This window comes from Rhodococcus sp. 320_ES (genome assembly GCF_059691855.1).
This window is the reverse complement of the sequence record NZ_JCAWAG010000001.1, coordinates 57672-169074: the sequence shown is the minus strand read 5'-3', so window position 1 is coordinate 169074 and position 111403 is coordinate 57672. Positions and strand designations below refer to the sequence as shown.

Annotated in this window: 120 protein-coding genes and 1 tRNA gene (2 of these 121 only partly in view); 54 read left to right on the top strand and 67 right to left on the bottom strand. The window is 65.4% G+C overall.

Features of this window, described 5'->3' with window-relative positions:
* From AC59JP_RS00845 to AC59JP_RS00825, 5 genes are all read left to right on the top strand, one after another.
* On the top strand, positions 1–57 hold the final stretch of the coding sequence (locus AC59JP_RS00845; RefSeq protein WP_497323736.1) for a TOBE domain-containing protein. It extends 360 nt beyond the left edge of the window; 57 of the gene's 417 nt are visible here — the last part of the coding sequence; its start codon lies beyond the left edge, outside the window; it ends in the stop codon at positions 55–57.
* On the top strand, positions 54–854 hold the full coding sequence (modA, locus tag AC59JP_RS00840) for a molybdate ABC transporter substrate-binding protein (RefSeq protein ID WP_497323735.1): 801 nt from the start codon (positions 54–56) through the stop codon (positions 852–854). Before AC59JP_RS00845 ends, modA begins: the two co-directional genes overlap by 4 nt.
* Positions 851–1657, top strand: coding sequence for an ABC transporter permease (locus AC59JP_RS00835; protein ID WP_497323734.1), 807 nt, complete (start codon positions 851–853; stop codon positions 1655–1657). The genes modA and AC59JP_RS00835 overlap by 4 nt, the downstream gene beginning before the upstream one ends.
* Positions 1654–2721 (top strand): sulfate/molybdate ABC transporter ATP-binding protein, encoded by a 1068-nt coding sequence (locus AC59JP_RS00830; protein ID WP_497323733.1) that lies wholly within the window; start codon positions 1654–1656, stop codon positions 2719–2721. The genes AC59JP_RS00835 and AC59JP_RS00830 overlap by 4 nt, the downstream gene beginning before the upstream one ends.
* Before the next feature lie 155 nt (positions 2722–2876).
* The gene (locus AC59JP_RS00825) at positions 2877–3641 is read left to right on the top strand and encodes a cyclase family protein (protein ID WP_497324825.1); all 765 of its coding nucleotides are present in this window, start codon (positions 2877–2879) and stop codon (positions 3639–3641) included.
* Here AC59JP_RS00825 and AC59JP_RS00820 read toward each other — a convergent pair.
* The 3 genes from AC59JP_RS00820 to bcp all read right to left on the bottom strand — a co-directional run bounded on the left by AC59JP_RS00820 (position 3557) and on the right by bcp (position 7099).
* A complete protein-coding gene (locus AC59JP_RS00820; RefSeq protein WP_497323732.1) occupies positions 3557–5203 on the bottom strand; it encodes a diguanylate cyclase domain-containing protein in 1647 nt (548 codons plus the stop codon). The genes AC59JP_RS00825 and AC59JP_RS00820 overlap by 85 nt on opposite strands.
* A gap of 98 nt (positions 5204–5301) precedes the next feature.
* Entirely contained in the window at positions 5302–6447 is a 1146-nt protein-coding gene (locus AC59JP_RS00815) for an epoxide hydrolase family protein (protein ID WP_497323731.1), read from the bottom strand.
* 166 nt (positions 6448–6613) lie between these two features.
* Positions 6614–7099: a thioredoxin-dependent thiol peroxidase gene (bcp, locus tag AC59JP_RS00810; protein WP_497323730.1), complete on the bottom strand. Its 486-nt coding sequence runs from the start codon at positions 7097–7099 to the stop codon at positions 6614–6616.
* A 91-nt stretch (positions 7100–7190) separates the two neighbouring features.
* On the opposite strand from bcp, the gene AC59JP_RS00805 reads away from it, so the two are divergent.
* From AC59JP_RS00805 to AC59JP_RS00765, 9 genes are all read left to right on the top strand, one after another.
* A complete protein-coding gene (locus AC59JP_RS00805; RefSeq protein ID WP_497323729.1) occupies positions 7191–7412 on the top strand; it encodes a DUF3618 domain-containing protein in 222 nt (73 codons plus the stop codon).
* A gap of 70 nt (positions 7413–7482) precedes the next feature.
* A tRNA-Lys gene (locus AC59JP_RS00800) sits at positions 7483–7555 on the top strand.
* Positions 7556–7830: 275 nt separating this feature from the next.
* On the top strand, positions 7831–8151 hold the full coding sequence (locus tag AC59JP_RS00795) for a LysE family transporter (RefSeq protein WP_497323728.1): 321 nt from the start codon (positions 7831–7833) through the stop codon (positions 8149–8151).
* A gap of 166 nt (positions 8152–8317) precedes the next feature.
* Entirely contained in the window at positions 8318–9163 is an 846-nt protein-coding gene (locus tag AC59JP_RS00790; RefSeq protein WP_497323727.1) for an enoyl-CoA hydratase/isomerase family protein, read from the top strand.
* Positions 9164–9271: 108 nt separating this feature from the next.
* The gene (locus AC59JP_RS00785; protein ID WP_497323726.1) at positions 9272–9841 is read left to right on the top strand and encodes a TetR/AcrR family transcriptional regulator; all 570 of its coding nucleotides are present in this window, start codon (positions 9272–9274) and stop codon (positions 9839–9841) included.
* Between the two features lie 509 nt (positions 9842–10350).
* A complete protein-coding gene (locus tag AC59JP_RS00780; RefSeq protein ID WP_497323725.1) occupies positions 10351–10560 on the top strand; it encodes a GntR family transcriptional regulator in 210 nt (69 codons plus the stop codon).
* A gap of 38 nt (positions 10561–10598) precedes the next feature.
* Positions 10599–11054 carry a GntR family transcriptional regulator gene (locus AC59JP_RS00775; protein WP_497323724.1) on the top strand — a complete coding sequence of 152 codons (456 nt, stop codon included), beginning with the start codon at positions 10599–10601 and terminating at the stop codon, positions 11052–11054.
* Positions 11055–11202: 148 nt separating this feature from the next.
* The gene (locus AC59JP_RS00770) at positions 11203–12642 is read left to right on the top strand and encodes an FAD-dependent oxidoreductase (RefSeq protein WP_497323723.1); all 1440 of its coding nucleotides are present in this window, start codon (positions 11203–11205) and stop codon (positions 12640–12642) included.
* A 376-nt stretch (positions 12643–13018) separates the two neighbouring features.
* The gene (locus AC59JP_RS00765; protein WP_497323722.1) at positions 13019–13918 is read left to right on the top strand and encodes a manganese catalase; all 900 of its coding nucleotides are present in this window, start codon (positions 13019–13021) and stop codon (positions 13916–13918) included.
* 273 nt (positions 13919–14191) lie between these two features.
* On the opposite strand, the gene AC59JP_RS00760 is transcribed toward AC59JP_RS00765, so the two are convergent.
* From AC59JP_RS00760 to AC59JP_RS00745, 4 genes are all read right to left on the bottom strand, one after another.
* Complete coding sequence (locus AC59JP_RS00760; protein ID WP_497323614.1) at positions 14192–14395, bottom strand: CDGSH iron-sulfur domain-containing protein; 204 nt, start codon at positions 14393–14395, stop codon at positions 14192–14194.
* Positions 14382–15101 (bottom strand): HemK2/MTQ2 family protein methyltransferase, encoded by a 720-nt coding sequence (locus AC59JP_RS00755; RefSeq protein ID WP_497323721.1) that lies wholly within the window; start codon positions 15099–15101, stop codon positions 14382–14384. The genes AC59JP_RS00760 and AC59JP_RS00755 overlap by 14 nt, the downstream gene beginning before the upstream one ends.
* 214 nt (positions 15102–15315) lie before the next feature.
* Positions 15316–16065, bottom strand: coding sequence for a GAF and ANTAR domain-containing protein (locus AC59JP_RS00750; RefSeq protein WP_497323720.1), 750 nt, complete (start codon positions 16063–16065; stop codon positions 15316–15318).
* A gap of 863 nt (positions 16066–16928) precedes the next feature.
* The gene (locus AC59JP_RS00745) at positions 16929–17489 is read right to left on the bottom strand and encodes a hypothetical protein (protein WP_497323719.1); all 561 of its coding nucleotides are present in this window, start codon (positions 17487–17489) and stop codon (positions 16929–16931) included.
* A gap of 526 nt (positions 17490–18015) precedes the next feature.
* Here AC59JP_RS00745 and AC59JP_RS00740 point away from each other — a divergent pair.
* Positions 18016–18888, top strand: coding sequence for a YhjD/YihY/BrkB family envelope integrity protein (locus tag AC59JP_RS00740; RefSeq protein WP_497323718.1), 873 nt, complete (start codon positions 18016–18018; stop codon positions 18886–18888).
* On the opposite strand, the gene AC59JP_RS00735 is transcribed toward AC59JP_RS00740, so the two are convergent.
* Positions 18809–19495, bottom strand: a complete 687-nt coding sequence (locus tag AC59JP_RS00735) for a CDP-alcohol phosphatidyltransferase family protein (RefSeq protein ID WP_497323717.1) — start codon at positions 19493–19495, stop codon at positions 18809–18811. The genes AC59JP_RS00740 and AC59JP_RS00735 overlap by 80 nt on opposite strands.
* Positions 19496–19931: 436 nt before the next feature.
* On the opposite strand from AC59JP_RS00735, the gene AC59JP_RS00730 reads away from it, so the two are divergent.
* Positions 19932–20114: a hypothetical protein gene (locus AC59JP_RS00730; protein ID WP_497323716.1), complete on the top strand. Its 183-nt coding sequence runs from the start codon at positions 19932–19934 to the stop codon at positions 20112–20114.
* Between the two features lie 366 nt (positions 20115–20480).
* Here AC59JP_RS00730 and AC59JP_RS00725 read toward each other — a convergent pair whose 3' ends face one another.
* Together AC59JP_RS00725 and AC59JP_RS00720 are read right to left on the bottom strand one after the other, a co-directional pair.
* Positions 20481–20927 carry a VOC family protein gene (locus AC59JP_RS00725; protein ID WP_497323715.1) on the bottom strand — a complete coding sequence of 149 codons (447 nt, stop codon included), beginning with the start codon at positions 20925–20927 and terminating at the stop codon, positions 20481–20483.
* A gap of 239 nt (positions 20928–21166) precedes the next feature.
* Complete coding sequence (locus AC59JP_RS00720) at positions 21167–22393, bottom strand: hypothetical protein (protein ID WP_497323714.1); 1227 nt, start codon at positions 22391–22393, stop codon at positions 21167–21169.
* A gap of 165 nt (positions 22394–22558) precedes the next feature.
* Between AC59JP_RS00720 and AC59JP_RS00715 the strand changes: the two genes are divergently transcribed.
* From AC59JP_RS00715 to AC59JP_RS00705, 3 genes are all read left to right on the top strand, one after another.
* Complete coding sequence (locus tag AC59JP_RS00715) at positions 22559–24040, top strand: flavin-containing monooxygenase (RefSeq protein WP_497323713.1); 1482 nt, start codon at positions 22559–22561, stop codon at positions 24038–24040.
* Positions 24041–24119: 79 nt separating this feature from the next.
* Positions 24120–25166, top strand: a complete 1047-nt coding sequence (locus AC59JP_RS00710; RefSeq protein WP_497323712.1) for an NAD(P)-dependent alcohol dehydrogenase — start codon at positions 24120–24122, stop codon at positions 25164–25166.
* 75 nt (positions 25167–25241) lie between these two features.
* Positions 25242–26105 (top strand): helix-turn-helix transcriptional regulator, encoded by an 864-nt coding sequence (locus tag AC59JP_RS00705; RefSeq protein WP_497323711.1) that lies wholly within the window; start codon positions 25242–25244, stop codon positions 26103–26105.
* 21 nt (positions 26106–26126) lie between these two features.
* Here AC59JP_RS00705 and AC59JP_RS00700 read toward each other — a convergent pair whose 3' ends face one another.
* From AC59JP_RS00700 to AC59JP_RS00665, 8 genes are all read right to left on the bottom strand, one after another.
* The gene (locus AC59JP_RS00700; protein ID WP_497323710.1) at positions 26127–27014 is read right to left on the bottom strand and encodes an aldo/keto reductase; all 888 of its coding nucleotides are present in this window, start codon (positions 27012–27014) and stop codon (positions 26127–26129) included.
* 33 nt (positions 27015–27047) lie between these two features.
* On the bottom strand, positions 27048–27815 hold the full coding sequence (locus tag AC59JP_RS00695) for an SDR family NAD(P)-dependent oxidoreductase (protein ID WP_497323709.1): 768 nt from the start codon (positions 27813–27815) through the stop codon (positions 27048–27050).
* A 39-nt stretch (positions 27816–27854) separates the two neighbouring features.
* Positions 27855–28211 (bottom strand): cyclophilin-like fold protein, encoded by a 357-nt coding sequence (locus AC59JP_RS00690; protein WP_497323708.1) that lies wholly within the window; start codon positions 28209–28211, stop codon positions 27855–27857.
* Between the two features lie 131 nt (positions 28212–28342).
* Complete coding sequence (locus tag AC59JP_RS00685) at positions 28343–28789, bottom strand: lipocalin-like domain-containing protein (protein WP_497323707.1); 447 nt, start codon at positions 28787–28789, stop codon at positions 28343–28345.
* Positions 28790–28818: 29 nt separating this feature from the next.
* Positions 28819–29220 carry a (R)-mandelonitrile lyase gene (locus tag AC59JP_RS00680; protein ID WP_497323706.1) on the bottom strand — a complete coding sequence of 134 codons (402 nt, stop codon included), beginning with the start codon at positions 29218–29220 and terminating at the stop codon, positions 28819–28821.
* Between the two features lie 159 nt (positions 29221–29379).
* Entirely contained in the window at positions 29380–30048 is a 669-nt protein-coding gene (locus tag AC59JP_RS00675; RefSeq protein ID WP_497323704.1) for an alpha/beta hydrolase, read from the bottom strand.
* 44 nt (positions 30049–30092) lie between these two features.
* Positions 30093–31184 carry a D-TA family PLP-dependent enzyme gene (locus AC59JP_RS00670; RefSeq protein ID WP_497323703.1) on the bottom strand — a complete coding sequence of 364 codons (1092 nt, stop codon included), beginning with the start codon at positions 31182–31184 and terminating at the stop codon, positions 30093–30095.
* Between the two features lie 9 nt (positions 31185–31193).
* Entirely contained in the window at positions 31194–32090 is an 897-nt protein-coding gene (locus tag AC59JP_RS00665) for an amidase (protein ID WP_497323702.1), read from the bottom strand.
* On the opposite strand from AC59JP_RS00665, the gene AC59JP_RS00660 reads away from it, so the two are divergent.
* On the top strand, positions 31978–32229 hold the full coding sequence (locus tag AC59JP_RS00660; RefSeq protein WP_497324902.1) for a hypothetical protein: 252 nt from the start codon (positions 31978–31980) through the stop codon (positions 32227–32229). The two genes, AC59JP_RS00665 and AC59JP_RS00660, sit on opposite strands and share 113 nt — an antisense overlap.
* 140 nt (positions 32230–32369) lie before the next feature.
* Here the strand turns inward: AC59JP_RS00660 and AC59JP_RS00655 are convergent, their stop codons facing one another.
* The gene (locus AC59JP_RS00655; RefSeq protein ID WP_497323701.1) at positions 32370–32516 is read right to left on the bottom strand and encodes an Lrp/AsnC family transcriptional regulator; all 147 of its coding nucleotides are present in this window, start codon (positions 32514–32516) and stop codon (positions 32370–32372) included.
* A 53-nt stretch (positions 32517–32569) separates the two neighbouring features.
* The gene (locus tag AC59JP_RS00650) at positions 32570–33574 is read right to left on the bottom strand and encodes a 1-aminocyclopropane-1-carboxylate deaminase (protein WP_497323700.1); all 1005 of its coding nucleotides are present in this window, start codon (positions 33572–33574) and stop codon (positions 32570–32572) included.
* A gap of 89 nt (positions 33575–33663) precedes the next feature.
* Here AC59JP_RS00650 and AC59JP_RS00645 point away from each other — a divergent pair, with 89 nt between their 5' ends.
* Positions 33664–34338 (top strand): GntR family transcriptional regulator, encoded by a 675-nt coding sequence (locus AC59JP_RS00645; protein ID WP_497323699.1) that lies wholly within the window; start codon positions 33664–33666, stop codon positions 34336–34338.
* Between the two features lie 25 nt (positions 34339–34363).
* Here the strand turns inward: AC59JP_RS00645 and AC59JP_RS00640 are convergent, their stop codons facing one another.
* Genes AC59JP_RS00640 through AC59JP_RS00625 form a run of 4 tightly spaced genes read right to left on the bottom strand, consistent with a single transcriptional unit; the run spans position 34364 to position 37038 of the window.
* On the bottom strand, positions 34364–34738 hold the full coding sequence (locus AC59JP_RS00640; RefSeq protein WP_497323698.1) for a hypothetical protein: 375 nt from the start codon (positions 34736–34738) through the stop codon (positions 34364–34366).
* Positions 34739–34762: 24 nt separating this feature from the next.
* A complete protein-coding gene (locus AC59JP_RS00635; RefSeq protein WP_497323697.1) occupies positions 34763–35305 on the bottom strand; it encodes a hypothetical protein in 543 nt (180 codons plus the stop codon).
* A complete protein-coding gene (locus tag AC59JP_RS00630) occupies positions 35302–36621 on the bottom strand; it encodes a hypothetical protein (RefSeq protein ID WP_497323696.1) in 1320 nt (439 codons plus the stop codon). Before AC59JP_RS00630 ends, AC59JP_RS00635 begins: the two co-directional genes overlap by 4 nt.
* 51 nt (positions 36622–36672) lie before the next feature.
* Positions 36673–37038 carry a PLDc N-terminal domain-containing protein gene (locus AC59JP_RS00625; protein ID WP_497324824.1) on the bottom strand — a complete coding sequence of 122 codons (366 nt, stop codon included), beginning with the start codon at positions 37036–37038 and terminating at the stop codon, positions 36673–36675.
* A gap of 294 nt (positions 37039–37332) precedes the next feature.
* Between AC59JP_RS00625 and AC59JP_RS00620 the strand changes: the two genes are divergently transcribed.
* The 4 genes from AC59JP_RS00620 to AC59JP_RS00605 all read left to right on the top strand — a co-directional run bounded on the left by AC59JP_RS00620 (position 37333) and on the right by AC59JP_RS00605 (position 41359).
* Positions 37333–39051 (top strand): hypothetical protein, encoded by a 1719-nt coding sequence (locus AC59JP_RS00620; protein WP_497323695.1) that lies wholly within the window; start codon positions 37333–37335, stop codon positions 39049–39051.
* Positions 39048–39536: a DUF3237 domain-containing protein gene (locus tag AC59JP_RS00615; protein ID WP_497323694.1), complete on the top strand. Its 489-nt coding sequence runs from the start codon at positions 39048–39050 to the stop codon at positions 39534–39536. The genes AC59JP_RS00620 and AC59JP_RS00615 overlap by 4 nt, the downstream gene beginning before the upstream one ends.
* A gap of 198 nt (positions 39537–39734) precedes the next feature.
* Complete coding sequence (locus AC59JP_RS00610; protein WP_497323693.1) at positions 39735–40877, top strand: DUF6745 domain-containing protein; 1143 nt, start codon at positions 39735–39737, stop codon at positions 40875–40877.
* A 29-nt stretch (positions 40878–40906) separates the two neighbouring features.
* The gene (locus AC59JP_RS00605; RefSeq protein ID WP_497323692.1) at positions 40907–41359 is read left to right on the top strand and encodes a DUF8820 family protein; all 453 of its coding nucleotides are present in this window, start codon (positions 40907–40909) and stop codon (positions 41357–41359) included.
* Between the two features lie 89 nt (positions 41360–41448).
* Here AC59JP_RS00605 and AC59JP_RS00600 read toward each other — a convergent pair whose 3' ends face one another.
* The 8 genes from AC59JP_RS00600 to AC59JP_RS00565 form a co-directional block, all read right to left on the bottom strand.
* Positions 41449–42075 (bottom strand): TetR/AcrR family transcriptional regulator, encoded by a 627-nt coding sequence (locus AC59JP_RS00600; protein ID WP_497323691.1) that lies wholly within the window; start codon positions 42073–42075, stop codon positions 41449–41451.
* Positions 42076–42116: 41 nt separating this feature from the next.
* Positions 42117–42983 (bottom strand): alpha/beta hydrolase, encoded by an 867-nt coding sequence (locus AC59JP_RS00595; protein ID WP_497323690.1) that lies wholly within the window; start codon positions 42981–42983, stop codon positions 42117–42119.
* 115 nt (positions 42984–43098) lie between these two features.
* Complete coding sequence (locus AC59JP_RS00590; RefSeq protein WP_497323689.1) at positions 43099–43545, bottom strand: OsmC family protein; 447 nt, start codon at positions 43543–43545, stop codon at positions 43099–43101.
* Positions 43542–44138 carry a TetR/AcrR family transcriptional regulator gene (locus AC59JP_RS00585; RefSeq protein ID WP_497323688.1) on the bottom strand — a complete coding sequence of 199 codons (597 nt, stop codon included), beginning with the start codon at positions 44136–44138 and terminating at the stop codon, positions 43542–43544. The genes AC59JP_RS00590 and AC59JP_RS00585 overlap by 4 nt, the downstream gene beginning before the upstream one ends.
* Positions 44139–44213: 75 nt before the next feature.
* Positions 44214–45815, bottom strand: coding sequence for an MFS transporter (locus tag AC59JP_RS00580; protein ID WP_497323686.1), 1602 nt, complete (start codon positions 45813–45815; stop codon positions 44214–44216).
* A 216-nt stretch (positions 45816–46031) separates the two neighbouring features.
* Entirely contained in the window at positions 46032–46793 is a 762-nt protein-coding gene (locus AC59JP_RS00575) for a LysR family transcriptional regulator (RefSeq protein WP_497323684.1), read from the bottom strand.
* A 36-nt stretch (positions 46794–46829) separates the two neighbouring features.
* Positions 46830–47357: an ester cyclase gene (locus AC59JP_RS00570; RefSeq protein WP_497323683.1), complete on the bottom strand. Its 528-nt coding sequence runs from the start codon at positions 47355–47357 to the stop codon at positions 46830–46832.
* Positions 47354–48052 (bottom strand): SDR family oxidoreductase, encoded by a 699-nt coding sequence (locus tag AC59JP_RS00565; RefSeq protein WP_497323682.1) that lies wholly within the window; start codon positions 48050–48052, stop codon positions 47354–47356. The genes AC59JP_RS00570 and AC59JP_RS00565 overlap by 4 nt, the downstream gene beginning before the upstream one ends.
* 251 nt (positions 48053–48303) lie before the next feature.
* Here AC59JP_RS00565 and AC59JP_RS00560 point away from each other — a divergent pair, with 251 nt between their 5' ends.
* Together AC59JP_RS00560 and AC59JP_RS00555 are read left to right on the top strand one after the other, a co-directional pair.
* Positions 48304–48708, top strand: coding sequence for a DUF6153 family protein (locus AC59JP_RS00560; protein WP_497323681.1), 405 nt, complete (start codon positions 48304–48306; stop codon positions 48706–48708).
* An 84-nt stretch (positions 48709–48792) separates the two neighbouring features.
* Positions 48793–49419 (top strand): DUF305 domain-containing protein, encoded by a 627-nt coding sequence (locus tag AC59JP_RS00555; RefSeq protein ID WP_497323680.1) that lies wholly within the window; start codon positions 48793–48795, stop codon positions 49417–49419.
* A gap of 65 nt (positions 49420–49484) precedes the next feature.
* On the opposite strand, the gene AC59JP_RS00550 is transcribed toward AC59JP_RS00555, so the two are convergent.
* Positions 49485–50090 carry a TetR/AcrR family transcriptional regulator gene (locus tag AC59JP_RS00550; protein ID WP_497323679.1) on the bottom strand — a complete coding sequence of 202 codons (606 nt, stop codon included), beginning with the start codon at positions 50088–50090 and terminating at the stop codon, positions 49485–49487.
* Positions 50091–50223: 133 nt separating this feature from the next.
* On the opposite strand from AC59JP_RS00550, the gene AC59JP_RS00545 reads away from it, so the two are divergent.
* Genes AC59JP_RS00545 through AC59JP_RS00535 form a run of 3 tightly spaced genes read left to right on the top strand, consistent with a single transcriptional unit; the run spans position 50224 to position 51768 of the window.
* Complete coding sequence (locus tag AC59JP_RS00545; RefSeq protein ID WP_497323678.1) at positions 50224–50712, top strand: nuclear transport factor 2 family protein; 489 nt, start codon at positions 50224–50226, stop codon at positions 50710–50712.
* Between the two features lie 58 nt (positions 50713–50770).
* Positions 50771–51079, top strand: coding sequence for an antibiotic biosynthesis monooxygenase family protein (locus AC59JP_RS00540; protein WP_497323677.1), 309 nt, complete (start codon positions 50771–50773; stop codon positions 51077–51079).
* A 41-nt stretch (positions 51080–51120) separates the two neighbouring features.
* Positions 51121–51768 (top strand): trimeric intracellular cation channel family protein, encoded by a 648-nt coding sequence (locus tag AC59JP_RS00535; protein WP_497323676.1) that lies wholly within the window; start codon positions 51121–51123, stop codon positions 51766–51768.
* Between the two features lie 61 nt (positions 51769–51829).
* On the opposite strand, the gene AC59JP_RS00530 is transcribed toward AC59JP_RS00535, so the two are convergent.
* Complete coding sequence (locus tag AC59JP_RS00530; protein ID WP_497323675.1) at positions 51830–52483, bottom strand: TetR/AcrR family transcriptional regulator; 654 nt, start codon at positions 52481–52483, stop codon at positions 51830–51832.
* Positions 52484–52740: 257 nt separating this feature from the next.
* On the opposite strand from AC59JP_RS00530, the gene AC59JP_RS00525 reads away from it, so the two are divergent.
* From AC59JP_RS00525 to AC59JP_RS00515, 3 genes are all read left to right on the top strand, one after another.
* Positions 52741–53973: an FAD-dependent oxidoreductase gene (locus AC59JP_RS00525; protein ID WP_497323674.1), complete on the top strand. Its 1233-nt coding sequence runs from the start codon at positions 52741–52743 to the stop codon at positions 53971–53973.
* 107 nt (positions 53974–54080) lie between these two features.
* The gene (locus AC59JP_RS00520; protein ID WP_497323673.1) at positions 54081–54212 is read left to right on the top strand and encodes a hypothetical protein; all 132 of its coding nucleotides are present in this window, start codon (positions 54081–54083) and stop codon (positions 54210–54212) included.
* A 112-nt stretch (positions 54213–54324) separates the two neighbouring features.
* Complete coding sequence (locus AC59JP_RS00515; protein ID WP_497323672.1) at positions 54325–54744, top strand: hypothetical protein; 420 nt, start codon at positions 54325–54327, stop codon at positions 54742–54744.
* A 9-nt stretch (positions 54745–54753) separates the two neighbouring features.
* Here the strand turns inward: AC59JP_RS00515 and AC59JP_RS00510 are convergent, their stop codons facing one another.
* Entirely contained in the window at positions 54754–54999 is a 246-nt protein-coding gene (locus AC59JP_RS00510; protein ID WP_497323671.1) for a DUF1059 domain-containing protein, read from the bottom strand.
* Positions 55000–55079: 80 nt separating this feature from the next.
* On the opposite strand from AC59JP_RS00510, the gene AC59JP_RS00505 reads away from it, so the two are divergent.
* From AC59JP_RS00505 to AC59JP_RS00495, 3 genes are all read left to right on the top strand, one after another.
* Entirely contained in the window at positions 55080–55919 is an 840-nt protein-coding gene (locus AC59JP_RS00505; protein ID WP_497324823.1) for a sigma-70 family RNA polymerase sigma factor, read from the top strand.
* Positions 55920–56048: 129 nt separating this feature from the next.
* A complete protein-coding gene (locus AC59JP_RS00500) occupies positions 56049–56366 on the top strand; it encodes a TetR/AcrR family transcriptional regulator (RefSeq protein WP_497323670.1) in 318 nt (105 codons plus the stop codon).
* A gap of 8 nt (positions 56367–56374) precedes the next feature.
* Positions 56375–56566 carry a hypothetical protein gene (locus tag AC59JP_RS00495; protein ID WP_497323669.1) on the top strand — a complete coding sequence of 64 codons (192 nt, stop codon included), beginning with the start codon at positions 56375–56377 and terminating at the stop codon, positions 56564–56566.
* Here the strand turns inward: AC59JP_RS00495 and AC59JP_RS00490 are convergent.
* Positions 56535–57005, bottom strand: a complete 471-nt coding sequence (locus AC59JP_RS00490) for a nucleoside deaminase (protein ID WP_497323668.1) — start codon at positions 57003–57005, stop codon at positions 56535–56537. The two genes, AC59JP_RS00495 and AC59JP_RS00490, sit on opposite strands and share 32 nt — an antisense overlap.
* A gap of 67 nt (positions 57006–57072) precedes the next feature.
* Between AC59JP_RS00490 and AC59JP_RS00485 the strand changes: the two genes are divergently transcribed.
* Positions 57073–57630, top strand: a complete 558-nt coding sequence (locus AC59JP_RS00485) for a TetR/AcrR family transcriptional regulator (RefSeq protein WP_497323667.1) — start codon at positions 57073–57075, stop codon at positions 57628–57630.
* Positions 57631–57656: 26 nt separating this feature from the next.
* Here the strand turns inward: AC59JP_RS00485 and AC59JP_RS00480 are convergent, their stop codons facing one another.
* The 3 genes from AC59JP_RS00480 to AC59JP_RS00470 all read right to left on the bottom strand — a co-directional run bounded on the left by AC59JP_RS00480 (position 57657) and on the right by AC59JP_RS00470 (position 61833).
* Complete coding sequence (locus AC59JP_RS00480) at positions 57657–60065, bottom strand: cytochrome P450/oxidoreductase (RefSeq protein ID WP_497323666.1); 2409 nt, start codon at positions 60063–60065, stop codon at positions 57657–57659.
* A gap of 107 nt (positions 60066–60172) precedes the next feature.
* Positions 60173–61207, bottom strand: a complete 1035-nt coding sequence (locus AC59JP_RS00475; RefSeq protein WP_497324822.1) for an agmatine deiminase family protein — start codon at positions 61205–61207, stop codon at positions 60173–60175.
* 2 nt (positions 61208–61209) lie between these two features.
* Positions 61210–61833, bottom strand: coding sequence for a TetR/AcrR family transcriptional regulator C-terminal domain-containing protein (locus AC59JP_RS00470; protein WP_497323665.1), 624 nt, complete (start codon positions 61831–61833; stop codon positions 61210–61212).
* A gap of 96 nt (positions 61834–61929) precedes the next feature.
* On the opposite strand from AC59JP_RS00470, the gene AC59JP_RS00465 reads away from it, so the two are divergent.
* Entirely contained in the window at positions 61930–63933 is a 2004-nt protein-coding gene (locus tag AC59JP_RS00465) for an amidase (RefSeq protein ID WP_497323664.1), read from the top strand.
* Here AC59JP_RS00465 and AC59JP_RS00460 read toward each other — a convergent pair.
* From AC59JP_RS00460 to benA, 7 genes are all read right to left on the bottom strand, one after another.
* Positions 63927–64682, bottom strand: coding sequence for an IclR family transcriptional regulator (locus tag AC59JP_RS00460; RefSeq protein ID WP_497323663.1), 756 nt, complete (start codon positions 64680–64682; stop codon positions 63927–63929). The two genes, AC59JP_RS00465 and AC59JP_RS00460, sit on opposite strands and share 7 nt — an antisense overlap.
* A 49-nt stretch (positions 64683–64731) precedes the next feature.
* A complete protein-coding gene (locus AC59JP_RS00455; protein WP_497323662.1) occupies positions 64732–65922 on the bottom strand; it encodes a 4-hydroxybenzoate 3-monooxygenase in 1191 nt (396 codons plus the stop codon).
* A 123-nt stretch (positions 65923–66045) separates the two neighbouring features.
* Positions 66046–66564 carry a VOC family protein gene (locus AC59JP_RS00450; protein ID WP_497323661.1) on the bottom strand — a complete coding sequence of 173 codons (519 nt, stop codon included), beginning with the start codon at positions 66562–66564 and terminating at the stop codon, positions 66046–66048.
* Between the two features lie 22 nt (positions 66565–66586).
* Positions 66587–69310, bottom strand: coding sequence for a helix-turn-helix transcriptional regulator (locus tag AC59JP_RS00445; RefSeq protein ID WP_497323660.1), 2724 nt, complete (start codon positions 69308–69310; stop codon positions 66587–66589).
* Positions 69311–69367: 57 nt separating this feature from the next.
* Positions 69368–72049 (bottom strand): benzoate 1,2-dioxygenase electron transfer component BenC, encoded by a 2682-nt coding sequence (gene benC, locus AC59JP_RS00440; RefSeq protein WP_497323659.1) that lies wholly within the window; start codon positions 72047–72049, stop codon positions 69368–69370.
* A gap of 11 nt (positions 72050–72060) precedes the next feature.
* A complete protein-coding gene (benB, locus tag AC59JP_RS00435; protein ID WP_497323658.1) occupies positions 72061–72582 on the bottom strand; it encodes a benzoate 1,2-dioxygenase small subunit in 522 nt (173 codons plus the stop codon).
* 1 nt (position 72583) lies between these two features.
* Positions 72584–73951 carry a benzoate 1,2-dioxygenase large subunit gene (benA, locus tag AC59JP_RS00430; protein WP_497323656.1) on the bottom strand — a complete coding sequence of 456 codons (1368 nt, stop codon included), beginning with the start codon at positions 73949–73951 and terminating at the stop codon, positions 72584–72586.
* 196 nt (positions 73952–74147) lie between these two features.
* Here benA and AC59JP_RS00425 point away from each other — a divergent pair, with 196 nt between their 5' ends.
* The 4 genes from AC59JP_RS00425 to AC59JP_RS00410 are packed head-to-tail and all read left to right on the top strand — an operon-like array spanning position 74148 to position 77343.
* On the top strand, positions 74148–75056 hold the full coding sequence (locus tag AC59JP_RS00425; RefSeq protein ID WP_497323655.1) for a LysR family transcriptional regulator: 909 nt from the start codon (positions 74148–74150) through the stop codon (positions 75054–75056).
* Positions 75053–76156, top strand: a complete 1104-nt coding sequence (locus tag AC59JP_RS00420; protein ID WP_497323653.1) for a mandelate racemase/muconate lactonizing enzyme family protein — start codon at positions 75053–75055, stop codon at positions 76154–76156. Before AC59JP_RS00425 ends, AC59JP_RS00420 begins: the two co-directional genes overlap by 4 nt.
* Before the next feature lie 45 nt (positions 76157–76201).
* Positions 76202–77053 carry a catechol 1,2-dioxygenase gene (catA, locus tag AC59JP_RS00415; RefSeq protein ID WP_497323652.1) on the top strand — a complete coding sequence of 284 codons (852 nt, stop codon included), beginning with the start codon at positions 76202–76204 and terminating at the stop codon, positions 77051–77053.
* A 5-nt stretch (positions 77054–77058) separates the two neighbouring features.
* Complete coding sequence (locus AC59JP_RS00410) at positions 77059–77343, top strand: muconolactone Delta-isomerase (RefSeq protein ID WP_497323651.1); 285 nt, start codon at positions 77059–77061, stop codon at positions 77341–77343.
* A gap of 18 nt (positions 77344–77361) precedes the next feature.
* Here AC59JP_RS00410 and AC59JP_RS00405 read toward each other — a convergent pair whose 3' ends face one another.
* Positions 77362–78882 (bottom strand): amidohydrolase family protein, encoded by a 1521-nt coding sequence (locus AC59JP_RS00405; RefSeq protein ID WP_497323650.1) that lies wholly within the window; start codon positions 78880–78882, stop codon positions 77362–77364.
* A 35-nt stretch (positions 78883–78917) separates the two neighbouring features.
* On the bottom strand, positions 78918–80378 hold the full coding sequence (locus AC59JP_RS00400; protein ID WP_497323649.1) for a purine-cytosine permease family protein: 1461 nt from the start codon (positions 80376–80378) through the stop codon (positions 78918–78920).
* Positions 80379–80510: 132 nt separating this feature from the next.
* Between AC59JP_RS00400 and AC59JP_RS00395 the strand changes: the two genes are divergently transcribed.
* Positions 80511–81947: a PucR family transcriptional regulator gene (locus tag AC59JP_RS00395; RefSeq protein ID WP_497323648.1), complete on the top strand. Its 1437-nt coding sequence runs from the start codon at positions 80511–80513 to the stop codon at positions 81945–81947.
* A 1-nt stretch (position 81948) separates the two neighbouring features.
* On the opposite strand, the gene AC59JP_RS00390 is transcribed toward AC59JP_RS00395, so the two are convergent.
* Positions 81949–82746, bottom strand: a complete 798-nt coding sequence (locus AC59JP_RS00390) for an SDR family NAD(P)-dependent oxidoreductase (protein WP_497323647.1) — start codon at positions 82744–82746, stop codon at positions 81949–81951.
* Between the two features lie 146 nt (positions 82747–82892).
* On the opposite strand from AC59JP_RS00390, the gene AC59JP_RS00385 reads away from it, so the two are divergent.
* Positions 82893–84122: a PucR family transcriptional regulator gene (locus AC59JP_RS00385; RefSeq protein ID WP_497323646.1), complete on the top strand. Its 1230-nt coding sequence runs from the start codon at positions 82893–82895 to the stop codon at positions 84120–84122.
* 145 nt (positions 84123–84267) lie between these two features.
* Entirely contained in the window at positions 84268–85143 is an 876-nt protein-coding gene (locus tag AC59JP_RS00380; RefSeq protein ID WP_497323645.1) for an alpha/beta fold hydrolase, read from the top strand.
* A 4-nt stretch (positions 85144–85147) separates the two neighbouring features.
* Here the strand turns inward: AC59JP_RS00380 and AC59JP_RS00375 are convergent, their stop codons facing one another.
* From AC59JP_RS00375 to AC59JP_RS00325, 11 genes are all read right to left on the bottom strand, one after another.
* Entirely contained in the window at positions 85148–86314 is a 1167-nt protein-coding gene (locus AC59JP_RS00375; RefSeq protein WP_497323644.1) for an MFS transporter, read from the bottom strand.
* Complete coding sequence (locus AC59JP_RS00370; RefSeq protein WP_497323643.1) at positions 86311–87072, bottom strand: IclR family transcriptional regulator; 762 nt, start codon at positions 87070–87072, stop codon at positions 86311–86313. Before AC59JP_RS00370 ends, AC59JP_RS00375 begins: the two co-directional genes overlap by 4 nt.
* A 61-nt stretch (positions 87073–87133) precedes the next feature.
* A complete protein-coding gene (locus tag AC59JP_RS00365) occupies positions 87134–88129 on the bottom strand; it encodes a cyclase family protein (RefSeq protein WP_497323642.1) in 996 nt (331 codons plus the stop codon).
* Positions 88126–88398: a hypothetical protein gene (locus tag AC59JP_RS00360; protein ID WP_497323641.1), complete on the bottom strand. Its 273-nt coding sequence runs from the start codon at positions 88396–88398 to the stop codon at positions 88126–88128. The genes AC59JP_RS00365 and AC59JP_RS00360 overlap by 4 nt, the downstream gene beginning before the upstream one ends.
* Positions 88399–88437: 39 nt before the next feature.
* Positions 88438–89775 carry a TRAP transporter large permease subunit gene (locus AC59JP_RS00355; RefSeq protein ID WP_497324821.1) on the bottom strand — a complete coding sequence of 446 codons (1338 nt, stop codon included), beginning with the start codon at positions 89773–89775 and terminating at the stop codon, positions 88438–88440.
* Positions 89775–91136 (bottom strand): RraA family protein, encoded by a 1362-nt coding sequence (locus tag AC59JP_RS00350; protein WP_497323640.1) that lies wholly within the window; start codon positions 91134–91136, stop codon positions 89775–89777. The genes AC59JP_RS00355 and AC59JP_RS00350 overlap by 1 nt, the downstream gene beginning before the upstream one ends.
* Positions 91137–91341: 205 nt before the next feature.
* A complete protein-coding gene (locus AC59JP_RS00345; protein WP_497323638.1) occupies positions 91342–93384 on the bottom strand; it encodes a heavy metal translocating P-type ATPase in 2043 nt (680 codons plus the stop codon).
* A gap of 115 nt (positions 93385–93499) precedes the next feature.
* The gene (locus AC59JP_RS00340; RefSeq protein ID WP_497323636.1) at positions 93500–94915 is read right to left on the bottom strand and encodes an FAD-binding oxidoreductase; all 1416 of its coding nucleotides are present in this window, start codon (positions 94913–94915) and stop codon (positions 93500–93502) included.
* Positions 94902–95408, bottom strand: coding sequence for a MaoC family dehydratase (locus AC59JP_RS00335; protein ID WP_497323634.1), 507 nt, complete (start codon positions 95406–95408; stop codon positions 94902–94904). The genes AC59JP_RS00340 and AC59JP_RS00335 overlap by 14 nt, the downstream gene beginning before the upstream one ends.
* Before the next feature lies 1 nt (position 95409).
* A complete protein-coding gene (locus AC59JP_RS00330; protein ID WP_497323633.1) occupies positions 95410–97425 on the bottom strand; it encodes an acetyl/propionyl/methylcrotonyl-CoA carboxylase subunit alpha in 2016 nt (671 codons plus the stop codon).
* A gap of 7 nt (positions 97426–97432) precedes the next feature.
* Positions 97433–99007, bottom strand: coding sequence for a carboxyl transferase domain-containing protein (locus AC59JP_RS00325; protein ID WP_497323632.1), 1575 nt, complete (start codon positions 99005–99007; stop codon positions 97433–97435).
* 169 nt (positions 99008–99176) lie between these two features.
* On the opposite strand from AC59JP_RS00325, the gene AC59JP_RS00320 reads away from it, so the two are divergent.
* Together AC59JP_RS00320 and AC59JP_RS00315 are read left to right on the top strand one after the other, a co-directional pair.
* On the top strand, positions 99177–99821 hold the full coding sequence (locus tag AC59JP_RS00320) for a TetR/AcrR family transcriptional regulator (protein WP_497323631.1): 645 nt from the start codon (positions 99177–99179) through the stop codon (positions 99819–99821).
* A gap of 56 nt (positions 99822–99877) precedes the next feature.
* The gene (locus AC59JP_RS00315) at positions 99878–100819 is read left to right on the top strand and encodes an alpha/beta hydrolase (RefSeq protein ID WP_497323630.1); all 942 of its coding nucleotides are present in this window, start codon (positions 99878–99880) and stop codon (positions 100817–100819) included.
* Positions 100820–100835: 16 nt separating this feature from the next.
* On the opposite strand, the gene AC59JP_RS00310 is transcribed toward AC59JP_RS00315, so the two are convergent.
* The gene (locus AC59JP_RS00310) at positions 100836–101810 is read right to left on the bottom strand and encodes a LacI family DNA-binding transcriptional regulator (protein WP_497324820.1); all 975 of its coding nucleotides are present in this window, start codon (positions 101808–101810) and stop codon (positions 100836–100838) included.
* Between the two features lie 142 nt (positions 101811–101952).
* On the opposite strand from AC59JP_RS00310, the gene AC59JP_RS00305 reads away from it, so the two are divergent.
* From AC59JP_RS00305 to AC59JP_RS00290, 4 genes are all read left to right on the top strand, one after another.
* Positions 101953–102981, top strand: coding sequence for a Gfo/Idh/MocA family oxidoreductase (locus AC59JP_RS00305; protein ID WP_497323629.1), 1029 nt, complete (start codon positions 101953–101955; stop codon positions 102979–102981).
* Complete coding sequence (locus AC59JP_RS00300) at positions 102978–103754, top strand: TIM barrel protein (RefSeq protein WP_497323628.1); 777 nt, start codon at positions 102978–102980, stop codon at positions 103752–103754. Before AC59JP_RS00305 ends, AC59JP_RS00300 begins: the two co-directional genes overlap by 4 nt.
* A gap of 1036 nt (positions 103755–104790) precedes the next feature.
* On the top strand, positions 104791–105150 hold the full coding sequence (locus AC59JP_RS00295; protein WP_497323627.1) for an HNH endonuclease: 360 nt from the start codon (positions 104791–104793) through the stop codon (positions 105148–105150).
* A gap of 65 nt (positions 105151–105215) precedes the next feature.
* Positions 105216–105425 carry a dodecin gene (locus tag AC59JP_RS00290; RefSeq protein ID WP_497323626.1) on the top strand — a complete coding sequence of 70 codons (210 nt, stop codon included), beginning with the start codon at positions 105216–105218 and terminating at the stop codon, positions 105423–105425.
* Between the two features lies 1 nt (position 105426).
* Here the strand turns inward: AC59JP_RS00290 and AC59JP_RS00285 are convergent, their stop codons facing one another.
* A complete protein-coding gene (locus AC59JP_RS00285; protein WP_497323625.1) occupies positions 105427–105864 on the bottom strand; it encodes an SRPBCC family protein in 438 nt (145 codons plus the stop codon).
* Positions 105865–105965: 101 nt separating this feature from the next.
* Between AC59JP_RS00285 and AC59JP_RS00280 the strand changes: the two genes are divergently transcribed.
* Positions 105966–107576, top strand: coding sequence for a phytoene desaturase family protein (locus tag AC59JP_RS00280; protein ID WP_497323623.1), 1611 nt, complete (start codon positions 105966–105968; stop codon positions 107574–107576).
* A 2-nt stretch (positions 107577–107578) separates the two neighbouring features.
* Here AC59JP_RS00280 and AC59JP_RS00275 read toward each other — a convergent pair whose 3' ends face one another.
* From AC59JP_RS00275 to AC59JP_RS00265, 3 genes are all read right to left on the bottom strand, one after another.
* Positions 107579–108523 carry an SDR family NAD(P)-dependent oxidoreductase gene (locus AC59JP_RS00275; RefSeq protein WP_497323621.1) on the bottom strand — a complete coding sequence of 315 codons (945 nt, stop codon included), beginning with the start codon at positions 108521–108523 and terminating at the stop codon, positions 107579–107581.
* A 99-nt stretch (positions 108524–108622) separates the two neighbouring features.
* Positions 108623–108958 (bottom strand): DUF3140 domain-containing protein, encoded by a 336-nt coding sequence (locus tag AC59JP_RS00270; protein ID WP_497323619.1) that lies wholly within the window; start codon positions 108956–108958, stop codon positions 108623–108625.
* Positions 108959–108961: 3 nt separating this feature from the next.
* Entirely contained in the window at positions 108962–109174 is a 213-nt protein-coding gene (locus AC59JP_RS00265) for a hypervirulence associated TUDOR domain-containing protein (protein ID WP_497323617.1), read from the bottom strand.
* Between the two features lie 120 nt (positions 109175–109294).
* On the opposite strand from AC59JP_RS00265, the gene AC59JP_RS00260 reads away from it, so the two are divergent.
* Positions 109295–110278: an iron-containing redox enzyme family protein gene (locus AC59JP_RS00260; protein WP_497323615.1), complete on the top strand. Its 984-nt coding sequence runs from the start codon at positions 109295–109297 to the stop codon at positions 110276–110278.
* Here AC59JP_RS00260 and AC59JP_RS00255 read toward each other — a convergent pair.
* Positions 110275–110478 carry a CDGSH iron-sulfur domain-containing protein gene (locus AC59JP_RS00255; protein WP_497323614.1) on the bottom strand — a complete coding sequence of 68 codons (204 nt, stop codon included), beginning with the start codon at positions 110476–110478 and terminating at the stop codon, positions 110275–110277. The two genes, AC59JP_RS00260 and AC59JP_RS00255, sit on opposite strands and share 4 nt — an antisense overlap.
* Positions 110465–111184, bottom strand: coding sequence for a HemK2/MTQ2 family protein methyltransferase (locus tag AC59JP_RS00250; RefSeq protein ID WP_497323613.1), 720 nt, complete (start codon positions 111182–111184; stop codon positions 110465–110467). The genes AC59JP_RS00255 and AC59JP_RS00250 overlap by 14 nt, the downstream gene beginning before the upstream one ends.
* A 184-nt stretch (positions 111185–111368) precedes the next feature.
* Here AC59JP_RS00250 and AC59JP_RS00245 point away from each other — a divergent pair, with 184 nt between their 5' ends.
* A protein-coding gene (locus AC59JP_RS00245; RefSeq protein ID WP_497323612.1) for a zinc-dependent alcohol dehydrogenase crosses the window boundary here: on the top strand, positions 111369–111403 show its 5' portion. The gene runs 1147 nt beyond the window's last position; only the first 35 of its 1182 coding nucleotides appear in the window; the start codon lies at positions 111369–111371; its stop codon lies beyond the right edge, outside the window.

Here is a 111403-nt window from a genome sequence, read left to right as displayed (position 1 = left end):
AAGGCAACCACTGTCATCATCGATGCCGCACTTCCTAACGGACAGGGACAATCATGAGAAGGACACTGCTTGCCGCGCTCGCCGCAGTGTCGGCCCTGATCGTCGTCACGGGGTGCAGCTCCGGCGGCGGAACTCGAGCCGATTCGTCGACGTCCGCAGCCGCGTCGTCGTCGGAGGTGAGCGGCGATCTCACCGTGTTCGCGGCGGCATCGCTGAAGGCCACGTTCACCGAGCTCGGAACACGTTTCGAGGCAGAGCACCCGGGATCGACGGTGACGTTCAGCTTCGCCGGATCGTCCGACCTCGTCACCCAGCTCACGCAAGGTGCGCCGGCCGACGTCTTCGCCTCCGCCGACACCGCCAACATGACCAAGGCGGTCGACGCCGGCCTCCTGACAGGTGCCCCGGTGAATTTCGCGACCAACACCCTCACGATCGTCACGCCGCCGGGTAACCCGAAGAACATCGCCTCCTTCGCCGATCTGGCTCGTCCCGATACGACGGTGGTCGTGTGTGCGCCTCAGGTGCCGTGCGGAGCCGCGACCACGAAAATCGAGCAGTCCACCGGGACATCGCTGACACCGGTCAGCGAAGAGTCCTCGGTCACCGACGTTCTCGGCAAGATCACCTCGGGCCAGGCGGACGCCGGACTGGTGTACGTCACCGACGCATCCGGCGCCGGTGACAAGGTCACCGCAGTTCCGTTTCCCGAGTCCAGCGGCGCGGTGAACACCTATCCGATTGCCGTGCTCGAAGATTCGGCCAATTCGGCGGCGGCGCAGGCGTTCGTCGATCTTGTCTCGGGCCCGGAGGGCCGTACGGTGCTGCAGGACGCCGGTTTCGCCGCTCCGTGACACGACTGTGCGACAACGAGGTCCCGATACACCCACCCCGGTGGGTGCTGATCCCCGCCGTCGTGGGCGGTCTGTTCGTGATTCTGCCGCTCGCGGCGATGTTGTTCGCAGTGGACTGGTCACGATTCGTACCGCTCGTGACCTCCGAATCATCCCGCGCAGCATTGATTCTCAGCCTGAAGACGTCGGCGGCCAGCACGGTGGTCTGCGTCGCGCTCGGGGTGCCGATGGCATTGGTGTTGGCGCGTCGAGACTTTCCCGGCCGCACCCTGCTGCGATCTATCGTCTTGCTTCCGCTTGTCCTCCCGCCGGTCGTCGGCGGCATCGCACTGCTCTACACGTTCGGCCGGCAGGGCCTGCTGGGCAGTTACCTCGAGGTGGTGGGCGTGCGGATCGCCTTCTCCACCGCGGCTGTGGTGATCGCGCAATCGTTCGTCGCGCTGCCGTTTCTGGTCCTGAGCCTCGAAGGCGCATTACGCACGGCGGGAACGAGATACGAGACCATCGCGGCAACCCTGGGCGCACCCCCGTCGACCGTACTGCGCAGGATCACGCTGCCGCTCGTCCTCCCGGGGTTGGTGTCCGGCGTCGTCCTCGCCTTCGCACGATCGTTGGGCGAGTTCGGCGCGACGCTGACGTTCGCCGGCTCCCTGCAGGGCGTCACCCGCACTCTCCCATTGGAGATCTACTTGCAACGGGAAACCGATCCCGATGCAGCAGTGGCACTCTCGTTGGTTCTCGTGGCGATCGCCGCGGTCGTGGTGATCGTGACGCGTGGGCGCCGCATCGCCGGTGCGCCGTGAGCGGGCTCGAGGTCCGGGCGCGACTCGCAGCCCGGCACATCGACTACGAGACCGACGTTCCCGCTGGTTCGGTACTGGCGGTGCTCGGGCCCAACGGCGCCGGCAAGACGTCGCTGCTGTCGATCGTCGCGGGTCTACTGCGGCCGGACGACGGGCGGGTCCTGCTGGGTGATCGCATCCTGACGGATACCGCTGCGCGCGTGCATGTTCCGGCCCACCGCCGGGGTGTCGCCACCTTGTCGCAGCAGGCCTTGCTGTTTCCCCACATGACCGCGGAAGCGAACGTCGGTTTCGCTCCGCGCAGTGCGGGGGTGGGTCGAGCCCGCGCGAGGGACATTGCACACGAGTGGCTGTCCGTCGTCGGCGCCCTCGACCTGGCGGACCGACGTCCGTCTCAGCTGTCCGGTGGCCAAGCTCAACGCGTCGCGGTAGCACGGGCTCTCGCCGCGGACCCCGCTCTCCTTCTGTTGGACGAGCCGCTGGCCGCACTGGACGTCGACTCCGCTCCCGCGATCCGGCGGGTGCTGCGCACGATCCTGCGCCAACGCGAGCAGACCGCGCTGCTGGTGACGCACGACGTTCTCGACGCATTGACTCTGGCCGATCTCTGTGTGGTCGTCGACGGCGGCAGGGTGGTCGAACGCGGGACGGTACGGGACGTGCTGACGTCTCCGCGCAGCGCATTCGCCGCCCGCATAGCGGGGCTCGACCTCCTCGACGGCAGGATCGTCGAACCTGGAGTTCTCAGGACCGCCGACGGGTCGACGGTGGTCGGCACCGGTGACGTCGCGGTCGGTTCCAGCGCTGTCGCCGTCTTCTCCCCCAGCGCCGTCGCGGTGTACGCCGAGGAGCCACACGGCAGTCCCCGCAACGTCTTTCGCGCAACCGTCGCCGACATCGAGGTGCGCGGCAGTTCCGTCCGGGTGACCGGACACGTCACCGGCGACCTGTCGTTGTCGGCCGACGTCACCGTCGCTGCGGTCGCCGACCTCGATCTCACGCCGGGCCGCAACGCCTTCTTCGTGGTCAAAGCTCAGGAAGTTGCTCTGCACGACGCGCGGTAGAACGGGTGCCGGAGGCTTCCGGCCCGGCTAGCATCCGAAGCGAGAATACGATCTGTCGGGGATCGTTCCGGTTCGGAAGCGATGGTCGGGTCATGAACAGAAGACGGCTCTTGGGGCGCGCGGCAACAGGATTGGCCGTGGCGGTCGGATCGCAGATGGCGACGGTCGGGACCGGACACGCCCGCCCGGCGCCGCCTGAATCGCTGGACCGGACGCTCCGGATCGTGTCGCTCTCACACATCAACGACCCGGCCACCACACCGATCTTTCCCGGCGACCCCGCATTCACGCTGGAGACGGCGGCAACCATCGCCGACGACGGCTTCTACCTCCAGTACGTGAAGGAGGGAGAGCACACCGGAACCCACTGGGGAGCGCCCGCCCACTTCCAGGCGGGCGGACTGACCGCCGATCGACTCGACCCCGAGGATCTCTTCCTGCCCGCGGTGAAAATCGACATCCGCGCCCAATCCGCGCGCAACGCCGACTATGCAGTTACGGTCGACGACCTCACCGCGTTCGAACGACGGAACGGCCGTATTCCGAAGGGCGCGGCGGTGATCCTGTGGACAGGGTGGGAATCACGCTGGGGCACCGATGCATACGCGAACGTCGGACCCGACGGCCTGACCCATCAACCCGGCTTCAGCACCGCCGCAGCACGGTGGCTCATCGATTCCGGCAGGCTCGATGTCCGCGGCGCACTCGGCACGGACACGTTCGGACCCGACCTCGGCAACGACGAGACCTACCCCGTCTCCACCGCGCTCTACGACAAGCACCGCATCAGCCTGGAGAACATGAACAACCTCGCCGCACTCCCGACCACCGGGGCCTACGTTCTGGTCGGCGGCACCATCAACCGAGCCGGTTCCGGTTCGCCCGCAACGATATTCGGTCTGGTACCGAGGGCGTCCTGACTGCGCGGGTCGGTCGGGAGCAGCGGGGCGAACGTGTCGTCCTCACGGTAGGCGACTGCCCCGCCCTTGCCGTGCCGCTTGGCCTCGTACATCGCGCGATCAGCGCGACGTAGCAGCGCGTCCGCCGTCGGGTCTCCCAGCACGGCCGCGAAGTCGACCACACCGACCGACACACCCGTCGACATCTCGTAGTCGTCGACGGTCAAGGGCGATGCCATCGCGTCCACGATGCGTGCTGCCATGTCAGCGGCGGTGGCGATCGTGCACCCGGCGAGCACCGCGAATTCGTCACCGCCGAAGCGGGCAACGTGTGCGTGCGGTCCGCAGGCGTCGGCCAGCCGGCGGCTGACGATCACCAGAGCGTTGTCGCCGGCGGCATGACCGAAACGGTCGTTGATGATCTTGAAGTCGTCGAGGTCGATCATCATCAGCACGTACGGATTGCGGGTGCGCACGAAGACCTGGATCGCGGCGGTGAGGTGCTCGTCGAACGAGTCGCGATTGGCCAGTCCGGTGAGCCCGTCGTAGTGGGCTCGATGCGTCAGCTCGGCTTGCGCTTCGACGATGCGGGCAAGCAGCGCTTCGTTCTCGAGCAGTGTCAGTACCTGCCTGATCAACGCCAGTACGAGCACGATCACGCCCAGCGCGATCACGACAGCGTCGATCTCACCGAGAGCGAACCACTGCACGCCCACCACCACGGCGATGAGAAACATCAACACGTACGGAGCGAGCAACTGCACGCGCTGGCTGCGCCAGGTGGTGGTCGACCGAACACCGAGCCTCGTGCGCGCCGCCGGTACCGACGCCGCCAGCGCGATGAGGGGCGGCCCCAGGATGTATCCCGCGTCGGCCCACGGCCGAACGGTGTTCGCGCCCTCGGCCACCAAGTACGCGTATGCGCTGTCGGACAGGGCCAGAGACACCATCCCGGATCCGAGCAACCACAGCTGCGCCCGAAAACGAGAGACGATCTGCGGCACGACCACGAGCAGCAGCACGATGACCACCAGAACGACGTCGGTGATCGGGTACATGATGGCGACCAGCGCACCGAGCGAGGTGTCGAAGGAGGAGTGCGCCACCGCTCCGAGGGCGGTCGCCCACGACAGCACGAACACGGAACCGACGATCACCGATCCGTCGAGCACCGCGAACGCCCACAGTCGACCACTGCCTCCCGGACGAACTCGCTGCGAGACGGCAAACGTCAGCAGCGCGGGAACCGCGAACACGGGTAGGACGAAGAAGCCGATGTCCGCGATCGAGGGCGACGGCAGGGGCGCATCGAACACCGAGCGATACAGCGCCCAGAACACCATTCCGATGCTCCAGCCGAACATGCCTGCGCCCATCAGCAGCCGCCACCGCCGCTCGACGCCCAACCTTGTGCGCGCCGTCCTCCAACAGGTGACGGTGGCGACCATGCCGCCGACCAACTGCGCGACGTCGTCGATAAGCACCGACGCTGGGAGACTCAGGACGCCGGAACTCGCGACTGCCACGATCACGGCCACGACCGCGAGAACGGCCAGAACACGCGCCTTCAGCGAGTCGACCATGGCGTCTCCTCACCGGGCATGCAGATGTCACTGGGCCCCGGCCTCGGGCCAGTGTACTGAGAAGTGCACCCCGAAGACACCGAAGTGGCATCGGTTGCCTACGCGACGAGATCGGCGAAGAACGCTCGGATGTCGTCGACGAGATCGCCCGAAGTCTCCATGGCCGCGAAGTGACCACCGTGATCGAACTCCGTCCATCGGACGATGTTGTGCTGCTTCTCCGCGATGCCTCGGATGCTCGAGTCACGGGCGAAGACGGCAGCCGCAGTCGGCACACCGGACGAGGCCACGTCGGCGCCCCACATCGACGATTCCTTGTACACGCGGATCGAGGATCCGATGGTGCCGGTGAACCAGAGGATGCTGACCTGGGCGAGCAGCATGTCTCGGCTCATCGCGTCGTCGGGTCCGGAGGCGGCGGGGTCGATGTATGAGTTGACCACGTCGACCACCCACGCCAGGAGACCGGCGGGCGAATCCGTCAGAGCCGGGGCCAGCGTCGCCGGCCTTGTCGAGTGCACAGCGGCGTACGCCGACGTCTGCGAATTGCTCCAATCCTGCAGACGGGCGAGTTTCTCCTTGTCCTCGTCGGTGAAGCCGGACCCGTCCTCGCCGCGGGAAGGGATCGTGATCGGACCGTTCAGGTGCACTCCGACGACCCGTTCCGGAGCGATGCGACCCATTTGAGGCGCGACGAAGGACCCCGCATCACCGCCGTGGACGCCGTACCGGTCGTAGCCCAGCTCGTCCATCAGTTGGCAGATCAGCTCGGCCGACCGCGCGGTGTCCGCGTCACCCGCGCGGGTCGTCGGACCGGAGAAGCCGAAGCCGGGCAGCGTAGGAACGACGAGATGGAACGCCGTCGCCTGCCCGTCCCCGTGAGCTTTCGGGTCCGTCATCGGACCGATCGTGTCTCGGAAGTCTTCGAACGGCCACCCGTGGATCAGGACGAGAGGAACGGCGTCGGGGTCGCTCGACCGAATGTGCGCGAAATGCAGCCGCTGCCCGTCGATCTCGGCGACGAACTGCGGATAGCGGTTCAGGTCGGCCTGTTGAGCGTCCCAGTCGAAGGACGTGGCCCAATAGTTGGCCAGCTCACGGACGTACGACGTCGGGATTCCGTGGCTCCACCCGACATCGGGCAACTCCTGCGGCCATCGGGTGGCGGCCAGACGGCGCTGAAGGTCGTCGACCTCGGCAGCCGGAATGGAAATGTCGAACGGAACGATCGAATTCGTGGTCATGAGCAGGACGCTATGAAGAAACGAGGACAGTCCGGGTCCGCGATCCCGGCGAATCCTTTCCCCGTGGACGACGGACGGTGACCGGCCATCCTTCCTGCTTGAATCGACTCCCCCGCGGCTTTCCCGCTGGTCGGGCGGGACGCTCTGCCTGGTGAAAAGGCCCGATTTACGTAGTCTCGTTCAGCTTCAGATCACGCAGGAGCTTCGCGACGTGACCGGTCGCCTTCACGTTGTACTGCGCCAGCTCGACCTTGCCGTCCTCGTCGATCAGGAACGTCGAGCGAATGACGCCCTGGACGGTCTTGCCGTACATCTTCTTCTCACCGAAGGTGCCCCACTTCTCCAGGACCTCCTTGTCGGGATCGGACAGCAGCGGGAACGTCAGACCTTCCGCTTCGCGGAACTTGGCGAGCTTGGCCGGCTTGTCGGGCGAGACACCCAGAACATCGATGCCCGCGTCGTTGAGCTGGGCAAGACTGTCCCGAAAATCGCAAGCCTGCTTGGTGCACCCCGGCGTTCCCGCCGACGGGTAGAAGTACACGACCACCTTGCGGCCGCGGAAGTCCTTCAACGACACATCGGTGCCGTCTGCGTCGGGAAGGGTGAAATCGGGAGCGGCGTCGCCTGCAGCAAGCTTGATGTTGTCGGTCACGGCACCAACTTAAACGACGGGTGCGAGCCGAGGCCACAACGTCAACTAGGCTTCGGCAGTACTTACACGAAGTTCGGCCTTGGGAGGGCACGTGGCACGGAACACCGAGAGCATCGAACGCGACATCGAGGCGGCTCGCGATCAGCTCGCCTCCACCCTCGACGAGTTGAGCGTGCGGGCAAACCCGAAGCGCATCGTCGAGAGCACCAAGGCCAGCGTCATCGAGACGCTGAACACCCCCGCAGTGAAGTTTTCGCTGATCGGAGCCGGTGTCGTCGTCGCCGCACTCGTGGTGCGGTCCTTCCTCAACTGAGGGCGGGGGCGCCGATTTCCATTCGGCCCGCCCCAACTGTTAATGTCTTGTCCGCAGCAAGCACGACCATGCGCCTATAGCTCAGTTGGTAGAGCAAGTGACTCTTAATCACTGGGTCCGGGGTTCGAGTCCCTGTGGGCGCACTGCGAAGGCCCTCTGAACAGCGGAAACGCTGGTCAGAGGGCCTTTTTCGTGCCGCCGTTTCCGAGCCAGCTCAACACTTTTCCCAACACGTTGGGTCAAAATGTTGAGCTGGAGAGCCCGCTCCTCGTCTTGTTTCCGCAGGTCGCACGCGAACGAGCTGGACAGGCAGACGGTGGCGAACGGGGCTGAACGGACGAGTGCGGCTGACTCTTAATGCGCTTTTTCGGGGAGTGGTAAGCCCGTGGAGGTCCAGGACGATTCAGGGTCGTTCAGAATGGCGAAGCCGACTCGATGGGCATTCTGGAAGGGCGGGGTCAGCAATCTCGCGAACCCGCTCACCTGGGCGTTCTGGCTCGCAACGGGAGTCCCGGCGCTGACCCGCGCCGGCAACGACGCCGGCGCCGCAAGTTTGCTCGTGTTCACGCTCGTCTGGCTCGGTGTCGCCGTCGCGGCCGAGTCGGTGGTCGCCGCCCCGGTATCGACGACCGGCCGTCGGATCGGACGGCGAGGGCAGTCCGTGCTGTCGATTGCATCGGGCGTTCTGTTTCTGATCTTCGCAGCCGTGATCGTCACCGTCGAAGTCATCGCAACCTGACCGCCGGGCGCCGATGGCCCTAGGCAGACGCCGCGGACCCAGGGGCATCGATTGACAGAAAGGATGACGACTGACATCCTCTTTCAAAGGATGATGCTCGTCATCCTGACTCCACGAGTACGGTGCGTTCGGCACCGACGAACGCTCCGCCCGAAAGGACAATCCGATGGACAATTCCCTGACCCAGTTCTCGATCGACGAAGCAGCGCAGGGCTATTGGCGTGTGACCTTCCACAATCCCCCGGTCAACATGTGCGACCCGGAGACCCTCGACGAACTACAGCAATTGGCCGGCCTGATCGAGTCCGACGACGCACTTCGCGTCGTCGTACTGGACAGCGCCGACCCCGACTTCTTCGTCAACCACTACGACACCTCGAGAGTCACCGACTTCCCACTCACCCCGGGACCGACCGGCCTGCCCACGTTCATCGACGCCACCACACGACTCACCACCTCATCGGTTGTCACGATCGCGTCGATCCGAGGCCGAGCCCGCGGCGGTGGCGCCGAGATTGCCCTCGCATGCGACATGAGGTTCGCCAGCCTCGAGAAGGCGGTCTTCGCACAAATCGAAGTCGGCGCAGGAGTTTTCCCGGGCGGCGGCGCACTCGAGCGATTGCCTCTGCTGGTCGGTAGGGCAAGAGCACTGGAGATCGTGCTGGGCAGCAACGACTTCGACGCCGCTACGGCGGCACACTACGGATGGATCAACCGCGCCCTACCCGATTCCGAGCTCGACGACTTCGTCGACACACTCGCTCGGCGCATCGCCTCGTTCGACAAACCAGCGCTGGCCGAGGCGAAACGACTGCTCAATCGCCGCACCCTGCCCTCCGAGGACGACCTGATGCACACGCAGGGCACCTTCCTCGACGCCTTCTCCTGGCCCACGGCCCAGGCCCGAGGAGCGCTCATCGCACGTCGGCGCGGCGAAGTAGGCCCCGACTTCGAAGCACGGATGAGCCACCACCTGGGCGACCTCGACAACGCGCTCAGCGGAACCCCGTAGGCTCATCGCCGGGGCGCCGAGCCCCGTCCATCTGGGCTACGTTCGCATGCACGCAAGTCGACGCTGTTCACCAAATATGCACTCCCTCAGAGGGACCGGAGGCCAGTCATGGGTAGTTCGCAAGCAGAGAAGGCTGCGAATCACGCTCGTATCGTCGACATCGCGGCGGCCCGAATACGCCGCGACGGAACCAACGGCGTCGCAGTAGCGGAATTGATGCGAGAAGCCGGCCTGACACACGGCGGCTTTTACCGTCACTTCGACTCGCGGGACGATCTCGTCGGTGCAGCCGTCGAGCGCGCATTGGACCTGGGAAGCGCACGAACCGAGGCAGCCGCTGCGCGAGGTGGACGAGAAGCCCTCCAGGCAATCATCGACGACTACCTCAGCCCAGCCCACCGCTCCCACCCCGAAAGCGGGTGCGCCGTAGCCGGTCTGGCAGAAGACGTCTCACGAGCCGACGAACGGACCCGCACCGCCTACACCCGCAAAGTCGACGAATACATCGACCTGCTCTCAGGACTGTCGCCCAGTACGGACATCGACGCTGACCGACGCCGCGCCATCCTCACCCTGAGCGCACTCGTCGGCGCCCTCGCCATGTCCCGAGCGCTAGGAGAGAACCCACTCTCCGACGACATACTCGCCGAGACCTCCGCAGCACTCAAAGACTTCTAGCCGAACCCCGCGGCAACGCTCGATGCTAGTGCGCGCCGCCGCAGCCGGGCGCGACGCGTCGCCGACCACGGACTCCTGACACCACACGTCCCCCGCCACCGGTCGAGGTCAACATTTACTCAACACTTTGGACCGAATCCCAGCGGACTGCGGTGAATCCACCTGGATTTGTGACTCCACATAGCACCTGTTCAGGCGCACTTTCCTGAATATCTACGAACCGCGGCGAACGACAGATTCTAAGACACAAGGGTCCGGGGTTCGAGTCCCTGTGGGCGCACTGGAAAGGCCCTCTGAACAGCGGAAACGCTGGCCGGAGGGCCTTTTTTGTCGCCCCGTTTCGGAGCCAACTCAACACATTGGTGTCAAATGTTAACCTGGTAGCCCGTTCGTCGTGGTGTTCCGCAGGTCACACGCGAATGAGCTGCATGCGCAGACGGTGGCGAACAGTCCTGAACGAACGAGTGCGGCTGACTCTTAATGCGCTTTTTCGACGGAGTCGTAATTCCGTGGATTTCCGGGACGATGCAGGGGCGTTCAACATGGACTCGCCCGCGGAGGTGCCGATCACGTTACGCCGCCAAGACCGGGGCGGAGTTCCATGCCGTGTCCAGCTCGAGGCGGGAACGGTGATCGGGCAGGGACGGTTGGCAGCGGAGCTCGGTGTCAGCACCACCCCATTACGTGAGGCGGTTCGCCGGCTGGCGGCCAGGGCCTGATCGGTCTCGAAGCGCACCGCGACGCACGGGTGACACCGGTGTCGGCCGACGAAACGCGCCACCTTTACCAGGTGCGCGAGAGTGTGGACCCCCTCGCGGCGGCTCTGGCCGCACAGCACCGAACGTCGGATCACGTCACCGAGATTCGATACGCACTGAGCCGACTCGAACCGATCTCCAGCGCAGGCGATCTCGATGCACTGAGCCGTCACCGCGAGTTCCATAGGGCGGTGTATCAGGCATCGGGCAATCCAGTGCTGATCGACATTCTCGAGCGGCTGTGGGACAAGGCCGATCGCTACCGACTGATCGGGCTCCGCCACGGCGCCGACAACGCGCGCGATCACGCACGCGTTGCCGCCGAGCACAGATCGATCAGCGACGCGGTCGCCGCCTGTGACCCCGCGGCGGCACGGGAGGCTATGGCCGACCACATTCGTCACAGTCTCGGGCGACGGGCAATCGTCGCACTGGGCGGCGAACTCCCCGATTGATGTTCAGTCCCGCTCAAAGCCTGTCAGTGGACATACCCCGGATCGGGAATGGAAACACGGCTACCGGTTGAGCGGCGCCGCGAACGGGCACCCGACGCTTATGACATCACTGTGGCTCGACCGCCCGTTGCGATCACCCTGTGACGACGTGGCCCTCGGAAACGTATACGACGTGGTCGTGGTCGGTGCGGGTCTGACCGGTTTGGTCACGGCGTACCTCGCCGCCCGGTCCGGCAAGTCCGTTGCCGTGATTGAAGCACGCCAAATCGGGTCCGCCACAACGGGAAACACCACGGCCAAGATCAGCCTCCTCCAGGGCACGAAGCTGTCGACGATCGCGTCGAAGCATCCGCACAGCACTGTGCGCTCGTACGTGGACGCTCACCGCGCAGGACAGTCGTGGCTGGTCGACTACTGCCGAGCAAAGGGTGTCGCCGTGCAGACCGAGACGGCGTACACATATGCAACGACCGAGACCGGTCTCACCGCGGTGCGTCGGGAACTGGCTGTGGCGGACTCCGTTGGACTACCCGTGTTCCATACGACCGATTCCGAGCTTCCGTTCGACATTCTCGGGGCCGTCGGACTGGACGAGCAGGCACAGTTCGACCCACTCGATGCCCTTCTCGCGTTGGCCGACGACCTTCGCTCGGCCGGTGGGCACATCAGCGAGAATATTCGAGTCACATCGGCTCGGCACACTCCCCAGGGGATCAGACTGGGCGTACCCGGTGGATCGGTCACCGGATCCCGAATTGTATTGGCCACGGGCACACCGATTCTGGACCGTGGCCTGTTCTTCTCACGGCTCGAACCATTGAGGTCGTACGCGGTCGCCTTCGATGTCGACAGGCCGATCCCCCGCGGGATGTATCTCTCGGCGGACTCGTTGTCGCGCTCGATCCGCTATACCCCGACTGCCACAGGCGAACGCCTCCTGGTCGGCGGCAACGGCCACACCGTGGGCCGTGAGCGTTCGGAGCAAGCTCAGGTGAACGACCTGATCGACTGGACCGAAATTCACTTTCCCGGTGCACGCCGGACGCATACATGGTCCGCTCAGGACTACGAGTCCGTCGACGTCATGCCCTACGCGGGACCGCTGGTTCCCGGCGACGGCGCCATCACCGTGGCGACCGGCTACGACAAGTGGGGAATGACGGCTGCGGTCGCAGCCGCACTTCATCTCGATGCGGCCTCGCGCGGCGAAAAGATGCCTTGGTCAAGTGCTTTCGCTCTGTGGAACCCACGGGTGCTACGCGGCGCCTCTTCGGCCATTCGCATGAACATAGCCGTCGCCAAGAATATGGCGACAGGTTGGGCAGGCGCCGTCATCTCCTCGGGTTCGTCCACTCCCCCGGCGGAAGGCACAGGTCGCGTCAGTGGAGGTGTCCTCCCCCGGGGCATCTGCACCGTCGGCGGACGGACATACGACGTATCCGCGATCTGCCCGCACCTCGGTGGCATTCTGCGCTTCAACGACGCGGAGAAGTCGTGGGACTGCCCGCTTCACGGCTCCCGCTTCGCTGCCGATGGAACAGTGCTCGAGGGTCCGGCGACGCACGACCTGGCTTCGCGCGACGACTGACCGTCGAGCCCCGGCACTACTTTGCGGGTCGTGGCCACAGTTCATCAACGAATTGCTCCACGAGGTGTCGGTGATGTCGCCCGACGCCCGCTGCGCCAGGTGGAGCTTGTTATAGCCGCCGCAACAGCCGTGCGGTCGTTCGTGCTGGCGAGCTTCGTTCCGAAGTTCACTCGCCCTGCTCCGCGAACAGAATCTGCCGAGGCCGAGGCGAACGTGAGGCTGTGATCCGAACCCCGTGATTGAGACAACGAACGTTGGGTATCCGCTCGGCAGCAGAGCGTGCTCGGCACCCTGCTCCGTAGTGCCCCATCGTCGTGAAGTCTCCCGCGGCGAGTGAGGCACATTCCATTGACACCCAGATGTCTGGAGTTCAATCATGTTCCGTCACACCGATTACCTGCAATTCGACGCCAAGCCGGAGAAGCCCGACCCGGTTTACGCGCACAAACTTCAAGAATTGATCGGCGGCGCGTTCGGCGAGATGACCGTGACCATGCAGTATCTGTTTCAGGGCTGGAATTGCCGCATGGAGGGCAAGTACAAGGACCTCATCATGGACATCGCCACCGAGGAGATGGGCCATGTGGAAATGCTCGCCGTGATGGTCGCTCGCCTGCTCGAGGGCGCACCCGCCACGGATCCGACGACAGCGGCCGGTGGCGATCCCGTCGTCGCAGCGGTCATGGGCGGCATGGACCCCCAACAGGCCATCGTCGCCGGAGGTGGCGCTCTGCCCGCCGACAGCAACGGCTACCCGTGGAGCGGCCGATTCATCATCGCCAGCGGCAACCTCCTTGCAGACTTTCGCGCCAACGTCGCGGCAGAAGCGCAGGGACGCTTGCAAACTGCGCGTCTGTACAACATGACCGACGACCCCGGCGTCAAGGCAATGTTGAAATTCAACCTTGCCCGCGACACCCATCACCAGAACCTGTGGCTCGCGGCCATCGAGGAGTTGCAGACGGACGGGTACGAGGACGTGGTGGTGCCGAACGCCCTGATGGACGAGGAGTACGCAGAGCACGCAACCGACCTGTGGCACCTCTCCGACGGAGAGATGTCGCAGACCGGCGGCTGGGCCGACCGACTCGCTCCCGACGGGGTGCACCAGATGGGCTTCCTTGCCGATCCACAACCGTTGGGCGACAAAGCAAGCGCGCCGGCGCCCGACCCCCTGCTGTACGCCACCTACGACGGCGCCAAGGGAGAACCCGCGCCGGCCGCGGTGGGGACCGAGAAAGGCGTCATGGGCAAGCTCAAGGACGTTCTCGACTGAGGGTGCAGAACTGGTAGGAATCGAAAGGCGTTGACCGATTCCCGAAGGCGGCAACGTCTTTCAGCTCGCCCGCAAGCTGCGACCGACCCTCGACGGTCAGCGGCTTGCGGGCGGGCGCCTGCAGGTGCCGGCGCGCGCGACGGAAGATCTGACCGTACAGACGATTCGGAGCCAATCCAGTTCGACAAACGTACAATGCGGGGCCGCAGCCGACCCCGAAGTCCTGGCCGCAGACCTGATGGCAGCCTGGAATGCAGGAAGATCCAGTTTGATCTAGCGGCTGCGCGCGCGGTGGCTCGTGTCGCACAGCGGATAGGTCTTGCTGCGTCGGCACGTGCACACCGCAACCACGAAGCGGTCGGATCGCACGTGCGATCCGTCGTCGGTCACGATGTCGACCGGCCCGTCGATCAGAATCGGTCCGCCCGGAACGATTCTGACCGTACGAGCGTCGTCGGTTCCCTCACCTGTCGGCACGGATGACCACCAAGTCCTCGGTGCGGCGGCCGATTTCGAGCCGGCCGGTCCGTTCGAGCCACGCTGCCTGCTGATCCATCACCGGACCGAATGCGATGGTCGATCGGACGATCTCGCGGACGTCGAACCCGTTGTCGGACAACATCTGCATACTCTTGACCGGATCTGCGAACTCCGACTGCACCAACATCAGCACTCCGCCCGGCCGAACCAGATCGACGGCCGATTCACACAGCCGATCCAACACGACGCGACCGTCCGGGCCGGCGTTCCATGCCCGTTCCAGACCGATTTCGACGGGAACGGATTCGGCCGGCACGTACGGAGGATTGCACAACACCACGTCGAACGCCGGTAGTTCGGCTGCGTCGTCGAAGGATCCGAGGCGCACGTCCACGTCGGCCTCTTCGCGTCGCGCCTGCCTCGATGCACACTCGACCGCGGCGGGAGAAATGTCGTAGGCGACCACCGATCGGGCGCCCAGCCGGGCCGCTTCGAGTCCGACTGCGCCACTTCCGGTGCACATGTCGAGAACCGACGCGCCCAGCGCAACACCGGCGTCGGCCACGGCCTGACAGAGAAGCCAGGAATCAGCTTGCGGTGCATAGACATCGGGGTCGACGACCGGTGGATCGACCGACGTCGCCTCCGCCACGGACGAAAGCTCGGTCACGAGTGCGGGGCCGATCGTTTTGTGGAAGTTCATCGTCGAAAAGTACCCGCGCCCCGGGGGTAGGAAACCAGCGGAATCTCCCAACACCAACCACATTGGACCCCCGGGGCCCGGGTGCGACATGTTGACACGGAAGAAGAACGAACCCACTATTGACGGCTGCCGACGCGGCTGCTTCGCCAGAATTACGACCGGTAGGTCTCCACAGGCAAGGCCGCACCCGACTACATGCCTGACCGATGTGCGATCACTCCGGATGATCGAGGGCGACAAGACGTTCAGCGAGTGTGGCTACTTTGACGTTCATGTTCTGCGACGTCTCCCGTAGCATTTCGAAGGCAGCACCCGCACCCAGGCCGTACCGCTCCATGAGAATTCCTTTCGCCTGACCGATCTTGTCACGGGAGGCAAGAGCAGCAGCAAATTGTCGTTCGCGAGCGACGCTGTGTATGGCCAACGCGACCTGCACCGCGAATGCTTCTCCCAGTGAACGGTCGAGATCGGTAAAGGCGTGCGATCTGTCGGCATGCAAATTCAACGCACTCATGGAATGTTCGTCGCGATACAACTCCAGTGAGTGTGTCGCGCGGACTGGCGTTTTCTCTAGTACAGCCGCTGTATAACGCTTCCATCGAGTCTCGGTGTCGTAATCGTCGATGCACGACTGCCGTTGAGTCCACGCTGCCTCCAAGCACGGCCCTTCGTTGAGTTCACCTTGCAGCTGATCGATGAGATCGGCGATCAGGTCCGTAGCGGCGATGGAGGCCACCGCACCTTGCTCTACAACGGTAATGCTCGCATGTGCGATGGAAGGGGACGCCTCGACCAGACCGCGGGTGAGGGCAAGGCAGACGGCGTCGACGACGTCGTCAGTCGCTTCGGACCCTCGAATCTGATCGACCTGGTCGACCATGGCAGCAAACAGTTCATTTCGGTGTTCCCGCACGGTCACATTTTGCCTAACTCCCCCGACCGTGGCCACCTGCGCGTCGCTCACACGTTTGCTCCGTCGGCAACCGGAGAGGCATTACGCGGAAGGTCACCGCAGCAAACCACCTGCGCCCAACGCAAATTGTCCACGTGGCCGAAGGGCGTGACGAGCCGTCCCGACCAAATTTGAAGATGGCAGTCCCATGGCAAGGCCCCAGTGTCTCGACACCCGGCCCTTGGGTGTTGCGGGCGACACGGTTGAGACAGCAATAGCGACCGCTCTAACGCCAGTCTGCTGACGAATCGAACGGCTCCCAGTCGGCCCAGTGGGAGAACACGCGCACCGGGGTGCCATCGATCTCGAGAACCCGCCCGCTGTCGGCGTAGATGCATCGAGCGTGCCCCCGCAGTGGGCGGCCGTGGTGCTTCGGGGCGCACCTCCAGATACCGATGCTTTTATCGAGATCTTCGTCGGACACCTCGATAACTTGGCGATCGAACACGCCACCTTGGAACAGACACCGCACCGATCAGCACTCGCTTGCGGGGCAACGAATCGCTGCGACACAACAATATTCCTGAGAACGGTCGGTGCGTACGTCTTGTGGATTGGAGCGCGGGGCTGCCAGCATGAGACCTCGTTTCGAGTTCGACTCGCGGCACGGTCTCGACCACGTCCTAGGTATCGCTCATATGTTTACCGCGACCGCCTCGATCGAAACGTCCTGAGCATGTCCCGCGCATCGACACCGTCCCGAAGTGGTGGCCGACTCCACCGCAGTCGCCGTCGTGCTGGTGACGGTGTTGAAAAATCAGCGTTCGCGTCGTCGGTTCCAGGACTCCGTACGGGCACTGCTCGCTGCTCGATAGGAGCGACGGAAAAGGCGCCTCCCTCGTGTGCTCGAGGAGGCGCCTTTTGCGCTTCTGTGATTACGCGGCGCGGGAGGTCAGCGTAGTCGCGAGTCCCGACAGGATCTGCGACGGACGCTGCTGCTCGCCCTGCTGTGCGCCGAGAACGACGATCACGCCGGTCAGAACCGGCAGGACTGCCTGCAAGTATTTGAGCTGCTTCTGAGCCGCTGCGATGTCCTTGGGTGTCGAGGCGGACGGCTCGGTGGCGCCGTCGACGTGCTCGCCGTCGCCCTGTGCGGTCTTGGCGCCGAGTACTCCGCTGTACGCAGTAGCGCCCAGAGCGGCACCCGTCACCACGAGCTTGATGACCGTGTTCGAACGAACACCGGCCTGGTGCTTCGCGCGGTCGCGGTTGGCGGCCAGAATGCCCGCACCGCCGACGACGTGTGCTCCGATGGCGAGGGCGTTGGCCGGTGCCCACTTGGCCCAGCCGGTGGCGGCGACGCGTGCGCGATCTTCGGGGTCGCGCACCGAGTCGGCTGCACCGTTCAGGCCGATCGCGCCCATCAGGGTACCGCCGAACCACGCGGCTGCTCCGAGATCGTGCAATGAGCGGATGACAGTGTTACGTGTTGACATGAGTGTCCTTCCAGGACTTGGTATGCACCGTGATTCGGCCGCGTAGGGTGACAGCGGGTTCTTTTATCTCGTAATCACGAAGTGCTTGTGGTGCTGTTCGACGAGCAGCTTGCTGCGCCCGTCGCACCGGACTCTTGACCGGCCCGCATGTCTCGTCTACCCGCATTGTGCTGCGGTCAATCAAAAGTCGTCCGAGGGCAACCTGCGGTAGCACGTCGTCAATGACAAGTCCGGTGAGGACGTTCTTTGCAAACCTGATGCGCGGGAGTCGATGTCGCAGAATATCGGTTGTTGCACGATCGGGGATCCCCAGCGGGAAAGTTCGACGGTTTGTGTGCCCAGACCACCATCGAGTCCAACTCGTGTCGTTCGGAGTTCTGCCGTTGACCGCGGCGACTGTCAGTCGATGCCCCGCCGTCCTCGACTGCAGCGTTTTCGTCAGCGAATTGGACGGCAGTGCGCGCGAGATCGCCGACCTCGGTCGCCGAGACCGATTGGATACGGGTCCGAATGGGCACACGAAGAGGTGAACTCCGCCCGCACAACCCTCTCGCACATCAGGCGGTTCGCTACCGGAGTACGTGGCCGTGTCGTTGCTACGGATCTCGCGCTACTGTCCGCGGGCCTCACGTTCTACTCGGCGCTCGCCGTTGTTCCATTGCTTCTTCTCGGTTTCTGGGCGTGCGGCCTGGCGACCTCACCCGAGCGGGTCGTTGCGCTGGCAACCGATGTCTCGCAACTGATCCCGAACGGGATGGGCGCACAACCACTGGTGGTGAACCTCGCCGAGGCCGGCGTCGACCTCGGATTGCTGGGGGCGCTCATATGCATCTTCCCCGCCACGTATTACGGCGAGGGCTTTCGCCGCGTGCTGCTCCGGTACACCGGGGTGGTGGAAACACGGATCGGGTACCGAGGTCGGATCGCGTCCATTCCGGTCCTGGTCTTGTCCCCCGTGCTGCTGTTCGTCCTTCTCGAGGCCGGGTCCTGGATGTGGTCGACGACGAGCAGCGGCACCGTGCCCGCCGTCGCGTTCCGCGTGTGGTTCGGTCTTGTCGTTGTGTGGTTGGTCCTCGCGATCCCGATCGGGTGGGTGTTCCGCGTGGTCGCGCCGGTTCAGCCGTCCTGGAGGTCGGTGACAATCGGCGCGCTGACGACGTCGTCGATGGTCGCGGGGTTCCTGCAGGGTTTCGTGCTGTTTCTCTGGATTCCCTACGATCTCGGCCGGCCGTTCGGTGGCCTGACGGTCGTCGGCGCGGTGATCGCGGTCGGCTTCTGGTTGTGGTTATTGCATGCGGTTGTTTTGACTGGTTGGGGCTTCACCCTGCAGTTGTCGACGACGCCGATCGGTGGTCCTGCGACACCAGATTGCGGTGCGCAACCACCAAGAACTGCATGAGTCCGGCGATCGCAAGCACCGCTCCCACAACCGATCCGATCGTCGCTGACACGTCGGCGTGCAAGGGCACGAACACAACTGCACACAACGTCACGATCGTAGTGATCACCCGCGACGGCCGCTCCCACACAGTGATGACGGCTATGTCCGTAAGGCCCGCGGCGGTGGCGCGAGCCCGCGCGGTCTCCTGCAGCATCGTCATCACGGACAAGGTCATGACCAGCGGTAGTGGCGCGCCCGCAACGGCAAGACACGCGAAAAACATCAGGTCGCAACATCTGTCGGCGACGGAGTCGATCACGTAGCCGAAAGAGGACTCGCGGCGCTGCATCACGGCGACGGCGCCGTCCAACCCGTCGAACACGGACGCGAGCACCACCGCAACAGCCGCGAGCAGAATCCATCGGCCACCCGTAGCCGTCAACACCACTGCGACAGCGGCCAGCGCCACTCCGAGCGCCGTGACCACGCTGGGCGCAACTCTGAGGCGTACCAGCGGCGACGCGATGCGGAATATGACCGTGAGCCACCCGCGCACCAGCGGCGCGGCGACGTCTGTATCACCGTGCAGCGCAGACCACCTCGCCAAGTATTCGGCTCTCTTCATCACTCTCGTCGAACCCATCCGCGTCGCTGCCGAAGAGCGCGCTCACGGCCGGATTGCCCGTTCCGATGCGCTCCGAAACGGCAAGCGCGCGGAACGTCAGCCGATGAGCTAGAACAGAGAGACGATGATCCCTACCGGTCCAGGTCCTCGGGAAGGAACTAGGTACCCGCGGCGGCGGCGTAGCCTGCGCGCCCGCCACGATGCTCAAACCACAATGATCCCCGCTGGACCCAGCAACGTTGTGTCGAGCGAGGCATCCGTGGTCACCGTCAGCCCGGCGTTCCCGGATCCAATGTCGATCGCCAGCTGCGTCGTCCACTCACGGCCAGCCGATCAACGTCACCACCCGAGCCGACGTCAGATGCGTCAAACACGTTCCGCCGGTGGGGAACCCCACCTCACGATCGGCGGGGAATAGCGGTCGCGACGCTGACTGTTGCCAGCGCAAGCATGGGTCACCCTCGCCGTCGGACTGATCGCTGTCATCGGCGTCGTCTTGACAGTCCGCCGACGCACCCGCGTCGCGATCACGCTGTCGGAGTACAACAACAAGCCCGTCCCGCAGTGGCTGCGCGACGTCGCGGCCGGTCGCGACGCGTCACCGACCGAGGACACCTGACACACGCTGTCCTCGGTCACGCGCCGAGGTCAACACTTACTCAACACTTTGCGCCGAATATTAGCGGACTGCGGTGAATCCATGCGGACTTGTGACCCTACATAACACCAGCTCAGGCGCACTTTCCTGAACGTCCACGAACCGCGGCGAACGACGGACTTAAGACACCGGGTCCGGGGTTCGAGTCCCTGTGGGCGCACTGCCCGAAGCCCGTCACCAGTTGATCTTCTGGTGACGGGCATTTTCGATGATTCGAGGCGTGACAGATTGGCCGCTATCGCATTGAATCGGCAGGTTCCCGCGAGTTGTCGACGATGGTGGCCCGCTGGTTACGGTGTCGGCTCATCGAGTCACTCGCGGAACCGCCTACGGAGCTTGGATGAACTCCAGAGTCCCGCCCTGGTGATCGGTGAGGTAGACGAAAGCTGTTCCCGCGCGCGATCCCTCGGTCATCGTCATCGGTTCGCCGACGGGATCCCAGCCCGCGGATCTCGCCGCACTGACGGCCTCGTCCATGCTCGAGACGTTGAAGGCGAGGTGGACGGAGCCGACGTCGCAAGGGCGCGGGCGCAGCACCGACCGGTCCATCGGTGAGGAGTACTCCAACAGCTCCACCGATTGCCCTCCGAGCGTCAGCACGGCCGCGTCCAATGCGGCCGACTCGACCCCGGTGACGTGTTCGGCGAACTCGCCGTCGAGATGGAACCGCCGTTCGAGAGTGAAGCCCAGAACGTCGACCCAGAAAGCCAACGCCTCGCCCAAACTGGCAACGGTGATTCCCGTGTGAGCAATGCTGGTGAAGTTCGAGGCCACCTTCCCAGCGTGCCACACGCACATCCGCGCATACCGAGAGCTCCGATAGAGCGCTGAGCGCGCCAAGCCAGTGGCCGGCCGATCGCCGACTAAGGTTTTAGTGAGTCCGCGGGCGAGACAGATTGGCCAATATCGCACCGGATCGGCGGGTTCCCGCGCTTCGGCGACGGTAGTGGCCCACTGGTTACTCTGCCGGTGGGAAACGTTTCCTAGGTCAGACGCCCGACTTTCGAATCCGGTTATCGAGTTCGGGTAAGAAACCGCACTCCGAGTGCGGCGAGAACAACTGTTGCCAAGGCACCGCCCGTCGACAGCAACAGATCGGTGCTGGGCGAGAACGTGTTCGTATCGATATCGGTCAGCGGTGTGTAGGCCGTCCAGCCGTAGGAGACGACCATCGGGACCGTAACCGCGACAGGTAAAGCCAGACCGAGAGTCATCGGCAGCGGGTCGGGCGTCGCCAACGAGACGTAGAGGTAGGCCGCAACGGCCGGAAAAACCACCAGGCTCGCCACGTAATGCACGTTGTCCAGCGGCGGACTGTCGAAGAGCGAGGTCACGCAGACCAGGGCCAACAGGATCAAGCCAATCCACCAATGACCCCCACGCAATCCGAGCGCCACACCCGCCGCCACCGCAGCAGCGGTGAGGGCGATAAGTTCCAGCACCCCAGCGCTGTTCGCCACGTCGATACCCACTCCGGCGGTGGTCGTCGACGTCAGCAACACAGCTGTGCCCGCGAGCACCGGGATCCCACCCCGTCCGGGAAGCACTGCGGCCGAGACGAACAGCACGGGTACCACGAGCAGACCGAGGTACCAGCGCTCCTCGTAACCGTCGCTACTCTGAAACAGGTTGTGCACGAACAACATGCTCACGAGCAAACCACCGAGCGGAACGAGCAGCACGGCAACGGCTGTGCGGACGTTCACGGTCGACGGTAAATCCTCGCCGGCGAAGCTGCGTCGAACGGCCACCATCGTTGCTACCACCACCAAAACGCAGAGCACGGGAACAACTATCGGTGTAGCAACGTCGGGCTCCACCAGGTAGTCGGCGTATCGACGCGGAACACCCGAGTATTGCAGCGCCTCGATTGCTCCTGCACTGAGCAGTCCGGCAAGGAACGAACCGATCAGCGCTGCCTGCTGAATTCGGCTGACTGACTGCACTGCAGCGCAACCCAGCAATACGCCTCCCGCCAGCACTGCGATCGAGTCTGATGGGAAATACAGAGCCGACACTGCTGCGACGGCCGCAGCCGCGACGGTCAGTCCGACCAAAAAGACATGTAGACGCACGGTGGCGGCGATCGTCGCGGCCAGCAGTACCGCGACCGCCACGCCCCCACCGCCGGGCGACAGGAGCACGCCACCGATGCCGGGTTGACCGAAGACATCGACTCCGCCGGGATCCGACAGCAATCCGGCGAGCGCACCCGAGAGCAGGACGGCGAGAACGTTCATGCCCGAATTATGCACTGCTGCCGCAATTGTCCTCGAGGTCGCGAGGAAGCGTTCGAACGGATATCGGGGACGGGCACATACGGCCTGGTTCGTCGCTTTTGTTGCCGCAGCGTCGGTAAGCACGAAGTCCGCTCGGACGCCGATTCTGCGTGCAACAATCCGCAGATGACAGACCGAGTGGCTGTGATCGGTGCCGGACCGGGCGGGTTGGTCTCGGCCCGATGGTTGTTGTCGCAAGGGTTCGAGCCGACGATTTTAGAGAAGTCCTCCCGCTTGGGAGGGCAATGGGCCGGAATACCCGGCAGCAGCGGCGTCTGGCCGACCATGCACACGAACACCAGCCGAATTCTCACGGCGTTCAGCGATCTCGAACACAATGTCGATCGTGTCTTCCCCTCCAGCGCAGACATTCTCGACTATCTCCACCGGTACGCCTCGATGTTCGATCTGGTGTCACGGACACGTTTCGACACATACGTGGACAGCGTGGATCGCGACGGCGACCGATGGTCGGTGAGCTGTGGCGGCAAGACGGAGACATTCGACAAAGTGGTCGTCGCGACCGGGCGTTTCCACCGGTCGGCGAGACCGGACGTATCTGGCCTCGATACCTTCGACGGCGTCGCCGACATAATCTCGTCGTACGACTACCGCGATCCGGCGATCTACCGCGGCAAGCGAGTTCTGGTGGCGGGGTGCGCCATCAGCGCCCTGGAGGTCGCCGCCGAACTGGCATTACTCGGCGCCGCACAGGTCGTGATCACCCAACGACGCCAGCGGTACGTGTTGCCCAAGTTCGCAGCCGGAGTTCCGTCGGATCACCGCATCTTCACGCGGTACGGAGTGCTGGCGGCCGAGGCGCTCGCGCCGAGCGAGATCGACAGGCAACTGAAGGAGATAGTCGTCGAGGCGGGTGGCAGTCCGGAACAGTACGGTGCGCCGTCGCCCGACCCGTCGCTGTTCGCTGCCGGCGTCACCCTGAACCAGCAGTACCTTCCGCTCGTGGCCGAGGGTCGAATCACGGTGCGGCCGTGGATGGAACGCGTATCCGGGTCGACGGTGACGTTCCGCGACGGCACGTCCGAGAACTTCGACGGCATCGTGTTCGGCACCGGCTTCGATCTCGACATTCCGTGTCTCGGCGACGAGGTGCGCGCCATCGTCGATATGGACTCGGCGCATCTCGACGCAGACCGCCACACATTCCACCCCAGCCTGCCCGGGTTGGCCTTCGTCGGAATGTGGGACCAATCCGGTGGCTACTTCGTGCCGTTGGAGTTGCAAGCACGGTGGATCGCGTACACCTGGGGCGGCGCCGTTCCGCCGGTCGACGAGAGTGCCGCGCAGGACGCGATTTCCGCCTCCCGCGCGCGTCGGGGACAATCGCAGAAGACTCGAATGAACATAGCGGCGTTGACGTTTGCCCGAGCCGCCGGAGTCGAACCACACCTGGAGGCCTGGCCGCACCTGCGCCGAGCATTGCTTTTCGGTCCGCTGGCGCCGAGCTGCTTCCGCCTCGAGGGACCGGATTCGCTCCCGGACGCCGACGTCCGATTCCAACGCGACGCTGCGGCGTTCGGTGCGATCACAAGCGCGGAGTTCACCGAGCGAGAGTCGTCGTACCTGTCACTGCTCGATTCTCGGTGAGAGCTCCTGAAGGGTGCCCCGCCGGTACACCTTCCGACAGAGACTCCCACGACTCCGAAACATGCTCTGTAGTGGAGACATGACTACTTCCGTGAAGGCCTACGCCGCCACTGCAGCCGACAAGCCGCTCTCCCCCAACACCATCGGGCGCCGTGATGTCGGACCGCACGACGTCCGCATCGACATCAAGTTCGCAGGCATCTGCCACTCCGACATCCACACCGCGCGTGGTGAATGGGGACCGATCAGTTACCCCCAGGTGGTCGGACACGAGATCGCGGGCATCGTTGCCGAGGTCGGCTCCGAGGTCACCAAGCACGCCGTCGGCGATCGCGTCGGAGTCGGCTGCATGGTCAACTCCTGCGGCGAGTGCGCCCAGTGCGTCAAGGGACTCGAGCAGTACTGCCTCGTGGGAAACATCCAGACCTACGGCAGCACCGACCGCGACGGAACGACCACCCAAGGTGGGTACTCGCAGCAGATCGTCGTGACCGAGCACTTCGTCGTCAAGATCCCCGAGGGCATCGAACTCGACGCCGCCGCACCGCTGCTGTGCGCCGGCATCACCACCTATTCCCCGCTCCGCCACTGGGGTGCCGGACCGGGCAAGAAGGTCGCCGTGGTTGGGATGGGCGGATTGGGCCACACGGCCGTCAAGATCGCCCACGCCATGGGCGCCGAGGTCACCGTCCTGTCGCAATCGCTGAAGAAGCAGGAAGACGGACTCCGCCTCGGAGCCGATCACTACTACGCGACGAGTGACCCCGACACATTCCCCGAGCTCGCCTCGACGTTCGACCTCATCATCAACACCGTCAGCGCGTCGATCGACCTGAACGCCCATCTGTCCCTGCTCGCCGTCGACGGAGTCATGGTCAACGTCGGCGCTCCCGCCGAACCGCTTCCGCTACAGATCTTCTCACTCATCCCCTGGCGCCGGACCTTCGCCGGCTCGGCCATCGGATCGATCGCGGAGACTCAGGAAATGCTCGACTTCTGCGCCGAGCATCATCTCGGGGCTGAGATCGAGGTCATCTCCGCCGACAAGATCAACGATGCGTGGGAGCGTGTTCTCGCCTCCGACGTTCGGTATCGCTTCGTCATCGACACCGCGACTCTGGCGTGATCGTCCACGACGTGAGCACAAAGGTGTACCGACAGGGAGTGCCTGGTGCGCCCGCACGGCTCTAACCTCGAAGGCATGGACAACAGAGCTGAGGTACGCGAGTTCCTCATGACCCGCCGAGCCAGGCTCACACCGGACGCGGCCGGAATCGTGGGCGGAAGCAACCGACGCGTTGCCGGTCTGCGTCGCAGCGAAGTGGCGTCCCTCGCCGGTCTGTCCGTCGAGTACTACGCCCGCATCGAGCGCGGCGCCATCGGCGGCGCGTCGGCGTCCGTGCTCGACGCGCTCTCTCGCGCGCTGCAACTCGACGACACCGAACACGCCCATCTGCTCGATCTGGCGCGTTCGGCGGACGGCGTTCCGACGTCCGGCCGCCGGCGCCGCAAGACAGCACGCCCCGCCTCGCAGCGAATCAGTTTGCAGTGGGCGCTGGACTCGATTACCGATGGCATCGCCTTCGTTCGCAACCAGCGTCAAGACATATTGGCGACCAACGAATTGGGAAAGGCGTTCTACGCGCCGATCATCGGGGACGGCGGACGTACACCCAACCTCGCCCGCTTTCAATTCCTGGACCCGCTGTCCCGCGAGTTCTATCCTGATTGGGACACCTTTGCCGAGATGTGCGTGTCCATCATGCGCGCCGAGGCCGGCCGCGACCCGCACGACAAGGGACTCCAGGACCTCGTCGGCGAACTCTCGACGCGCGACGAAACGTTCCGAAAGCTCTGGGGAGCCCACAATGTTCGCACCCACGGAGCAGGCAAGAAGCGCTTCAACCACCCTGTCGTCGGCGAAGTTCACCTCGCGTACGAAGAGCTGGTCGTCACCGCTGATCCGGGTTCGATTCTGATGATCTACACCGCGGAACCGGGCTCACCGAGCGCCGAGCGGCTGCATCTGCTCGGCTCCTGGGCGGCAGAACACGCCGAGGCCTGACGGCCGCAACCCGGCTCGACGTCAGGCGTCAGCGATCTCCACGTCGAAGGTCATGGGATCGACTTCGTCGGGGTCGGGTCCGCCGCGCACACCGCGGTCGAGACCGTCGAGTGCAGCCAATTCGTCGTCGTCGAGTTCGAAGTCGAACACGTCGAAGTTTTCCGCGATGCGATCCGGATTGGTGGACTTCGGAATAACCGATCGGCCCTGCTGTAGGTGCCAACGCAGCATCACCTGGGCAGCGGACTTGCTGTGGGAGTTCGCGATTCGGGTGATCGTCGGGTCCGCGAGAACGCTGGTCCGGTTCTCGCCCCAACCGGGGTAGAACGTGATGCCGCCGATGGGCGACCATGCCTGCGTGACGATGCCGAGCTCGCGGTCGGCGCGCTGCACGGTCGATTGCGTGAAATACGGGTGCAGCTCTACTTGATTGACGGCGGGCGTGATGTCGGTGTTTTCGCGCAGCGCCGCCAGGTGGTGGGGCATGAAATTGCTGACGCCGATCGCCCGCAGCTTGCCCTCGGCTAGTAGATGTTCCAGTGCGCGATAGGCCTTGATGGTGAGTTCGAAATGTTGCGGCATCGGTTGATGCAGAATCAGCAAGTCGATCTCGGACACCCCCAATTTGCCTGCGCTGGTGTCGAACGCCCGCAGCGTCTCGTCGAATCCGTAATCGGTGACCCACACCTTCGTCTCGAGAAAGACATCGTTCCGGTCGACGCCGGCTCGCCGCATTCCTTCGCCGACCTGACGCTCGTTTCCGTAGCCGGCCGCGGTGTCGATCAATCGGTAACCCGTCTCCAGCGCGGTCCGTACGGCGGCCGCAGTTTCCTGGGGAGCGCTCTGAAAGACCCCGAAGCCCATCGCGGGCATCTGTACGCCGTTGTTCAGTGAAATCGTGTCGTTCATGCTGTGCCGTCCTCGATGTCGATGGTCAGTGGTCTATTGCGCGGTGTATCCCGCATCGACGGGGAGAGCCACACCCGTGACATAACTGGCGGCATCGCTGCTCAGCCACAACACTGCTGCCGCAATCTCTTCCGGCTTACCGAGCCGGCCCAGCGGCACCCCGGAGGCAGCGGCATCGGGGTCCAATTCACCGCCCGCGATCATGCGCTCGACCATAGGCGTACTGATGGTTCCGGGGCACACGGCGTTGACCCGCACCCCGTGCTTACCGTATTGCAGCGCATTGCTTTTCGTGGCGCCGATGACGCCGTGCTTGGTTGCGTGATAGGTGGCTCGTCCGTCGCCGCCGACCAGACCGCCGAGCGACGAGCAGTTCACGATGGAACCCGAACCTTGCTTGCGCATCTGCACCAGTTCGTACTTGGTCGATGCCCACACACCTCGCAGGTTGACGGCCACGATCTTGTCGAATGCCTCAGCAGATTCGTCCGCCGAATCGACTGGCGGAAGCATGATTCCCGCATTGTTGAAGGCCATGTCCAGGCTACCGAAAGCATCGACCGTGGCTTGGACTGCTGCGGCAACTTGTCCCTCGTCGGACACGTCGCACTGGACGGCCAACGCCCGGAAACCGTTGTTATTCAACTCGTCAGTCAACTGTTGTGCTGCGTCTCCGTCGAGATCGACGATGGCAACTGCGGCACCGGCCTCGGCGAACGCGCGGACGGTCGCCGCGCCCATCCCGGCACTGCCGCCGGTGACGAATGCGGTCTTGCCGGTGAAGTCGTATGTGACTGTCACGTGTGTGTTCTCCTTCGTATCTGCTGTCGCGATGCCGCTTCACTCCACACGGGAAACCGTCACTGTTGCGCTACCGTCCACTGAACCGACCGTCTCGATGCCGTTCTCGTCCATGGTGCCGAGGATGACGATGCCCGGGTACTCACCCTGATCTCCGTAGTAGAGGACGAAGTCGTTTCCCGGTGAGTAATACCCGATGTCACCAGGATTCGGGTCCGCACTCGAGGGCGATCCCTCGGTCGACAACTCCGACGAAGGTGGGCCGGTCTTTTCGACCGAACCGTGGTCGGACATGTTCAGCGTCAACGGAAGCTGAGCGACGAGATCGCGGCTGGCGGCGGTGTCGTTCAACGTTCCCACCACCGTGCGCCCGTTGATGTCGATCGCGATCTGCATGGATCCTCCAACCGATGTAGTCGTAGCAACGGGTATCTCGACCGCCGACTCCGATTCCGTTCCGGACGAGCAGGCCGCAAGAGCAAGGAACGATGTCACTGCGGTAACCCAGCGAAAAGTTGCGCCCGCACTCATGACGCTGAATGCCGTTCGTAGGTCACGCGGAACCCCTCGGTAGGATCGCTCGGAGTCAGAACCAGCGTGTCACCGTCGACCTCGTATTTGCGGTTGAACGTCTGCCCGATCAGGTCACGCGCTGCCGCCGATTCGACCGTGATGCTGAGGGTTTCGGCATCGGGGTCGGTCGTCAGTTCACCGTAGTAGGCCTCATAGCCTTGCACGGTCAGCGGTGTGTCCGGTGCGGATGTGTCGGGGTTCATCGCCTGGACCGACATTGTGTCGTCGGTGAAGATGACCTGACCCGAGTACGGCACCGTCTGCAGGTTTCCTTCCGTGCCCACTTCGAGCGTGGTCATGCGCCACTCGCCGGTGAGCCCGCTGCCGGCTTCCTCGTCCGCTGACTGCGAGCAGGCCGCGGTCGTTACGAGCATTCCGGCTGCGGCCCAGGCGATCGCCATTCTCCTCATCGTGAATCCCGTGACGTACATCAGCGGCCCTCGTATTGCTCGTCGGTGATGTGCTCGGCCCACGTCGTGGTCAGGGCGGGATCTTCCCCGTTCTGCAGAATCGCGATGTGCTCCATGTAGACACCGGGAGCCGCAGCGTGCCAGTGTTCCTCGCCGGGTGGGGTGTAGAGGGTTTGGCCGGGGTGCACCTCGATGATGGTGCCGTCGCGGCTGCCGAATCGCGCGATTCCCTGTGTGACGCGGAGGTATTGGCCGTGCTGATGCGAGTGCCACGCGGTCCTGGCGCCGGGGGCGAAGCGCACCGTCGCGACAACCATCGTCTGATCCTTCTCGTGCGGCGTCGCAATCGGGTCGACCCACACGTCGCCCGCAAACTGCTCGGGCGGATTCTTGGTCGTGGGGACCGCTGGTTCGATGTTCATGCTACGAGTCAACCGCGTGATCCTCGACGGTGGGAGTCACTCTCGAGGGGTGCACCAGCAGGACACCCTTCGGGCTTCAGTTCGGTGCCGAAACTTATTGGCCACTACCGTCCGCGATCGGCGGCTTCCCGCGCTTCGTCGACGATAATGGCCAACCGGTTACTCCGACGCGTACTCCATCAGCTTCGCTGCGAACTCGATCGGACGACTCTTCGCCAGCAAGTGCCCGCCCGGCATCACGTCGGGTTCGATTCCGAGCCGCTCCCGCGCCACTTTGATCTGCAGGTCCGGCGGAAACATCCTGTCGTCCGCCCCGACGACCACATGGATGGGTACCTCGGGCCACGCCTCGAAGGTGCACGGCTGGCCGAACGGGGTGTCGGCAGGCGCTCGGTCACCGTCGGCCATCGTTGCGACCACGTCCGCCGGGATGTCGTGCAGAAATACCTCGTCCATGTCGAACTCGGGCGATCGACCGGCCGCCGTCGCCGCAGCGGCGAACGCCTCCCGCTGGCCCACCGCGCCGAACCACTCGCCCGGCCGCTCGCCCGGCAACGGGATCATTGCGTTCAGTAGGACGATGCGCGCTACCTGGTTCAGTTTGCTCGACATCGGCGCCGTGAACCCGCCCATGGACTGAGCGACGAGAACGACGTCGCGATGATCTCCGATGGCGTCGTCGGTGATCGCGGCGTACTCGGGGAGTCCGAGTTCGGGGTCGTCCTCACGAATCTCCACAGGAATCGCGGTGTGCCCGCGCGCCTTCAGCGCGAGAGCAACCTCACGCCAGTACACCTCACCGGCACCGCCGGCCCCCGGAATCAGCACGAACGTCGTGATGACTCACCTCGTCCACGATTATGGCCCACCTGTCACGAATTGCGCCCCCGCGCCGCCACCGCCCACCGGTCCACTACCTCGCCCTTGCTGGTGACGACCACGTCGTCGACCAGATTGACGGCGACGCACACGTGGTTGGGTACTACTCGCACTCGACTGCCCAAGGCCGGCAGCGGGTCGTCCGACGGCCACACGACGGTGGCGTGATGCTCGGACAAGGCGGTGATCCGTGCGTCCGGATGGTCGAGCAGCCGCCCGAACCCTGTCGTCCAGGCCGGGCGATCACCGCCGAGAACCTTGCTGCCCGCGTCGAGAACGATTCGCCGCGACTGCCCGTCGTGCCGGCTCACCACGGTCGACGCGACGGTCAACGCGATGTCGTCTGCCGCGCACCGTCCCAATTCGAGCTGCTGGGCGTCACCGAAGACGTACACGCCGGGCCGGGCCTCGGTGACTGCGCTGGGCTCGGTCAACGTGGCGGTCGGGGTCGAACCACCGCTCAGGTGAACGATGTCGAACCCCAAGTCCCGCAACTGTGTCGACGCCGTCAGGAGTGCGCTGCTCTCGTCTGCAGCCGCGCGGACGGGCATACCGGGGGCGTAGCTGTGGCCGGGAAACGTGAACACCCCGGTGACGCGCAATCCCGCATCTCGCGCGGCGGTCGCGACCGCGAGCGACTCCTCCGGCAGCACGCCGCTGCGATGGTGACCGCTGTCGATCTCGACGAGGGCCTCGATGTCTCCTGCGGCGTTCCCCAGCGCTGCGCCCATGGCGGCGGCGGCCTCGGCCGAGTCGACGCCCACGGTGATCTTCGCCGCGGCGGTGAGTGCGCGTAGTCGAGTCGCCGCACGCTCCCCCACCCACAGTGGGTACGCAACGAAGATGTCTCGAACGCCGTTGCGGGCGAACACTTCCGCCTCGCCGATCGTGGCGACGGTCAGGCCCGCGGCGCCGGCCTCGATCTGCAGTGCCGCGATCTCGGGAATTTTGTGCGTCTTCGCGTGGGGCCTGAGCCGAATGCGCTTGCTCCGCATCGCCGCTGCCATACGCTCGATATTGCGAGTCAGCGTGTCCACGTCGACCAGAATGGTCGGGGTGTCGACTGCGTCCGGAATATGTTGCATTGGAATACTTTACACGGACGCGGTCACGAGGTTGGGCATTCGACGGTGGAGTCCGGTCGACGCTTCGAAAGCGTGCGCGATGCGGAGCAGAAGTCGGTCCGCGCGGTCGGCCGTCACGATCTGGAGCCCCACCGGCAGACCCGACAAGCTGAACCCGCCGGGCACCGACAGAGCCGGCAATCCGGTGGCCGACACGAGGCAGGCAGCCCTCATCCAGTCGAGGTAGTTGTCCAGGCAGACGCCGTCGACCTTGCTGGGAAATTCTTCGGTCGCAGGAAACGGAAGGACCTGCACGGCCGGCGCGAGGAACGCGTCGTAGCGGGAGAAGAAGCTCCGGACGGCGGCGTCGAGTCGGCTACGAGCGGCGTTGGCGGACACGAAGTCTGGGGTAGTCAGGGCCATGCCCTTGTCGACGTTCCACTGCACCGCGTCCTTCATCCGGTGTCGGTGCTCGCCGAGAAGGTGGCCGTAATTGGTTGCGAAGTCGAACGCGCGCGTGGTTTGGAACACCTCGTCCGCGTCCGAGAAATCGGGACAGTCGACCTCGACCCGGGCACCGAGTGATTCGAACACGTGCAGCCCCCCGGAAAGAACGTCGACCACCTCGCGCTCGACGGGGACTCCGAGTCCGAAGTCCGGGCTCCACGCGATCGTCAGACCGCGAAGGTCGCCCGGTTCGAGGGACTCGTACGTGTCGTCGAGGGGCAGACTTGACGGGCTCGCGGCATGGGGGCCGGCGAGCGAGCGCATCAGGAACCGCACGTCCTCGACGTCGTACCCGAAGGATGGTTCGGTGTATCGCCGAGATGTCCTGACCGCTACGGGCGTCCGGTTGATAGGCCTCGTGCGGCGGCGGGGTGAGGGCTGCGATCTGCGCAGAGGTGAGGATGTCGGGACGCCATTCACGCACGGATCGATACACGCGCATGATCGGATCGACGCGGATCCGTCGGACGCCGGTGATACCTGGGAGATCGTCGAGGATCAGATCGGCCAGATGTGCGTCGTCGACCAGGATTTCGGCCACACACTCCTCGTGCCCTGATGTGGCGTAGACGAAGGAGGTGTCGTCACGGCGAGCCAACCCGACGGCTACTGCGCGGGTCATGCCGGTGTGGCAGCGAGCCCGCAGAATTACGGCGCCTGTCGCCCCGATGACGCCCACTACACGGACGTCACCGGAGTCTAGAGCTCTTTTCCGCGCCGCGTCACGGTGCGCTCGGCCTCGCCGAGCGTGTCGGCGATGCTCGACCAGGAGGCGCGCGGATTGACCTGCAGTGCCGCGGTGATACGGCAACTGAGGGGATCCAATCGTTCTCGACGATCTTTCATGTGCGCACCTCTCGCACCCGACGGGTGTGGTCAGGCTACGGCGTCGCGCTCTGTCAGAAAATACCGCTGTAGGCGTTGAGTGCGGGCTGTCCACCGAGGTGGGCGTAGAGGACGTTCGAGTCCTTCCCGATCTCGCCCTGCTGAACCAGGTCGATCAACCCGGCCATCGACTTTCCTTCGTACACGGGATCGATGATGACGCCCTCGAGGCGTCCTGTGAGAGTGATGGCTTCGGTCGTCGATTCGACCGGAATGCCGTACAGGTCGCCGGCCCACCCCTCGAGCACGGTGATCTCGTCGTCGCGAAGTTCGCGGCACAGCCCGATGAGTTCGGCTGTGTTGCGGGCGATCCGCGTGACCTGATCTCGCGTCTGCTCGATCTTGGCCGACGCGTCGATTCCGAGAACTCGCCGCGGCCGATCCTGGCCCGCGAAACCGGCGATCATGCCGGCGTGCGTGGAGCCGGTCACGGTGCACACCACGATGGTGTCGAAGAAGACGCCGAGCTCTTCTTCCTGCTTCTGGACCTCGTAGGCCCAGTTGGCGAAACCGAGGCCGCCCAGCTTGTGGTCGGACCCACCCGCGGGGATTGCGTAAGGCTTGCCGCCCGCGCGCTCGACGTCCGCAATCGCGTTCTGCCAACTGTCCTTGAACTCGATTCCGAAGCCCGACGGGTCCAACCGTACGTCCGCCCCCATGATGCGAGAGAGCAGGATGTTGCCGACCTTGTCGTTGACCGAGTCCGGCCAGTCCACCCACTTCTCCTGCACCAGAACCGCTTTGAGTCCGAGCTTGGCCGCGACGGCCGCGACCTGCCTGGTGTGGTTCGACTGCACTCCGCCGATCGAGACGAGCGTATCGGCGCCCTGGGCGAGAGCGTCCGGCACGATGTACTCGAGCTTGCGGGTCTTGTTGCCGCCGTATGCGAGGCCCGAGTTGACGTCTTCGCGTTTCGCCCAGATCTTCGCCCCTCCCAGGTGTGCGCTCAGCCGCTCCAATGGGTGGATGGGGCTCGGACCGAACAACAGTGGGTAGCGCTCGAAATCGGCGATCGACACGTCGGGTTCTCCTCGGGGTGGTCGGAAGTAGTATGCAATATATTGGATCCTGCATGGCGGCGGTGTCAAGGTGAGCTACGATATTTCGCATGCCGGTACCCGTCGAGCTCGGAAAGCACAAGCGCTCGCTGCTGAGGGAAAATGCGTACGTCTCGCTTCGGGACGCCATCGTCGACGGCACTTTCGCGCCCGGTGAACGATTACGCGACTCCGAGCTCGAACAGTGGCTCGGCGTGTCCCGCACACCCATTCGCGACGCCATCGCGCGCCTGGAGCTAGCCGGCCTCGTACACACTCAGCCCGGTCGATCGACGATCGTGTCGACCATCGAGCGCAAGGCCGTCCTCGACGCCCAATCGGTCGCAGCGTCGATGCACGCTCTCGCCGTACGGACCGCCGTCCCGCTCATGCGCAAGCGTGAGATCTCCGCCATGCAGCGCGCCAACAAGGAGTTCGCTGCGGCGTGCACGAAAGGTGATGCCGACGCGGCCCTCACCGCCGACGACAAGTTCCACTCCGTCGCCGTCGAGGCAAGCCAGAACCTCGTGGTCGCATCGGTGCTGGAGCAGGTGACGCCCACCTTGCGTCGGCTGGAGCGGCTGCGGTTCTCGTCCCTGGTGGGCCGCGACTCGATCGCCCAACACGAGCGCATCATCGAGTTGTGCACGGAGGGTGACGCCGATGGAGCAGCCGCTGCGGTACAACGCAATTGGGAGTCGCTGTCGGCTCTCGTCGATCACGAGGAGTTCACGGGCGGACAGTGAGCGGGTGCCTCGGGTACTTTCGACGCTAGTCCAACAACGAGATGGATTCCGGACCGACGAGGTACACGTCGTCGGCAATCTGCACCGTTGTTCCCCGGGCGGTAATCGACGCGTAGGGATCCGGCAGCGTCAGGACTTCCCTACCGGTGGCGTCGACGACCGACCTGCCGTCGAGCGAGTAATCGCCGATCGGATTCCCTGTACGTGGATCGAAGAATTCGGCATCCGAACCGAGGGTGACCACACCGACGCCGTCCGCGACATGCAACACCTCCGGCGCCATGTCTTCCCACAATCCGAATCCGTTGATCGGCAAGGACCACCCTCGTTCCAGCGCGTTCGGATCGCCGCCGTGCACGAACGATTCGCTGTCCTCGGGGCTTCCCTCGAGCACGAACACCGACCGACCATCGGAGTCGATCGCTTACGGAAACCACGTCGACGGCAGTGGGATCTGCCGAATGGAGCCGTCGGCAATGCTCACGAGCGCGAGAGCAGGTGCATCGGAGTATTGGTCGAAGCAGACGACTTCTCCGCCGATCGGCCTCGTCGCACAATCCGAGAACGAGCCCGTCGACGACATCCACGCCACGTGACCGTCGCTCGCGTCTATCCCGATCAAGTGAGCCTCGTCGAACGTGTAGCCGCGCGGGTTCGGCAGTCCGACGGCGGTCACCAGAGTCGCCCCGGCGTCGATGATTCCGTACAGATCCGAGTCGTAGTCCAATCCCGCTGTCGGTGAACGAAATTGCGCGAAGTTGCGGCCCAGCGCCGCGGTGGCATCGACCGTCCACCGGACATCCGGCGGGGGCGGGTCGGATGCAGCAGTCGGCGTCTCGGTGGCGATCGGCGCTGGGTCGTCCGCGGCGGGCGCAGAATCGCCGGGTCGAGTGAGGACCACCAGCGCAGCCGACACCGCAACCGTCGCCACTGCGACCGCGACCATCGCACGCGACGCCGGCTTCACGGCCACTGCCCGACGGGCGCGTTCGCCAAAGCATCGAGAAGTGCGGCGGACAGTGGCTGCGGAAGTTGGAGCGGCGCCGGTCCGTTTGCACCTGCGTCGATCGTCGACCGTGCCGTCACCTGAACTCCGGACGGCCGAGTCACCGTGACCGAGCGCATCAATCTCATGGACCCGTCTTCACCGACGGGAGTCTCGGTGATGTCGATGTCGTAGAACTGCACCACCGAACCGTCGGGTAGAGAGCGGGTTTCGGGGAGTTGCCCGTAGAAGTTCGGATCGTACGGGTCGGGCGCCGTGGGCAACGGTTGGCCTCCGACAACGGTCAGCGACAGATCCGTCGGTGTCCCCAGCACGACGAAATCCGCGCACACACCCGAGCCGTACCCGCTCGGTCGCAGACTCCCCACCGGACGATCCAGAGTCGGGGCGCTCGGAATGGAAGACCACACCGCATCGAAAGCTGCATTCAACGCGTCCAGCGCTTCGGGCCGGATATCGGCAACGGTAGAGTTGTCGGATGCCATCACGACACAGTCGGGCTCCGGTGGCGGACTTCCGGCGGGCGCGACGAACGACACGGCCAGTTCCGGACGTGTCGCAACCTCGCCCAGCTCATCGACGTCGAGCGGAAAGTCCGGTGACGCGCCGCCGCTCAGATATGCGCTGACGCGCGTGCCGTCGGTGCGGTACGCCGTAACTGTCCGCGAATAGGTTCGGGCACCATCGATTTCGTACCAGGTGTCCAGATTGTCGACGACTGTTCCGTCGTCGCGGGACTCTCGCCGGTCCATAGAACCGGCAACGCACGCAGACACACCCTCGAGCGTCGGCCCGACATTCACCGACATGAAGGCCGACGTGTCGCCGCGCCGAACCTCGCCCGACGCGTAGGTCATCGGGTCGCCTTCGCCCCCGAAATCCTCCACCGGATCGAATCGGAAGGACGCGGACGGCGCCGACAGCGCGACGGTCACATCGTCGGGCAATGCCGTCATCACGGCGTCGGACATCACCGTCGCCTTACCCGCGGTCAGCCAGGGGTACGCGGGATTGTCGTAGCTCTCGGTGCCCATCTCGAAGGAGCTACTGAAGCTGACCGCCGAATCGACATCAGGAGGCGGGCGCACCTCCGAACACCCAGGAATTTCGACCGGGTAGTCCACGGGCTTGGTCACGACCTCAGGACTCGCCGACAGATCTGTGTCGGCAACGGTGTCCGGCTGCCGGGGAATAAAACTGGCAACGACGATGCCGACAGCCACGACAGTGACGACGACGGCCGTGTTCGTGACCGCGTTCCACCGACTCTCGCTCACTGCGCTGTCCGATGGCAGATACCGGTCACCCGAACACGCTTGGCGACAACGTCAGTACCCCTGAGCGCGTCGGCGCTCTTTCTCGATCCGGCGCTGCTCCTCGGCCCGCGCCCGGCACTGCGCAAGGAACTCGGCGTCCGCGTCAGGATTCTGCGCGACTGCCCGACCGGGTGCAGACTCGTACTCGGGAAATGCCGAAGAACGTTGGCGGCGTTGCGCATCCGACCCTCCCCACAGCCCCACCCCGACCGGGCGTCCCACAACGAGCCACACCAGCGAGCCGATCAACGGGAGCAACAACACGAACAGCAACCACAACAACTTCGGCAGGTGCCGCACCCCGGAATCGTCCGCGGTGATCACATCGATCAGGCACACCACCCACAGCACCATTACCAACAGGCCGACGTACGGCATCAGCAACCCCTCGAACCATCGCGACGTCCCGACCGCAGCCAGAACCATACGGCGCCCGAACCGCCCAGACAAGACGAAACAGACCGAACGGTAGCGAGCGGTGCGTGCGGGCGGAACCAATTGGCCACTACCGTCGGCATTCTGCAAATTCCCGCGCCTCGTCGACGATAGTGGCCGACCAGTTCCGACATCGGCGGACTCCTAGAACGCACCCGCCGAATCACTTGGCCTGATCGTTACCCGGACACACGTTCCCTGCTACATTTCGGCCAGACCAATCAAGCGGTGGGGGCCATGATGTCGTTGGGGGATTCTGTTCGGCGTGCTCTGGTGCGTGGGGTCCTGGTGTGCGCGGTCGCGGTGTCGGCGACAGCGGTGGTAGTCCCGATGACCGTCTCGGCCGATCCGGGTGCGGATCGCACGGAGCGTGACATCAGCTCGTCGTCGCCGGTGACGAGCGTCGTGGCCAGCGTCGTGAGCCTCTACGCCCCTTTGCCTGCCGGTTCGGAACCGCACCCCGTCGAATGTGATCGCCTGTCCTACTTGCGTTATCGGGCAGCCGACGGTCCCGAACTCTCCGCCGACGCCGACCGCGTGCTCGTCGCACAACCGGGTGTCTTCGAAGGCGCGGGGGCATTCGAGTCCGTCGCGCGCAACACGGTCGCGGCGGCGGATGCACAGGGCCGGCACATCGAGTTCTGGGCGCTGGATCGCCGCTCCAACTGCCTCGAGGACCACACCGGGACGCAAGCGGCCCTCGCCGCGAACGATCTCGACGTCGCCACCGATTACTACTTCAACGGTGGTACGGCGAACGGGCGGAAGTTTGCCGGGTACGCAGACGGTGCCGCTACGTCCTGGTTGTCGGACCAAGGCCTCGCGCAGACCCTGCGCGACGAGTACGACGTGCTCCGACTCGAATTCCCCGACCAGCCGACACGCAAGCAGAAAGTCCTGTGCGGCGGTCACTCGCTGGGCGGCTTCCTGACCGGATACTTCGCCGACTGGGATTTCGACGGCAACCCCGCGACCACAGACGACGCCGGGTTCAACCAGTGCTCGGGGTACTTCGCGCTGGACACCGTGATCAAAGCGGGTCTGCCCAATCCCATTCGCGCGATCGATCTTCCGCAGGTTCCGTCGGCGATTGCGGGTCCGATCGAGGCGGCCTCCGGCGCGCTGACCGACGTCTACCCGGTGACGCGATTGCCCGCGGTGATCAACCCGGAAACGACGAACTTGCTCGCGGTGGCGGGCCTCGCTGCGCGGCTGAACCCGACCGGGGTCAACGACATCGTGAACCGACTGCCGCGCAGCCTGAACTTCGACGCGACGCTACGCACCCTGTTGTCGAAGGACCCGTTGATGGCCGCGACCGGGCAACCCGATATCCGCACCCTGTACGCCACGAACGAGGCGGTGGTCGGCGCCCTGCTCGACGACAACTCGCAGCCCTTGGGCTTCCTACAGGCCAGTGTCGGATTCATCGGCAACGGTCCCGTTCAGGACAAGTACTTTCCGATCCCGAACCAGGCGGTCGCAGCAGTTCCGTTCCTGGGCACTGTGTTCGGCAATGACCGCAAGGCCGCCCCTACCAGCTACGGCGACCCGAACGTGGTCTACACCTGGCAGGACTACGACAAGATGACGCCCAACGCGTTCACGGATCCGTCGAAGGAAGTCACGTCGATCTCTCAGCTCACCCGCAGCCTGAGCGAGCCGCCGCTGGACTTCACCGAGTGGTATTTCCCGACCGCTATCAACACCGATCTGGGTCAGCCTACGGCTCCGTCCATTGCGCGTCACTACATCTATCGGGACGGCGTCCTCCGGAATCCGGTGCTGACGCTGCAGGGAGACGGCGGTCTGGATCTGGGTGCGTCGAAGAACCCGAACGACGTGCCGATAAAGCTGGCGGGATACAACCACCTCGACGTGTTGACTGCGGCGCAGAAGCAGAACAACGGCCTGCCGGAACAGGTTTCGACGAGGCTTGCCGACTTCAGCCGATGAGCGACACGAATGGAACGCCCGGTGACGCGGTGCCGCCGGAACTTGTTTTCGTCGCGCACGTGTCGGTGGAGGTGGGCGATCCGATCGACATCGGCGATCTTCCGGACGGACACCGTCGGCTCGTACCGATTCTCGGAGGCAGCGTCCGCGGCCCCGAGATCAACGGCCGGGTGCTGGCCGGTGGCGCCGACAACCAGATACTCAGGTCGGCAACCTCGACCGAGCTCGAAGCTCGATACGTGTTGGAAACCGTCGAAGGTGAACGCATCGCCGTCCACAACGTCGGGATACGCAGCGGGTCGGACGACGATATCGCCGCGATCGTGCGAGGCGAAGTAGTGCCGCACGAGCGCATCTACTTCCGCAGCCTCCCCCGGCTGACGAGCGCAGCTCCACGGTTGAACTGGATCAACGAGACGTTGTTCGTAGCGAAGGGCCGGCGTTTACCGGACTCCGTCGAACTGACGGTGTTTCGCATCGGTTGAGGTAGTGCATCCACCATTCGTGCATTCCAAACATGCACTCCGGGCGCAGGATTGGCGCGGATGCTTGCGCTGTACTCCGCGACGTGTCATTCTCGAACACATGACAACCGGAAAGGCGGACACCGCCACCCTCGCGTGAGCGCCGCCGCAGTCCCCTCCGCAGTCGGGCGAAAGACTGCACATCCCAGTGTCGAGCAGATGGAGTCCGTTCCCGCGATGCGGGACAACTGGCTCGCGCACGGTCTGTCCACGCGGCCGTCGGATCGACCGACTGCAGAAGCAGCCGTCTCGGAACTCTACCGACACGCGGGGTTCCGCCAACCCGAGTTCGTATGGGTCCCCTCACCGCCGTCGGGTGCTGAACTGGTTGTGGCCGAACATGTTTCGACAGTCAACTCCCTGATCGACGGAGCTGCCGCCCGCCTCGCGTCCATGATCTCGCGATCGCGCGCACGGATGGACCGCCGCACGGGCAGAGCAGAACCACGGCGGTCCTTCGACAACAGGCCGCTCTGGGCAGCACGCACACAGTCACCCGGCGAGTCCGCACGACAGGGGATGAGGCCCGACGCGATTCTGCACGCAGCAGTGTGGGATTCCCTGCGCGTCAGCGTGTTCGACGGAGCGGCGTCCGCCGTGCGTTCACTGGTCCGGACGCCGACTGGACGCGTGGCATGGTACGGGCAACAGGAAGCCCACCGAGTCGCGTACTACGACATTCACCGCACCCTGGGTACAGCCGCCTTCCGCGGCATCGATCACGCCATCCTGGACACACAGAAAGCCCTGGTCGGTGCCACCGGCTGGTGGTGGGCCTTCGACCATATCTGTGTCATGTCGGAGCGGCCGCGGATCATGCGTACCGAAGCCCTGCCCGGGGGCGTCCACAACGAACGTCGTGTGCATGCACACAGCGAGCCCGCCATCGTGTTCGCAGACGGCCGGCAGGTGTACGTGGACCACGGAACCGTCGTACCCGACTGGGTCATCCACGAGCCGACGGTCGAACGCATTGCGAGAGAACGCAACATCGAGATACGCCGGTGCGCGATCGAACGAATCGGGTGGGACACCTACATCGACGAGGCCGGCCTCGAGTTGATCGACCGTACGGACGACCCCGGAAATCCCGGTGCCGCGCTATCGCTGTACGCCACCCCGGAAGCCTGGACTGGCGAGGGTCGAATCCTTCTCGTAATCAACGGATCCAGCGAACGCGACGGCCAACGGCGCCGGTATGGATTGCCCGTCCCCAACACCATGACATCCGCACTGGACGCCGCCGGATGGACTTACGGAATAACCGGCGACGACTACTCCCGTCTCGTGCGCCGCACGTGATCACTCCCCTTCGACTCACGGAGGCTTCGATGAACACACCCATGACTCTGTCTACACTCTCCGACCTCACCGGCCTCGAGGTGTTCGACTACCTCGATCGCCAGATATCGATACCTGTAATCGACGGGCTTCAAGCTCAAGGCGACCTCATCGTCATTCCACGTTCGGTCGTGAAACACGTTGGAGCGATCCCGAACACACGCACGAATGACGTACCCCGCACGGGTGTCGAACTGCTCCGCAGTTCGGTAGGCGGAAATCCCCACAACCTGGTGTGTGAGGGAGGTCGCTGCACGTGGTCCGCTCCGGTGTTCGTCCCGTCCGGTCTCGCGCTGGGGATTCTCGATGCCGAGGTCACGGCCTACCTCATTCATCCGGAGCACGGCGCGACAGGAATCGCGCCGGGGCGATACGTCATCGGCAGACAACGCGAACGCGGGGTGGGTCGACACTTTCCCTCGGCGCAGTTCGTTGCGGACTGAGTTTTTCCGGCCTGAGCAGCGGTTGTCCGCGCCGAGACAGCCAGACGGAAAGCGGTTCTTCGACAGTGGCTCACGCCCGCTGACGCTCGTCAGCCGCCGGACCCACCCATCAGCAACCGAACGGCGTTGTGAAGGCTGTCGACATCTCCACCGAAGCTGTCGCCGTGGAGAAGTCGACTCGACACCAATCCCTCCACGAGGGAGATGATGGCCACCGCGAGTGCGCGGGACGACGACGGTGCGAGTGTTGGCTGCGCTGAACGTATTTGGTCGTCGACGGCGCCCACGAAGAGAGCTCGTGAACGAGCGAACGTCTCGGCCACCTCGGGATGGGCCCGCGCTTCCAGTTGCAGTTCCAGCCTGGCCATCTGACGCAGTCCCGCGCCCCCGGACGTCCAATCGTCGACGACCGCCGCAATCGCCCTCGCGGGCTCGCGGGTCTCCTCGTCCCGATGAAGCCACGTCATGAGTGCAGTCAGCGCAGTACGGTCACGTTCGGCCAGGCGTTCTGCCGCGGCAGCGAGCAATTGCGCCCGGGTGCGGAAGTACGCACTGGACGATCCCTCCGCCAATCCGAGTGCGCGGTCCACGGCTCGATGGGTGACCCGCCGCGTTGTCGGCGACCCCAGCAGATCGATGACGGCATCGGCAATCGCCGTTCGGCGATCAGAGCTTCCAGCGTGCGATGTCGCCCCGGTGGATTGCTTTCCCGGCATGAATGCACGGTACCCACCAGCGGTGGCCGATATGATCCGTCCTACAGATGCGTCTCCATGAAGTCCGTGACGTGCTCGTGCACGGCCAGCAGATGCTCGTCGAGCAACTCGAAGTGTGTTTCGGGGTAGGAGACGACGTCCACGCCCGGTAACGTGCCGATCGCGCTGCGCACCATGGACGCCGGTGTGATCGTGTCGGACTCGGCGACGATCACGCGCACGGGACACCGCACGTTGCGAATCTTGTCTGCCACGGACCACCTGGCCATGTTCCACAGCGAGCCCACCGTCACTTCGTTCCGAAAGTTCGGCGCTTCGATCGACATGGATTCGATCCAGTCCACTGCGCCGTCTGAGTTCATCGCGGCGAGACGTCCGGGCGCTCCGGCGATCGGGATCATGCGATCCGGGCGGCCGAACGGACGGGTCAGCAGGTGGCGAGTCACCGCCCAGACGACGCGCGGTTCGATCGACGGTCGAAGGCGGATGAACGGCACGATGGCTACCGCAGCGCGCACACGCGCATCGTCGGCGGCCACAGCGATGGTGTGACTGCCGGCGAGGCTCGGCCCCCACACCCCCAGGCGAACGGGGTCGACAGACGGGTGCTCCGCCACTGCGGTGAGAGCCTGTCTGTAGCTGCGCGCCTGCTGCGGCGGGTCGATGTGCTGTCGAGGCATTCCGTCGCTGTCCCCGAAATTCGGATAGTCCCAAATGAACCCGGCGATGCCACGCGCAGCTAGGGCACGCGAAAAGGTCGGCAACAACATCTCTTTCACGCCCCCGAACCCGGATGCCCCCACCGCTGCGGGGAACGGCCCGTCGGAATGGGCGGGGAGCGTGAGGACTCCGCGACACGTCACCCCGTCGACGGAGAACGTGATGCGTTCTTCGCGAAATGCGTTCATCGTCGGCCCATTTTCGGCCGCGTCACCCGTGTGTTCCCCAGCATCTCGGTCACGCCCCCCGTGTCCTCTTTCTACAAATGTAGAAGGGGGACGGTACTGATCGCGCAGAACCGTGTCAACGAATTTCGACGGTCGGTTCGACGCTCACGACGGTGGTGAGGCTGTTCGCGATGTAGCACTGCTCGTGGGCCTTGTGCATCAACCGCTCGATCCGCTCCGCGGTTGCTCCCCGAACGACCACAACCGGTCTTAACACGATGTGGGTCAATCGCATCGGAAGCTCGTCCTCCGGCATCACGCCCTCCGCCTCGTCCCGGTATTCGAGCACCTCGACTTTCGAACGAGCTGCCACCGCGAGGAACGACAGGAGTTGGCACGAGCTCGCGGCAGCAACCAACAGCTCTTCCGGGTTCGGTAACGCTGCGGTGCCGCGGAAGGCGGGGTCGGCGCTCAGCGCAATGGTCTTGCCGCTCAGGGTGACGTCGTGGTCACGGCTGTAATGGTCGTAGTCCTGCGTGTGACCTGTCCAGTGCAGCGTGCTGGTGTACGAGTGCGTGGTCATGGTGCGACGGTAGGCTGCGCAGTCACACCTGCCGCCGCAAGCAGAAGCGCCAATTCCTCCTCGACTCTGTCCAGCGCCCTGGTGCTCCGCTGGGCTTTGCACAGCAGCAACGCGCCTTCGATGGCCGACAGCGACATCGTGGCCAGACCCCGAGCGCGGTCGTAGGGAAGCCCGCCCTGCCAGAGGGACGCTGCAATCGCGTCCTCCCACGAGGTGAACGTCTCCCCCGCCGCCGCCAAGGCCGCTGGACTCTGCGGTCCTTCGATGGCGACGGCTGCCACCGGACACCCAGCTGCAAAGTCGGTGGCCACCAACTGGTCTCGGAAGCCGGCGATGATGGCTTCGAGAGTTCGGGCCGGGCCGAGGGAGGCCAATCCAGCAGAAATCATCGAGCCCATGAATGCACCGGCCGATTTCGTCGCCTCTTCGACCAACTGCGGACGCCCGTGCGGGAAGTGGTGGTAAACGGAACCTCGCGGGGCACCGGCATGATCGAGGACGTCGGCGAGCGATGTCGCTTCGACTCCCCGTTCCCGGAACAAGTCGACTGCACTGCGCAGCATGTCCTCGCGTGCAGTCGAACGCCTCGGCACGGGGCTCCCATCCAGTCCAAGTGTGCTATGTCAGCCTCCATAGTACGACGCCTTCGCATGGTGTCCGCACTGCGTCTAGCCCACGGAGTCGGACTTGCCGACCAACAGCACACTCGGACCACCCGACCGGAACCGCGGCAGGAAAATCGCGACCGCCGCCGCGCACAGAAGTGAGGCTGCGACCGTCACGTAGGACGCCAGCTGAAACCCCTGCAGCGACGCCTCTTTCATTTCTCTGATCAGATTCGTCTTCGCTCCGTCGAACAGCGACGGGGTGGGCGTCTTCACTATTTCGATCACGCTGATGACGGTTTCGCGGGCGAAACTCTTCTGCTCCTGGTTCATCAGGGTGTCCGGAACCGCGTCGACGATCGGTCGAACTTCGGTGGTGTAGATCGAGGCCATGATCGAGCCCAGCACCGCCACACCCAGAGTCCCCCCGACCTCACGGGTGGTGTCGTTGACAGCCGAGCCAGCTCCGGCCTCGCCCAACGACACGGACGACATGATCGACTCGGTCGCCGGCCCTTGCACGATCGCCAAGCCCAGTCCCATCAAGACCATGGACAGCAGAACCGGACCGAGGTAGGGAGTATCGACCTTCGTCTGACCTGCCAGGAACATTCCAGCGCTCATGACGACAAGACCGGTGACAATCACCGCGTTGGTGCCGACGCGCTGGGCGATCACCGTGGCGAGTGGAGCGCCCACGGCAATGGACGCAGCAAACGGGAGGGTGTGCAGTCCGAACTGGAGGGGAGACAGTTCCATCACACCCTGGAAATACTGCGTGATCATGAACAGAAATCCGAACATGCTGAAGTAGGCAACGCCGATCGACATCGCGGGCAGAGAAAAGTGTCGGATGCGAAAGAGCGTCATGTCCAGGATGGGCGACGGGCACCGCCGTTCCCACCACACGAATGCCGCGAGCACGATTGCAGCGATCACATAGGTCGCCAACGAAATTGCCGACAGCCAGCCGCGATGCGGCGCTTCGATGATGGCCCACACCAGACCTGTCACACCCACCAAGGAGAGAACGAGACCCACGGTGTCGAATTTCCCCACGTGATCGGCCTTGGATTCCGGAACTGCCACCAGCACTCCGACCAGAACCGCGAGCGCTACCGGGACGTTGATCCAGAACACCGAATGCCAGGAGAAATGTTCCAGCAAGAATCCGCCCGCACTAGGCCCGATCGCAATAGCGAAGCCGGCCATTGCGGTCCAGGCCGCAATCGCGAGTGCTCGTTCCTTGGCATCGGTGGAGATGTTGATGATCAGCGCCAGCGTCGCTGGGAAGATCGCCGCAGCGCATACCCCCATGGCGGCTCGTGCCGCGACGACTTCTCCGAGGCCGGTTGCGAACGCGCCTGCCACCGACATCGCCGCGATGCCGACCAGCCCGAACGCCATGATCCGACGACGGCCGAACCGATCGCCCAGGTGGCCGAATGCGAGCAGAAGTCCGGCGAACGTCAGCGTGTACGCGTCGACGACCCACTGCAATCCACTGAAGCTGGTCTGGAGTTGTACGCCCATGGTGGGCAACGCAACGTTCACGATCGTGTTGTCCAGAACGACCAGCAACTCTGCGGCGCAAATGACCAAGAGTGCGATCCACCGCCGGTGAACCTGCTTCGGAGTGCGCACTCCGTCGATTTCCGTTGCCATGGACTCGTCCGTTCTATGTAGACCTACATACTATGGACGAAAAGTAACTGGTACTGCTCTTAATAGCAACCGGCAGAGCTATACAACCTGCGACTCAACCGCGTCGAGCGGGCAGACCTCGGGCCACGAGATCGTCGACGAACCGGCGCGTCAAAGCGTCGGTTCGCGCACCCACCGACACGACCACCGATCGCCGCAGCGGAGGGCGCAAAGGCCTCACGATGCCGGCGAATCGGGTCGGCAGTGCGCTGGTCGGAACAAGCGCAACGCCAAAACCGCGTGAGCGAGTTGCGCTGCCGTACTTGCGTTTCGGGTATGAGTGACGGCCTCGAGTTGCACACCCTCGGCGGTCGCAACGGCATCGAACCATGTCCGTAGACCGTTCGATGGGTGGTAGTGGACGATGGGGCTCTCGGCGAGATCGGACCAGGCCAGAGCGGACCTGTCGGCGAGATCGAGTCCCTCGGGGACGACGGCGACGATGTCCTCGGTGCCGATCTCGGTGGTGAATCCGGCCCCGCTCACCGGTGCCGGGCCCACCGCGATGTCCGCGTCACCGTTGTCGATCGCCTCCGCCATCGCATCCGCGCTGGAGAATTCGGTCAGATCCAGCCCGATGTGCGGGTATTTGCGGGTCCACTTCCGCAGTGTCGGCGCCAGCACCGGGACGGTCATGCTCTCCGCGCACGCGATCCGTAACCGGCCCTCGTCACCAAGTGCGGCGGCGCGTCCGGTCCGCACCACCCGATCGGCCGCCGCCAAAGTGGTGCGCGCGTCGGCGAGAACGGCGCGTCCGGTCGGAGAGGGACGCACTCCTCGCGGAAGTCGTTCCAGGAGAGGCGTTCCTATCTCCGCTTCCAACGACGCGAGCTGATGTGACAATGCGGGCTGGGACAGGTGCAACTGCGCTGCCCCGCCGGTGACGGAACCGGCATCCACCACGGCTACGAAGCATTCGAGCGCGCGCAGGGTCGGCATCGGTCGAGAGTATGCGAGACCCGGACTTGCGCGGGGTCACCGGTCCCCGTCGCTGCCGAGGAAACGACGGGTGTGTTGGACCGAGGTCGCGGCGAACTCGATCGATTGTCCGGAGCCGGCGCGGCCGTCGTAGGTTCCGGTGAAGTGCCCCCGGAAGATCAACCGTGCGGTGAACGTGTCACCCGCGACGTGGAGGTCTGCGAGTTCGCACGTCAGATCGGGCACTGCGGCGCGGAAGGTGTTCGAGGCGACGACGGGTCCGGTAGGACCCTGTGGCCTGCCGGTCGGCAACGTGTTGTCGACGAACGTGGAGTCCACCGCCCGGTCCAGATATGCCGCATCACCGGAATTCCAGAACGTGTACAGCGTCTGCGCAATTCGCACCACCTGGCGAGTGCGGTCCGTGACCGGTGATCGGCCGACGTTCACCGTGCCGGGCACGACGAGATCGGGCGAAGGATCCACCAGAGGCAGGTCTGCAGGTCCACCGGTCGTAGCGGAGGAGCACGACGCGACGGACAGTGCAAGGGCGGCGAATGCGCCGAGGATGACCGCACGCTTCACGCCAACCGCCCTCCCCCGTCGACGTGCAACGTCACACCGGTGACGAAAAAGTTCGTCAGCAAGGACAGTGCCGCCGCGGCGATGTCCGACGGTTGACCCACTCGGCGTGCAGGATTGGTGCGGGCAGTGTCCGCGAACAGGTCACTCTTGCCTGCGCCCATCGCATCCCACGCTCCGGAATCGACGATGCCGGGTGACAGAGCGTTGACCCGCGTGGGTGCAAGTTCGACGGCGAGGGCTTCGGCCAGAAAGGCCACTGCCCCGTTCGTCGTCGACATCACCGACAGTCCGGGCGCAGGTTTCCACGCGGCGACACCGGAGAAGAACAGGAACGACCCGCCCTCGCGTACGAGTGGCGCAAAGTGCTTGGCCAGCAGCAATGGGCCGATCACTTTGGCGTCGAATGCGTTACGTACAGCTGCACTCTCGAGATCGGCCAGGGGGCCGTTCGCATGATCGGCCGCGAGACTCACGACATGGTCGACTTCCCCGACCGTGGCTGCGGCCGCCGAGATGGAAGATTCGTCGGCCAGATCGATCACCACAGAAGACGCTCGTGGCCCCAATTCCTCGGCCGCAGCGTCGAGCGCACCGGGGCGTCGACCGGCGAGGATGACCTCACCGCCGACGTCGATGATCGACTTCGCGATCGACCGTCCGATTCCCGACGCTCCGCTGACCAGAAGTACTCGCATGACGACCCTTTCGTTGACTTCGTTCTCGGATCGAGTCAACCAAGTCGGTGCCGATCGAACAATCGATAGTTCGGTCCCTTCACATAGATAATGTCTATGGCAAAGCGCAGCTCGTACCTTCGGGCGCAGATGCCGGACCGGGCTGACCGATTCGAACATCGATGCCACATGGAGCAGGGTGGACTCCGCATGCCTCCTGAGCTTCGATGACCATGTACCCCCTAGGGGTATCAGTTGCTATGGTCGAGGGTATGCACGCCACGGGTGCTCGCCTCCGGCGATCAACAGCCCCGGCCGCGGGGCTGTTGATCGCCCTGACGGTGTTCGGCGTGCTGCTCATGCACTCGGCGCACCCGGTCATGTCGATGCCCGCGCCGACGGGCGCTGCCGATGCATCCATGGCGTCGCCTTGGACCCACGAAAGCTCGGTTCCAGTCGCGTTCGGTGAGCACCACAACCCGTCCGCTCACCAGATGATGCACCCCTGCTTGGGCACCACTGCGTCATGGCCTGCGCTCATCGCACCGATCGCCGACAAGACGTCCGCGCCGACGACACCGACGAATGGGCTCGGACATCGCATCGATGGGGCGCAGGAGCGCGCGCCCCCGTGGGCGCTGTGGGAGTTGGACGAATCGGTGACTTTGCGAGTGTGACAGGGGACCTCGGTCGACGCGTGTCGGCGACCGAACACGTCAGCGGTATCCCCTTCGTTCATTCACTCTTGCAAGGAGTTTCACATGCGTACCAAACTAGTTGCCTCGATCGGTGCCGGCATCGTCGGCGCCGTTCTCGTCGTCGGCTGCAGCAACGATTCGACCGAGGCGTCGATGGACGGACACTCGATGGGTTCGATGTCGTCCATGCCTTCGACGTCCGAGTCCTCGACCACATCGGCCCAATTCGACGATGCGGACGTGATGTTCGCGCAGATGATGTACCCGCACCACGCACAGGCCGTCGAGATGGCAGACATGACCGACGGCCGAACCGACAATCCGGATGTGCTCTCGCTGGCGTCGGCCATCGCGGGCGCCCAGAAGCCGGAAATGGACCAGCTGACAGGCTTTCTCAGCGCGTGGGGCCAGCCTGCACCCTCGTCCGACATGGGGGCGATGGACGGCATGGACCACAGCTCGGGCAGCGGCATGATGAGCCGGCAAGACATGGATTCCCTGACCACTGTCTCGGGTGCGGAGTTCGACCGACAGTGGTTGACCATGATGATCGCTCATCACACAGGCGCGATCGAGATGGCGAACCGAGAGATCGCGGACGGGTCCAACCCCGATGCGCAGAACATGGCCCGCTCGATCGCGTCGACGCAACAGCAGGAGATCCGAAAGATGCAGCGACTGCTCGGCTGACCTCGCTCTCCCGAAACCGACAGGACTGCGTCAGAGCGCGAGAACTGACGGGCGCCGCGTCGCGGTCACCGGGACCGGGTGCTCGTGGATGTGAGTGCAGTGGCTGTCGTCGTCAGTGCTTTCACCGCGGCACCCGGGTCCCGGCTGTACTGGGCATGGACCGTCGCGCCGTCGACCGCCACACCCAGGGCCCGGGCAGTACGCGCCCGGTGCGGACCGGGGGGCAACGTGTCCTTGATGGCAGCCACCATGTCGACCTTGTGTCGCGACGCGATCTCGTAGACCTCGGGCAACTCGGCTCCCAACTCGTTGACACTGTTGATGAATGCGCACCCTCGGAACGAGTCCGCGCTCAACCACTCCTCGACTGCGGACACGACGGGCGACCGCCCGCGTCCACCCGCCGAGGCGTAGCGCACGAGAGCATCGCGGAACCACTGCATCCATCTCTCGTGCCTCAGATCGAGAAAAGCAATGATCAGCACGTTCTTGCTGGAGAAGTGACGGTAGAACGTCACCTTCGTGACCCCCGCGTCCGCTATCACCCTGTCGATTCCGGTCGCGCGGATTCCGTTGCGATAGAACAGTCGGTAGGCAGTGCACAAGATTCGTTCTCGCGCAGGCAGAGACGGCAGGTCCACCTCGGGGTCGAGGACGTCGATGTCGGTCACGAGTCGATTGTAGACAGCTCTGTTCACATCCGATCGCATTTCATGTAGACGAGGTTGTCTACATGCGCTAGGTTCGCATGCATGTAGACAGCACTGTCTACCGAATCCTCCCGGCCCACAGAAAGAGACACCGATGACCGCACCAGCGTCCACAGAACCTAGACCTCCGGTTCCGCCCTTCTCCGCGGACTCTGCAGCGCTCAAGGCCCGACGTGCCGAGGACGCATGGAACACCTGCGATCCCCGGGCCGTGTCGTTGAGCTACTCCCTCGACAGTCGCTGGCGGAATCGCTCGCAGTTCGTCACGGGCCGCGACGAAATCGTGAAGCTCTTGTCCGACAAATGGAACCGCGAGCACGAGTACCGACTGATCAAGGAACTGTGGGCCCACAGCGACGACCGGATCGCGGTGCGCTTCGCGTACGAGTACCACAACGATGCCGGCGAGTGGTTCCGCGCCTACGGCAACGAGAACTGGCAGTTCGACGAATTCGGGTTGATGACCGAGCGCCACGCCAGCATCAACGACGTACCGATCAGGGAAGGCGATCGCCTGTTCTTGTGGGACCGTAGCGGCCCCCGGCCGGTCGATCATCCCGGACTGACCGAGCTCGGTCTCTGACCTGAGCATCCGCTGCGGAGCCTGGATCCTCGATCGAGGCCGTGACACCATCGCGGATGTGATCATCGAACACGCCCTCCTGCCCGTCGTTCCAGGACGTGAGGACGAATTCGAGGCGGCATTCGCGACTGCGAGGTCGATTATTTCGTCCATGCCCGGCTTCGTCGATCTCAGTTTGACGCGCGGAATCGAGCGCCCGTCGACCTATCTTCTCCTGGTCCGATGGGACACGCTCGAGGACCACACCGAGGGCTTTCGCGGTTCAGCCGACTACGCGAGATGGCGTGATCTTCTCCATCACTTCTACTCACCGTTTCCGGAAGTCGAGCACTTCGGTGAAGTGTCGACACCGACACCCGGTTGTTAGCTGGGAACACCAGCGTCCCTTCTGCGTGCTACATATGACCGGTGTCTTCCCAGCCCGCCATCTTCGCCGTCCTCGACCTGTCGGGCACGTTCGTCTTTGCACTGAACGGTGCTTTGACCGCCCTGCGCGCGACACGGTTGGACGTGGTGGGAGTGATTGCCCTCGGCATGACGACGGCGTTGGGCGGTGGGGTTATTCGCGACCTCTGCCTCGGCTACACACCACCCGCCACGTTCCAGGACTGGCGGTACTTCGCTCTGGCGCTGGCCGGCGCGATCATCGCGTTTCTGCTGAGCCGAATGCTCGGCAAGGTCCGCACCTCCATTCTTGTTCTCGACGCGGTCGGTCTGGGTGTGTTCGCCGTGCTCGGGGCAAGCAAGGCAATCGAATTCGGCCTCGGCGTCGCCCCTGCGCTCGCACTCGGGGTGATATCGGCCGTGGGCGGCGGCACGATCCGCGATGTCATGGTCGGTCAGGTCCCCACCGTTCTGCGCGCCGAGCTCTACGCCGTGCCCGCGCTAGTGGCAGCCGCTCTCACGATCGCCGCCATTCACCTCGAGATCTACGGAACCGCATCAGCGGTCGGCGCCGTGGCGGTGTGCTTCGCCATCCGCGTGATCGGTGCACGGCGACGGTGGAATGCCCCGAACCCGCCCGCGTACAGATGGGAGCGCGGATCCGAGTCGTAGTGCATGGCACCGCCGACCACACCTCGATCCAGCAGCTATGCGCCTTTGGATGTCACTGGGCCTAGGGCCCGAGCAAGTAGTTTCCGACCACGCGGGACAACTGGGACACGAAGACGTCGTCGTCGATTACGGAGCCCAAAAATGATGAGCCGTAACTGGTTCGGATGACGAGACCGGAAAAGGCAACATCGAACGCCATTCGAAGCGCCAACTCCCGGCCGGCGCTGTGAGACTCGGGTACCGACGGTCGCAGCACCTCCGCGAATCTCGCGCCCATTCCGCGCGCCAGGACACTCCCTCGTCGATTGATCTCGGGATGAACGCCGGAGATGAGGATCACCGATCGAAGGAAGGCAGCGTGCTGAGCGAAGGTTTGCACCATCGCAGCGACGGCCGACGACACCGCATCGCTCGGATCTAGATCACGCCACTTCGCGACCTCGAACAACTCGTCGCGATCCGCTTCGACGGCGGCCATCTTTCGTTCGTAGACGGCAAGAAAAAGCCCGTCCTTGGTGTTCACACGTTCGTACACAGCGCGCGGCGCGACCATCGCACGGTCGCATACGGCCGCGATCGTGAACGCGTCGTAGCCGCCTTCTTCCACGATTGCGACACCCGCGTCGAGAATCCGGTCCCATGCCTCACGGCTCCGTTGCTGCCTGGGGAGCCTGATGGCCAAGACATCCTCGGAGCGGTTGGACGGTCGGTTCATGGCACGCAACTCCGTTGTCGGTGAGATTTCTTCCGATTGTGTCAGGCACGCGAACACCGTGACGCGAGACACATCAATCTGATACCGTAGTGCTTGCTACGGTTTCTGAGATCCGCCGCGAGAACGACGTGGCCGCTCGCGAGACGTCGTCCATCGAGCCCGAAGTGCATTCGGATAGAGCAGATTTCATCGCTGGACACACCGAACAAGACACCCGAATCGAGTCGTCGAGCAGGTCGACGAAAGGAGCCGATCGAATGACCGGAACACCAACACCACGAGGCCGCGTGGCCGTCGTCGGTGCCGGCCCAGCAGGAATGGCGACCGCACTGTCGGTACACCAGGCCGGCCATGACGTACTGCTGCTCGAGCGATACAAGCAGGCTCGTCCCGCCGGAAACATCTTGAATCTGTGGCCACCACCCATCAAGGCGCTGCGACTCATGGGCGTCGACACCAAGGATCTCGGCGCACCGTGCGCAACCGAATTCCGCAGTGCCACAGGCCGTCGACGGGTCAAGATCGACATGCCGCAGGACATCGTCGACGAATACGGCGGTGGGTTCATCGGCTTGTTGCGCCCGGAGCTTTACGAACGGCTCCTGTCCGCCCTCCCGAGCGAAGCACTGCAGGTGAACCGCGGGGTCGAGGGCTTCGTGCAGGACGAGCACGGAGTCACCCTGACGATGTCCGACGGCAGCGTCGAACACGTCGACGTGCTGGTCGGAGCAGACGGCATCGATTCGATGGTCCGCCGAACATTGTGGGGTGACACACCCAAGCGCGAACACAACTTGCACGTATTCGGCGGGTTCACGTTCGACGAAGTCCCCAGTGCGACAGCAGGTATGTGCATCCTTTCGCACAGTCGCACAGTCCAGGGGGCCTGGACGTCCATCCGCAATCACGGTCGAAGCGGCTTCCAGTGGTGGATGCTGGCCGCACACGACGCGTCCTCCGAGTTTCAGGGCGACCTGCATGCCGAAGCCACCCGACTCGGAGCCCAATTCGTATCGCCTATTCCAGAACTCATTCGGTCGACATCACCGAGCGACGTGCAGCGGTGGCCTATCCGCGACCGAAAGCCGCTGAAGCAGTGGTCGATCGGACGCGTCACGCTGGTCGGAGATGCGGCCCACCCGACGTCTCCGTACGCAGCCTACGGAGCCGGAATGGCAACGGAGGACGGCTACTTCCTCGGCAGGCGACTGGCAGGCGTCGATCTGTCCGATCACAACGCCGTCGAAACCGCGTTGAAGGCATTCGAAGGGCCACGGCGACCCCACACTGCACGCCAGTCCCAGCAGGCCTACGTTCTCGGACAGATATTCCACCAGACCCCGCGTCCGCTCCGCGCACTTCGCGACCTCGTTCTCGATCGCACCCCGCTGCTCCAGAAAGTGGTCGGGGAATCGAGCCCCAAGGAAATCCTGGATCAACTCGCGTTGATCGATGCGGCCGAAAGAGAGTTCCACAACATGTTGGCCTGACCTTCTGGACCGCTGGCCCTAAGGCGTTGCGGCACTCGATGTTACCGACGCGGACGCACGCGGCGGAACTGCGCGCGATGGAGCAGGGATACCGCTGACAGGAGCAGTTGTTCGCGCGTGTCATCGCCGAGGGCTCGCTGGCCCCGGCCAGAACACGAGTCAGGGCGGTCACCTACCAGGGCGCGATCGACGCCATGCTCGCCGAACTCCTGGTGCACGGTCCGGGCACTCGCTGCTGACTGGCAATCTTCTGCCAGTGTGCTGAAATTTCGCCGGTCTCTCAGGTGCGCTCGCAATCATGGAATCAGCGGCGACCACTCCGGTCGCCCGCGATTGCAGGAGGAAAAACCGATGATCAAGCGCACGAAAACCGTTGTTGCGGTCGGCACCTTGGCACTGGCCCTGACCGGGGCAGGTGCGGGAATCGCGGCGGCTCAGACCACCACACCCGACGCCCCGGCCGGCCAGCATCACCGCGGTTTGCGCGCAGTCGAACAAGTTGAGTTCACCGTGCACACCAAGAACGGCGACAAGGTCGTCGACGTTCAGCACGGAACGGTCACCGCGGTCGACGCCACCTCGGTCACCGTGCAGTCGGTCGACGGATACAGCGCCACCTACACCCTCGATGCGAACACCAAGGTTGCCAAGAACAAAAGCGCCGCCGGGATCGGCGACATTGCGGTCAACGATCGAATTCGACTGCGGGCGATCAAGACCGGCAGCGCGGACACCGCCAAGCACATCGCCGACGCCGGCCCCGGGAAGTAGCGCCTCGCCCTACTCCGCGTCGTCCGCCGGCAGATCGGCGAAGGCCTTCTTGACGCCGTTGTACCAGCCGAGGGACTTCTTCGGATGGCGCCAACGGCCCTTCATGTCGTCGCGGGCGGGAACGTGTGCGGTGTCGCCCGCACGCACCAGATCCTTCAGATGCTGGTCCTGCGCCTGAATGATCTTGTCGGCACTGTCGGCTCGGTGAGCCAGGTCGCACGGGCCACCGAGGTCTTTGCAGGTCATGGTCTTCATGATTTCCCCTTCTCTTGTCACACCGGCCGGTCCCGGTGCGTCACAGTGATGACGATCCCGACGAGGAAAGTGTGACCATCATGGTGAGCGAGCATCAACTGCACGACGGATTCGAGGCCGAACGCCCACGCCTGCAGCGCATTGCCGAGCGAATCCTCGGCGACCACGATGCGGCCCGTGACGTGGTGCAGCAGGCATGGCTTCGACTGCACGCCACCGACGACACGGTCGAGAACTTGGCGGGCTGGCTCACGACGGTCACCTCCCGGCTGTGCCTGGACCGACTACGGGCGCGCACGCCGATCCCCGCCGAGAACATCGACGTCGAGGAGACCGCACCCGACCCTGCCGACGACGTGATCTTGGCCGACGCCGTCGGCGTCGCGCTGCAGGTGGTGCTCGACAGACTGACGCCGGCCGAGCGAGTGGCCTTCGTTCTGCACGACAGCTTCGGCGTCGAGTTCGATCTGATTGCCTCGATGCTCGACACCACTCCGGTCGCCGCTCGCAAGCTGGCCTCGCGTGCCCGGAGCAAGGTGCGACCGGCGTCGGCCGGCGACGCCCTGGCCGACTGGGAGATCGTGGACGCGTTCATGGCCGCAGCACGGGAGGGCGACTTCGCGCGATTGCTGGAACTGCTGTCGCCCGACGTGGTGGTCTCCGCCGATGCTGCGGCGAGCGCGCTGGGCACGCCCGACCGGATGGAAGGCCGCGACCAGGTGGCCACGTTCTTCAATGGCGCTGCCGCCGCGGCGTTTCCGGTGTTCGTCGAGGATCGTCCGGGAGCGGCGTGGATCAACCGCGGCACGATCATGGTCGCGTTCGACTTCACCATCGAGGCCGGGCGGGTGCGCAGCTTGCGGTTCCGCGCTGCCGACGACGTGCTGGCCGGAGTACGTCGGCGCAACGGTGGAGTCTGATCCGCCGGCGTCCTGCTACGGCGTCAGGGTGGAATTCATAATACGGTCGGAATCAGGATCGGTGCGTTCACCGACAGATGCAGCACCATGCACGCCGGGAGAGTGCGCCGGACTGCGTAGAGGACGTAGATGGCAGCGGTTCCGGCCCCCGCGGTCCACAGCCACTGCACCCCGAAGAAGGGCACGTTCTTCCACTACTTCCCCACCAAGCTCGACGTGTTGGTCGCCGTGCTGGAGACCGGAGTGGCCAACCTGCGCGAGGCGTTCGACACCATCGAGCAGCGCACGAGCGGTTTGTCGGCGATCGAGGAGTACGCCGATCAGGCGGGTGCGGAAATGGCCGACCCCGCGTTCGCGACTTTCGTCGGCGGTTGTCGTCCGTCGAGCGAGATCCGCGAGTCGCCGAGGTTCTGGCCGCCGAGGCCGCGATCATCGACGACTTCATGAGGCGACACGTGTCCGCAGGCCGGGACACCGGAGAGATACGCACCGACGTGCCCGCCGCAGAACTGTCGACGTGGATCAGGTGGATAGTCGACGGCGCCGCCGCCGGAGCGGCGACCACCGGCGCCGCACCCGACACGTCGGTGGTCTCCTCGATTCGAGCTGTCGCGGTCAGCGACCGCGGCGCGCGTGCAGCGCCCTGATCGGCTCGGCGAACTGCGCGACGGGACCGTCGACGACGGGGTTCTCGATCAGAGAGGTGATCGGCAATCCGACGATGCCCAGCGACGGCATGCCCAATTCGACCATCCACGTCCGCAGTTGCTCGGTGGACGTGGCGTAGACGATCTTTCCGAGCCCCGCGAGTCCGTGGGCGGCTGCGCACATCGCGCAGTGCTCGCCCGACGTGTAGACCACGGTGTCGCGCCGATCCTCGGGTGAGAGGTTGTCGATCGCCCAGCGAACGATCGCGAACTCCGGATGTCGCGTGGCGTCGCCTGCTCCGGTGCGGTTGCGGTCCTCGAACAACACCGTCCCGTCCTGCGAGACGAGCACCGAACCGAACGGAGCATCACCGGCGTCGACGGCCTCCGTCGCGAGGTCCACGCAGCGCTGCAGGTGGGTGAGGTCGGTCTCGTTCATGTGGCTCTCCCGTCGAAGTGGTGCGTGGTCAACAGTATTCGACGCTCCCCTGCCCTAGGCTCGATCCATGACCACGCCGGACTTCTACGCCGAAATGCGCGGCCTGCGTCTCGAGCGAGTGCTCGACGCCTCGGTGGAGATCATCACCGATCGGGGGTGGGACGGCCTCAGCATGACCGAGGTCGCGAAGCGGTCCGGGGTCCCCCGGCAAAGCCTCTACAAGGAGGTGGGGACCCGAACCGACCTCGGCCGAGCCGTGGTGGACCGCGAGGTGGTGCGCTTCCTCGACCTGGTGGGCACTGGTCTGTCGGCGCACCCCGACAGCTTCGAGGACGGGATCTCGGCCGCCGTGCGCGGCGTGCTCGAGCACGGCCGATCCAACGCGGCCCTCGCGGCCGTCCTACAGCCGGGACACGACTCCGGCCTCCTCGCTCTCGTCACGGTCAACCCCGATGCCGTGTTGGGTCAGGCGAGTGCGGCGGTCGCCGCGTTGGTGGGAGACCGCGCGCCGGAAGCGTTGGTCGACTGCGTGGTGCGGCTGACGCTGAGTCATCTGGTGCAACCGACCGTCGACGTCGACGAGGCAGTCGACCGCATCGACCGGGTGGTCCGCGGGTTCCAATGATCCCGCGGCCCAGTCACATTCACCGTCTAGAGATCGAGCACCAGCTTTCGCGACAATGACCGCGACACACACATCATGACTGTGTCCCCGCGCTCACGCTCGGCGCGCGAGAGTACGGAGTCGCGGTGGTCGGGAGTTCCGTCCAGGACGTCGGCCTCGCACGTGCCACAGATCCCCTCCATGCACGACCCCATCACGTCGGCACCGGCCTTCTCGACCGCATCGAAGATCGACGTCCCCTCGGGGACCGTGACCGTCACCCCGGTGCGGGCGCATTCGACGTCGAAGGAATCGAGTGCGCCGTCCGGTGCGTCGACGGTCTTGGGCGCGAATCGCTCCAGATGCAGACTGCCGTCGGGCCATGCGGCACAGCCGTTCTCGACCGCGTCGAGCAGCACGTCCGGGCCGCAGCAGTAGACGAGCGTGTCCGGGCTCGGGGTGCCGAGCACCGTCTCGAGGTCGAAACGCTCTCCGCGTTCGTCCTTGGCCCAGACCGTCACTCGGTCGTCGCCGTCGAACTCGTCGAGGAAGGCCATCGACGATCGGGATCGGCCGACGTAGACCAGGTTCCATGTCGCTCCCGCCGCCTCGGCCGCGGCGATCATGGGACGGATCGGGGTGATACCGATACCCCCGGCGACGAACAGGTAGTGCGGTGACGGAACCAGCGCGAAGTGGTTGAGTGGTCCCCTCGCCTCGAGCGTGGCTCCGCCCTGCAGGTGATCGTGCACGTGCACCGATCCGCCACGGCCGTTCGGCTCACGAAGCACGGCGACCGTCCAGGACTTTTCGTCCGACGGGTCCCCGCACAGCGAGTAGTGCCTGGTCAGGCCCGGACGGAGGGTCAACTCGACGTGGGCGCCCGGCGTCCAGGCCGGCAGCGTCCCGCCGGCAGCATCGGCGAGCACCAGTTCGACGACGCCCTCGGCGGCGGTACGCCGCTGCGAGACCCGCACGTCGAGCCGGGTCCGCTCGGCGGCGTCGCGACGTGGCGCAGGAGGGGCCTTACGTTCGGTCTGCCGGCGGGCGCGGTACGTACCGTGCTCGCGGCGCTCGCCGCCCTTCGGCGTGAGAGTCACCATCATCGAGCTGTAGCCACGCACGAAGTTCGACTGCACGCGCGTCGGCTCGTCCAGAACTTCGATGTCGTCGAATCGGGTAAGCAATTCCTCCCACAGAATGCGCAGCTGCATCTCCGCCAGTCGGCTGCCCATGCATCGATGCGTACCGATCCCGAACGCCAAGTGATGACGCGCATTTCGCCTGTCGATGACGAACCTGTCGGGGTCGTCGAAGGTGCGCTCGTCGCGGTTGGCCGAGGCGTACCACATGACGACCTTGTCGCCCTTGCGGATGAACTGACCGTTCAAAACCGTGTCGCGAGTGGCGATTCGGCGCATGTAGGCCAGCGGCGTCTGCCACCGAAGGATCTCGTGGACCATCTTCGTCACCAGGCTCGGATCGGACCTGAGACGGTCGAACTGCTCGGGGAACTGGTTGAGTGCCAGCAGTCCGCCGGTCATCGAGTTCCGGGTGGTGTCGTTGCCACCGATGACGAGCAGAACGATGTTGCCCAGGAATTCCATCGGTCGATCGATCAGGTCCTTGGTGTCCTCGGAGAGCTGCATGAGCGTGATCAGGTCGTAGCCCGGCTTCTCGCCGGCGGCGAGACGCGCGGCCTTGTCGTGCCACAGCGCGCTGAAGCTCTTCGCTGCCTCCGCAGCCGCTCGGTAGGCCTGATCGGTGTCGGTGCCGCCGCCGGTCGCCGACGCACTCGCCGCCACCAGATCGGTCCACTCCACCAGCTTCCGACGGTCCTCGTAGGGGAAGTCGAGCAGCGTCGCGAGCATGCGAGACGTCAGCTCGACACTCACCCGGTCGACCCAGTCGAACGGCTCTCCCACCGGAAGTTCGTCGAGGACTTCCGCGACCCGTGAGCGGATCAGCCCTTCCATCTCCTCCAGGTTCTGCGGTGCGACAACGCCCTGCACCGCGCCGCGCTGCTGATCGTGGCGCGGCGGATCCATCGCGATGAACATCTCGATGTCGAGGCCCTCCGGCGGCTCACCGAGGATGATCTGCGGTTCGGCGGAGAAGGTCTCGAAATCCTTGTCGACCGTGACGATGTCGTCGTAGCGGGTCACCGACCAGAACGGTCCGAAGGCGCTGTCTGCCCGGTAGTGCACGGGCGACTCCGCGCGCAGCCTCCTGAAGTACGACTCCCACGACCCCTGACGCCACAGAAACGGGTTGCTGACGTCGATGTCGGTGAGCTCGAGTTCCGCCACGTCGGGTATCTGGGTCTCGCGGAAGTGCGGCTGATCGTCGCCGACGACGCGCTTCTTGGCGCGCTGGTACAGGTGCAAACCCTGGATCTGACGCTCCATCGGGATCACTGCCTGCGCTCTGGTGACGACTTTGTCGAGAACACCCATGACGACGACCTCTCTCTCGGGATCCGCACCCCGTGGACACAAGAGGAGCATACGTCGCTATTGGCGACAATATGGCACTTTTTGTCGCATCGGAAAGAAAACCGTGCTCAGGCGGGCAGTCGAGGTTGCTGCTGAGTGATGCAGTGGATGCCGCCGCCTCGGTCGAAGATCGGCCGAGCGTCCACTGTCGTGACCCGCCTGCCGGGGTAGGCGTCCGCCAGGACGTCGCGGGCGACGCTGTCCGCCGCCTCGTCCCCGAAGCCACACGCGATCACGCCGCCGTTCACGACGTGGTGGTTGACGTAGCTCCAGTCGACGAAGCCGTGCGCGTCCCGCAGCGTCGGCGGCGCGGGCACGTCCACGATGTCCCACGCGCGGCCGGCGGCGTCCGTCGCGGCGTCCAGTACGGCGCGCACCTCGCGGGTGACCCGGTGGTCCGGATGGGACGCATCGTTCTGCGCGTGCAGGAGCACTCGGCCGGGCGACGGAATCGTGGCCACGATGTCGACGTGCCCATTGGTTCCCATGTCGTCGTAGTCGCGAGTCAGTCCGCACGGCAGCCAGATCGGGTGCGTTGCACCGATGGTTCGCCTCAACTCGACTTCGACGCGCGATCTGTCGGCGTACGGATTTCGGCGCGGGTCGAGTTGCACTGTCTCGGTGAGCAATACGGTCCCCTCACCGTCGACGTGGATGCCCCCACCCTCGTTGACGAGAAGCGAGCTGACCAGTTCGGCCCCAACCCGCTGTGCGACGACCCGCGCGATCTCCGCCGACTTGGTCCACTCCGCCCAGTCCGGAGAGCCCCAGCCGTTGAACGTCCAGTCGACCGCCCCGAGCACACCCGGACGTTCGTCGTCGACCACGAAGGTCGGACCGACGTCGCGCATCCAGAACTCGTCGAGCGGCGCCTCCACGATGTCGATGTCCGCCGACAACATGCGCCGGGCGCGATCGATCTCGGAGGAGTCGACGATCATGCCGACGGGTTCGAACTCGAGGACGGCATGCGCGACGGCCGTCCAGGCCGCGTAGCACTCCTCCCGCCCGGCGGCGGAGTCGCCCAACGTGATTCCCTCCCGGGGAAAGGCCATCCACGTCCGGTCGTGGGGAGTCGTTTCGGAAGGCATGCGCCAGGACATCGTCACCGTCTCTCGTCGGACATCGGTCGTGTGGTCGGCCGGGCCGATGCGACGAGCATCGCCAGGCCCAGTTCGAATGCGCGGGTGGCCACGGGGTCGGCAGGGTCTTCCCGGGCCAGGGTGTCGTACGCAGCGGCCAGGCGCGGGAAGTCCTCTTCCTGACCCACCGGGTCGAAGACCACGCTGGGCCCCGACATGTCCAGAACGCTTCCCAGGATGAAGGATTCGAACGCGGTCAGCAGCGGGAGCACCTCCGCGCTCGACCATCCGGCGGTCTCCGCCGCGATGGCGAAATCCTCGTACTCCGCCAAGAGCACCGGCGTCGACACGCGTGTCGTCATGAGCAGCGGTACCGCACGATGGTGCCGCGCGAAGGCCGAGCGGTAGGACCGCGCCCATGCGAGCAACCCGTCCTCCCATGCCAATTCGCGCAGCGGCGCCGAATCGATGCGCGCCGAGACCAGGGCCCGAACGTCTTCGATCATCGCCGCCCGGTCCGGCACGTGGTTGTACAGCGAGGTGGGATTGACTCCGAGTTTCTGCGCGACGCCGCGCACGCTGGCACCGTCGGCACCCTGCTTGTCGATCAGCGCCAAGGCGGTGCGCGCGATCAGATCTCGACTCAATATCGCCCGTGATGGTCGTGCGATGGCCGCCTCCTTCGAACGCCGGTACGGGTGGACCCCATTCCTAAAACATACATTGTATGTTTTAGTTCTGTCATGACTTCTCCGAGTTTCACCGTCGTCGAGGCGAGCGTGCAGGACCTGCGCGGTGCGCTCGATCGCGGCGCGGTCACCAGCGTCGAACTCGTTGCGCGCTTTCTGAATCGGATCGGCCGTTACGACCGATCCGGGATCGCTCTCAACGCGGTACCGGTGCTGAACCCGGCGGCGTTCGACGAGGCGCGCGACGCCGACTCGAGACGGGCATCGGGACTGACCACGGGAATGCTCGACGGCATCCCCTACACCGCCAAAGCCAGCTACAAGGTTCGCGGCCTCCCCGTGACCGGTGGATCACCGGCCTTCGCCGAACTGGTTGCCGACGACGACGCATTCGCCGTTGCGCAGTTGCGCGCCGCCGGAGCGATCTGCCTGGGCCTGACGACCATGCCCCCACTCGCTGCCGGCGGAATGCAGCGGGGGCTCTACGGTCGCGCCGAGAGCCCGTACTCCGCCGAGTTCCTGACGTCCGCGTTCGGGTCAGGATCGTCCAACGGCTCGGGAACGGCGACTGCAGCGAGTTTCGCCGCGTTCGGCCTCGCCGAGGAAACGTGGTCGTCCGGTCGCGCTCCCGCGTCCAACAACGCGCTCGTCGCGTACACGCCGTCCCGCGGCGTGATCTCGGTCAGGGGTAACTGGCCGCTGGTGCCCACCATGGATGTGGTTGTGCCTCATACCCGTTCGGTGGACGATCTGCTCCATCTCCTCGATGCCGTCGTCGCGGACGATCCGGTCACCGAGGGTGATCTGTGGCGGCAGCAGAAGTGGATCGACCTACCGGCTGCGTCGGCGATACGACCGGATTCCTACGCCGATCTCCCACCGTTGCCGCTGAACGGGATTCGGCTCGCGGTACCGCGGCTCTACCTGGGCACGGACCCCAACAGCGCCTATCCGATCCACCCGCGCGAGTCGGTGATGCGCTTGTGGCACAGCATGTACGACGATCTACGCGCGGCCGGAGCCGAGATCGTCGAGACCGACTTTCCCGTGGTGGAGAACTACGAGGGCCTGCATCCCGATTCACGGACGATGGTCGACCGCGGGCTCGTACCCGCGGAGTTCCCGGGGCGCGAACTGGGCGAGCTCTCGATGTGGGCGATGGACACGTTCGTTCGCTCGGTGGACCAGCCCGGGCTGCGGAGCCTGGCCGAGGCCGACGCGTCCCGGATCTTTCCGGTACCCACCGGCTCGCTGCCCGATCGGTACGGGGTTCTCCCGTTCGACACCGCCTACGATCTCGCGGACTACGTCCGCCGGGCGGCCGACGGGGTGGCACCGTTCGACGAGATCCCGTCGATCGAGGCCGGCATGCGCGGACTCGAAGAGGTGCGGCGGGTCGACTTCGAACAGTGGTTGCAGGACAGCAACGTCGACGCGGTCGTCTTCCCCGCTGCCGCCGACGTCGGACCGGCAGATGCCGACACCGCTCCGGCATCGGCAGACATCGCCTGGCGCAACGGAGTGTGGGTGTCCAACGGAAACCTCGTCCCCCGCCATCTGGGCATTCCTACCGTGACCGTGCCGATGGGGACGATGGACGACACCGGTATGCCCGTGGGCCTGACGATCGCCGGCCCCGCCTACGCCGACACCGTGCTGCTGCGACTCGCACGCTCCGTCGAGGCCACTCGCTCGCGGCGGACTCTGCCGCCGCGTACACCTGCCCTGACGGACGAGCAGGTGTTCTCCTCGCCGGCGCACGCCGCGAACGGTGACCTGACCGTCGCCGTCACCGGGGTCCGTCTCGACGGCGATCGTCTTCGATTCGCCGTCGAGGTCACCGCCGGCGTGGCGGACGAGATCGAAGCGTTCGTCGACGGAGTTCGAATCGACCTCGACATCAATGCATGCGGCGCAGTCCCGATCGCGCCGGGTACGTACGACGCGCCGCACAGTGAATGGCGTAGGCCGTACGGACCGTCGATCGTCGCCGTTGCGCGCTCGGCAGGCGGAGCCGTCGCCGGAGCGACGGCCACGACGGACGGCTCGCCCTACTGAGGCAACTGTCTCGCCCCCAGTGACCGCGAGATCACCCGTGCGGCAGTGCGCAGAGCCGGAACCAACGGCTTCGGGTCGGAGTCGACCGAGACGGCGACCGACAGGGCAGCGACGACACAGCCACCGGCGTCGGTGAGGGGAACCGCCACGGCCACGGTCACCTCGTCGAGATGCCGGTCGCACACGACGAACCCGTCGCGGCGAACGTCACCGAGCAACCGACGCAGACCGTGTTCGGTCACGACGGTGTTGCGTGCGAGTGTGGGCAAGCCCGCGGCCAGAACGGCGTCGAGAAGGGCGCCGCCGCCGTGCGCGAGAAGAACGAGTCCACCGCTCGATGCGTGAATGGGCAGTCGACCTCCGGCGCGCCCTTTGAGCCGGACGGCGTCGCGGCCGTGAATGCGCTCGACGTACAACGCTTCGGTGCCCTCGAGAACGACGAGTTGAACGTTCTCGTGCGTTGCCTCGTACAGGTCCTCCATGACCGGCAGGGCAGCGTCCCGCAGTCCGCGTGATCGTGGTGCGAGAGAACCGACTTCCCACAACCGGACCCCAACTTGGTAGCGGCCGTCGTCGCGACGTTCGAGGGCGCCGAGCCGGGTCAGTTCGCTGCAGATTCGGTGCACCGTGGGCAGCGGAAGGTCCGTGCGCCGGCTGATGTCGGACTGGGACAGCACGGGGTGATCGACACCGAACGTCGTCAGCACCGACGCAGCCCGCGCAAGCATGCTGCGCGGGGTGCTCGTCATGGCTCGAGAGTAGTCACCGAGAGCAGCAGTTACAGAGAACAGCAGCCGCTCATCGATCGAACGCGATACCCACGTAGTTCTCTGCGATCAAGGTACGTCCCGCCTCGGACCGCGTCACCGTGTCGAGTTCGGCCACCTGGCGCTTGACGTCGAAGCTCGTCGCACCGGGCATCGTGTGCAGCATCGACGTCATCCAGTACGAGAAGTGTTGTGCACGCCAGACTCTCGGCAGAACGGTCGCGGAGTACGCCTGCAGCTCGGCGTCGCGGTCGGTCTCGAAGTACTCGGCCATGGCGTGCGCGAGAACGTAGACGTCGGCGATGGCCAAGTTCATACCCTTCGCACCGGTCGGGGGCACGGTGTGCGCCGAGTCGCCGGCGAGGTACAGCCGTCCCTGCTGCATGGGTTCGCAGACGAAACTGCGGAACTGCAGGATCGACTTCGAGAAGATCGACCCCTCCTGGACTTCGGCACCGTCACCGTCGACGCGGGCGTGCAGCTCGTCCCAGATCCGGTCGTCGGACCAGTTGTCCACGCTGTCCTCGGGATCGACCTGCAGGTAGTGGCGCTGCACGTCGGTGGTGCGCGTGCTGCACAGTGCGAATCCGCGCTCGTGATGGGCGTAGATCAACTCTTCGGAGGTCTGCGGCGCCTCGGCCAGAATGCCGAACCACGCAAACGGGTACTGGCGGAAGTGGTCCGAGCGCACCGTCTCGGGAATCAGATGACGGGTACCGGTTCGCGATCCGTCGCATCCGGCCACGAGCTCACAGGCGAGAACCCGCTCGGAGCCGTCACTGTCGACGAAGTGGATGCTCGGGCGCTCGGTCAGGTGATCGTGCACGGCCACCTCGGACACGCCGAATCGGATGTCGCCGCCGTCGGCCAGGCGACGGGCGATGAGGTCTTTGAGCACCTCGTGCTGCGGATACACGGTCACCGATCGTCCGGTGAGTGCCTCGAAGTCGATGCGCCGACCCCGGCCGTCGAATCTCAGCTCCACGCCGCCGTGTTGGAAGCCTTCTGCCTTGACGCGGTCGCCGACACCGGTCTCGACCATCAGGTCCACCGTGTTCTGTTCGAGCACGCCTGCCCGGATGGTGCCTTCCACGTCCTCCCGCGTCCGCGCCTCGAGAACGACCGAGTCGATGCCGCGCAGGTGTAGCAGATGCGAGAGCATCAGGCCTGCGGGTCCGGCACCGACGATGCCGACACGGGTACGAACGGGTGGTGTGGTCACTTTCGACTCCTCGACTACAGCGTCACCACGACGAAAGGCGTTGTGGTCCTCCTCACTGTGCCGCCGCAGCTCGGCGCGACCAAGCGCACTTTCACTCAGCGAAAGACGAATCTCCGTCAGTATCTACACCGCGGCGGGTGACGACACCCCGACTCCGCTGGGGGTGTCCGCTCCGTAGCGAGAAAGTTCGGCCTGGAGGTCGAGCGGCCGCAGGCTCTTGCTCGCTTCGACAGCTGCGGCGTCGAGCAGGTCGAGCGGGACCAACCAGACGATCTCGAATTCGATCCCGCTCGGGTCCTTGCCGTAGAGACTTTTCGTCGACCCGTGATCGGTGGCACCGACCAAAGCACCTGCGGCACTGAGCTTCTGTGCAATATCGGCGAGATCCGCCAAGGTCTGCACCTCCCACGCAAGGTGGTAGAGGCCCACCGTGCGACGCCCGGCGTCGCTCGGCTGCGCTCCCGGCCCCATCTGGAACAGCCCGAGGTCGTGGTCGTTGGTGCTGACATGGGCCTGCAGGAATGCTGCCTGCGTTCCCATCGTCATCTTGACGCGGAATCCGAGGACGTCGGTGTAGAACGCCACGGCCTCGTCGAGGTCGCGGACATGAAGAACGGCGTGGTTGAGACGCTGGATCGGCATGGTCATTCCTTAAGTTGAAGATTCAACCTACATCGTACACGATGTGCCTCGCCGCGAGCTCCGCCCGCGATCTGATCCCCAACTTCGCGTACACCCTGGTCAGGTGGAACTGCACCGTCTTGACCGACAGGAACAACTCGGCCGCGACTTCCCGGTTGGTGAGTCCCGTCGACACCAGCGTCGCCACCGCGTCCTCCTGGGGCGTCAGCGAATCGTGCGGACGGTCCTTGAGAACCGCGCGCATGCCGCCCGCCTTGAGCTCGCGGTCGCACCGGGCGACGTAGGTGCTCGCGCCGAGAGACAGATAGCTCTCCCGAGCCGACGAGATGACGACGTCCGCTTCGCGGCGCTTCCCGGCTCGCCGCAGCGTCTGCCCGTACGCGAAGTTGACCCGCGCGCGGTCGTAGACGAGGGGAAGGTCGACGAGCGATTCCAGCGCGCTCTCGAAAGATGCTCGCGCAGAGTCGAGATCGCCCATCGCTCCGTGCAGCCGGCCTCGGGCGTACCCCAGCCGCGCGCTCGCCGATCGATGTCCACGTTCGTCGACGCGTTGCTCGTGCACGCTCAGGAAGGACTCCGCATCCTCGAGTCGACCCACCAGGACCAGTGCGTTCGCATACACGTCGGCCCACGGCCAGAACCCGGGTTCGGACACGTCGTTTCTGGCCCACGTTTCGGTGAGCGGCGCCAGGGTCCGCAGCACACCCGGGTAGTCCGCTCGCGCCTCGAAGATCGACGCCCGCGCCAGATACGCTGGCACACGCATGATTTCGTAGTCCCGTGCACCCGCGTCGCCGACGCGAGCACTCGCTTCCGCCTTGTCCCACTCGCCTCGCAGAGCGTGAATCTGCGTCGCAGTCCAGTGCAGAAGCGGTGCGATCAAGACTGACCCCGATCGGCCCACCAGCTCCGCGCCGGCATCGACCAGCCGCAGCGCCGAATCCCACTCCCCTGTGACGAAGTTCGTGCGCGCCAACCACGCGTGCGCCCACAGCGAGATTCGGGTGGAACCACCGAGAAAGTCCGTGGGCGCAGCCGATTCGAGTTCGGCGCGAGCCGCATCGATCTTGTCGGTGGCCAGGTGCAACCACCCGGCGCCCATCTGCACCCGTTGCCCTACCGCTCCCGTGCTGGCTTGGGTCCAGAGGTCGCTGTAGCTGCTCAACGCCTCAGCCGTGCGGCCGGTACCACCGAGGCCGAGACCGCGGATCGACTGCGCCTCCACGGCCGTCGCGTCGTCCGCTCCGACGAGTTCGACGGCGCGGTCGGCCCAGCGAACCAGCTCTGCGCCGTGACACCGCGCCAGATTGTGCAGTACCTGGCGGTGACAGATGATGGCCGCCACATCGGGGTCGCGCCGCGACCGCACCAGTTCCCATGCGCGCTGCAACCGGTCCTGAGCCTCGTGCGGCCGGCCACGCAGAATGGCGAGATACCCGAGAACTGCGTTGCGCATGGGTGTTTCACGCAGGCTCTCGATCTCGGCGCTGTACGCGGAGGCACCGGGAACGTCACCCGCCCCGATCATCGCGTCGACGGCCAGAACGAGCCTGTCGTCCCGCGTCACGGGGTCCCGCGACGATCTGCTCGACAGTTCGTACAGCCGCGCCGCGGACCCCCACTCGCCCTTGGCTGCGCGCTCCCCCGCCAGGGCATCGAGCCGCTCCGAGACGGCGTCGTCCGGCAGCGGGAGCGATTCGACGAGATGCGCCAGCGCGTCCGCCTGATCCTCGACCACGTCCGACGCCCGGCGGTGCAGCCGCGCGCGTTCGGCCAACGAGACGGTGCCCAGGACGGCCGCTCGCACCATCGCGTCAGGGACCTCGAGGACGGTGGCCGTCGCCTGCCGGTGCACGATCAGCAGACCGAGACCACACGCGGTGTCCATCGCGTTCCACAGATCGTCGATACCCGCCACGGCGCCGAGCACCGGCACGGCGGTCGGCCGCGCCATGATCGCGGTGGTCTCGACGAGCGAGCGCGCCGACGCGTCGCATCGGTCTAGTGCCGCACGCACTTCCGCGTCGACGAACGCGGGCGCGGGCAGATGCGCGCGACTTCGTTTCCACGTCGACGCCGGCGTCTCGTCGAGAAGCGCCACCACGTGCCGGGGCCGACCTCCGGTGTGCTGGACGAGCTGCGCCACGGACGACTGCGAGAGAACGACGCCGCGAAGCGCCGCCAGTTCGGCAACCGCGGCCATCCCCAACGGCGACACCACCACGGCGGCGTCGGCCGCTCGGTCGAGAACGTCCTGCGCCGCTGCGGAACCCGCGGGCCGAGGTCGCCTGGTGCACAGCACGGCAATGCGCCCGCTGCGGTTCTGCCGCACGAGCGAGGACAGCGCACGAAGCGAGCTCGGGTCACCGTCGTGCGCGTCGTCCACCACCACCAGCGCCGGACCGTCGTCGCTCGACCCGAGGGCGACGCTCAGCCGATCCATCTGTGCCACTGAGCACTCGAGACCGCAGTCGAGACCCGGAGCGGAGTCGAGGGCAGGTGCGAGTTGCCGAACCAACCCGAACTCGATCGTCGACTCCCACGGCACCGCCGCGGCCCGCGCCACGGGAGCATCGGGAAACTGCTCACGAAACTGCCGCACCACCTCGTCGATCACGACCGTGGTTCCGACACCGGCGTTGCCGTCGACGACCGTCATGACGGACTGCTGGGCCGCTCCGGCGACGATCGCCATCACGTCGTCGACGAGCCCCGCACGACCGATCGGAGGCAGGCGAGTCGACACGCTGGTCACCGTAGTCCGCCTCCCTCGCGCGCACCGCCGTTCAAGTAGCACCGCCGTTCACCCGAGGTCGCCGCCTGCGACGGGCAGGACGGTTCCGGTGATGTACGACGCCTCGTCCGACGCGAGGAAGCAGATGGCCGCCGCCTGCTCGTCGAGCGTTCCGTACCGGCTCATCAGCGACGAGTCGACGGTCTGGTCGACGAGCGCCTGGTACCAGTGCCGTTCCCGGTCGTCCGCGGGACCGGGGCCGCGGGCGATCCGCCGCGGGGGCGCGTCCGTCCCGCCGGGTGCGGTCGCGACGACGCGCACGCCGTGCGGCGCCGCCTCGAGGGCCAGCGCCGCCGTGATGGCGTTGACCCCTCCCTTCGCTGCGGCGTAGGGCACGCGATGGATACCGCGGGTCGCGACCGAAGACACGTTCACGATCGTTCCGCTGCCCTGCGCGATCATGTGCGGGATCGCGGCTCGGCACGACCACAGCGTCGGCCACAGCGAGCGGTCGATCTCCTTCTCGATCTGCTCCGGCGGGTACTCCCACAGCGGTTTGGCCCAGATGGTTCCTCCCACAACATGAATGGAGACATCGATACGGCCGTGACGCTCGACGGCGGCGTCGGCGAGCGCGGACGCGCCCTCCCACGTTTCGAGGTCGGCCAGCACGGCGTGCGCCGGAGCCTCGTCGGTCGACAGCTCGGTCGCCACGGCCTCGACGAGTTCGGACCGGTCCGCGAGGACCAGCGTGCCGCCCTCGGCGGAGATGCGCCGCGCCACCCATTCACCGATTCCCTGAGCCGCACCGGTCACCAGGACGACCTTTCCGGCGAAGCGTCCGGGATGAACGAACTTCGGCTTCTTGCTGTCGACGCTCTCCTGCATCGCACGCTTCATGGTGATCTTGGATCGCTCCGCGTGGTCCGCGATCAGGGTGCGCGCCGCCTCTCGGTCACCGGCTTCGAACGCGTCGACGATGTCGAGATGGTCCTGCGCGCAGAGCGGGTGACACCAGGTGGCGTTCGCGAGAACGTCGGCCATCGCGGCCTTCAGACCGAGCGCGGTGTACGCCTGCAGAAGGTGCTCGTTGCGGGTCGCGGTGAAGAGGTAGTCGTGGAAGGCGCCGTTCGTCTCCGTGTAGGCAGCGGCGTCGACGAAGCGGTCGCCGTCGACGTATCTGGTCGTCGCCTCGGCGAGCAGCCGGTATCCCGCGATCTGCTGCGACGTGAGCCGGCCGATCACGAGTTCCAGCGCGCCGAGTTCGAGGGCGCGACGCGCCTCGAACACCGCGTCCGATTCGTGGACGGACGGGTGCTCCTCTCCGATCTCGTAGCCGGAGGGTTCGGCTACCGTGTCCCGTCGGGTCACCAACGGTTCGATGGCCCTCTCGGGCCAGACCTGTTGTCCTGCAACGGCCGATGCGTCGGCCGCGACTTCGATGTCCGCGTCCTCCTCGGCCACGAACGGCGAGCTCCCGCCGGCGCCGGGTGTCATACGTTGACCGGCGATCGACCGCATCGCCACCAGTTCCTCGTCGGGCGCAACGCGCTCGCCCGCCGCTGCGGCCACGGTGACCGTGCGCCGGTCGAAGACGATCTGGCCGCACAGAGTGCGCGACGACCTGTCGTCCACCTCGTGTTCGAGAGTGTCCGGGACGACGAGCGTCGGTTCCGGTCGAACCTCGACCTGCGGCGTCTCGTCGGCCGGCTGTTCCACCACGGCCGGGGCCTCCTCGGTCGACGCGGCGGACGGGGCGAACTTCTCGTAGTAGAAGCCCGTCGGCGTCACCTTCTTCTCGGCGAAGTGTGCGCGGACCGCCTCGACCATCGGCGGTGGGCCGCAGAGGTAGACCGCGACGTCTCCGTTGTTCAGGTGTTCGGGCCGAATGAATCCGGTGACGTACCCGGTGTTCTCGGCCGTCGAGTTCGGGTCGGACACGCAGTAGTCCCACGTGAATCCCGGCATCGTCTCGCTCAAGGTCGAGAGCGTGTCGATTTCGACGACGTCGTCGTCGGTGCTGACGCCGTACACAAGATGAACCTGGCGCGAGCTGCCCGACGACTCGAGGGTGCGCAGGATCGACAGGACCGGCGCCAGCCCGGTGCCGCCGGCCAGCAGCAGTGCGGGCCGCTCCGCCTCGCGGAGGAAGAAGCTGCCGTGCGGGCCCGTGAACGACAGGGCGTCGCCGACCGCGGCGCGTTCGGACAGATAGGTCGACATCAGACCGCCGTCGATCAGCTTCACGAGGAACTCGAGCTCGTCCGATCCCTGCACGCAGCTGAACGAATACGACCGTGTCTCCTGCGATCCGGGGACGGAGATGTTGACGTACTGGCCGGGCAGGAACGCGAGATCGGCGCCGTCGGGCGACTTCACGGCCAGCCGAACCGTAGTGGGCGAGAGCCTCTCGACGGCCGTGACCGTCGTCGAGTACGTCGACGCCTGTGTCTTGGCCACCGCCGACGTGCTGGCGATCTGCAGCACGAGGTCCGAGTGCGGAGTCATGCTGCAGGGCAGGCAGTATCCGTCCTTCGACTCGTCCTCCGTCAGCGCGTCGTCGAGATACGTACCGCCGTCGTACTCCCCGGATTCGCAGACGGCCTTGCACGTGCCGCAGACGCCGTCGCGGCAGTCGAGCGGAATGTTGATGCGCGACCGGTAGGCCGCGTCCGCCACCGTCTGTCCGTCGGTGACGGTGATGAAGCGGGTGACGCCGTCTTCGAAGGACAGCGCGACGCGGTGACTCATGGCTGCCTCTCTCAGAAGTGGTAGATGTCGACGACGTGGTGGATGTAGTCGTTCTTGAGCACGACGGTCTTGCGGCGAATCAACGGCGACTCACCGGAGAAGTCGATGGATAGGAACGATGTTCCGTAGTACGGGTCGATCGTCTTGTAGCGGAAATACATGGTGTGCCAATTGAATCGGACGTCGACGATGTCACCGGTTCGCTCGATGACCTCGACGTTGCTGATGTTGTGGCTGGTGCGCGGCTCGGGAATCGAGGTCGCGCTGGACCGCTCGGTGCGGATCCGGAACACCCGGTCTTCGAGTCCGCCCTTGTTCTCGTAGTAGATCAGCGAGATGTCGGTCTGCGGGTCCTCGGTCAACAGGTCGTCGTCACCCCAGGACGGCATCCAGTACTCGACGTCGTCGGCGTAGCAGGTGAGCCATTTCTCGAACTCACGGTCGTCGAGGTAGCGGGCCTCGCGGTAGAGGAACTGTTCGATGGCGGTCTGCGTGATACGAGTTTCCGTGGTGTGAAGTTCGCCTGCAGTCATGTCATTTCACCTCGGTCGTGTCGGCTGCGCGGTCGATCGCAGCGAGAAGGGTTTCGCGCCAATAGCCGTGCTGCACGGTGAACAGGCCTTCGTCCTCGTTCTTCACGCCGGCCGAGACGACACCGTGCATGTCGAGCGCTTCGGCAACCTCGTCGGGGCCGGTGAGCCAGTGCTCTGCGCCGCGGCTCATGTCGTTCCACGGCGCGTTGGTCGCCTGGAACGTCAGCTGGCACGAGCGAAACTCCTCGAGATCGTCGGGAGTGGCCATGCCGGAGGCGTTGAAGAAGTCCTCGTACTGCCGAATCCGGTGCGAGCGAGCCTCTCTGCTCTCCCCCTTCGGCGCGATGCAGTAGATCGTCACTTCGGTCTTGTTCGGCGCGATCGGCCGGAAGTGCCGGATCTGGGTGCTGAACTGATCCATCAGATAGACGTTCGGGTAGAGGCACAGGTTACGAGAACCCTTGACCATGAACTCTCCCTTGGCATCTCCGAACTTCGCCTTGAGCTCGTCCATGCTGTCCCACAGTGGTCGGTCCTGCGGATTGGCTGCCCACGTCCACAGGCACAGGTGACCGTTCGGGTACGACCAGTAGCCGCCGCCGGACTTGCCCCACCCGCCGGCGTCGAGCGCCTTGGTGGTGTTCTTCGATTCACCGTTGTTGCGCCGCGATGTCGTGGCCGCGTAGTTCCAGTGGACCGCGCTGACGTGGTAGCCGTCGGCGCCGTTCTCCGCCTGCACTTTCCAGTTTCCGTCGAAGGTGTAGGTCGACGACCCGCGCAGAACCTCGAGGCCGTCCGGCGACTGATCGACCAGCATGTCGATCACCTTCGTGCTGTCACCGAGATGCTCGGCCAACGTCGAGACGTCCGGGTTCAGGCTCGCGAAGAGGAAGCCGCGGTAGCTCTCGAACTTGGGCACCTTGGTCAGGTTGTGCGAGCCGTCCACATCGAAGGTGCCCGGGTAGCCCGCACCCTCAGGGTCCTTGACCTTGAGCAGGGTGCCGTCGTTGCGGAAGGTCCAGCCGTGGAACGGGCACGTCAGAGTCGGACGGTTGTCGGTCTTGCGGCGGCACAGCATCGCGCCGCGATGGGCGCACGCATTGATGAGGCAGTGGAGCTTTCCGTCCTTGTCACGGGTGATCACGACGGGCTGACGACCCATGTGCACGGTGAAGTAGTCCCCGTTGTTCGGGATCTGAGACTCGTGGGCGATGTAGATCCAGTTGCCTTCGAAGATGTGCTTCATCTCCAGCTCGAAGATCTCCTCGTCGGTGAAGATCGTTCGGTTGGCGCGGTACACGCCGGCGTCGGCGTCGTCCACCACCGCGGCAGCGACCTGTTCGCGAACATGGTCAAGGATCTCGGTCATCGCGTCCTCCAGATGTAGGGGTTTCCACGACTGTGGCATCGCGTGGCGCCGGTCACACCAGGGTTTTACCTAGTCACTACCCGGGCGTCCATTGATCGCTACGGCTTATCAATCAGGGCTTTCTGGGTCTTTGTCATGGATGGATGTTCGGCTTACGGTGGTCCACATCACTGAACATGCTGGATGGAGGCGAACGATGGAGCTGCGACATCTCAGGCAGTTCGTTGCCGTCGCCGAGACCCGGCACTTCGGTCAGGCCGCGAAACGACTCTTTCTCGCGCAGCCGGCGCTCTCGCAGTCGGTGCGTCAACTCGAAGCCGAACTGGGTGTCACCCTGCTCGCTCGGACGACTCGCCAGGTGAGCCTCACACCCGCGGGTAAGTTCTTCTATCGGCAGACCGTGCGTCTGCTGGCCGGTCTCGACGACAGTGTCGACAGTGTCCGGCGCATCGACGACGGCCGCACCGGACTCGTTCGGATCGGTTTCACCGGGACCGCGGCCTTCGACCGGTTGCCCGCGATCGCACGCGCCCTTCGTCAGCGGCTCCCCGACGTCGTCCTCGAAGTACACGGGGATCTGCTGACCCCGGCTCAGGTCGACGGATTGCGCTCGAAGGACCTGGATTTGGCGGTACTGCGCCCTCCCGTTGCCGGCGACGATCTGGTGGTGCGCACCATCGCGACGGAGTCGCTGGTGCTGGCCCTGCCGACCGATCACCGGTTGGCGCAGGAGCCTGCGCTCGAAGTCCTCGACGTCGCCTTCGAGAACTTCGTCATGTACTCCGACACCCATTCCGCGGTCAACGACGTGGTCGTGCGCAGCTGCCGCACAGCAGGTTTCACGCCGCGGCGCGAGCACGACGCTCCCGACACCTCGGTCCTGCTGGCGCTCGTGGCGGCCGGCCTCGGGATCGCCATGGTCCCGGAATCCGTCCGTTCGATGAAACTCGACGGCGTCGTCTTCCGAGACGTCACCGGTGCCGACACGATCGATCTCGCCCTCGCCTGGAGCCGCGACGAGCCTGCGCCAGTGGTGACGTCACTGGTGCGCGCTCTCGAAGAGGCCGACATTCTGCCCGCCACGTACATCGAGGACATCTCGTGAAAATCATTGCCGTCGAGGCCATTCCGTACTCCATCGATTACCGCAAGCCACTGCGATTCGCGAGCGGCGAAGTCCACGCGGCCGAGCACGTGCTGGTACGTGTGCACACCGACGACGGGATCATCGGCGTGGCCGATGCTCCCCCACGGCCGTTCACCTACGGCGAGACGCAGCGGGGTCTGGTCGCCGTCATCGAGACCATCTTCGCCCCCGCCGTTCTGGGTCTGACGCTCACCGAGCGAGAGGTCGCGCACGCCCGAATGGCACGGACCGTCGGCAACCCCGTCGCGAAAGCCGCTGTGGACATGGCGATCTGGGACGCGCTCGGGCGCACCCTCGACCTCTCGGTGAACGAGCTGCTCGGCGGATTCACCGACCGGATGCGCGTGAGCCACATGCTCGGTTTCGATACTCCCGAGGCCATGGTCGACGAGGCCGCCCGCATGCGCAGCGAGTACGGGATCGAGACCTTCAAGGTCAAGGTCGGCCGCCGCCCGGTATCGCTGGACACGGCCGTCGTCCGAGCGCTGCGCAACGGCCTCGGCGACGACGTCGAGTTGTACGTCGACGGCAACCGCGGCTGGACGGCATCGGAATCCGCCCGCGCCATGGCCGAGATGAAGGATCTCGGGCTGACCCTCGCGGAGGAACTGTGCCCGGCGGACGACGTCATGGGTCGTCGCTGGCTGGTGCAGCAGCTCGACGTCCCGTTCGTCGCCGACGAGTCGGCCGTCACCCCGGCCGACATCACTCGCGAAGCACTCGGCGGATCCGCCACCGCGATCAGTATCAAGACCGCACGCACCGGATTCACCGGTTCACTACGCGCACATCACCTCTGCGAAGGCCTGGGACTCGAGGTCGTGATGGGAAACCAGATCGACGGTCAACTCGGATCGGCCTGCACCGTGGCGTTCGGCGCCGCATTCGATCTCACATCCCGGCGGGCCGGCGAACTGTCGAACTTCCTCGACATGAGCGACGACCTCCTCACCGAACCCCTCCAGATTCGCGGCGGCGAGCTCGCCGTCTCCGGCCGAGCGGGAATCGGAGTCGACATCGACCCCGACAAGCTCGCGCACTACCGACTCGACACCTGAAACAGCCCCACTTTCCCTCGTCAGCAACGCAACCAAGGAGTTCTCATGAGCATCGATCACGCACCCGAAACCGCCACGGCGGCAGCGTCGGGAGCCAACGCCACCGCGCGATTCACCACCGACAAGGCCGGGGGTGCGGCCGGTACCCCGCCCGAGCGGGTCAGCCTTCTCGCTCGCGAAGTGCTTGCCGCAGTGCACAAGACGGTCCGCGACCACGAAGTCACCTACGACGAGTACAACGCACTGAAGGCATGGCTGATCAACGTGGGACAGGACGGCGAGTGGCCGCTGTTCCTCGACGTCTGGGTCGAGCACGTGGTCGAAGAGGTTGCCAGCGAATCCCGCGAAGGCAGCAAAGGCACCATCGAAGGTCCGTACTACGTCCCCGACGCACCCGAGCTGGGAAGCGACGCCGTCCTCCCGATGCGTGACGGCGAGAAGGGAACTCCGCTGCTCTTCCAGGGCCAGGTCACCGACGTGAACGGACACGGCCTTCCCGGTGCGGTTCTCGAGATCTGGCATGCCGACGCCGACGGTTTCTACGCGCAGTTCGCCCCCGGCATCCCCGAGTGGAACCTGCGCGGCACCGTGACCGCAGATGCCGAGGGCCGGTTCAAGATTCGCACCATGCAGCCCGCCCCCTACCAGATCCCCACCGACGGAGCCTGCGGCAAACTGATCTCCGCGGCCGGGTGGCACCCGTGGCGTCCCGCGCACCTGCACCTCAAGGTCGCGGCCGACGGATACCAGCAGATCACCACCCAGCTCTACTTCCCCGGTGACGCGCACAACGACGACGACGTCGCCGATGCCGTCAAGCCCGAGCTCGTGCTCGACATCCGAGACGCCGAGGTCGGCAAGGAAGTCACCTACGACTTCGCACTCGACAAGGCCTAGGGCACATGCTCTTTGCAGTGAAGATGGATGTCGCCCTACCGCGCGATCTGGATCCCGATGTGCGGGCGGACACCCTCGCACGGGAGAAGGCGTACTCGCAGGAACTGCAACGCGGCGGAGAGTGGGTCAGCATCTACCGCCTCGTCGGGCAGTACTCCAACCTGTCGATCTTCGACGTACGCGACAACGAGCGGCTGCACGAGCTTCTGTGGAACCTCCCGCTGTTCGCGTACATGTCGATCGACGTGACACCGCTGGCGACGCACCCGTCGGACATTTCCAACGGGTGACGCCGCCCGCCCGAGCGGTCAGACCAGCCAGCCGCGCTCGTCCCCACTGAAACGGTTGACTGTTCCGGGTGTGGTCGTGGCCTTGCGGTACATGGCCGAGAAGCTGTCGAACAGGACGGCGTTCTCTCGGTCCAGCCGATCCTGGCGGTCGATGATCTCGGCCTGGCGTTCGTTCAGTTCGGCGCGTACTGCGTGTTCGTCGACGGTCGTCACGGACCCGTTCTCGACCACGACCTCACCGGCAACCATCACGGTGTGAACCGACGACCCGTTCTCCGAGTAGACCAGTTGATGGTCGAGTTTCTGGCGGGGGGTGAAGGCCATCGTCTCGAGGTCGTAGAGAACGAGGTCGGCCTGCATACCCACTTCGATACTGCCGACGCGGCCGGCCAGCATGGCGCTGCGGGCTCCCCCGACGGTGCCGGCGTGCAGCACCTCCTCGACCGTGGGCCACGACTCGAAATCCGGAGTGGTGACCTTGTGTAGCAGCGCAGCCATTTTCACCACGTCGAGCATGCGCGGGGAATCACTGCTCGAGCACCCGTCGGTTCCGAGACCGAGGTTGACTCCCGCGGTCCGGAGCGCACGCCACGGCGCGATGCCCGATCCCAATTTCAGGTTGGAGATGGGATTGTGCGAGACCGACGTGCCCGCGTCGGCGATCATGCCCATGTCGTCGTCGGTCAGCCAGATACCGTGCGCCAGCGTGGTGTTCGGGGACAGGGCACCGATGCCGTTCATGTACGAGACCAGTGAGCCGCCGTACATCTCGGTGCCGGTCACCAGCTGCGTCTTGGTCTCCAACACGTGGATGTGGCACTGTGCGTCGAACTCACGAGCGAGTTCGGTCGCACCGACCAACACGTCCTCACCGCAGCGCTGCGGCGCGGACGGCGCCAGCATGTAGCGCAGCCTGCCGCCGCCTCGGCCGTGAAGGTTCTCGAACGCCTTGCGGCTGAAGTCGAGGTGCTCCCCCACTGTGGGAACAGGATTGGCCCGCATGCGCCGCAGAACGTCGTCGGGCAGCAGATCCGCGACGAACGGAAGGGTGTCGACGAACGGCTTGCTGATGATGTGCCCGGAGATGTTGGCGCGGATCCCGATGTCCTCGTATGCGTCGAAGACGGCCGAGAGTTGTCCCCAATCCTGACCCGGGTTCTCGAGAACGTCGTCCACCAGCGTGGTGACGCCCGCCTTCAGCGACTCGATGGCGAACAGCGTGCTGCGCAGGCGAACCAGATCGGGTTCGACGTAGCTGTTCCCGAGGATGGGGTACGAGAGCGCCATCCACAATTCCAACGGCAGATTGTCGTAGCGGCCCTTGTAGAACATCTCCCAGGAATGGGTGTGTGCGTTGACGAATCCCGGAGCGACGAGGCGGTCGAACCCGTCGATGACACGGTCACCGGGGGCCGGCGACACGTCGGTGCCGACAGCCACGATCACCCCGTCCTCGATACGGATGCTGCGCATGACCGGTGTGGCGCCGGTGACGGAGTCCATCGTGAGGACCTGTGCGCGGTGGATGACAGTTCCCATGATCTTCTTTCGTGATGTGGTGATCGGTGTCGACATCAATCGACCGGTTGCGGGGCGCGCGTTGCGGACGTCGGAACCCCTTCTCGTGCAGCCAGATGCGACCGGTGTGAGCACCGAGCGAGGAGGTAGTAGGTGATGGCCGCGCACAGCCCGCCGACGAGCCAGGACAGGTCGAGCCCGCCGAGCGCCTGCGATCCGTAGCCCTGGAGTGCGGGGACCAAGCCGTTGAGGAACATCCACGTTCCGAACAGGCCCACGACGAACGCGGTGAGGGCGCGCCAGTTCACGTCGGGCATACGCGTCGACCCGACCGGGTCGAAGAGATGGTCGAACCGGCGGCTGTCGCGCTCGAAGACGTAGTAGTGCACCAGCATGATCGCCCCCCACGTCGACACCCACCCGACGACGCCGACCAGCCAGGCGTCGAGCGTCTGCGCTGCGTCTTCCTGGAACACGAAGAACACGGTGGCCGCAAGTGCGAAGACACCGACGACGACGTTCAGCGTGCGGCGCCCGAGCTTGATGTCCAGCGCCTGCGCGGTGACTCCGAAGCTGTAGACGTTGAGCACGTTCGTCGCGATCGGTCCGTGAAGGACGAGCAGCAAGACCGGGATGGCGAGGCTGCCGTAGTTCTCGACGATGAGCTTGCCGGGGTCGACGGATCCGTTCTCGGTGGCCAGCGTTGCACCGAGCACGCCGAGCCAGATGACAGGAATGAACTGCCCCAGTGCGCTGACAAGGTAGAGCTTCGCGCGGGGAACGGCCGTGCTGACGAAGCGCGAGTAGTCCGCAGCGTACGTCAGCCAGGTCAGGCCCCAGCCGATGCCGATAGCCGTCATCACGGCAGACATCGCCACGATGCGTTCGGTGCCGCTCAACGCGACCCCGTCCGGGCCGGCGTAGCCCCAGTCGATGTCGAACTGGGTCCAGGCCACCACCGACATGAGGATCAGAACGATCACCGTGGGCGGCACCGTCCACCGTTCGAAGGCGGCAATCGCCTTGTAGCCGGCCATCGAAATGCCCACCTGCACAGCCATGATGACCGCGGCGACGCCGACCTTCCATCCGATGTTCGATGCCGCTGGATCGACCCATCCAATCTCACTTATCAGCGCGATGACGAGGTCGAGCACGATCCAGGTGTTGACCGCGCACCAGCCGACAACCACCACGGCCTGCATGACGGAGGGAACGTAGTTTCCGCGACGTCCGAAGACCGAGCGGCCCAACAACATTCCGGTGGTTCCAGTACGTTGCCCCAGCAGGACGAACAGGCCGAACACGGCCATTCCGATGAGGTTGCCGACGACCAGGACCGTCACGGTGTCGACGAGGCCGAGGCCCATACTGATGCCCAGGGCGCCGAGAACCCAGTTGATCGGGGCGATGTTGGCTCCCGCCCAGATCCAGAACTGGCCCGACAATCGGGTGGTGCGGCGGTCCTCGGGAATCGGTTGCAACGATTCCTCGAGGTCGTGGGTGGGTGTGCTCACTGCGGTCTCCTCCGTGACGAAAGGGGTGCGATCGATGTCGACCGCGCTGGTGAGAAGACTGCGCCGGGGATGTTTCACGGACGGCGACCGGTTGTAAGCCGTTGGTAACACGTGGTGGACACAATGTCACCCATGATGTTGCGGGACGCGATGGAGGACGTGGCTCTCGCCGCCACACGACCCGAGCTGGTCGCAGCCTCGAACGCGACGGACCGCCCGGTCCGGTGGGTACACGCCAGCGAGCAACTCGACATCGCACCGTTGCTCCGCGGCGGCGAACTGATCCTCATGGAAGGCGCCAACTTCGCCGGGTGCACCGACGACCAGCTGACGGAGTACGTGGATTCGTTGTTCTCGGCGGATGTCGCAGGACTCGCGATCGAGACGACGGATCGCGTTCCCGTCGTGCCGCCGGCGATCGTCCGCCGCGCCGAGCAACGCGGCCTGCCCGTCGTGCGGCTTCGACGCCGGGTCCCGTTCGTGCAGGTGTGCGAGAGCATCAACAGTCAGCTGTCCGCGCCCGCATTGCGTCGACGCACTGTGGCGGAACGGATCTCGCGACTGTTGTCCACCGCGCTGGATGCCGACGACGCTCTCGGCGCAGTGCTGTCGACCCTCGCCCGCGAAACTCGATCGTCGGCCGTGCTTCTCTCGCCCGGCGGCGCAGAACTCGGCCGGGTCGGCTCCGGTGTGCCGCGGGGTGACCTCACGGATTTCGACGCCGCCGTCTCCTACGGGGGTGAACGCATCGGGACACTCGTTCTGGTTCCCGACGCCGATTCCGACATCCACCTCCTCGACGCCGGACTGAGTCGCGCCCCGGACATCGTCGCGATTGCGTTGCGTATCAACGACATACAGACAGCCGAGGAGCGGTTGCAGGCCCGACTGTTTGCTCTGTTGACGTCGACGGTGCACTCGGCCGTGCCGTTCGACGCACTCGCCGACCGGCTGCACCTACGCGAGCGCGACGCCTACCTCGGGGTCGTCTCTCGGGGTAGGCCCGTCGCCTTCGAGTCGGTCGATACGACCCGAATCATGATGCAGCGCTTCGGTGACCAGCGTCTTGCCCTCCTCGCCTTCGACGACGAAAACACTATGGAGCGCGCCCGACTTCGATTGTCGGCGACCCCCATGCGGCACGGAGACACGCTGGCCGTCGGCACCGGGTCGGCCGACCGTCACGGGATACGGCGCTGCATTCGTGCAGCGTTGTCGGCCTGCTCCATCAAGACCGGCACGGTCGATGCGAGGAATTACGAGTTGACCCGATTCGCAGACTCCGTGCAGGGCGCCGCGGACACGTACGTTCAGGAGCAGATCAAGGCGGTGCTGGACTACGACCGCGACCGCCGCAGTGCGCTGTTCGACACTCTCGCGGCCTATTTCACGCATCTCGGAAACATGACCGACACTGCGCGGGCCCTGGGGGTGCAGCGGCAATCGGTGTACAAGCGAATGCACCGAGTCGAGACTCTTCTCGGTCCGGTACTGCCCGGTTCACCGCGCATGGCCGCTCTTGCGACGGCGGTGTTCCTCGAGCATGCCCGGAGGCAGAGCTACGCCTGAATCATCGCGATCGGCCGGACAGTCCGCCGTCGACGGGAAGGCACACTCCGTTGATGTACGCCGCCTCGTCCGATGCGAGGAAGACGGCCGCATTCGCGACGTCCCAGGGCGTGCCCATGCGGCCGGTGGGGCTGGCGGCGTCGCGCGCCGCCCGTTCGCGAGCAGCCTGCGCGTCGTCCCCGCCGGCGATCTGCTGGGAGACCAGCGGGGTGTCGATCAGGCCGGGAAGGATGGCGTTGGCCCGTATTCCGCGGCTCGCGTACTCGAGGGCCACCGAGACCGTCAGCTGGTCGACCGCACCTTTCGACGCCATGTAGCTGGGGTAGTTGTAGCCGGTGTGGCGAATCGCCGCGAGTGAGGAAACGTTGACGATGGACCCCACTCCCGCCTTCACCATCCACGGGATGGTGTGTTTGCAGGCCAGGAACACTCCGGTGAGGTTGACGCGCATCGCCGCGTCCCACGCGGCCAGATCAGTGTCAGTGATGTCGCCGACGCGAGCTGCGCCCACATTGTTGTGCAGGACGGTCGGCGGTCCGAAATGCTTGGCGACAGAATCGATCACCGACTCCACCTGGTCCTCGTCGGTGACGTCGGCGGTGAAGGCCAGGGCTGTTCCGCCGCGTCCGACGATCTCTTTCGCCGTCAGCTCCGCCTCGGCCGCGTTTCGATCGACCGCGGCCACCACGGCCCCTTCCCGGCCGAACGCCAGTGCGGCGGCGCGCCCGTTGCTGAGCGAAGTACCGCTCGAGCCCGCCCCGAAGACGATCGCCACTTTGCCTTCGAGTCTGTCGGCCATGCGCACTCCCGTTCGGTGACGACACGCTCCGGCGCGCTCGTGAGTTCGAGTATCGCCACGGGGAGAGCAACCTACGACGGCACGACGTCGCAACCTCGGCTCGATCTGTTCACGTTTCGTAGGAAAAGCCTGGCAAGATGCGGTCGATGACGAGTTCTGTCGTGGCCGGGCCGGAGGTCCGCGCGTTGGTGGACCAACTCGGAGAGTGGCTGGGACGGTCGGTCGTGGTCGACGATCCTGCGGTGCGCTTGGTGTGCGCCAGCCGCCATTTCGGTGACGAAGACAGCGTGCGCATCCGAGCGATGCTGGACCGCGATGCGGGCGACGAGGTCGGGCGGTTCGTTCTCGGCCAAGGGGCGGCGAGGTGGCACGGCCCCCACATGCTCGACGGCAGCGACGAACTGGGGCTGAAGTCTCGACTGTGCGTCCCGTTGTACGGGCCGTCGATGCTGATCGGCCTGCTCATGGTGATCGACGCGGACCGCACGCTGACTTCGGCTCAAATCGCCCACATCGACGAGGTCAGTCGAGACATCGCCGCACACATGTATGCCGATTCGGTGGCCGCGGACCCCCGGCAGATCGAACGCCGCGCTGCTCTCGACGACCTGCTCGGTGACGACGAGTCGGCACGTAGATCCGCGCTGGGTTACTTCGATCGTGACGCCGATTTCGCGGATGCGGACCATGTGTCGGTCATGGTGGTCGCGGTCGAGCAACTCGACGAGGTGCAGACTCCCGTCGACGTCGCCCTCCGGGTTGCCGTCGACACCGTGACCCGAAGCCACTCCAAGAGCACGCGGAACTCGATCGGAGACGATCAGGCGCTGCTTCTACAGATCGGTCGACGCCCGACGAGCAGGTCGGATCTGTCGGCTCGCGCACTCCACATCAAGTCCGAACTCGATCGCCTTCTCGGTGGCACCGCGCAGCGAACACGAATTGGAATCGGTTCGGCCACAGGCGGTCTACCGAACGCAGCGCTTGCCCGTCGTCGTGGTGACATCGCTGCCCGGGCGGCGACGCGACTCGGTTCGATCGACAACGACGTCGCGTTCTGGGACGACCTCGGAATCGACGCACTGCTGCTCGACCTTCCCGACAGCACCCTGGTGTGGTCGACCGTTCCGAAACCCCTACGTGACCTGATCGCTGCCGATACCACCGGAAAGCTGGTGGCGACGCTGGAGACCTTTCTGGACCACGGGGGCTCCATCGCCCGCACCGCCGCCGCGCTGCACATGCACCGGACGTCGTTGTATTACCGACTGGATCAGATCCGCGAAGCGACGGGGGTCGACCTCGACTCCGGGGCGGATCGATTGTCGATGCACGTCGGTCTGCACCTGGCCAAGCTGATAGAAAAGCCCTCCTGAGCTGGTTTTTTCTACACAATGCAGCACGAGCCCGGAGAAGCTCTCGACGTTTGGTCATGGTGACGGGGGTCACTCATGGATGACGATGGGCGTAGCGCGTTCGAACAGCACCGGCTGTTGCGCGTCCGACGATGGAGGCCTGAGCATGGGATCGTTCACGACAAGCGACGGCTGCGTCCTCGACTTCCGAGACACCGGCGCGGCGCCGTCGGGGCGCACGGTGGTGATGCTGCACGGCTGGTCCCAGTCGCGTGCCATGTTCGACCGGGTGATCCCGTTGTTGTCGGACGACGCCCGTGTCATCACCTACGACCAGCGGGGCCACGGGGAGTCCGGAAAGCCGGCGACCGGGGCTCGTGTGGCGCGACTCGCTGCCGACCTCGGTGAGCTTCTCGCCCACCTCGAGGTGGACACGGCGACGTTCGTCGGACACTCCCTGGGCGCGTCGGTGCTCTGGAGCTACCTCGACTCGCACGGAACAGCCGCGTTCGAGAAGCTGGTCATCGTCGACCAGCCGAGCGCGTGCGCGGTTCTTCCCTGGATGACGCCGCAGGATGCGTCGGACGCCGGCGCAATTCTCGATTTCGCCGGTGCAGCCGACTTCGTCGCCGCGGTCGCGGGCCCCGACGGTGAGACCACCCGTCACGCCTTTCTGGTGTCGATGCTGACCCCGAACATCTCCGCGGACGACCTCGCGTGGATGTACCAGGAGAACCTGAAACTGCCGGCCGAGTGGGGTTCACGGCTGCTGTTCGACCACATCATGCAGGACTGGCGCGACCTTCTCCCGACCATCGACGTTCCGACCATGGTGTTCGCCGGTGAAGTCAGCCACGTGTCGCCGGACTCGCAGCGGTGGACCGCCGAACACATTGCGGGAGCCCGGCTTCGGGTCTTCACCGAAGCCGAGGGCGGCGCGCACTTCGCCTTCTTCGAGAACCCTGCACCGTTTGCCGCCGCGCTCCTCGAGTTCGTATCCGCTCCGGTCGAGGCGCCGCGGTCCGAGCCCGTCTCGGTCTGACCGTCTACCCGCCGCGCGTGTTCCGCCACGTCGATGCCGCCGCGATCGACAACAACGCTCCGGTCGTGACGAACACCGCCCCGATACCGGTGCTGGACACCATGACTCCGGCCGCGGCGGGGATGAACACCTGCCCCAACCTGTTTCCCGTCATGCGCAGCGACAACGCGGCGCCTCGGCTCGAGGGCTGGGTCGAACTCGCCACCCAGGTCATCGTCAACGGTTGAGCGATACCCCAGAAGAATCCCGCGATGCTCATCAGAAGGACCGCCCACGCGGGATGGCCGAACAGCGGGAGCATGGCGACGGGAAGAGCGGTGGCTGCAGTTCCCGCGACCAGCAGGGCCCGGCGGGGAACACCGGCAAGCAGGCGCGGCAGAAACATTCGCGACACGATCGACGCCACGGACCGCGCAGTGAGCACGATCGTGACGGTGAGGACCGTCCACCCCTTCGCGTTTCCCAGCAACGGCAGGTACGCAGCCATGAGATCGATCGACGAGAGCACGATCAAACTGCTGAATATCGCCGCGCGCATCCCGCTGTCCGAGAGCATCGACGACGTCTTCTGACGCTCGACCGTGACGGACGAAGTCGCCGCGGCGGGGGTGTTCAGTCCAGGCAGCGCGGTGACGACGGTGGCGACCGCTGCGATGCACGCCATGACCACGAGCGCACCCGTCGTGCCGAGGCCGGTGGACGCGACGGCTCCGCCGACCGGCAGCCCTCCCGCCTGCCCGATCGACACCCACAGCGAGAACGTGCCGAAACGGCGGTCGAACTGGTCGTGGTCTCCGTGATGCGGGATGTACGACTGTGCCGCAACCATTGTCAGGAGATTGCCGACGCCGAGCAGCACGCTGCCCGCCGCCAATCCCGCCAGGGTGTCCGCGAAGGCGATCGCGAGCACGGCGATCACGCTGACCACGGCACCGATACGCAGCGTCGAGGACAGGAACCGTCCGTCGACGAGCCGGCCGATGGGTATCGCGATGAGCAGTGGTGCAAGGGAGTAGGCCGCCGTCAGGGCGCCGACCGCCGCTCCCCCGCCGCCCACCTCGAGCACGCGGTAGGTCATCAGCACCCTCGCGGCGATGTACACCGCCTGTAGGAGACCGGCGGTCGCGCACAGCGGGCGCAACCACGCGGAAGCCGAGCGGTCCGGAATCATCGCGCGGGTACCCGGACCCCCAAAGTCGATGCCGCACGGCGTACTTCGGCGATCAAACCGGGAAGGGAGTCACCGTCGACGGCGTCGGACGGGCCGGTGATACCCAGTACCGCAACCATGTCTCCGTCGGACGAGCGGACCGGAGCCGTCACCGACGCGATCCCGAACAGGCGCTCGCTCATCGACACCGCGTACCCGTCGTGCCGAATGGTCCCGAGCTGTTCCCTCAACTCGACACGCGTGAGCCGCTTTCCGTCGGCCAGTGCAATCTCGGCGACGCCCTCGAGCGCCGCTTCGACCTCGTCGTCGGGCATCTCGGCGAGAATGGTCTTTCCTGCACCCCCCAGGTGCAACGGAAGCCGCTCGCCCACCGGCAGAACGTAGCTGAGCGGATGTTCGCTCTCCACGCGCGCGATCAGCACCCTCGAGTTCTCGACGCGAACGTAGGTCGACGCGGTGAAGCCGGTGTTCGCGGCCAGCTGCTGCAGGATCGGTTGGGTCAGCGTCGACAGCGGGTTGGTCACCAGGAACGCATGCGCGACGGCCAGGGCGGCCGGCCCCGCGGTGTACCCGTCGGCGGATCTGGCGGCGAATCCGCGGTCGATGAGCACTCCCAGGATGCGTTGTACGGTCGCGATGTGCAGGTCGGCAAGACGCGCCAATTCACTCAGGCGCAGCGGTTGTTTCGCGGACTGAAGCACGCCGAGAACGTCGAAGGCACGGTCGAGAGAGCGCATGTTGCTCGTGGGTGCCGACATCGTTCTCCTCGCGGCGGGGCCGGTTGACCAGGAAAACTTATCACTGTGCGAGAACCGCCGATCATCGCACCGCTGTTGCGTTGCAGGGCGATCCGACGCCGCCGACGATCGGCAACGGCTTCACCGTCACCAGCGCATCCCACACACCGCTCGCGTGACTGTCCTCGACCAGGGCCGTCAGGTTCCAGAGCTCACCCAGGGGCACACCGAGTTTGGCGATCAACTCCTGATGCATCATCCCGTCGTCCTCGGGCGCCGACTCACGATAGGGAGATGTGGGCAGCACCGGAAGCACCTCCACCGCGAACGTATCGGTTGCAAACAAAGCAACCTTGTTGTCCCACAACCATTCCGGAAGCGCCGAGTCCTGTGCGAAACCTGTGGATCGTCGTCCGTCACGTACGGAGTTCTGCTCCTGCGCGGATGCGTCGAGATACCACCGGGCCCATCCGGTGTGGACCAGGACCACATCCCCGTGACCCAGCTCGATCTGCTGCCGGTCGAGCGCCCGGTCGAGCGCGGACGCATCGATCGCCGGTCCGTCGAGATGATGCAGAGGTTTTCCCTCCGCCCGGAACAAACCCTCGAGGTCGACGACGACACCACGCCCCACGATGGGGTTCTCCGCCCACGCCTGAATTCCGAGCCTCGGCCCACCCACCACGATGTCGCCGTCCGGGACCCCGTCGTAGAAGCCGTAGCCGGACACCCGCCGGTGACGAAGTCCGTCGAGATGACTGCTCGCCTGAAGGAAGAACGCGTCCAGGTAGTCGTCGCGTGATTGCTCGTGCGCCGAGACGATCGTGTGCGACGGCGCCTTCCTCGACCGCGACATCGGAGGGTCGAATGCACCCGGGCTGTAATCGAGTCCGAACACCACGCCACGCTGCACCGAGTGAGCGGCACGCCGAACCTGTTCGGCACCGGCGAAATTCGCGGTACCCCGGTCCGGATCGGCGAACACTCCCCAACTCGATCCGGGCGGCGCGCCGTCGGACCTGTTCGCCAGGTCCGCGTACCGCGACGCGGCATGCACGCCCCACTCGGTGCTCGTCATGCGTGTTCTGGTGTCGACGTGTGATGTGCCTCGTTGCCGAGCGCCTCGGTGTCGTCGTCCTTGTGGAAGTACGACAAGGCGAACGCCAACAGGCCTGCGACACCGGCGGATCCGTAGGCCCGGGGTGCGAGCATCTCCTCGCTCCCGGTGACGAACTCACCGTCTCCCATGACCAGGCCGGCGGCCTGGAGTACGACGATGACAAGCCCGCCCAGGAGGAACACCACAACGCTGATGCGGAAGATCGCGGAGATAATTTTCTCGAACATGTTGTTGCTCTTTCCGTGTTGGTTCAGTGGCTCAGTGGTTCAGCTGACCGGGAGGAGGCCGAGTGCGATCAGGACACCCACGCCGAGGATGGGAACGCAGTAGTACTTCAGGAGTGGGGCGAACATCTTCGACGGATCGACTCGCGCGATGCCCGCAGCAACGTAGATCGGTGCGCCGGAGGGGGGCGATGCACCTTCGGTCGAGGCGAAGACGAGAACGGCGGCCGCGGCGACGGGTGCCGGAATTCCCACTCCCACCAGTGCTGCCACGGCGACGCCACCGACGGCCGCCATGGTGGCGGAGGCCGTGAGCGGGATGGCGATGACGACGATGATGATGCCGACGAGGACGGCCATGAGCCATGCCGGTGCGCTCAGGCTGGCGAGGACGCTGGTCAGCTGGGCGGGAAGTCCGAGGTCGCCCAGGACGTTGGATGCGGAGAAGGCAGCGACGATGGTGACACCGATGACGCCGAACTGAGGTGCGGTGTCGCCGAGGATCTTCCACCATCCCTTGCCCGTGCGGGGCAGGTGCTTACGGCCGAGGAAGAACACCAGCAGGATCATCAGCACCGGGATCCATGTGATGAGACTGATGGCGCTGGACATCACGAGATCGGTGTACCGGGCGATCGGTGCGGCGATCGGTCCTCGGGTGAGGAGCAGCGGAACGATGATCGGCACGAACAGCAGGAGTGACGTCCACCCTGCGCGCAGGCTCTTCTTCGCCGGGATGCGATCCTCGGGCGAAATCGGCTGCAATCCGTTCTTGCGCACCAGGTAGTAGTTGAGCGCGAGGCGATACCCGAGGCACCAGAGACCGGCGAGCGCGAGCGGCAGAATGATCTCGTCCGGTTCCATCAGTCCGGTGACCGTGGTCGAACCGACGAGGATGAACATGGTTGCACTGAAGGGGAACGTGACTCCCATGCCGGCGCATCCGGCGACGACGGTGGCGGACAGTTCGCCGCTGACTCCCGATCGCTTCATCCAGGGGACGGTCACGGAACCGACTGCGGCAGTGACCGATGCTCCGACGTGTGCGATGGCCCCGAACATGCCGCCCGCGACGGTGGAGGTGTAGATCGGACCGCCGCGCAGGCGCCCGAAGAACGAGTTGAGAATGTCGATCAGTCGATCGAGGACCGGAGTCTTGGCGAGTACGAAGCTCATGAAGATGAAGGCGAGACCGGCGAAGGTCACCTCCTCCTGCATGGAGTCGAGGAAGCCGTTCCACATGTATTCGGGTGCGTGACGTCCGGCGAAGGCGCCGACGACCAGGAACCCGACGATCATGGACTCGCCGATGTTGCGCTTGAGCACGGCGTTCCAGAAGATGATGGCCGCGATGAAGGCGACCAGAGCCCAGATGGCCATCACGATTCGGCCCTTTCGGCAATGATGGCGGCCCGCCGCTGCGCCTCGTCCGCTTCGACGGCGCGGCCACCGGCCAAGCTGGTGAACGCCTCTGCGGCCGGCACGATGATGACGCCGTCGTCGTCGGCGACGACGAGATCTCCGGGATTACAGACCACACCGCCCACTGCGACGGGGATGTCGTTGTACCCGGGTCCGTCCTTGTACGGACCGGCAGGGTTGACCGCACGCGCCCAGACGCCGAATCCGATTTCTTCCAGTACCTCGATGTCGCGAGCGGCACCGTCGATGACCATGCCGACGCAGCCACGCGAGCGTGCGCGCTCGGCCAGCAGTTCGCCCATCAGCGCACGATCGAGATGGCCCTGACCGTTGATGACGATCACCTCGCCGGGTAGTACCTTCGCCACCGCAACCTGCAGGGCCTTGTTGTCACCTGCGCGCGTCCAGACGGTTCGAGCTCGTCCCACTGTCCGCGCACCCTTCCACATGGCGTGGATGCCGGAATCGAGCATCCCCATGCGATCACGTGCGTCACCGATGTTGGCGACCGGAAGACCAGCGTATGCCTCTGCGAGTTCGGTGACGTCGCGTCCGTTGGCGTCGGCCAGCGCGGAGTGCAGTTCGGCTGCGGCGCCCGCCATGACCGGGCGTACTCCGAGTTCGTCCAGCAGCTCCACGGACGCTGCGGCCTCGACCGCGCGTCGTGCCGCGTGCTTGCGGGTTCCGTCCTGCAACCGATCGAGCGATGCAAAGCCGTCGGTCAGTTCGGCCGCGATCTGATCGCGCATCCACTGCTCGGCCCCGGCGGCCGCACCAGCGTCGGTGGATTCGACGATCAGGGCACCGAGTCCCTTCATGAAGCTGCTACGCAGCAACTTTCGGCGTGAGGCGTCTCCGGGAGCGCCCGCGATGTCCTCGACCGACGCACCGAGCGACCGGAAGTGCTCAGCGGCGGACGACGACCCTGCGCCGCTGACGACGAGCGCGGTGCGGGCACCGTTGGCGGGCACCGATCCGACGACGGCGACATCGGCGAAGGCGACGTCGGCGGACGACGTGACTGCCTCGGCCACCGCTGCCTTCACGCTCGCGGACGCGGAGTTCATGTCGGCGAACGTCGCCCCTGCACGCAGGTGCGGGCCCGCGGACGTCGCCGCGGCCACGGCGACCTTGGAGCTGGTCAGGCTCAGAACGAGGTCTGCGTCGCGGACGGCGTCGGCGACGTCGTCGAACCTCGTGACCTCTGGCGGCGTGGTGGTGTCGGCCGGGTCGAAGCCCGTCACCTCCCACCCGCTGGACGCGAAACCCGTCGCGTACAGGGTTCCGGCTTCACCGAGACCCAAGATGGCTACCTTCACTGCGACCTCTCATTCTGTGATAACTCTTATCACTTGATGCTGTAATGGTGGTCACAAGAAATCGAGGATGTCAAGGGGGTCACAACGTGGGGGCGACCCGAGACGAGACACGAGGCGGCCGAGGCACGACCTCGACCGGTGGGCGGCGCTGGTCCGACAAGCACCCAGCAGCGTCACTACACCGGGTCGAAGACGCTGTCCTCCTTCAGGATTGGCGCACTGCGTCCGGTGCGAGGTCGAGCCGACGAAGCAGCTGCGCGTTGGCGGCGACGATAACCGTCGACGCAGACATCAGGACGGCGCCGATCGACATCGGGAGGACGAACCCGACCGGGGCGAGCACACCTGCCGCAAGAGGAACGGAGATCAGGTTGTATCCCGCCGCCCACCAGAGGTTCTGCTTCATCTTCCGGTAGGACGCGCGAGACAGCTCGATCACCGACAGCACCGATCGTGGGTCGTCGCCGGCGAGGACGACACCTGCCGAGGCGATGGCGACGTCGGTGCCCGCACCGATGGCGATGCCGACGTCGGCCTGCGCCAGGGCGGGGGCGTCGTTCACACCGTCACCGACCATGGCTACGACGCGGCCCTCGCGTTGCAGAGCAGCGACGGTGTCGGACTTGTCCTCGGGCTTCACACCGGCGAAGTACCGGTCCACCCCGAGTGTGGCGGCGACGGATTTCGCGACTGCGTCGGCGTCGCCGGTGATCATGACCACCTCGACCTTCCGGTCGTGCAGCGCGTCGACGGCATCCCGCGACTGCGCGCGAATCTCGTCGGCGAGCGCGAGTGCACCGATCACGGCGCCGCCGGCGAGAACGTGCAGGATGATGGTCCCTTCCGCCCGCCACTGTTCGGCGACGGCCAGCTCCGCGGCGTGTTCCTGCTCTAGCAGCGCCGGCCCACCGACCGCGACGCTGGTCCCGTCGACGTCGGCGGACACCCCGACCGCCGGGGACGACCGAAGTTCTGAGGCGTTCGGGGCGGTCAGGCGTCGCCGTTTCGCTGCATCGACGATGGCGCGTGCGAGAGGGTGCTCGGAGTCCGCTTCGACAGCGGCCGCCAGCGCCAGGACCTCGTCGTCGGTGTGGCCGCCCACCGCGTGCACCGCAGTGACGGTGGGTTCTCCTTTCGTGAGCGTCCCGGTCTTGTCGAACAGGACGGTGTCGACAGTCCGCATCGACTCGAGCGCGAGCCGGTCCTTGACCAGCACGCCTCCGCGGGCCGCGCGTTCGGTGGCGATGGCGGCCACCAGCGGGATCGCCAGCCCGAGGGCGTGCGGGCAGGCGATGACCAACACCGTGATCGTGCGGATCACGGCGTCGTCGGGCATACCGAACACCGTCCACACCACGGCGGTGACGACCGCAGCGCCGAGGGCGAACCAGAACAGCCACCCGGCAGCGGTGTCGGCGATGCGTTGCGCCCGTGACGACGAGTTCTGGGCGTCGGCGACGAGGCGGCCGATGCCGGCAAGTGCCGTGTCCGCCCCTACTGCCGTGACCTGGACGCGTACCCCGGAGTCGGTGGCCACCGTTCCGGCGACGACGTGATCCCCCTCGCCGCGGCGCACAGTGCGGGATTCGCCGGTGATCATCGCCTCGTCCATGCTCGTCGAACCGGAGACGGCGGTGCCGTCGGCGGGTACACGGCCGCCGGGGCGGACGACGACGACATCGCCGACGCGCAGCTCGCTCGGCGACACCGGCACCGTGTCGTCGCCGTCGACTCGCTCGGCGGTGTCGGGGAGCAACGCAGCCAGTGAATCCAGCGCGGAGGTGGTCTGGGCGAGTGAGCGCATCTCGATCCAGTGACCCAGCAGCATGATCACGATCAGCAGGGCGAGTTCCCACCAGAAGTCGAGTCGATGATCCAGCAGGCCCACGCTCGCGCCCATCGACGCGGTGAACGCGACGGTGATCGCCAGTGCGATGAGCAGCATCATTCCCGGTGCACGCGAACGGATCTCACCGACCGCTCCGGTCAGGAAGGGTGAGCCACCCCACGCGAACATCACAATCCCCAACACCGGTGAGATCCAGTCGACCCACCATGTGTCCGGGAGCGAGTACCCGACGAGCATCGCGAACATTCCCGACGCCGCGATCACGGGGATCGCGATTACCAGCATGATCCAGAACAAGCGCCGGAACATCCCGACGTGATCGGCGTGACCACCGTGACCGGCATGGCCACCGTGTTCGGCATGGCCGCCGTGCTCGGGTGAGTGCGGCTGTTCGCTCATCGCGTGTCCTTACTCTCGATATACCCCCCAGGGGTATGCCTGGTCATATCGGAGAGTACGCCTACCCGAACGGGAGTGACAGGGTGCGGTCACACGGTAGCGGTCGCCGGCACCATTACGCCCGGTCGAACACCTTGCCCGGGTTGAGAATTCGCTGCGGATCCAGCGCGTCCTTGACGGCGCGGTGCATCGCCAGCACGGCCGGGTCGAGTTCCTGCGCGAGTCCGTGCATCTTGAGCAGTCCGACGCCGTGTTCCCCGGTCACCGTCCCGCCCAATTCCAATGCGGCGTCGATGATGTCGTCGAACGCTGCCTGTGCTCGTGATCGTGCGTCGTCGTCGTCACGCGGAGTGATCAGAAGCGGATGAAGATTGCCGTCCCCGGCGTGAGCGATGTTGGCGATGACGATGTCGCGTTCGACACCGATCCTCTCGATGCGCGAGAGCATCTCGGCCACATGACGTTTGGGAACGCAGACGTCCTCGGTCAGTACCGGCCCGAGCCGTTCCATCGCCGGGTACGCGAGACGACGCGCCGCAAACAACGCGTCGGCCTCCTCCTGATCCGTCGACACGGCCGACCAGGTGGCACCGCACTCCTCGAAGCAGGCCAGCATCTTCTCGGCCTCGATGGTGCCCACTTCACCCGCCGTGTCCACTCGACCGAGCAGCACCACGTTCGCGTCGACGGACAGGCCCATGTTCTTCCAGGCGTCCACCGCCTCGAGACAGACCTTGTCCACGAGTTCGAGGGCGGACGGCGTGAGTCCGGCCGCGGCCACGGCACTCACCGCTCGGCCGGCGTCGACGATCGAGTCGAAGTACCCCGCCACGGTGCGCTGCGGTTCCTGCAGCGGACGCAGCTTCACGGTGATCTCGGTGATGATTCCCAGCGTGCCCTCGGAGCCGACCATGAGGCCGGCGAGGTCGTAGCCGGCCACACCCTTCGCGGTCCGGCGGCCCAGACGGACTTTCTCACCCGTGCCGGTGACGACTTCCATCCCCATCACGTAGTCACGGGTGACGCCGTACTTGACGCAGCACAGCCCACCCGCGTTCGTGGCGACGTTGCCTCCGATGGTCGACCAGGGTGAGCTGGCGGGGTCCGGTGGGTACCACAGTCCGACGTCGGCGGCGGCGTCTCGAAGGTGGTCGTTCACGACACCGGGTTGCACGACGGCGTAGCGCTCGAGTTGGTCGATCTCCGTGATCGCGTTCATCCGATCCAGGGCGAGGACGACGCTGCCCTCCGTCGCATTCGCCCCGCCGGACAACCCCGTGCCGGCGCCGCGGGTGACGATCGGCGTCCCGTGCTCGAGGCACGCACGCACCGTGGCCTGCACCTCGTCGCTGGTGGTCGGGCGAACCACGGCCACGGGAAGCGCGGACGGAGCCCACTCGGCTTCGTCGTGCCGGTAGGACCCCATCACGTCCTCGTCGAGGACGACGCGGTCGGGCGGGAGGACTGCCTGCAGCGACTCTACGATCACACCTTCGACACTAGATGCGACCGGCGTTCTACCGGTCGGCATCTCCCGTCGACGGCCGGAGCTGAACCAGGGTCTGCCGGGTCGCCACCGCGACGACGTCGCCGTTCTGGTTGCGACCGGTGTGCTCGAACGTGACCACTCCTTCACCGGGCCGGCTCCGCGACTCCCTCTTGTCGACGATGCGCGTCTCGGCGTAGAGGGTGTCGCCGTGCATCACCGGCTTCGGGAATCGGATGTCGGAGAAGCCGAGGTTGGCGACGATGGTCCCCTGAGTCAGCTGGGCGACCGACAACCCCACGAGAGTCGACAGGGTCAGCATCGAATTGACCAGTCGCTGCCCGAAGGCCGTCTGCTCGCTGTACGCGGCGTCGAGATGCAGCGCCTGCGTGTTCATGGTCACCGTGGTGAACAGGACGTTGTCGGCTTCGGTGAGCGTGCGACCCGGCCGGTGTTCGTACACCGCGCCCAGCTCCATTTCCTCGAACCACAACCCGCGCTGCACGATTCGCGGCGCTGCCGTCTCCTCCGTGGTCATCTCATGCGTCCTTCTCGTCGTCGCCGGCATCGCTGCGAGGAGACACCCGTGCAAGGGGTTGGTCGACCCGGACCTGCTCACCCGCCGACACCAGAATTTCCACGACTCCGTCGACGGGTGCGGTCAGAGCGTGCTCCATCTTCATTGCTTCCACCACCAGCAGCGTCTGCCCTGCGGCGACGTCTGCGCCGGACTCCACGCCGACGTCGATCACGGTGCCGGGCATGGGGCTGAGCACCTCGGCGCTGCCTTCGTGCGCCGCGTCGACCCGAGCGCCCCGCTCGTCCACCTCGCGCACAGAAACGGTGCCGTCGGCACCGGCCAACCAGATGGTGTCGCCCGCGACGGCGACTCGATGCGAGGTGCGTCGTCCGTCGTAGGTCATCGACAGCCTGCCGTCGATCAGCGCCGCCGACACCGACACGGGCTCGGCCTCGTCGATCCAGACCTTTGCGTCGTCGGGATCACCGGTGATGCGGACGTGGATCGTCGGGCCCGAGGCGGAGAGCGCCACCGTCGTCGGCGCGGGCGAACCCATGCGCCAACCGGTGGGTCGATCCCATGGATCGGCACCGGCGCCGGCCGGCCATCGTCGCAGCCAGAGGAACACGGCGGCGGCCACGATGTCGGAGTCCGATGCCTGTACCGCGGCGAAGTCGCCCAGTCTGCGATCGAGCAGTCCGGTGTCGAGGTTGCCGCGAACGACGTCCGGATCGGCGAGCAGGAAACGCGCGAAATCGATGTTCGTGACCACGCCCAGCACGCCCGTCTCCGCCAGCGCTCGATCCAGTGTGCGCAGCGCCGACGCGCGATCGACCGAATGCGCGATCACCTTCGCGAGCATGGGGTCGTAGTCGCTTCCCACCACGGTGCCCGGCCGCAGACCCGAGTCCACCCGCACGCCGGGACCGGACGGTTCCACGACGTCGACGACGGTGCCGCCGGTGGGGAGGAATCCTCGAGCGGGATCTTCGGCGTACACGCGCGCTTCGATCGCGTGACCGGTCAGGGTGACGTCCTCTTGGGCGAACCCGAGCGGCTCACCGGCTGCGACGCGCACCTGCCACTCGACCAGATCGAGCCCGGTCACCATTTCGGTGACAGGGTGTTCGACCTGCAGGCGGGTGTTCATCTCCATGAAGAAGAACTCGTCCGGCGCGTCGGCGGAGACGATGAACTCCACCGTTCCGGCGCCGGTGTAGTCGACACTGCGGGCCGTGTTGCAGGCGGCTTCACCGATGCGAGCGCGCGTGGCCTCGTCGAGCAGAGGCGACGGCGCCTCCTCGATCACCTTCTGGTGGCGACGTTGGAGGCTGCACTCCCGCTCCCCGAGGTGGACGACGTTGCCGTGCCGGTCGGCCAGGACCTGCACCTCGATGTGCCGGGGGCGCAACACGAATCGCTCGATGAAGAGCGTGTCGTCGCCGAAGGACGATGCGGCCTCGCGGCGGGCGCTGCGCAGTGCCTCGGGCAGCGCGTTCGGTTCCTCGACCAGCCGCATACCCTTGCCGCCGCCACCCGCGGACGGCTTGACGAGGACGGGGTAGCCGATGTCGCCTGCCGCGGTGACGAGTTGATCGTCCGACAGACCGGGCTCGGCGATGCCCGGAACCACGGGAACACCGAACTTCGCGACGGCGTTCTTCGCGGTGATCTTGTCGCCCATCACCTCGATGGCACGGGCATCGGGGCCGATGAACGCGATGCCGGCCCGAGCACACGCCGCAGCGAAAGCGGCGTTCTCCGAGAGGAATCCGTAGCCGGGGTGGACGGCGTGCGCTCCCGTGCGTACCGCTGCCGCGACCACCTTGTCGATGTCGAGGTAGCTCTCACGCGCTGCAGCCGGTCCCAACAGCACGGCAGTGTCCGCTTCGGCGACGTGGCGAGCGTTCCGGTCCGGTTCGCTGTACACCGCTACCGACCGAATTCCCATGGCGCGCAGGGTGCGAATGATGCGAACAGCGATCTCGCCGCGGTTGGCGACGAGGACGGTATCGATTCGAAAAGTGCCGGTCACGTCAAGCTCACATTCTGAAAACGCCGTAGGAAACCGGTTCGATCGGTGCGTTTGCGCACACCGACAGAGCCAGTCCGAGAACAGTTCTCGTCTCTGCAGGGTCGATGATGCCGTCGTCCCACAGCCGTGCGGTGGAGTAGTAGGGGTTGCCCTGCTCCTCGTACTGCTGACGAATCGGCGCCTTGAAGGACTCTTCCTCTTCTGTACTCCACTCCGTCCCCGCGTTCTCGTGCTGCTCGCGCCGCACGGTCGCCAGGACCGACGATGCCTGTTCGCCGCCCATCACGGAAATACGGGCATTGGGCCACATCCACAGGAATCTCGGCGAGTAGGAGCGCCCACACATCGAATAGTTACCGGCGCCGTAGGACCCGCCGATGACCACCGTCAGCTTGGGAACGCGAGCACACGCGACCGCGGTGACCATCTTGGCGCCGTGCTTGGCGATGCCGGCGGCCTCGTACTCGCGTCCCACCATGAACCCGGTGATGTTCTGCAGGAACAACAACGGGACGCTGCGCTTGTCGCACAACTCGATGAAGTGCGCGCCCTTCACCGCTGATTCCCCGAACAGCACACCGTTGTTGGCGACGATGCCGACGGGGTGTCCCTCGATGTGCGCGAACGCGGTGACCAAGGTCTTGCCGTATTCGGCCTTGAACTCGTGGAACGTTCCGCCGTCGACGAGAGTCTCGATGACCGCGTGCACGTCGTAGGGAATGCGCGGGTCCGTCGGGACGATGTCGTACAGCGCGGTCTGATCCGCGGCCGACCCCACAGGCTTTGTTTCCCAGGGCCTTTCGGATCGAGGGCCGAAGGTCTCGACGATGTCGCGCACGATGCGCAGGGCATCACGATCGTCCTCGGCGAGATGATCGGTCACTCCGGACACCTTCGAATGCAGATCCCCACCGCCCAACTCCTCGGCCGTGACCACCTCACCGGTTGCGGCCTTCACCAGCGGCGGCCCGCCCAGGAAGATGGTGCCCTGATTGCGGACGATGACGGCCTCGTCACTCATGGCCGGGACGTACGCACCGCCGGCCGTGCAGGACCCCATGACCGCGGCGATCTGCGGGATGCCGCGCGCACTCATGGTGGCCTGGTTGTAGAAGATGCGGCCGAAGTTGTCGCGATCGGGAAACACCTCGTCCTGCATCGGCAGAAACGCGCCTCCCGAATCGACGAGGTAGATGCACGGCAAGGTGTTCTGCAGTGCGATCTCCTGTGCGCGGAGGTGCTTCTTCACCGTCATCGGGTAGTAGGTCCCACCCTTGACCGTGGCGTCGTTGGCGACCACGACGCATTCGCGTCCGGCCACTCGGCCGATTCCGGCGATGACACCCGCACCGGGGCTGGCGTCGTCGTAGAGGCCGTTGGCCGCGAGGGGTGCGATCTCGAGGAACGCACTGCCCGGGTCGAGCAACGTGTCGACACGATCACGCGGTAGCAACTTGCCGCGGGCGACGTGCCGCTCGCGCGCTTTCGCACTTCCCCCGAGCGCCGCCGCCGCGAGGCGGGATCGCAGGTCCTCGACCAGCGCGGTGTGCGCGCTTCTGTTGGTTGTCGTCCGGCTGTCCATTGGACCGAGACTTTCACCTCGAGGGCAGCCAGTCAAGTGTTTTCAATCAATCGATTGACTGGGACACGACGGATAATCGACGTCGAGCAGTCTTATCGATCAATCGATTGAACATCGTCGCTGGCAGACGCCGTGTAACATCGACGGAGCGACCGAGACGGGGGTGACCATGGACTTAGCACGGGTGCAACAGGCAGGCGTCACGCTGTTCTCTCGGAAAGGGTTCGCAGCCACCGGGATTCGGGAGCTCGGCGCGGAGGCGGGAATCAACTCCGCCACCCTGTACCACTACGTCGGCAGCAAGGAGCTGCTCCTCGCGTCCATCATCCGCTCGTGCCTGGAGGCAATGACGGACGCCGGTGAACGCGCACTCAAGCGCAGTGCCGATCCCACCGTGCAGCTGGCCGGACTCGTCGCAGCGCACGTCGGCTTCACTGCGGTGAATCGACTGACCGCCCGCGTCGCCGAGTACGAGATGCGGGGGCTCGAGGGGCTCAACCGCGACGAGATGCAGGCGATGCGCGACAACTACGAGGCCTTCTTCGGTCACGTGCTCGAACGTGGCGGCAGGATGGGCGTGTTCGAGGTCGGCGACCTGGCGCTGTCGAGACTCGCGGTGCTCGAGATGTGCACGGGCGTCGCTCACTGGTACCGGCCCGGCGGCCGCCTGACCTTGCCGGAAATTCAGGACTACTTCGTCCGAGCGGCGTTCCGGCTGTTCTCCGCAGACCACGCGGCGCTCGACGGGGTCGAGTTCTCGGACGAGATCCGTCGGTTGGACAGCGAGCCCGTGGCCACGCAGCCGGTCGCGTAAAGTATCCGAGACAGGTCGTCGCAGCTAACGGTCGGTCGACCGGGAGAGGAGCGTCCATGACCCAGCCGGTCACGTGGCATCACGAAGTGAGTCGCCAGGCGCGCATGCTGTCGCTCTCCATGAAGCTGGCGGTGAAGCCGACGTTGCGGTACTGGCCGTTGACCGACAACGGAATTCGAGCCATCGCGCACCTCGATCGCGTCGTGGACCGGGCACCGGTACCCAGGAGGGTCACGATCGATCAGGTCGACCTCGGCGGAGTTCGGTGCGAGAGAACGCATCACCCGCGCACGGCCACCGGATCACTGGCCGAGGCGAGCGTGCTGTATTTCCACGGCGGCGGATTCGTGTTCTGCGGCTTGGCAACACACCGTGGTGCGTGCGCGATGATCGCCGCTCGCGCCGGACTGCCGGTCTACTCGGTCGAGTACCGCCAGATTCCCCACGGCGGGATCGGAACGTCCATCTTCGACGCCATGACGGCGTATCGAGCTGCGCTGCAGTCGGTTCCGGACCCGAGCAAGATCATCGTCGCCGGCGATTCGGCCGGTGGGTACCTCGCGATGAAGGTGGCCGAACTCGCCGTGGCCGAAGGCATCGTGCCCCCGGCCGCCGTTCTCGGTTTCTCGCCGCTGCTGAACCTCGACCTTCGCAGTCATCCGCGTGACTTCATGCGCAAGGACGCCTATCTGCCGATGAAACAGGTGCTCGCATTGGAAGACCGGTGGCTCGGCGGCCCCGACGCGATCCCCGGAGCGCCCTCCCCCATCGACGCCGACCCGGCCCTGTTCCCGCCCGTGTTCCTCTCGACGGCGGAGTACGAACTGATGCGCCCGGACGTCGAGGAGATGACACGACGGCTCACCCACGCCGGTACGACGGTCGAGACACACATCTGGAAAGGGCAGGTGCACGCATTCCCGGTACTCGCCGGTGCGCTTCCCGAGGGACGGGCATTGCTGCGGCTCGCCGTCGATTTCGCCCGACGCCACGTGTGAGGGTCGTCGGCCGCACTCAGATGCCGGTCCGGATCGGTCCGGTGGTCGCACGAACCACCAGCTGCGGTGCCAGCACCACGGGCTCTGGGTCGACCCCGGCCAACAACGACAGCGTGGTGTCGATCGCCGACTGCGACAGCGCGCCCGCGTTCTGCGAGACGCTGGTCAGGCGAAGGTAGGACAGTTCGGCGAGTCTCGAATCGTCGTAGCCCACAACGGAAACAGACCCCGGAACGTCGACGCCGGCGCGAATCAGTGTGTCGAGAACGCCCGCAGCGCACCGGTCGTTGAAGGCCACCACCGCCGACGGGATCGGACCGTCGGCCATCATCTGCTGCATCGCAGCAGCGCCGCTGGATTCGGTGGGGCCACCGGCAACGATTCGCACGGCGACACCGAGCCGTCGTCCCGCCTCGAGAGCACCGAGACGACGATCGGCGCTACCGGGCGCGTCCGAACCGTCGATGTGCACGATGTCTCGATGACCCAGTGCAACAAGGTGTTCGATCGCGAGCCCCACGCCCGCGATGTCGTCCGACCGGACACTGGTCACGCCACGCGCTGCACTGTCGCGAGCAACCACGACCGTCGGCCGTTGCGACGCCACCTTCTGTAAGTCGTTGTCGGACAGACGCGTTCCAAGCATCACGATTGCCTCGCACCGCTCGCGCAGCACGGTGCGCAGCGCTTCCTGCTCCGACCGCGTCGGTGCGACCGCGCTGATGATGATGTCGTAGCCACGACCCGCGGCCGCCGCGTAGAGATGTTCGACCAGGTCGCCGTGAAAAGCTTGCTGCACCTCGAAGGTCACGCCGATCAGCCGGGAATCGCTCTGGCGAAGTTGTTGCGCTCGACGGTCGGGGACGTAGCCGAGTTCGTCCGCGATGCGCAGGACCCGCGCGCGGGTCTCGTCGCTCGCGCCGGCCACTCCCCGCATGACGATCGACACGAGTGCCGGCGACACCCCCGCCGCCCGAGCGACGTCCGCCATCTTGGGGGTGGCGCCCGGGTTGGGTTTCGGCACGGTGCTCTCATCCGGTCGGGGGTGGGTCTTGACCGATGATCGCACACGCTCTACCGTTCATCGAACTAGAACGTACTAGTACCTCTCACCTCGTAATTTCGGAGCAACTATGTCATCGACCGACCCTGTACGCATCGGCCTGATCGGCGCCGGCCGCATCGGAGCGAACCACGGCGAACTCGTCGCGCGACACGTTGTCGGCGCGTCGCTCGTCGCCGTCAGCGACCCGATCGGCGACGCGGCCGCGAGGCTTGCGGCCGACCTCGGCGCGCCGACTTCCACCGTCGACGTCGCCGACGTTCTGAACTCCGACGACGTCGACGCCGTCGTGATCGCCGCGCCGGCCCGCAGCCACACCGAGCTGGTGATCGCCGCGGCACGGGCCGGCAAACACGTGTTCTGCGAGAAGCCCATGGCCGTCACGCTCGCCGACGCCGACCGGGCGATCGCCGCGGCGCAGAACGCCGGTGTGGTCCTGCAAGTGGGCTTCAATCGCCGTTTCGCACCCGGATTCGCCGCTGCCCGTGCGGCTGTCGACGCCGGTCGAGTCGGCACCCCGCAACTGCTGCGCTCGCTCACACGCGATCCCGGCCCCTGGGGCGGAGATCCCGCACGAGTCCCGCAGTGGACCATCTTTCTCGAGACGCTCATTCACGATTTCGACACGCTGTGCTTCCTCAACCCCGGAGCGCGTCCGGTACGCGTCACTGCCGTCGCGGATGCCCTGATTCGCCCCGACGCCAAGGAGTCCGGACATCTCGACACCGCCGTGGTCACCGTCGTGTTCGACAACGGAGCCATCGCGACCGCCGAGGCGAGCTTCTCCGCGCTCTACGGTTACGACGTGCGCGGCGAGGTCTTCGGTTCCGCCGGAATGGTGACGGCAGGGCAAGGCAACAGCACCGACATGGTGTTCCACGGCAGCAACGGAATAGAGATCGACACCGCACGTCGCGACACCGACCTGCTGCGATCGTCGTACATCGGTGAGTTCACGGCCTTCGTCGACGCGATCCGAGCCGGTGGTCCCGCGCCGGTGACCGGTCACGACGCCCGCACCGCCCTGGCCGTCGCGCTCGCCGCGATTCGCAGTGTGGAGACCGGAGCATCGGTCGGCATGGACGAGGTCACCGCATGACCGGGTTCGAGCTCGCGGCCAGTGCCGAAATGCTGTATCTGGACGATCCTTTCGTCGAACGAGTCCGGAAGATTCACGCGCGCGGTCTTCGGGTGGAGATCTGGAACTGGGCCACCAAGGACATCGACGCGCTTGCTGCCACCGGGGCCGATTTCTCGTCGATGACCGGTTACCTCGAAGGAAACCTGACCGACGACGACGGTATCGAGGCGCTGTTGCGCACCGCCGCAGAGTCTTTGGAGGTTGCCGATCGCCTGGACTGCCCTCGATTGAACATGCACGGAACGGGACTCGACGGCAACGGTCTCCCCGTGCGACCGGTGGAGGTCGTCACGCCGTCGATGTGGCTGACCGCGGCCGACACGCTGCGCAGGGTCGCCGAGCTCGGTGAGGCCGCCGGACGGGTGTTCACACTCGAGAATCTGAACCTGGCCGTCGACCACCCCGGCACCCCGTTCGCCCGCGCGTCGGACACTCTCGCTCTGGTCTCGGCGGTGGCCAGCCCCCACCTGAAGATGAACCTCGACCTCTACCACGCCCAGATCGGCGAGGGGAATCTGATCGAGCTGCTGCGCGCGTCGTTGCCCCACATCGGCGAAATACAGGTCGCCGACGTACCCGGCCGGTGCGAACCGGGAACCGGCGAGATCAACTACCCCGCAATCGCTCGCGCGCTGAACGACCTCGGCTACTCGGGCGTGGTGGGGCTCGAGGGTTGGGCTCGGGACGACTCCGATGCCGCACTCGACGCATTCGTGGCAGCGTTCACCTGACGGGCCCGTTCTCACCCCCCGGACGTTGTCGGAGCAGCGTGCTAGCTTGCTGTCACATCGCCGGGGGGAGATCGAAAATGAACGCACAACCGTTGTCACTCAACGATATACAAAACTTCATGAAACGTCTGGCCGCGCCGGTCGACGACCCGAACGACGCGGCGCGGTACGAACGGATAGCCGTGCTCGAGTCGCTCAAAGCAGCGTGCGCCGCCGCGCAAGTCGGCCCGACCGTGACGGTGAACGCAACCACGACGGCACCCCGCGTGGTGAGCGACGGCACCGAGATCACCCGCATCGATTCGCGGAAGACGGTCGCGTCGGAACTCGGGCTCGCCCGCAAGACCTCTCCCACGGCCGATAGTCACTGGAACGTGCGGGCCGGCGTGCTGTTCACCGAGATGCCGCACACGCTGGCGCTGATGGCTGCGGGAGTTCTCACAGAGAAACGAGCCGAGATCCTGATTCGCGAGACCACCGGTCTGACAACATCCGAACGACAACAGATCGACCGCGAGCTGTGCGAGAACCCCGACACACTTCGCAACTGCGGAGACAGGTCGGTCGAAGCGCGCGCAAAGGCACGCGCGATCGCTCTGAACAACAAGGCCGTCGCGGATCGAGCCAGGACGGCCGAGCGAGAGCGCCGTGTGACCAGTAGGCCGGCACCCGATTGCATGGCGTACCTGACGGCGCTGGTACCGATGGCACAGTCCGTTGCGGTGTGGGCGACGCTGCGACGCGACGCGGATTCGCTGATCGCGACCGGAGAGTCCGACGGCCGGACCCGCGACCAGATCATGGCCGACCTTCTGGTGACCCGCGTGCTCGGTACCGAGAGCGCACGTGCGATTCCCGCTACCGTCAACGTCATCGTCTCCGACCGAACGCTCCTCGGCGGCGGTGACGCCGCCGCACATGTGGACGGTTACGGACCCGTTCCCGCATCGATACTGTTGCATGCCATCGCGGACCCGGACGCCGCCTCGAACTGCGCCGCCTGTATGCAAAGCCCGAGAGTGGTGAACTCGTTGCGGTGGAATCGACATCGCGCACATTTCCGGCCGGGTTGCGGCGGTGGATTACGTTTCGCGATCAGACCTGCCGAACCCCTTACTGCGACGCCCCGATTCGCCATGCCGACCACATCGTCGAGAGCGCTCGAGGCGGGCCCACGTCAGCACACAACGGAGCCGGTCTGTGCGCGCACTGCAATCAGGTCAAGAACGAGCCGGGATGGTCGGCCGCACCCCGGACTGCGCCCGGCGAGCATTCGTACGACCTGACGACACCCAGCGGACGACACGTCACGTCCACTGCCCCGCCGTCGCCCGTCCCTGAGCTGTACTCACTTCCGGAAGGTGTTGTCCTGCAGTGTCTGATCGACGCGGCGTGACGGGTCTCGAAAACACGTTGAGCGAAACCCCGCGGGGGCCTCCGCCGAACGAGATGATGGGTCACATGAGTGACAACGTGTATCGCGTAACGGAAATTGTCGGCACGTCCACCGAGGGGACGGACGACGCCATCAAGAAAGCCATCGCGCGCGCCAATTCGACGCTGCGGGAACTGGACTGGTTCGAGGTCGTGGAAACCCGCGGCCACATCGAGAACGGCGCCGTCGCACACTTCCAGGTGACGCTCAAGGTCGGGTTCAAGCTGGACGAGTGATCTAGTCACGCCCCTCCGCCAGCAGCGTGAGCCTTCGCAGTGCCTCGGTGTTGCGTGGAAACACGGCCGCGTGCTGCAGCGACGGCGGGATGAGCCTGAACGGGAAGCTCAATGCGTGCTCGATCATGTCGACACGGCACCCCGCTGCCAATGGGGTCAGTCGCATGACGATCTCCGCGGCGCCGAACGGCAGAGCCCGTGCTCGCAGACGCAGTTCGCGGCCGGGGTGCACCGACAACACGCGCGTCTCGTCGTTCAACACGGCCGGCCACACACCCACCGAGTGGTGGATGGCACTCCCGACCTCGGGCCACGTCGCGTCGACGGCGCGAATCCGGGAGGCACCGACAACCCAGGAGGCGTAATTCCACCCGTCTGCGAGGACATCCCACACGGAGTCGACGTCGGCGGTGGTCGTTCGGGTCGTGGCGGTGTTCATGGCGGGGTCTACTTTCGTCGAGCCGATCGCGTGGGTTCGGACATGCTCGGACCGGGTATTGCCGCATCGGGCCGCACGCAAACGCCGACAAGGAGAACTCCATGGTGACCACCGTCGATGCCGTGGTCGTCGGCGCCGGGCCGAACGGTCTCGTCGCGGCCAACCTCCTGGCCGACGAAGGATGGGACGTCATCGTCCTCGAAGCGGCCGAAACACCGGGCGGGGCGGTCCGTACCGCGGACATAGCGGCCCCCGGTTTCCGCGCGGACGTCTGCAGCGCCTTCTATCCGCTGTTCGCGGCATCGCCCGTGATGGCCGGTCTGCGCCTTCAGAACTACGGCCTGAACATGATTCACGCACCCGACGTACTGGCTCACGTCTTCGCAGACGATCGCGTTGCCCTGCTGTCCCGGGATGCGGACCGGACCGCGGCGTCGCTCGGCAGCTTCGCGCCGTCCGACGTCGACGCATGGCACGACCAGATCGCTCTCTGGAATCGAGTGGGCGACGACCTTCTCGCGGCCCTGTTGCGCCCGTTTCCGCCCGTTCGCGGCGCCGCACACCTTCTGCGGACACTGGGCGGCGCCGACGCAATTCGATTGATACGCAGGTTCGTACAACCCGCCCGCCGATTCGGTGACGAGGTGTTCGCGGGCGAAGGCGCGCGAACCCTCATCACCGGCAACGCAATTCACAGCGGGCTCGGCCCGGACGACGCCGCCAGTGCAGTGTTCGGCTGGCTGCTGACCATGCTCGGCCAGACGGTCGGATACCCGGTCTCGGAAGGCGGCGCCGACGGCATCGTGACGGCGTTGATCAAGCGCCTCGAGGCACGCGGCGGACGGGTTCTGTGCAGTCGAGAGGTCACCGACGTGATCGTCGAATCCGGTGCAGCAGTAGGTGTTCGCGACCGGACGGGCGAGACCACCCGGGCGAGGAAAGCCGTCCTGGCCGACGTACCCGCGCCGATTCTCCTGTCTCGGTTGGTCGGCGAGGAACACCTGCCGTCACGACTCGTGGCCGATCTGCGCAACTTCGAGTGGGACGACGGCACGATCAAGGTCGACTGGGCCCTGGACGCACCGCTTCCCTGGACCAACCCCGACGCGGCGGGCGCGGGCACCGTTCATCTCGGCGCTGACACCGAGGGTCTCGCCCTGATCACCACGCAGATGCGCAACGGGTCGGTCCCGACGGATCCGTTCCTGCTCATGGGTCAGATGACGACGTCGGACCCTACGCGGTCGCCGGCCGGTACCGAGGCGCTCTGGGCGTACACGCATGTTCCGAACGGAAAGCACTGGAGCAGAGACGAACTCGAACGATTCGGCGATGTCGTGCAGGCGGCGATCGAAAAGCATGCGCCCGGATTCACCGGAGACATCCGTGCGCGAACCATTCAGGGGCCGGCAGATCTGCACGGCCTCGACCCCAACCTCGTGGGCGGCGCCATCAATCAGGGCGTCGCGAGCATTCACCAGGAACTGATATTTCGGCCCGTACCCGGCCTCGGTCGCGCCGACATGCCGGTGGACCGCCTCTATCTCGCCGGGGCGTCGGCACACCCCGGAGGAGCCCTGCACGGGGCACCCGGCGCGAACGCTGCGCGCGCGGCACTGAGCCGCAACGGCAGGCTCGGCCGGGTGTACCGAGCGGGAATCGGATCAGCTCACAAGGTAATCTATCGCCCGGCCCGCGGGCCCGGAATCTGAACTCACCGAGCATCTTTCGTCTTCAACGATTGCCTCGTCAACGGTGTGGGGTGGAATATATTGCCCTCCGTATCGTCTTTGCTCTCCCGCGAGGTGCCGAACCTCCACAGCAGTGGGCCGACGAGGACATCGAACACATCCGGGACCAACGAGAAACCGGCCGACGTGACCTTGTTCAGCAACCCGAACACCGCATCCGCGTCCCGCTCGCGCTGTGGACGCCGTACCACTTTGTCGACCGCGCTCGCGATGATCTCCGGAGGCGCCGTGGGCGGCGGCGGGGACCCGGCGCGCCCGATCACGGTGGCCGCGTCGTCGTAGATCGAGGTCTTGACCGACCCCGGTGCGACGGAACTGACGTGCACACCGGGGTATTGGCGTACTTCCTGCTGCAGCACGCGCGTCAGCCCTCGCAGACCCCACTTCGACGTCACGTACGTGCTCATCCACGGTGTCGCAATGCGTCCGAGCAGCGATCCGATGATGACCAGGTTGCCCGATTCCTGCGCCCGGAACACGAGCAGGGCCGAGCGGGCGACGTTGGCAGCGCCAAGAAGGTCGACGGTCACGGTTCGGTCGAACACCTCGGCAGGGGTGTCCAGGAACGTTCCGTAAGCCATGACCGCGGCGGAATGCACGCAGATGTCCAATCCGCCGAAGCGCTCGACCACATCGTCGACGACCTTCGCCACGTCCGCGGCGTTCGCGACGTCCACCGGCATGACCGCGACGTTCGCGGCTCCCAGCCCGGTGCACTCCGCAGCCACATCGACCAGCTTGTCGATGCCGCGGGCGGACAGAACGAGATTGAATCCTTTTCGTGCATACAGGTGAGCCGTCGCGCGCCCGATTCCGCTCGATGCTCCGGTGATCAAAACGACGGGCTTGGAACGCTTACCGAGACGGAACACCGAATCTTTGTCGTGAGACATGTGTGAAATGGCCATCAATTCGAAACCTCGCGAACGAATATGTGTGACAGTGGCTGCGCCACAGGGATATACGGGTTCCGGTCGCGGTTTTTCGAATCGGGCCCCGGGTGGTGGCTACTTGGTGGGGTCGTGGCCCCAGTTCATCAACGAATAGCGCCACGAGGTGCCGCTGATGTCGCCCGACGGCCGCTGCGCCGAGTGGCGTTTGTTGTAACCGACGACCTTGCGCATGTGCGCGTAGTCGTCGTCGGTGAGGTCGGCCTTCTTGGTCTTCAGAATCTCGACGATCCGCCGACCACTCTTGTGACCCGCGGATTCCTGATCACCGTTCTTCTGGCCAACGCTCGTGGATTCGTCTGTCTCCAGCCACTTGTCGAGTTCGGACGCCGTCATGTTGACGAGGTCGTCGAACTCCTTCTTCGTGTCCGAGTTGTTGTCGCTGTCGCTCATGTGTTACTTCGGCTCGAGTGATTCCGGCTTGTGGACCGCGTCCTTGCCGGACTTGTCACTGACGACGCGATACTGTGGATCGTCCTTGGACGCTTTGACCGTTCTACCGGCAGCTTCCGTGTCGGAGGTGATCTTCTCCTCCACCGTTCCTTCGGTCTTGGTGCCGTGAGTCTTCCACTCGACTTTGTCGCCCTTGTCGAAGTCGTTCGAAGCCATGGTGATTCTCCTTCATCGAAGTCTTTGCGTGTGCTTCGTTGCGGTACCCCTTGTGCGGCGAATCCACACGCCATTCATCGTCGGTCGGTTCAGCATTGTTTTCCCGGGTACCCTCCAGAAATGACCACGTTTCTCCCCGTCGACACACCGACACTGCCCACGCCATGCGGGCCCATCTCGCGTGCGGTGATCGACCGGTTGACGCACGTCGGGACCGGATCGCTGCCGACAGCAGTGACCGACGCTCCCCTCTCGCGTGACCTGCAGCTGGCGCTGACCATCTGCTACGAGTTGCACTACCGAGGCTTCGCCGGCGTGGACGACGAATGGGAGTGGGACCCCGAGTTGCTGCGCCTGCGCGCCGAACTCGAATCAATTTTTCTCGGCTACGTTCGCGATCACGTCGAACCCGGTTCCGACGTCGTCGCGGAGATGGACATGCTGTCCACGGAAGCGGTCTCGGGAACCGGGCCGTCGTGGCTGCTCAAGGAATCGGGTTCCTGGGATCAAATGCGCGAATACTTCGCGCATCGCTCGGTGTACCACCTGAAAGAAGCAGATCCCCATGCGTGGGCAATCCCGCGGTTGCGTGGCCAGGCCAAGGCGTCGTACGTGGCCGTCGAGTTCGACGAATACGGTGCGGGCCGCGGCGCCCGGCTCCACCAGCAGTTGTGGGCGGACCTCATGGAGGCGGCAGACCTCGACACCACGTATTTCGGATACGTGGACCGGGTTCCCGCTTCCACGCTGGCCTGGGTGAACCTCATGTCCCTGTTCGGACTGCATCGTTCGCTTCGCGGGGCCACGGTCGGTCATTTCGCGGCAACCGAGATCACGTCGTCACCGGGTTCGAAGCGCCTCGTCGCGGGTCTGAAGCGGCTGGAGGCGCCGCAGGCGTGCATCGGTTTCTACGCCGAGCATGTCGAGGCGGACGCGGTGCACGAGCAGATTCTCAGGCACGACGTGGTCGGGGACCTTCTGATGCAGGAACCTCACCTCGCAGCGGACATCGTATTCGGTATGCGGGCATTGGACTTCGTCGAAGAAGTCCTGGCCGCAGACCTGATGGCAGCCTGGAATGCAGGAAGATCCAGTTTGATCTAGCGGCTGCGCGCGCGGTGGCTCGTGTCGCACAGCGGATAGGTCTTGCTGCGTCGGCACGTGCACACCGCAACCACGAAGCGGTCGGACCGCACGTGCGATCCGTCGTCGGTCACGATGTCGACAGGCCCATCGATCAGAATCGGTCCCCCCGGAACGATTCTGACCGTACGAGCGTCGTCGGTTCCCTCACCTGTCGGCACGGATGACCACCAAGTCCTCGGTGCGGCGGCCGATTTCGAGCCGGCCGGTCCGTTCGAGCCACGCTGCCTGCTGATCCATCACCGGACCGAATGCGATGGTCGATCGGACGATCTCGCGGACGTCGAACCCGTTGTCGGACAACATCTGCATACTCTTGACCGGATCTGCGAACTCCGACTGCACCAACATCAGCACTCCGCCCGGCCGAACCAGATCGACGGCCGATTCACACAGCCGATCCAACACGACGCGACCGTCCGGGCCGGCGTTCCATGCCCGTTCCAGACCGATTTCGACGGGCACGGATTCGGCCGGCACGTACGGAGGATTGCACAACACCACGTCGAACGCCGCTAGTTCGGCTGCGTCGTCGAAGGATCCGAGGCGCACGTCCACGTCGGCCTCTTCGCGTCGCGCCTGCCTCGATGCACACTCGACCGCGGCGGGAGAAATGTCGTACGCGACCACCGATCGGGCGCCCAGCCGGGCCGCTTCGAGTCCGACTGCGCCACTTCCGGTGCACATGTCGAGAACCGACGCGCCCAGCGCAACACCGGCGTCGGCCACGGCCTGACAGAGAAGCCAGGAATCAGCTTGCGGTGCATAGACATCGGGGTCGACGACCGGTGGATCGACCGACGTCGCCTCCGCCACGGACGAAAGCTCGGTCACGAGTGCGGGGCCGATCGTTTTGTGGAAGTTCATCGTCGAAAAGTACCCGCGCCCCGGGGGTAGGAAACCAGCGGAATCTCCCAACACCAACCACATTGGGCCCCCGGGGCCAGGTGTGGCATCGACGTCGCTGGGTACCCCGAGGTCACGGAGGACAGGTGATCGCCGTCGACGGCGGCTCGATGAACCGTTCTCGTCCGAGTCGAAAGGCGATATCATGAGAGCAGTGACCTGGCAGGGCAAACGTGACGT

Bases quoted from the DNA above. Each gene is read 5' to 3' on its own strand.
- modA (WP_497323735.1), top strand. From the start codon at position 54: ATGAGAAGGACACTGCTTGCCGCGCTCGCCGCAGTGTCGGCCCTGATC.
- AC59JP_RS00825 (WP_497324825.1), top strand. From the start codon at position 2,877: ATGGCGACGGTCGGGACCGGACACGCCCGCCCGGCGCCGCCTGAATCG.
- AC59JP_RS00820 (WP_497323732.1), bottom strand. From the start codon at position 5,203: ATGGTCGACTCGCTGAAGGCGCGTGTTCTGGCCGTTCTCGCGGTCGTG.
- AC59JP_RS00815 (WP_497323731.1), bottom strand. From the start codon at position 6,447: ATGACCACGAATTCGATCGTTCCGTTCGACATTTCCATTCCGGCTGCC.
- AC59JP_RS00795 (WP_497323728.1), top strand. From the start codon at position 7,831: ATGGCGAAGCCGACTCGATGGGCATTCTGGAAGGGCGGGGTCAGCAAT.
- AC59JP_RS00790 (WP_497323727.1), top strand. From the start codon at position 8,318: ATGGACAATTCCCTGACCCAGTTCTCGATCGACGAAGCAGCGCAGGGC.
- AC59JP_RS00785 (WP_497323726.1), top strand. From the start codon at position 9,272: ATGGGTAGTTCGCAAGCAGAGAAGGCTGCGAATCACGCTCGTATCGTC.
- AC59JP_RS00765 (WP_497323722.1), top strand. From the start codon at position 13,019: ATGTTCCGTCACACCGATTACCTGCAATTCGACGCCAAGCCGGAGAAG.
- AC59JP_RS00755 (WP_497323721.1), bottom strand. From the start codon at position 15,101: ATGAACTTCCACAAAACGATCGGCCCCGCACTCGTGACCGAGCTTTCG.
- AC59JP_RS00745 (WP_497323719.1), bottom strand. From the start codon at position 17,489: ATGTCAACACGTAACACTGTCATCCGCTCATTGCACGATCTCGGAGCA.
- AC59JP_RS00735 (WP_497323717.1), bottom strand. From the start codon at position 19,495: ATGAAGAGAGCCGAATACTTGGCGAGGTGGTCTGCGCTGCACGGTGAT.
- AC59JP_RS00720 (WP_497323714.1), bottom strand. From the start codon at position 22,393: ATGAACGTTCTCGCCGTCCTGCTCTCGGGTGCGCTCGCCGGATTGCTG.
- AC59JP_RS00715 (WP_497323713.1), top strand. From the start codon at position 22,559: ATGACAGACCGAGTGGCTGTGATCGGTGCCGGACCGGGCGGGTTGGTC.
- AC59JP_RS00710 (WP_497323712.1), top strand. From the start codon at position 24,120: ATGACTACTTCCGTGAAGGCCTACGCCGCCACTGCAGCCGACAAGCCG.
- AC59JP_RS00705 (WP_497323711.1), top strand. From the start codon at position 25,242: ATGGACAACAGAGCTGAGGTACGCGAGTTCCTCATGACCCGCCGAGCC.
- AC59JP_RS00700 (WP_497323710.1), bottom strand. From the start codon at position 27,014: ATGAACGACACGATTTCACTGAACAACGGCGTACAGATGCCCGCGATG.
- AC59JP_RS00690 (WP_497323708.1), bottom strand. From the start codon at position 28,211: ATGCAGATCGCGATCGACATCAACGGGCGCACGGTGGTGGGAACGTTG.
- AC59JP_RS00685 (WP_497323707.1), bottom strand. From the start codon at position 28,789: ATGGCGATCGCCTGGGCCGCAGCCGGAATGCTCGTAACGACCGCGGCC.
- AC59JP_RS00680 (WP_497323706.1), bottom strand. From the start codon at position 29,220: ATGAACATCGAACCAGCGGTCCCCACGACCAAGAATCCGCCCGAGCAG.
- AC59JP_RS00670 (WP_497323703.1), bottom strand. From the start codon at position 31,184: ATGCAACATATTCCGGACGCAGTCGACACCCCGACCATTCTGGTCGAC.
- AC59JP_RS00655 (WP_497323701.1), bottom strand. From the start codon at position 32,516: ATGAAAGATCGTCGAGAACGATTGGATCCCCTCAGTTGCCGTATCACC.
- AC59JP_RS00645 (WP_497323699.1), top strand. From the start codon at position 33,664: ATGCCGGTACCCGTCGAGCTCGGAAAGCACAAGCGCTCGCTGCTGAGG.
- AC59JP_RS00625 (WP_497324824.1), bottom strand. From the start codon at position 37,038: ATGCCGTACGTCGGCCTGTTGGTAATGGTGCTGTGGGTGGTGTGCCTG.
- AC59JP_RS00620 (WP_497323695.1), top strand. From the start codon at position 37,333: ATGATGTCGTTGGGGGATTCTGTTCGGCGTGCTCTGGTGCGTGGGGTC.
- AC59JP_RS00615 (WP_497323694.1), top strand. From the start codon at position 39,048: ATGAGCGACACGAATGGAACGCCCGGTGACGCGGTGCCGCCGGAACTT.
- AC59JP_RS00610 (WP_497323693.1), top strand. From the start codon at position 39,735: ATGGAGTCCGTTCCCGCGATGCGGGACAACTGGCTCGCGCACGGTCTG.
- AC59JP_RS00605 (WP_497323692.1), top strand. From the start codon at position 40,907: ATGAACACACCCATGACTCTGTCTACACTCTCCGACCTCACCGGCCTC.
- AC59JP_RS00600 (WP_497323691.1), bottom strand. From the start codon at position 42,075: ATGCCGGGAAAGCAATCCACCGGGGCGACATCGCACGCTGGAAGCTCT.
- AC59JP_RS00595 (WP_497323690.1), bottom strand. From the start codon at position 42,983: ATGAACGCATTTCGCGAAGAACGCATCACGTTCTCCGTCGACGGGGTG.
- AC59JP_RS00590 (WP_497323689.1), bottom strand. From the start codon at position 43,545: ATGACCACGCACTCGTACACCAGCACGCTGCACTGGACAGGTCACACG.
- AC59JP_RS00580 (WP_497323686.1), bottom strand. From the start codon at position 45,815: ATGGCAACGGAAATCGACGGAGTGCGCACTCCGAAGCAGGTTCACCGG.
- AC59JP_RS00575 (WP_497323684.1), bottom strand. From the start codon at position 46,793: ATGCCGACCCTGCGCGCGCTCGAATGCTTCGTAGCCGTGGTGGATGCC.
- AC59JP_RS00565 (WP_497323682.1), bottom strand. From the start codon at position 48,052: ATGCGAGTACTTCTGGTCAGCGGAGCGTCGGGAATCGGACGGTCGATC.
- AC59JP_RS00560 (WP_497323681.1), top strand. From the start codon at position 48,304: ATGCACGCCACGGGTGCTCGCCTCCGGCGATCAACAGCCCCGGCCGCG.
- AC59JP_RS00555 (WP_497323680.1), top strand. From the start codon at position 48,793: ATGCGTACCAAACTAGTTGCCTCGATCGGTGCCGGCATCGTCGGCGCC.
- AC59JP_RS00545 (WP_497323678.1), top strand. From the start codon at position 50,224: ATGACCGCACCAGCGTCCACAGAACCTAGACCTCCGGTTCCGCCCTTC.
- AC59JP_RS00530 (WP_497323675.1), bottom strand. From the start codon at position 52,483: ATGAACCGACCGTCCAACCGCTCCGAGGATGTCTTGGCCATCAGGCTC.
- AC59JP_RS00525 (WP_497323674.1), top strand. From the start codon at position 52,741: ATGACCGGAACACCAACACCACGAGGCCGCGTGGCCGTCGTCGGTGCC.
- AC59JP_RS00515 (WP_497323672.1), top strand. From the start codon at position 54,325: ATGATCAAGCGCACGAAAACCGTTGTTGCGGTCGGCACCTTGGCACTG.
- AC59JP_RS00510 (WP_497323671.1), bottom strand. From the start codon at position 54,999: ATGAAGACCATGACCTGCAAAGACCTCGGTGGCCCGTGCGACCTGGCT.
- AC59JP_RS00505 (WP_497324823.1), top strand. From the start codon at position 55,080: ATGGTGAGCGAGCATCAACTGCACGACGGATTCGAGGCCGAACGCCCA.
- AC59JP_RS00500 (WP_497323670.1), top strand. From the start codon at position 56,049: ATGGCAGCGGTTCCGGCCCCCGCGGTCCACAGCCACTGCACCCCGAAG.
- AC59JP_RS00490 (WP_497323668.1), bottom strand. From the start codon at position 57,005: ATGAACGAGACCGACCTCACCCACCTGCAGCGCTGCGTGGACCTCGCG.
- AC59JP_RS00485 (WP_497323667.1), top strand. From the start codon at position 57,073: ATGACCACGCCGGACTTCTACGCCGAAATGCGCGGCCTGCGTCTCGAG.
- AC59JP_RS00480 (WP_497323666.1), bottom strand. From the start codon at position 60,065: ATGGGTGTTCTCGACAAAGTCGTCACCAGAGCGCAGGCAGTGATCCCG.
- AC59JP_RS00475 (WP_497324822.1), bottom strand. From the start codon at position 61,207: ATGTCCTGGCGCATGCCTTCCGAAACGACTCCCCACGACCGGACGTGG.
- AC59JP_RS00465 (WP_497323664.1), top strand. From the start codon at position 61,930: ATGACTTCTCCGAGTTTCACCGTCGTCGAGGCGAGCGTGCAGGACCTG.
- AC59JP_RS00460 (WP_497323663.1), bottom strand. From the start codon at position 64,682: ATGACGAGCACCCCGCGCAGCATGCTTGCGCGGGCTGCGTCGGTGCTG.
- AC59JP_RS00450 (WP_497323661.1), bottom strand. From the start codon at position 66,564: ATGCCGATCCAGCGTCTCAACCACGCCGTTCTTCATGTCCGCGACCTC.
- benC (WP_497323659.1), bottom strand. From the start codon at position 72,049: ATGAGTCACCGCGTCGCGCTGTCCTTCGAAGACGGCGTCACCCGCTTC.
- benB (WP_497323658.1), bottom strand. From the start codon at position 72,582: ATGACTGCAGGCGAACTTCACACCACGGAAACTCGTATCACGCAGACC.
- benA (WP_497323656.1), bottom strand. From the start codon at position 73,951: ATGACCGAGATCCTTGACCATGTTCGCGAACAGGTCGCTGCCGCGGTG.
- AC59JP_RS00425 (WP_497323655.1), top strand. From the start codon at position 74,148: ATGGAGCTGCGACATCTCAGGCAGTTCGTTGCCGTCGCCGAGACCCGG.
- catA (WP_497323652.1), top strand. From the start codon at position 76,202: ATGAGCATCGATCACGCACCCGAAACCGCCACGGCGGCAGCGTCGGGA.
- AC59JP_RS00410 (WP_497323651.1), top strand. From the start codon at position 77,059: ATGCTCTTTGCAGTGAAGATGGATGTCGCCCTACCGCGCGATCTGGAT.
- AC59JP_RS00405 (WP_497323650.1), bottom strand. From the start codon at position 78,882: ATGGGAACTGTCATCCACCGCGCACAGGTCCTCACGATGGACTCCGTC.
- AC59JP_RS00395 (WP_497323648.1), top strand. From the start codon at position 80,511: ATGATGTTGCGGGACGCGATGGAGGACGTGGCTCTCGCCGCCACACGA.
- AC59JP_RS00390 (WP_497323647.1), bottom strand. From the start codon at position 82,746: ATGGCCGACAGACTCGAAGGCAAAGTGGCGATCGTCTTCGGGGCGGGC.
- AC59JP_RS00385 (WP_497323646.1), top strand. From the start codon at position 82,893: ATGACGAGTTCTGTCGTGGCCGGGCCGGAGGTCCGCGCGTTGGTGGAC.
- AC59JP_RS00380 (WP_497323645.1), top strand. From the start codon at position 84,268: ATGGGATCGTTCACGACAAGCGACGGCTGCGTCCTCGACTTCCGAGAC.
- AC59JP_RS00375 (WP_497323644.1), bottom strand. From the start codon at position 86,314: ATGATTCCGGACCGCTCGGCTTCCGCGTGGTTGCGCCCGCTGTGCGCG.
- AC59JP_RS00370 (WP_497323643.1), bottom strand. From the start codon at position 87,072: ATGTCGGCACCCACGAGCAACATGCGCTCTCTCGACCGTGCCTTCGAC.
- AC59JP_RS00365 (WP_497323642.1), bottom strand. From the start codon at position 88,129: ATGACGAGCACCGAGTGGGGCGTGCATGCCGCGTCGCGGTACGCGGAC.
- AC59JP_RS00360 (WP_497323641.1), bottom strand. From the start codon at position 88,398: ATGTTCGAGAAAATTATCTCCGCGATCTTCCGCATCAGCGTTGTGGTG.
- AC59JP_RS00355 (WP_497324821.1), bottom strand. From the start codon at position 89,775: ATGGCCATCTGGGCTCTGGTCGCCTTCATCGCGGCCATCATCTTCTGG.
- AC59JP_RS00345 (WP_497323638.1), bottom strand. From the start codon at position 93,384: ATGAGCGAACAGCCGCACTCACCCGAGCACGGCGGCCATGCCGAACAC.
- AC59JP_RS00340 (WP_497323636.1), bottom strand. From the start codon at position 94,915: ATGCCGACCGGTAGAACGCCGGTCGCATCTAGTGTCGAAGGTGTGATC.
- AC59JP_RS00335 (WP_497323634.1), bottom strand. From the start codon at position 95,408: ATGACCACGGAGGAGACGGCAGCGCCGCGAATCGTGCAGCGCGGGTTG.
- AC59JP_RS00325 (WP_497323632.1), bottom strand. From the start codon at position 99,007: ATGGACAGCCGGACGACAACCAACAGAAGCGCGCACACCGCGCTGGTC.
- AC59JP_RS00320 (WP_497323631.1), top strand. From the start codon at position 99,177: ATGGACTTAGCACGGGTGCAACAGGCAGGCGTCACGCTGTTCTCTCGG.
- AC59JP_RS00315 (WP_497323630.1), top strand. From the start codon at position 99,878: ATGACCCAGCCGGTCACGTGGCATCACGAAGTGAGTCGCCAGGCGCGC.
- AC59JP_RS00310 (WP_497324820.1), bottom strand. From the start codon at position 101,810: ATGGCGGACGTCGCTCGGGCGGCGGGGGTGTCGCCGGCACTCGTGTCG.
- AC59JP_RS00305 (WP_497323629.1), top strand. From the start codon at position 101,953: ATGTCATCGACCGACCCTGTACGCATCGGCCTGATCGGCGCCGGCCGC.
- AC59JP_RS00300 (WP_497323628.1), top strand. From the start codon at position 102,978: ATGACCGGGTTCGAGCTCGCGGCCAGTGCCGAAATGCTGTATCTGGAC.
- AC59JP_RS00290 (WP_497323626.1), top strand. From the start codon at position 105,216: ATGAGTGACAACGTGTATCGCGTAACGGAAATTGTCGGCACGTCCACC.
- AC59JP_RS00285 (WP_497323625.1), bottom strand. From the start codon at position 105,864: ATGAACACCGCCACGACCCGAACGACCACCGCCGACGTCGACTCCGTG.
- AC59JP_RS00280 (WP_497323623.1), top strand. From the start codon at position 105,966: ATGGTGACCACCGTCGATGCCGTGGTCGTCGGCGCCGGGCCGAACGGT.
- AC59JP_RS00275 (WP_497323621.1), bottom strand. From the start codon at position 108,523: ATGGCCATTTCACACATGTCTCACGACAAAGATTCGGTGTTCCGTCTC.
- AC59JP_RS00270 (WP_497323619.1), bottom strand. From the start codon at position 108,958: ATGAGCGACAGCGACAACAACTCGGACACGAAGAAGGAGTTCGACGAC.
- AC59JP_RS00265 (WP_497323617.1), bottom strand. From the start codon at position 109,174: ATGGCTTCGAACGACTTCGACAAGGGCGACAAAGTCGAGTGGAAGACT.
- AC59JP_RS00260 (WP_497323615.1), top strand. From the start codon at position 109,295: ATGACCACGTTTCTCCCCGTCGACACACCGACACTGCCCACGCCATGC.
- AC59JP_RS00250 (WP_497323613.1), bottom strand. From the start codon at position 111,184: ATGAACTTCCACAAAACGATCGGCCCCGCACTCGTGACCGAGCTTTCG.